Below are 115,343 nucleotides of genomic sequence, written 5' to 3' on the forward strand. Positions count from 1 at the left end.
GGGCGCTGTCGATCGACCGAAGCGGTGAGGCGAGCCCGTTCGGAATTGCCCGGTAGAGGCCGTACGGAAGGAGGAAATCGTCTTCGACATCGACCAGCGTCAGATTCGTCTTTGCGAGTAGCGTACTCACCTCGCCCTTCGAATACAGTCGCGAGCCCATCGGCAGCGCCCAGTTGTAGATACTCCGCGAGCTAAAGCGGTTGAACGTATCGAAGACGACCTGTTCGCTCGCCACCCGCCGCATCTCCCGCAAGAACGCCTCCGGATCGTCCGCGAGATGGAAAAAGCGCATCGCGATGACGGTATCGAAGTGGTCGTCCGGAAACGGTAGTCGCCCTGCATCGCCGCGAAGGAACTCGAGTGTCCCTGCGAGTTCAGCGCGCTGTGCTTTCGCTCGCCCTTGGTGCAACATCGCTGCCGAAATGTCGAGTCCGACGACGTCCGCGCCCTGCTCGGCCAGCATAACCGTAAATCGCCCGGTACCACAGGCGATTTCGAGGATCGTACGGTCCTCGACGGGCATAATCGCCTCGAGGACTGCTTGCTTCTCCCGTCGGTCGATCAACTGTCCACCCTTGGAAAAGCGCTTGTCGTCGTACTCCTCGGCGACGTCGTCAGCCTGGTACCACTCCTGTCCTTTCACACTGGGCGAAACTACTGTAGTCGTGGGATAAAACGATACTGGACTCGTTCGGAAAATCCGACGGGTCCGGCCAGTCAAGCGACTGGACGAGGGGTCACCTCCGCTGGTGGGTCGTCGTAGACCGGGAGCCTGTCACTATCACTGTCACTGTCTCTGTTCATCGTGCGTATGGGTTCCATGTATTAATACCACATTTGAACCCCTTATACAAACTTCATTGTTCCTATCTACATATAGGGAAGCTTTACCAGCACTGATTCCGCTCAGAATTGTATGAGCACGAGTACCGCAGAGGATGGCACTGCCGCAGCCGAGGAGGTCCTATCGAAGGACGAATACCGGGACCGTCTTCGCGACCTCCCGCCGAGCGCGAAATTGGTTGCAAAAGTCCTCGAAACCGATTCACCGCTCTCGCAGGGACAACTCGCCGACGAATCGCTGCTTCCAGACCGCACCGTTCGCTACGCCCTCAACCGCCTCGAGGATGTCGGCCTCGTGGGGTCGCGCTACAGCTTCCGGGACGCGCGCAAGCAGGTTTACTACCTCAAGAACTGAAGTCGGCTCCGTTTTGGACCCGCTTCGATACGCACATACAACCCGCCGATGAGACGCACGTATGGACGTTACTCCCTGCGCCGTTCCCGTCTCCACGCGGGCCCCGACCGGCGAAACCACCGCCTATCTCATCGGCGACGACGCCGCGGTCCTCGTCGATCCGGCTGCACAAACGTCCCCATTGGACGAACTCGTCGCCGACCACTCCGTCGAGCACATCCTGGTCACCCACACCCACCCGGACCACGTCGGTGCTGTCGAAACCTACGCCGACACGACGGGTGCGACGGTCTGGGCCAGACGCGGCCGCACCACCCGATTTCAGGAGGCGACCGGCTGTGCGCCCGACCGCGAGTTCACTCCCGGAACCGAACTCTCGCTCGGCGACGGTGACGAGGCGTTCGTCCGTATCCGTGACGCGCCGGGACACGCACCGGATCACGTCGCACTCGAGGTTGGAGACGGCGGCCCGATCGTCTGCGGTGACTGTGCCGTCCGCGAGGGCAGCGTCGTGGTCGGGGCACCGGAGGGTGACATGCGCGCGTACGTAACTACGTTGCGCCGACTCTGGGCGATGGACCCGCCGGTACTGTATCCCGGTCACGGCCCAGTTATCGACGCGCCGCGGGAGACCCTCGAGCGTCTCCTCGCCCACCGCGCCCGGCGCGAACAGTGGGTCCTGACCGCCGTCGAGGGCGGTGCTGAGACGCTCGATGAGATCCTCGCGGCAGCCTACGAGAAGGACCTGACCGGGGTTCGCGATCTCGCGCGGGCGACGGTCCGCGCACACCTCGAGAAACTCGCCGTGGAGGGTCGCCTCTCGTGGGACGGCGCGGTCGCTCGCGCTCGCCGGAGCGACTGACTTTTCCGCCTCGCCGCGTAGCTGTAGGTGTGCCCTCGCTCGAAACCGAACTCGACCGCGCCCGCGAACTCTCCGTCGACGACCTGGCCGACGCCATCGAATCGATCGGCTTCGAGTGCACCCGCTGTGGGGCCTGTTGTACAAGCCACGGCGAGGACGAGCACACGGCGACGGTCTTTCCCGACGAAGTTCGCGAATTACAGGCCGCCAGCGCGGCAGGCGATGGCGCTGACGCTACCGGTTCCGACACCGCCGAACCGGACACAACTGCCGAAGCGCGCGACTGGCGCGACGTCGCCCGGCCGATGCCCTACGGCCTCACCGAGGGCGAGGACGGACCGGAAGGCGAAACCTTCGAATGGGCGCTCCAGACCGGCGGCTGCGGCGACTGCGCCTTTTACGCGGAAGACGACGACGGCGTCGGGGCCTGCACCGCCCACGACGACCGCCCGCTGATCTGTCAGACCTACCCCTTCAGCGTCGCCCTCGACGGCACCAGCCAGCCGATGGGCGAGGCCGTCGACGAAGCCGGCGTCGTCCGCGCCCACGAGTGCGAGGGCCTCGGTCGCGACATCTCCCGCGAGGACGCCGAAGCACTCGCCGCCGCGCTCAAAGAACGCGCCGTTCGTGAACTCGAGGAGGCGATCGACGTTCGTGATGCGTATGCGCCCGCCGATACCGGGGCGGGCGAGGTCGTCGTTCACGACTCCGAGGGTGCGAAACGGCCGGACGGAACGCGACTTTCCAACTAAGTGTCTGTGTGAGTGTGCAGACCGGCGGCCAGTCGATCTGAGGACACGAAACCAACAGGAAATTCACATACGTCTGTGATGGTTTTGCTATGGACATCGCCTGGCAGGATATCAGACACGTCACGAAAGTCGACCCGGCAAAGCCGTTACCGGACGATCCCGGCGTCATCGCGGACACCGATCTCGCGATCGTCGGCGGGTCTGACGACGTGACCGAGGCCAACACCCTCGCGGCGATCCGAGCGATCGACGACATCGCCCCCGACCTCCCCATCTTTCAGGAACCCTACAACGCCACGCAGGTCTCGACCGACACCATCGACGCCGTCGACTCCATCACCGTCCCCGCTGTTTACAACGGCGACCGGGACAACTTCGTCGGCAAACACCTTGACCTCTTCACCGAGGTCGCACGCAAACCCGACGAACTCACGGGCAGTTCCATCCCGCTCGTCGGCGACCTGCTCACGTCGAACGGCGTCGACGCCGTCGCTGAACTCGCGACGAAACTGATCGGAGAGGGGTACGTCGTGCAGAACCTGGATTCGGCGGCAGCGAACGTTTCGGGCGTCGAAACCACGTACATGCCCGACCAGGTCGCAGGTGCGGCGCTCGCGACAGAGACGTTCTACGACTTTCCGATCTTCTACGTCGAGTACTCGGGTACCTACGGCGGCCCGGAAGACGTCACGGCAGCCGCGCGATACCTCGACGAAACGGTACTCCTCTACGGCGGCGGCATCGACACGCGCGAGAAAGCCACTGCGATTCTCGAGGCCGGCGCGGATGCGATCGTCGTCGGCGACTGTTTCCACGACGATCCGGATACTTACCGCGAGACGATCCCGCCCCAATCGTGAGCGTTACGCGAAGAGAACTGACGAACTCGCCAGTGGCTCCTCGGTCGTCGGTTTCGGACCGGACAGCGCGTCACTCTCCGGTAACGGTGACGTTAGAACGTGTCTTCGATAATCTCGCCGACTGCGAAGTTCGACTTGACCTCGGTGACCTCGATCTTGACGCGTTCACCGACATCCGCGCCGGGAACGATGATAACGTAGCCGCGTTCGACGCGGGCAATCCCGTCACCCTGCTTGCCGATATCTTCGATTTCGACGTAGCGCGTTTCACCGACATCGACCGGTGGCTGTGGCTCCGAAGTGGCGGTTTGTGGCTGTGGCTGCGGTTGTGCCGCCGCCGATGCCTCGACCTCACCTTCCTCGCCCTCGCGAGAGATGAGCGCCACACGGTAGACCTCCTCCGGATCGATGTCGCCGGTCTCGACTTCTTGACGTGGTACCTCGATGACGTATCGGTCCTCCTCTGCCGAAACCTCCGTACTGAACAGACACAGGAGTTTTTCAGATATTTCCACAGGTAGACCCTCAATTCCACCTCTGACGCTCATCCGTATTAGAACTACCGACCACGACCGAGAATTTTTCTCCACACGCCCGGTTTCAGCCGCACCGCCACGCGCTCCACTCACGTACTCTCGCTCAATCCGCGTGCTCGAACGGGCGCGTCGTCACGAACTCGTCGAGTTCAATCGCCGTCTCGAGGCCGGCGTCCGTGACGGACTCGTGGGGACGGTTGACGACGATGTCGCCCGCAGTCCGGTCGCCGACGCCGGGGATCGCGGTGAGTTCGTCCATCGAAGCGCCGTTGAGATCGAGCGGGTACGGAACGCCGGTCACGGAGCGATAGCCGTGGTCGACGACGGCGATGTCGATCGTCCGCCCAAGTTGGCGTTCGCCGGGGATACCAACGAGCAGCGGATAGGTGCCGAGCTGGCGGCCGAAGGTCTTTCCATCCTGGTGATACTCGAGGTGGACGTCCGAGAGGACGGTCCCTGGTGGCGCGACGCGTTCGAGCATCGGGTTATCGATTTCTTCGCGCACTTGCTGTTTGTAGCGCTTGAAGAGCTTCTTGTGCTCGTTCGCGATTTCCGCTCCCGTATCGGACATGTCGGTGCCGTCGAAGGACATGACCTGTCTGATGTTCACGCGCCGAAGCATGTAGCCCTCGTCGTAGACGCGCTGGAGGAACTCGCGGTTGTGCCGGTACGTTTCCTCGCGTTCACCCTTGAGTCCGTGGAGGAGGTTGATTCCGGGGAGAAGCTTGGGCAGTCGGCGCGGGCGAGCGTCGCCGGTCGTTGCATCGGCGGTCGGATCGTTCGGTCCGCCCGGCCGCCAGCCCGCTTCTTCGTTGACGATGCGAACGGCTTCGAAGCACTCCTCGGCGGTGACGTTCAGGTTGTTCTCCTCCTGGACGATGGGATCGGCGGATTCTAACCCGAACGCAGCCGTGTCACCGGGCGTGTTGTGCTCGGCGATAATCCGAATCCCCTCGCGGCTCTTCTCCGGCCAGTTGACGATCGTGATGGGATTCATATTGTCCAGATGAAGCGTGTCGAGATTCGGTGCGACCTCCCGGATGCCGCTGTACAGTTGGCGGAGCGCGTCCGGGTTTGGTGCCTCGCCATCGCCGCCGTAGGCGAGGATATCCGCCTGCCGACCGATTCGGAAGTGTTTCACGCCGTAGTCCGCGAGCGCGTCGACCTCGCCGACGACGGTCGGCGCCGGACGGAACGAGGGGTTTCCGTACAGCGGTTCGGTACAGAACGAGCACCGATAGGCACAGCCACGCGAGGTCTCGAGTTCAGCGATGAGGTACTCGGGGTGGTTGGGGTGTTGCTCGACGATGAAGGCCCCCTCCTGTGCCCATCGCGAGACCTCGTCGATGTCCCGCATTCGATTGTTGAAGCCCTCGAGGCCGCTTTCGACGAGATCGTGGACGGCGGCCTCGACGTCGCCCTTGGCGACGAAATCGAAGTCTAAGTCCTGCCGTTCGGTTTCGGTCGCGCCGGCGTTCTCGTCGCCGACGCCGAACTTGACCGGGCCGCCCATCAGGCTCGTGCCGCTCGCCGTCCACGCGAGTTTGCGTACCTCGTCGGGTTCGGCGGGCGTGCCGCCGACGTACTTGCCGGGGACGGTCATCCCGCCCAGATAGATCATGAGATCGGCGTCGTCGACAGCGCGCCATCGATCAGGATCGTCTCGCAGCCCGTCGATCGTGTGATACGTAATTTGCTCACGCGGGACGCCCGCATCAACGAGCGCACCCGCCGTATACCGGGGATACGTCGAGATGTACGGCGGCACTCCGAAGTGTGCGGGTTCGTCGACGTACCCGTCGACGATCGTCACCGAGAGCGCGTCCGTCTCCGTCCCCGTCCCGGGGTCGGGACCAGAGCCGGGGTCGGAGCCGGAGTCGGAGCCAGTCATACCGACCGATAGCGCCTCGAACGACAAAACGGTGACTAACGGGAGACACGAGACGCGAGACAACGAGGGTGTCCAACACGAACCACCGCAACCGCCGCGTTGATGGTCCTGGTCCCGGTACTGTCGATCATGCCACCAACCGAAGAAATCGTCTGCACCGACGACGACTGCTTCCTCGACCTGTTCGAGAACCACTACACCTACGACGTTCCCGACGAGTTCGACAGCTCCGAACTCTCGTGTCCCGTCTGCGGCGGTACCGACTGTCTCGAACCGGTCGAACTCTGAGCCACCAGTCTCCGTACAGCCCATCCGTCACTGCGCCAGTGAACTCGATCGACCATCGCGTCAGACGTTATTTTACTCAACACCAAAATTAATAAGAACATGGCTATCGTAGTTGCCCCATCGGCTATGTTACGCGCTCTCACCCAGGTCTCCGCCCAGCACAGCGCATCGGCTCCCGCCCGCCGTGTCGGTTTCACAAGAGGTGATGCGGAGTGAACAAACCGTCCCTTGGCTCGTCGATCACACACGTGCTTTACCGTCAACTCGGCCGGGCAAGCAGTCGCATCCAGAACCAGCGCTCACTGCCCGTCGACCTCCTCGAAAACGACGACTCCTACCTCGTCGTCTTCGACGCTCCCGGTGCCGAAACAGACGACGTCCAGGTCCGGTACATGGACGGGACCGTCAAGATCAGTGTCGACCGTTTCCGCCCGTTCCGTGACAGCTACGAGATGCGATTTCCCGGCCGTGGAACCAACCTCAGCGGCACGGCCGACCTCCCGGCCGATGCCGTCGTCGACCCCAACGCCGGAACCGCAACCCTTTCGGACACCGGCTCGCTCCGGATCGAAATCCCCAAAGCGAGTTCGCTTCAGGAACCGGCTGCAGACGATATCGAACTCGCCGATACTCGTCCGTCCGACAGCACGCCACCCGACGAACTCGACGACGCGCACGATACACACGACACCACCACTGAAACGACAACGACGAACACAACTGACGCCACACCGCCGTCGGCAGACGCCAGTACCAGCGCAAACACAACTACAAACGCCGATCGCGACCCCAACCCCAACCACAACACGACCACCACCGCAACCGACTCACAATCCACCGACATCGACTCGACTCCCTCCAGTGAACTCGCACTCGAATGAACGGGCTCAATTCCGAGTCGATTGGAAACACTCAGCGGCGTCCACAGTCGCCACTCACATGTAGTCCCCGGTTGGAGGTGTAGCCCCGTTCCAGCCGTCACGATCTGAACTCTGATACGACGGCCCCCCTGTTCACTTCCGGAATCGCTGAAGAGCCAAGTTGGACTTCCAGTAGTGATTGGCGGCCGGCCACGGCGCGACCGTCACGCCGCCCACTCCGTTCCGGCCACTGATTTCGCAGGATAGCGGAGACCTGGAACCAGTCGCTGGTTCGGCTCCGATTCTGAACTCACCGTAGCTAAAACGGCAAACGGCGTCTCTGGTGAGGTGAGTGACTGAAGAACGCCGAATCAGTTCCGGCCACACTTCTGGTTTTTTGCGGATGGGCCCTGACGGATTCGAACCATCGACCACTCGGTATCTCACATGACCGCATAGATGCGATCGTGTTATGAGCCGAGCGCTCTAACCAGACTGAGCTAAGGGCCCGTTTTCCGTCTATACAGAGAAAAACGTGGCCTGTAGTTAACCCTTACTCTCCGTCTTGGTGTAGCAAATTGGCCTCGACAACTATGCGAAAGCATACGATCACACTACCGACAGCCACAACAGACCTGGGCAGCGACGGGCCTATGTGGTCGGCGACCGGATACTACTGCGTATGTCGGATCGTCGTCGACTCACGCAGTTCCTGCGTTCGAAACTCCAGGCGGCAGGCGAGCAGTACGAACACGTTCGGGGGTCGACCGATCGCCAACTCGAAGAAGCCCAGCACGCCTATGAAGTGGCCAAAAACGCTCGCCAACTCCCCTCCGATAGCGAAGGCCGGGCACAAATCGTTTGCCGACGGTATGCAGAACGCCGAGCAGCAATGCTTGATGACCAGTACCATCCAGCGTGCTACGAAGCAGACCATCCGGACTGTGAAGGCTGTGTCGAGGATATCCGTGCGGGACGAATCGAGACGTGGTAGGTACATCCTCACGACAGCGCTCACAACTATTGGACTGTCGCTACTGAACTCGGCGCTGTATCGCTACTGAACTCGGCGCTGTATCGCTACTGTTCTGTTACGAATACCGAACTGATCGGGAGAAACGAAGCCTAGGCCGGGACATGATCCAAAGGTTCAATGTCTTCCCTAATAAAACATCGGTGTTCACTGAATGCCAGATAACAGAAAGCAAATTACGAACCTGCGAGACAGAATCCAGGAATCGAATGAAATCGAACGGAGAGATCAGGAACTTCTCATAAAATTTTCTGACAGAATTGACCTGCTCAAATCGGAGTATACCGACCATCGACACAACAAGCTGCTCCGCCACTGTACCATCCTGGCCGAAAACGTCGGTGGCCTCGCGGACGCCCTCGAGGACCGCGACGCGGCAGAGGATCTTGTACGGTGGATCAACCGCAATTACGACAACGAATACACGAATCACGACTACCGGACCGCTATCAGGGTCTTCGCTCGGCGGGTGACGGACGGCGACGACCTTCCGGAGAGCATCAAGTGGATCCCATCGGGGATGTCCAACAGCCACGACCCGGTTCCCGATCCAGGCGATATGCTCCGCTGGGAAGACGACATCCTTCCGATGATCGACCAGACCAGAAACTCTCGTGACGCGGCCCTCATCGCAGTCGCCTTCGACTCCGGGGCCCGAAGCGGCGAACTCCAGGGCCTTACTATCGGCAACGTGAGCGACCACGAGCATGGACTCTGTATCCACGTCGACGGGAAGACTGGACAGCGCTCGGTCACGCTGGTACCGAGTGTGCCGTATCTCCAGCGCTGGCTGAACGACCATCCCGAGCCGGATAACCCAAGTGCGCCGCTCTGGTCGAAACTGACGAAACCCGAGGAACTCAGCTATCGGCAGTTCAACAACTGCTTTTCCGACCCAGCTGAACGCGCCGGGGTCAAGAAACCGGTGACGCCGACCAATTTCCGGAAGTCCAACGCAACGTATCTCGCACGTCAAGGGATGAATCAGGCGTTTATCGAAGATCGTCAGGGGCGGAAGCGAGGCAGCGACGCGACAGCCCACTACGTCGCACAGTTCGGTGGCGAAGCCGACAACGAGTACGCGAAAATGCACGGGCTCGAAGTCGAAGAAGACGAATCCGAGCCGCTGGGGCCAGTCGAATGCCCGCGGTGTCAGAAGGACACGCCGCGTCATCGAGAAACGTGTGTCTGGTGTAATCAACCGCTCGAGTACGGCGCGATCGAATCGATCGAAGAGGATCAGAAAGAGGTCCGGGACCAGGTCTTCCGGCTCGCGCAGAAAAATCCGGAGTTCCTCGAGGACATCCAGCAAGCGAGAAAGTTCTCCGATATCGTTGACGACAATCCCGATATCCTCGAAGACGCACAAGCGTTCGCCGAGTCCCTCTCGGACGAGTAGCGCCATTACTTGAGGTTCCGTCGTATCCGATCGAGTTCTGCTTGTATCTTGTCGATGTCCTCAGCCGTGGCTCCGTTCGAGAGGAGGGCCAGAGCATACGCTCGCGCCTCCGTGTCGCCGTAAGCGAGAACCCGAGACAAGAACTCGGTGTTCCGGTCCGCGTAGCGGCTCACTTCGCTGATCGGTTCCTGGCTACTCATTGCTCTCCTTCTGTCTGGGAAGTCGATTTTCGTGCTGTGCGTTCGCTATAGCGGGTGCTGATCGTTCCTATGGTCATTTTCGTGAGTTCGTCGTGTTGCCGGTTACGGCATCAAGTGTTTCTCGGCTCCGTGGGGGGTCTACTGGCCCTCAATGTGGGGGCCAGCAATCGTGGGTTTCCTTCAAGAGCCGATGCGTGCTTCACACTTGGCACGAGGGCCTTTGAGTTAATATAAATTAGTGAAGCCAGATAATTGCGGAACCAAAAAATAGTTTGCGCAAGTCGGATAGCAGGTAGTATGGAACCTTCAGATGACGTTGTCACCAATATCCGCGATTCATGGGAAGCGGAAAACGATGCGTTCGGGCGAGTCTACGAATCGATTTTAGGTATCACCGAGTTCACGAGACACGATGAGATTGCTGAGGTCGCCAGATGCGCCCCCAATACCGCAAAGAAGCACTTGAGACGACTGAATCAGATGGGTATCGCCGAATTTCGAAACCCAGGTCGTGCCCTCATGTTCCGTCGGAACGACGCGTACCTGGAATGGCGAGAGGTAACCCAGATCGCGGACGATCACTCGGTCCAAGATCTCGCTGAACGGGTTCGTGAGCTGGAAGCGACAGAAGCTGAACTCAAAGAAGAGTTCGGCGTTGAAGGACCGGACACCGCCTCAGTATACAGATCAGACAGTGATCGGCCAACACACGAACTAATGCAGGCGATCGGTACATGGAACGGTATCCAGCGGGATATCCGCCTCTACGAGGCAGCGCGCCAACTCCAGCAGAACGACGGTCGTCTGATATCGGCGTTCGTTGCGACTCCCACCGACGACCATGCGTCGTCCGAGTCGCAATGACTACCACGAACCACGTCCCGACGATCATCTGGGACACCGACCCGGATAGGGAATCCCTGCGGGTGATTCACCGGTTTCTGAGTCGTCGTGAGGCGATCGAGAAGGCCAGCCTCGAGCCATACAGGACTCACCCGCGTCTGGTACGTGCAACCGTTAGTGACCAGGGTTCGTCGACAACATCTGGACTTCTCGAGATACGATGGTACGAAACGAGGGATTTCGCCATCACGTATCAGACGGACCGTGAGAACGGGGGCTCTCCATTCCTCCAGTGGACACATCTTCCTGACGCAGATGAAATCAACGTATCACACGGCGGGTCAGACGACGTGCAAACGCTGACGCCGCCATCTCACCATCCAGGCGAGAATCGGTTTCATCCGCTCCGAGTTCTGTCCCACGTGCTTGCTACCATCGAAGAATGTACGAAATAGGGGGTTCACGTCGTCCCGGTCGAGCAACCCGATACTGTCGGTGACAGTACCTTTGGTGTCAGCAGTTTCCATCACCAAAGCCTCTAGCTCTTGTATAGGTGTGCTATCAGTGATGTTTGAAACGCCACTTATTGTGGATTAGTCATATCGTCTCAAATCACGAAAGGGTTTTATAAATTGTTTGCGTAATATGAGACGACATGGTAGAAAAGAGCCACTTCCGACTCTTATCACATCTTATAGAGGGGGGTGAGCCGGAAGTGAGTATCAGTACGCTCGCTGATCAACTCGATTGGAGCGCTGGCCACGCCTCACGTATCGTCTCCGAGTTAGAAGCCTACGGCTACGTACAAACCAAGCAAAGCGGTCGGCAAAAGTTGGTTTCTCCGACGGATATCGAACCAATCGAGCAACTCGAGGGACTTCTCACGGAGTATAGCCACATGGATCTGCCCGATCTCGTTGCTGGCGCTGGGTTACTCGTGCTCTATTATCTCGATCGAGGACGGACCGCAACCGAGTTGGCCGAACTGAGCGGTGTTAGTCAGGCAACGATATACCGCCGGTTAGATGACTTTCAGCGCGTTGGTGTCGTTGGGAAATCGAAATCCCGGTATCGTCTCAATGATCCGTTCGCAGAGTTGGCCTCGATCGCTCGAGGGCTGCTCCACCAGAAACATCGTCGCGAAGCAGAGCGACATGCGAGTGGGCTCAATTTTCTCTGGGAAAGACACGACGAATTCCTCTTCGCCTGCGACAGTGACGTTACTGCTGACGGATTTTACCTGACCGGGCCTGCCCTGTTCGAAGCGTTCGATGTTCCGCTTCTCACGAGGGATCGGCGACACTACTTCCGGACGGACCGACTCTCCGAGATCACTCCCGCAGAATTAGTCTGCCACACACTGCTGATCGATGACGGTCCCCGGTACCGAACGTACTGTCTCTTATTGATACAACAACAGGGTATCGAGAGGACAGCACTACGGGAACGTGCTGAACACTATCTCCCCGAAGCAGGGATCGACCTGCACGCCATCGTCGATGAGCTCATCGATTACTTAGAGACAGACGGAACGACAACAACCGAGCAACTGCCCAAATGGGAAGACTTCAAACAAACGGCCAGAGACTATGAGATCACTGTATGAGTTCTCGTGAACGATTCGGTCGGAATTATATCGAGACCGAGCTCCGGCAAATCGCAGATCACCTCCAGACAGACGTTGATGCCTATCTCATCGGCGGTGGCGCAATGTCACTTCACGAGCCGTCTCTCAAGGACACGACCAAAGATATCGATCTCGTCGTCGTGGACGAGGCGGCCCTTAGCCGTCTAATGGGGGTACTCGACGACCTCGGCTATGAGGAAGTTACCGATCTCGGTGACGAATACGATCGGTTAGGAGCGCGTCACTGCGTTCGAAACGATGCCGGCTGTCAGTTCGATGTCTTCTATCGACAGATTGCCGATAAGCTGTATTTCAGCGACGGGATGCAAGCGCGGAGCGAGGCGTTCCTTTCGGACGAGTTCTTCTCGGTCGGTCTCGTTTCGTTCGAGGATATATTCCTCTTCAAGGCCGTCGCAGAGCGTCCGGACGATATCGGAGACATGGCGACACTCGTCCAGACAGATCTCGACTTCGATGTGATCGAAGACGAGATCGAACGCCAGGTCGATCTTCTGGGAGGAGAGCAATTTGTCACAGTGATCTCCGAATCGCTGGAACGGCTCGATCAGAACGAAGGTATCCAAACACCCCTTGACGATGTCGTCCGGGAGTACTACCAACGGTACATGAACGGGTACGAACTCCGGTTACAGTTAGACGAGGACACCGCAAAATCCGTCAGCGAACTCGCGTCGACGTTAGACGTTTCAGAGGAAGAGATCGAACGTCGATACGAGTATCTCGAGCAGTACGGATTTGTCGAACGGACCAGTGAAGGGATACGAGATACCGGGAAACGCGACGAATTTCAGCGGTCCTGATAGCTCGTCCTACTTTTCGAGAGAGTCGCCGAATTCTTTCTGAAACCCTTCGAGAAGCCGTCCGAAGCCGGATTGGAGGAAAAACTCGGCGTCCTCTTTCGCCTCGAGGAGGTGCTTTCGGCGTTTGTCCGAGTACTCCGTCGCCATCTCGTCTAATTCGGCGGCGAACGCCTCGATCGTCTCCTCGTCCTCGAGGGAATCGTAGGTTCTGAACACATCTTTCAGCCCGCGCTTGGCTGATTGCCTGACACGACCGTCCTCGTCCGTCAGTGCCTCCAGCAGGAATCCACCGATTTCGTCCGTTTGTTGGCGAACGGTGTCCACATCTGCCTCGATCGATCGGTCGCTCTCAGCGACGGCGAACACCAGTGCGATCCCCGGCGTCAGTCGTTCTGCAACCCGGACAGTCGACTGTCGGACGTATCCATCATCGCTCTGGGCGTAGATGGCGGTCAACTCGTCAAAGCAGGTCTCGAACAACTGAACCCGTTCATCGAGATCTAACTCCTCAATTTCGTCGATCGTCTCGGTAACCTGCTCGGAATCACCTGATCGAATGTCGGCCGCAAATTCGTCCCACCGTTGTTCCATATCGACCTCTTGGGCGACCTAGTCCATAATACTCGGCTTATTGGAGACACGATGAGGTGAGGACAGGAATGGGCGTGATTTTGAGGGTGTTGGCAGCCTCGACGGCCACAATGATGATCGATCTGGATACATCCCGTACGGTTTTGCGTTCCGACCACTTCTTATCTACTATGCCGTTTAGTGTGAGTTGGCACACGCTCCTCGACGAACTCGATGATCTCCCGGATGGAGCGACGCTCGTCACGCCCCTATCGCACAATCGGTTCCGGATTAGTGACGTACAGGAGCAACGTGTCATCATCAGCTTCGAGGACAAAGACGAAAAGCGACCCCTCCAGCGCGATCAGTTCGAGACACTATACCGCCGCATCACCGATGCACCGAACGGGTTCCAGCTCGACCGGCTCCCGCCTGATGCCGATCCCTACCCGGCGGTGTGGAGCCTCCATCCTCGATTCGAGATCGACGAGGATGCTGGCGTGATCGTCGAGACCGATGGGCCGACAGCGACACAGCTGCTCGAGGCTGAGACCGAGCCGGAGACCGAAGACCGGACGGAGCCCGATCTCGATGTGTACGCCGACGCGCTCCTGCTGGTTGATGCGCTCGAGCGCCACGACGTAACCACGCTGGAGGAGATGGAAACGGAGGCACTGGTCAATCTGTACACCCTACTCTCGGATGTGCAGCGTAACGCCAACAGTTTCCGCCAAGATGTCGCCGACGTGCTCCTCAATCGTCTCCACCACGATCGGCCCGTCAACGGTCCGTTCGGCTCTGTCCAGCGGACGAGTCGCCGTAACCGTTCCCTCAAGGATGACGAGGTGGTTCTGGCGGCGTTCGAAGACGCTGGAATCGATTCCGAGCGTGTCATGGGAGTAGACCGCGACAAGGTTGACGACGCGCTCGAGGTGACAGAGCTGGCCGAGAGCGACGTGTACGAAATCAACGAAAGCGAGTACGTTCGAAAGGCCGAGGTAGATGAGGAGGTCAAAGAGACCCGACTACAAGGTCTCAAAGACCAACTCGCAGCGACAGAAGGCGAAGAAGCCCAGGAGCTACGCCAAGAGATCGAGGACCTGGAGGACCGCATCGACGAACTCACGAGTTTCCGGACGGGAGCGGAGGTACACGAGTGACGGCTACCGTACACCGCTACCCGGTAATATTCTCGTTACGTATCTCCCTGTTCATTGGTGCGTTGGATGAGTAAACTAAGTGGGGTGCGCGCACATCCTCGACGCTTGAGTTTTATGTCATTTGATGCAGACTACCATCAGTAGGTGATAGATTATATCATCTCACCATTATTCGATACCGAAACCGAAACCAGGATCTGACTCCATATTTCCGAACTCCCCTTCTAGGGCAGCCTAGAGCACCTTCGAAGGTGGTTTTCGTTCACTCAGAAGGTGAGGGTTTTTATGTTAGGGATCCCTCTACCAGAGTAGACACTACAGGTAAATGCTCAGTTCACGAGAATGGGGAGTTAGTTCGAACCTGTTTAGGTCAGGTTCGGACGTCCCTTGCGGCAGCAGTATGTCTTTGGTGTGCGAAGACAGCCGTATCTACGCACGTCGGTACGTAAATCTTACTGCCGGAAGGCGAACCGACTGCAGTCCTTCGATTACGCTTGAATCTTAGGAACATCATCAACCGACTTCGAGAACAGCACTCCCACCATCCTAGCCTGGAAGGGCAGATCAAGGTCTACGTCGCGCATCACTGGGTACAGACAGTGCCTGGTGAAGCGGGCCCAGACCTCGGGAAAAGGGACATGGAAATGACCCTCAACGAGTTGGGGTTGGAACTCAGTTGCAACCTTGACACTGCAGTTGACAACCTCTTCGAAGCTGGGTTGCTTGACCGCTATGAGCCCGACGGACCCGACTGGTACATCATTCGGGAACGCGACGGCGAGTTCGTTATGGGAGAGAAAAAGTTCCCTGCAGCGGTCCATGACGAATGCGGACGTGCAATCGAGTACATCCGTTCGATGGATCCCTCCGACGAGGACGGAAAGACGGCCGTCGCTGATGGGGGGGACTCCCGAATAACGAACGAGGACGGTGAAACACTCCGCGAAGAACTCGCGCGAGAACTCGGCTTCGAACCTGGCGAATTGGAAGACCATCTTCGGGTCGGTACGCCGCGGAACCGGCGGGAGAAACTGGAACAACTCGTCAAGGCCATTCGAGACAGCGAGACCTTCGAAATGCCGGATTCGTTCGACGAGATCCGGCTAGTCCCGAAGGGTTATCGCTACCACCGCGCGGAGTCCGTGCTTAGCACTGCCTAAGCACAAAACTCGCTAAATTCGTATTTTTGACACTCAATTTCAGTCTATCGATGCGGACGAGAATGGTCTTGCAAGTCTGTACCGGTACGGGGGCGCTTCCGGACAGGTGTCTTTACAACCGCAATGAGAAGGAGACGGGCATGCTTAACTCTACTTCGCTTAATCGCTTTATCGTATAACCCGATTACGAACCGGCCGTTGGACGGCATAAATCGGTGGAGTTGGCCCAGGAGAACCAAAGATATAATCGGATTTACTGCGATATCCGATCATGGTTCGTGTCGACGACAGCGATGACGTGACGAAGTGCTGGCTTTCGCCCGGTGAACTGGACCGGCTGGAGCGAGCTGCTGGAGAGGACGGATGGGAGCGTGAGGTGGCGATCCAGCTGATGGGCCGGTGCGGGCTCCGAGCGTCAGAAGTGAGCTATCCGAGCGATAGCAACCTGCGGTACTCCGACGACGGAGATATCTGGCTGTTCGAGGTCCAAGGAAAGAACACCAAGGGTGGGTCAAAGAAGACACGCGACGCATGGATGCCCGACGATGTTGCCGACGACATCCACAAATACAGCCGTGAGCGTGGGCTCGATCTATCTGACCGGTGGGTCGACGCTAGCACACCTTCCGTCCGTCGGTGGGTCAACGAAGCCACTCACACCGTCGCGGAGCAAACCGACAACCCACGTTGGCGGTCGGTCTCGTCCCACGATCTCCGCCGATCCTGGGCGACCTATCATCTCGTCGAACGCCAGGTCGACGTTCGGACCATGATGAGTATCGGCGGATGGTCCGATTACTCCGCTATCGAGCCGTATCTCGCAGAGCCGACCGAAGCGCGTATTGGAGAGGCCATGCGGCCGTAGAGGATCATTCTCCCGGAGCAACGAACGTTAGTCCCGCAACTGGGCAACGGTTCGACCGAGTTCTCGAGCACGCTCGCTCTCTGAGATATCATACCACTCTTCCAACGAACGAAGTTGGTCCTCGAGATCCATGTTGGTGGGGAGGTGTACTCCGCTACACGGTAGTGCGTCGCTGGATAAGTAAGTCCGTGCTCGAGCATCCACCTTCGAGAGGAGTCCGGAACGATCCAGGAGGAGTTGGTGTCGCCTACCAGGAGTTGGTCCAACTTCGCCGCACCTGCCGGCTATTGGAAGTCAGGGCGAACCTCCTAGAACAGGGGTAGTGCTCGAGTCGGCATAGACGACGATACGTTCGAAGATGTCTTCGCCGAGCAGGGGGCCTCGGGACCGGGCGAATACCTGTTACCGGGTCGCCACCGCGACGGAGAGGTCGACCAGAGAGTAATGTACCGGCTCGCCGACGACGTTCACCCCCTCCTCGTCGAATGGGTCGGGTATCTCACGAGCATCTCTACCGGAGCCGACCAATAGGGACCCGGGGAATAGGTAGTGACCCGGCGACTGAGACCGGGGGCAGTTAGTCGGGGAGACCAGAGAATCGTCGGTGAGTATCCCTCTCTCGGCAGGAGAAACCCAGTCTGTCGGTAGAACTGGATTCTCAGTCGGCCAAAACGGCAAAATTCGGATTGGGCACACGGGGTACAATGGCCGGGGTGCTCGAGGCGATCCGTCCCGACTCACCGGGCTGAATTGGTCGGGCGTTGCCGGGTAACTGGACGGCACCAACACGAACCCAATGAACGGGTCAACGAATAAGACCAATCTGTCGGTAGAACCGCCTTTTTCGCCGGACAAAATAGCCGAATTCGGATTGCGAGGGATCGGGCTTACCCCCTATTTCGTCGGGTCGAAATAGTCGGATAACACCCCGTCGACACTGGTAGTTAGTCGGGGCTTCCCGAACGTCGGCCGAGATCCTCTTCGGTATCGAACGCAGTTCTCCCTCTGTCGGCAAAACCGTTATTCCCGTCGGGTGAAACGGCCGTATTCGAATTTTAACGGGTCGGGCTGACCCCCTTATTCAGCCGGGTCGAAATAGTCGGGAACGGTCGTAATGCCACCGGCAACCACTCGAGAATTACCCGAGCTTCGCCGAGACCGGCTCTCAGTGTCAAACACGTTTGTCCGTTCTGTCGGCTAAACCGTCTTTCTCGTCGGGCGAAACGGCTGTTTCCGGTTCGTGGATAAGCAGCAGTTCACTACCTATCAGGCCGGGTCGAAATGGTCGGGGATAACTTCGATGGCACCAGCAGTTGGTCGGGGCTTACCCGACCGTCGGCCAAAACCGGCTTTCGGTATCGGATACGGTCGCTCCTGCTGTCGGCTAAACCGTCTTTTCCGCCGACCGAAATGCTCGAATTCGGTTCGGAAGAGATCACCAACTCCAACGCCTCTCGTCGGCAAAGTTGGTCGGAGTATTGTCGTGGAGATCGTCAATTGGTCAGTGGATCAGGATACCGATGTAGCGGTGCCAAGCTATTGGACCGACCAATCGAGAAATAAGTCGACAGTCCGGTTAGCCGACTGTAACATTGCTTAGACTAAGTAAAGGTTATAACAGTCCGATTAAGTGATGTGAACATCTGATGACTCGGAAACGAATCGGACAGAATACGGGGAACTCCGGCCGGGTAAATCTCTCTGGCCTCGAGCTGCAAAAGTTCGGGGCTGATGTCGGTGATTCGGTGAAAGTCGACATTGCCGAGTCCAAGAGCATTGCTCATGCAATGGTCGACAATAGCAACTATGGGGAATTCGTGATCGTATCAAAACCTGACTCTGAGGGAGGAGATTGATGAGTAGTACCGAGTACACAGCGCTATTTGACGCCTGTACGCCCCGAGAAGACGTTCTCGAGGGGACGCTTCAGGAAGATCAGTTTGCAGCGAGTCTCGCAACCGTTGCACACTCGTCAGAGGATGCACCGCCGGTCTACAAGGATCCGTCTCTGTTCTTCGAGATGACGTATCCCACGGACGGGCTGCGTACCCTGCTCAGCAATCTTACCGGACGATTTCTCGCAGGTGGTGGGTACGAAGGCCGGTACAATAGCAGCATCCTTTGTCTCGATACCCGTTTCGGCGGTGGGAAAACGCACGACTTGATAGCATCGTACCATCTCGCGACGGACCCCACATCTATCGGCGATCTCGAGCGACACCTTCTCGAGGACGACGCGAATCTCGTCGACGACTATCACGACGCCGTCGATGACGGACTGACCGTTGATTCCGCTGTCTTTGTTGGCGGTCACGTCGACGCTCGAAACGCCCGAAGCGATCGTTCGGATCCGAACGCTCCGAATACGCGGACGATGTGGGGTGAAATCGCGTATCAGCTGTACGGCCTCGAGGGATACGAACACCTCAAAGAGTACGACCAAGAGCAGCAAGCACCCGGCGGAAACACCCTCAAGGATCTCTTTGAATACGGCGATGGGCCAGCCCTGATCCTGATCGACGAGATCGCCGCGTATCTCGAGGCCGCGTCGGGAGTCGAGGTCGGTGACGCGACCCTCGCAAGCCAGACGCTCAGCTTCATCCTCTCGCTGCTCGAGACGGCGTCCGAGGTCGACGACGTCACTGTCGTCTACAGTATCGCCGATACCGCGTTCGAGGAGGAGGCGGAAGAAGTCAGGAATCTCGTCGACGAGCTCAACCAGATCGGGCGTCGTCAGCACAAGACGATCACGCCGACCGACGAGAGCGAGGTCGGGCAGGTGCTTCAGCATCGTCTCTTCGAGGAGATCGACGACGAGGCAGCGGAGTCGATCGCGCAGAACTACTTCCAGTTTTACACGGAGAGCGATCGGCAGTTCCCGCAAGAAGCGACCGAAGCGAGCTACGTCAATCGGCTGACCAGAGAGTATCCGTTCCATCCGACGGTTCTGGACACGCTGACCGAAAAGATCGACACGATTCCGCGGTTCCAGCGGACCCGCGGTGCGCTGAAACTGCTGGCTCGGGCCGTCTACTACCTCTGGAACAACCAGCCGGAGCGCTACGATCGCCATTTCGTTCGGCTGTACGATCTCACGCCGTCGGACGACGATCCAGGCGGGAGCATCGACTCGACGCTCCACGAGACGCTCTTCGAGTTCGTCGACCTGAGTGCGGCTGTGTCGGCGGACATCTATAGCGAGGACGGGACCGCGCACGCACAACTCGAGGACCGGAAGTGGACCGAGAAGGGGATCCCACCGCTCGGGAGCCACCTGACGACGGCGGTCCTTTGGCACAGCCTCGCGTACGGTGAGCAGGCGACCGGGCTGACGCGAGCGGAACTCAACGCGACGCTGGGGCACCAGGATATCCGGTTCGACAACTACGACTCCGCACTCGAGGCACTGGCCGGCGGCGACATGACTGTCGCGTGCTACTACCTCTACGACGAGGAACGAGTGCGGTTCAAGTCCGATCCGAACCTCATCCGGATTATCGACCAGCGCGTGGACAACACGCCCGATGCGCAGGCTCGATCGCGGTTCGAGTCCCGGCTCGAGACCGAAGTCGGAACCGGCGGCTTCGAGACGGTCGTCTTCCCCGAATCGCCGGCCGATCTCCCGGACAAGATATCGAAGCCACAGCTCGCCGTCATGCACATCGACACCGCACCGGTGTCCGACGGCGGTGAGAATACACCGGAGAAGATCCAGACGCTCTACGAGAAGTCCGCATCCAAACACGGCGGGCAGGTCCAGAGTCGAGTCTACAAGAACTACGTTCTCTTCCTCGCACCGGACAAGGAACGTATCAAGAGTGGGATCCAGGAAGCCCGACAGCTCGAGGCGATCGAGGCGCTGCTCGACGACTCTCAGCAGACGGCGGACCTATCGAACGAGCAGATCGAGGAACTCCGGGAGCGTCGCGATCAGGCCCACGGGCTGCTCGGCGAACTCGTCCGTGGTGTCTACCGTCACCTCTACTACGTCGATCGGGACGGGCTGACCCACATCACGATCAACGCAACCGAGGCCAACGGCGGGACGACGCTCGTAAACGCGGTCGAAGAGACCCTCGACGATCGCCTGATCAGAGCGGACGCCAGCGCGAAGGGGACGGCGTTCTTCAAACAAAAACTCTGGCAGCGGACCCAGGACAGTATGACGACCCAGCAACTGGTCACCCAGTTCGCAAAGAAACCCGGTCTTCCCTACCTCTTAAATACGAAACCGCTGCGAAAAACGGTCGAACGAATGGTCGACGACTCTGGGTACGTCTACTGGGACGGCGAAAGCGAGACCGTCTACTGGGACGGCGACGAGGACGCACAGCTGGACAACTGGGACGAGGATACACCGCTGGTCGAGTCACCCGACGTTCGAACGTCGATTCAGGACTCGGACGTGAAGATCGGCGACGAGTACGTCGTTTACACGGATATCGAAGCGTTCCTCGAGGTGCACGCCGACTCGATCGAGGTTCCCGAACCGGTAGAGCCGGAGGGCGACGACGAGTCGGACGACGGAGCCGAGTCGACGAGTGGAGACTCGACGGGCTCGGGTTCGAAACAGGTCGCGCTCGGAACTGACGACGAGCGAGCACAGCCCTCCGAGTGGGACCACGCAACGAGTCTGATGGCCGCCTCTCGAGCGTTCAAGGAAGTCCGCGGCGAGGCGATTTCGGCGGCCACGTCGGACGGCGATGCCGGCGTGTCGCAGGTCACGGTCGAGGTCGGCGGCGAGGATCAGCTCTCGAAGGGCTCGTTCATCGCCCAACAGAGTGCGCTCAAGAACCGGGCCGATCACGTCTCGGTTCGGATGCAGTACGAGACGGTGTCGGACTCGAACGCCACGTACGAGGCGACGTTCCGTGGCGGTCTCGGGGAGTTCTCTCGCGTGACGAACCAGCCGGACCCGTTCGGCGACACGGTCAGGATCGACCTGAAGTTCCGGGTTGACCTGCCGGAGCCGGAACCGATCACGGACGATGAGGACGATCTGCTGGCGGAACTCGAGGACGCCCTCGGACAGACCAACATCGACGTGAAGGTACAGGCTCGAGGACCGACCGAGATCGTGCCAGAGGCCAAACAATGACGTCACAGTCGCGTCCGGAGTCCGCGCTGTCGGCTCGAGAGCAGCCCGGTGTCAGCGGTCTCGGCAGTAGCGTCTACGGCGGTCGTCCGAACTTCGCACTCGTTCGAGATGCTGGCCCCGATGGCGGCACGCTGACGCTATACGAGTTGCTGCCTGCGGACCAGGCAACGGCCCGGCGGGAGCGACTCGAGCGCTCGAATCCGAACCAGCAACTCGTGGCCGATTCGTTCGAGGACGTATTCGGCGAGTCGGATAGCCTCGAGGTCGACCACTGGGACTGGGACGAGTGGACGGCCGTGAAGATCAGACGGCTGTCCGGCAGTCGACTACGGTCGATCCTGCCGCTGGTTCGCGAGACGCTCGACGGGGCTGGGGTCCACGACTCGAGTGTGACGGGTTCCGGGCAAGGGGAGGTCTTCCTTCCTGAGACGGCCGGGGTTCGGCTCGCGCTGGGTTTTGTCGGCGTCAAGCCGATCCAGCGCATCGACCGGATGCGAGCGTTCTGCCGGGGTATCGTGCGGATGAGCGATGAGGAGTGTTACTATTGGCACGCGAAGTGTCGATCTCCCTCGAGTCCAAACGGGGAGAAAGCACTGCGAATGCTACTAACAGACCATATTTAATCATGAGTGAGCAACCGATCAAAGATACGGAAAAGTCGCTGAAACCGCTTGCTATAGAGGGGAAGTTACCGCTGAAAGCGGTTGGTATTGAAAACCTGAAAGAAGACAATCCAAAACATCTACCTCCCCATAGATATCTTCATCCGTGGTTCGCTCGTCGGCCAACACCTGCATCGCGACTTGCAATTCTTGCATCAGTTCTCCCATCTGATGTTGAATCGGATACACTATTAGATCTGATGCAGATCGGTCCGAAGGAAGACTTAGATGTGCCGATTGAGACATATGTAGAACAAAAGAAGGCAACTGAAGGCAGCCGAAGTGGGACTCTTAGTGAACACTACAAATACCCACGACCATTTGAACAATCACCAACAGATTCGGAAAAAGAGAGCCTACATCGGGAATTGAAGGAAACATGGGACGGTGAGCTTCCCACGGTTCTTGATCCAACTGCTGGTGGCGGGGTGATCCCATTTGAAGCTCTACGCTATGACCTACCGGTGAAAGCCAACGAAATTAACCCGGTTCCGGTGACAATTCTCAAAGTTTTACTTGAATATGCACCAGACGTAGGATCACTCCGTGAGGAAGTCGAAAGATGGGCGAGCAAAATCGATAGAACCGCAACTAAGCGTCTAGAACCATACTTCCCAAATACAAATCCGCAACAAAGTGTTGATTGTTATATTAGTACGCATACTATTACATGTCCAACCTGTGGATCAGATATTCCACTTATCCGAAATTGGCATGCAAAAACTAAGAAAGCAGGAACAGAAGTTGTTGTAAAGCCGAACTTTGACGAGGATGGTACAATCAGCTATGAGTGTCTTGAATCACCAACAAGCGAAGAGTTAGATGGATTGGACCCAAAAGATGGTCCCATCTCTCGAGGTGGAAATGCACAGTGTGTTGCTTGTGACGTTGTTTGCGAAGCAGAGAAGATCCAGGAAAAATACCAAAATGGTGATTTCAAATTCGATATTTATGCTGTTAAATATTTCTCACCTGATGGTCAGTCACACATCCGGTCGCCAACATCTGCGGATTATGATGCACTTGAACAGGCAGAGGAAGAAATAGAATCTAATTATGAACTTGCAACGCTACTATCAACCGAAATACCGAAAGGAGCAAAGACAAATGAGCCAATTTCGTATGGAATGACCGAGTGGCGAGATATCTTCAATCCTCGCCAACTCATCTCTCATTACACGTACTGGGACGCATTTGAAGAACACAAGCCTAAAATCCGCGAAGAATACGACGAAAAGACTTCTGAAGCGATTCTATCGTTATTGGCCTTAGTTTCTGGAAAGTTGGTTGACTATAACTCGCGAATGACACCATGGCAAGCGAGTCGGGGTTACCCAGCAAACGTAAGTGGTGGGAAGAATCTGACGTTACAACGCTCTTTTGCTGACCTCAACATGTCTGTTGGAGGAATGGGAGGGTACAAAGCAACGATTGACAAAATCCTTGATTCCTATGAGAAGATAGTTTCCTACTTGGACGCCGATACGCCAAGTGGAGATGTTCAAAACGGTGATGCCGCTGATCTCCCCTACGACCCCAATAGTATCCAATCAGTTGTAATAGATCCTCCCTATTATAGCAGTGTTATGTATTCTGAACTTTCTGACCTTTATTATGTTTGGATTCGGAAATACCTCAATGATGTAGTTCCTGATGTGTTCAACACCCCACTCACCGAAAAGTCTGAAGAAGCTGTTGCGAACACAAGTCAATTTGATTCTGTATCTAGTGAAAACTCGTCAAAGCGCAATCTCGCCAATGAGTTCTATGAGAAAAAGATGAGCGATATTTTCTCTGAACTTTATCGTGTACTGGAACCAGGCGGTGTTATGACGGTAATGTTTACTCACAAAGAAACCGATGCATGGGATACCCTCACTATGTCTCTGATTAAATCGGGATTTGTTATTACCTCTACTCATCCAATTACAAGTGAGATGCCCCAACGAGTCTCAATGCAGGGCAATGCCTCAGCTGATAGTACACTTCTACTCACGGGTCGAAAGCCTCACAAAGAACGTGAACCTGAGAATGCGCCCCCTTCCCTTTGGAGTGATGTCAAGTCTGACACTCGGGAAGTTGCAAAAGAAGCAGCCCGCGATCTCATCGATTCCGGAATGAGCCTTACAAAAACCGACATCATTATCAGCGCCTTTGGACCAACACTTCGTGTTTTCACAGATGCGTATCCGGTCGTTGACGACGAAGATAATGAAGTTCCACCACGACGTGCTCTCGAGGAGGCCCGCGAAGCTGTAACCCAGGTCCTCGTCGACGAATACCTCGAGGCTGAGGGGATCGACGAACTCGACGACGTCACGGAGTGGTATATCCTCTGCTGGCTCGTCCACGAGTCCGAGACGTTCTCCTACGACGAGGGCCACCAGCTCGGGCTCGGGATCGGTGTCGACATCGACGAAATCAAGCGCAGCACCAAGACCTGGCGCAAGAGCCGGGGTGACATCTCCCTTCGTGGCCACGATGGTCGCGTCCAGAACATCAACGAGAAACCCGAGGACCGCTCGAGTCGCATCCCCGTGAATCCGGACGACCTCTCCTTCAGCCTCGCGCTGGACAAGATCCACGCAGCGATGCACGTCTACGATGTCCAGGGCGAGAGTGCCTGCTGTGACTGGCTTCGAGAGCGGAACTTCGACACCGACTCGACGTTCAAGTCGACCCTCAAGGCGCTGCTCCAAGTGCTGCCCCACGATCACGACGACTGGGAACTCGCCCGGGATCTCGCAGCCGGACGAACTCGAGACGTTCTGGATCTCGAGTTCAGTCCGAACGTCTTCGCTGATCACGACGATAAGACTATGCAGAGCGAACTCACAGACCATCAATAAACAACAGAATCACGATCTGGATTGTCCTATATTTCTTAAACAGATATCAGAATATAATGGCCCTATTATTTTATTTCCGAGTCAAATATGGCTCGGAATAGTTGACGCCGGTTATTCTTTTTATCTTTGTATCCATTCCGGCCATGTGAGATCTTATGATTCGCAACAATCAGTAGATCACCAGAGTTAAGATTAAACTCGGTGTAAAATTTACTACTGTTTTCCAATTTATCATTCATCCAATTTAGTGCTGCCTGGAGATGTTCTACTTCGTTAACATTCCATTCTGACGTGTTATCCAATGAGAACCTGTTCACAAGCCCATATCGGTTAATATCGAAAGCCGGTCCAGTTACAGACGTACCAGATCGGTCTACGTCACTTCGAGTGAGTGCCTGCTCTGAGGATAGTGCATTTGCTAACGTCGGCTGTTCACGTGCAAGTTGACAGAATGCACTTACAGAATTGAATATCCGGCTTTCTCCACCACTCTCAGCTTGAGAGCGACATAACATCATCGTCGTTGGTATAGTACCAATTGGCTCAAGCGTCCCATCAACATGAACTGCTTGCTCCTCGTTAGAGAAGAACCCTTCATGATTTCCACCAGTGTTCTTTCCGCCCCCTATTTGATTAATCCCAAACTCGTCATGTAAACTCCTGTCATTTGAATATGAAGATGGAACAAATGCTGAATCAAATCCGAATTCTTGTGCGACCTTCGCCAGTTCTTTTCTAGGCTGGTTAATATCACCGATAGTCATTTTCGCAAAACCTAGCTCTCTATATGTATATAGTACAGATTGTTTGAACCCATCAGATGATGGATCAAACTTTCCAATGTCGGCTTTCTTAGTCACAGATTGATTGTACTGAGCATGACAAACAGGGTCTAGATCGATGTTTGAGAGATCACTAATTTCCATTGTCAGGTATCCCCTATTTCTAAAGCCTGGAGAGCATTAGCTCTTGATGCAACCGCTAAAGCACGTACGGATAACTCATCATCCTTATCAACGAATGCATCAATTCTATCGGACGTAATCGCTAATACCCCAATTCGACCAGGAAGCGGTATAGCAAGTACACTATCATAGTATTCACCTATACCTTCTTCTTGAACATGTTTAGGGCGACTATTTTCAAGAGCCTCCCAAACGATTGATGGGTTCCCACGAGCTTTTACCCAACTACTTCCCCGAGGGCGATCGCTAGGTGCAGGATATTTCGTAAAGCTTGTTAGGACTTCTACCTGTTCGTCATTGTCGAGATCCATTCTTGTTCGCAAATATAGCTTTGCAGTGAATGTACCTCCTGTGAAAATATAGGGGCAGAGATCAACAATCTCTTTAGTTGCTCTATTCAACCTCTTTGCAGCTTTATCACCGATATTCAATTTATTCAGCGAGATATTTGTTTCTCTAGAATCATTAAATATATTTTCTCTCTTTAGACACTTTTGGATAGTTTTCTGATCTTTGTTCGACACATCCTCATACTTCGGAAGATTCTCTGATAATTGTTCAATTATCTTCTCTTCGTCTCTATTTCTTGATTCTTCATCGTAAATCAAATTGAATAGGGCTAACTGGCCAGCTAATCTTTCACAAAGATTAACCAAACGAATCCGTGTTGCCTTCTCATTCAGTAATCTCAGTTCTTTTGGTATCAAACGTATAGTCAGAATAACTAATGATAAGAGGAATATGTAAACAACCCAGATGATAACACTAGTTACTGGATCAAGTATTTGCAGTGAGAGGATGAACCCAAGCAGTGCACCTGATGCTACTAATACTGCTTCTATTACTCTCAATCCTGCTTGTAGTTGGCCGAACCGTTGGCCACCGGCTTGTCGTCTAAATTCTAGGAGAAGGTCTTGGTACCGTTGCAAGACGGATGAATCAAATTCATGGGCAACATCGTCTGATTGGGAGACTTTAGAGAGTATCTCCTTCGCTTGGTCAGACATTAATGAGTCAGTGAGACTCCCTCTACATTATACTAGTGGGTGACCAATGTACCTATAGAACCTATGCTGGAAGTTAAGTATAAACAAAGTCAACCGTGAGACAGTTCGAACATGTCGGGACTCTCTGAGCGGGACTGGCTATCGATTTATCAAAGCCAACCCAGTGAAAATGGAGCCTATCTAGTTGACGAGTTCTATATTCCTGCACTCGAGCGAAGCGTCCGCTACGACCGCATTGCCGGCTACTTCTCGAGCAGCGCACTCGCGGTCGCCTCTCGCGGGATCGACACGCTCCTCGAGAACGATGGCGAGATGCGCCTCGTCGTCGGTGCCGAACTGTACGAGACTGACCGCCCGGTTCTCGAGGCACTGACCGACGAACTCGAAGAATCGCTCGATGATCTCGACGACGAACGATTGAACGCACAGCTCGCACTCCTCGCCCGCCTCCTCCGCGAAGATCGACTCCACATCAAGGTCGCCGTGCCTCGCGAGGGAAACTGGCGGATCTTCCATCCGAAGATGGGCATCTTCCACGACGCGGACGACAACGCGCTGTCGTTCGAGGGGAGCGTCAACGAGACCATCGGCGGCTGGAAACGCAACTATGAGCGGTTCAAGGTCCACTGTTCGTGGATTGAGGAACAGCAGTCGTACGTCGACGGCGACATCGACACGTTCGATCGACTTTGGTCGAACGAACACCCCTATATCGAAGTGTACGATCTGCCCGAAGCGATCGAGAAGGAACTCATCGACTGGAAGGATCCTGACTCGGAAACCGAACTCAAGGAAGCGATCCAAATAGCACGTGGGGAAGCGCCGCCGACCGAACGCGACAAGGCGAATATCGTCGCCGACGGTCACCTCTCGCCAGGTGGGCTCGCACTCGCCGAAGAAGCGAGTACGATCGAGCCGTGGCCACACCAGCGCGTCGTCTCTGATACGCTCGTCAGCACCTATCCGAATAGCTTCCTCCTCTGTGACGAGGTCGGGCTCGGGAAAACCATCGAGGCAGGTCTCACTCTCTCCCGGCTCGGTCTCACCGACGAACTCGAGACGGGACTATTGCTCGTTCCAGCAAGCCTCACGATCCAGTGGCAGGAGGAGCTTTGGGAGAAGTTCAACCTGAACGCGTTCCGCTACGATCGAGGGAGCAACTACGAGTACGCGTTCATCGATGCGTTCGGTCAGGAGCACTCACCGCCGGCTGTCTCCGATATCGATCCCGGCTCGCACGAACAGGCGTGGGTCGACAGCCCCATCTGGCGGTTCCTCCACCAGCGCCAGACTGACGATACCATCGACGGGCCGACGATCGTCGTGATGTCCTGGCATACGGCTCGAATGTCCGGCCGCTGGGAACAGATCGCACCAGAGAGTGGTGACCAGGTCCGGACACGCGACGACGTTCCGGCGAGTTGCCGCGGCCGATCGCTGGAGAATCGAGAGGGGGTCTGGGACGCTGTCATCGTCGACGAAGCCCACAACGCCCGGAAAGGGAGTAACTTCTACTCGCTACTCGAGCAACTCCGTGAGCACACCCAGACGTACTACCTGCTGACTGCGACACCGATGCAGCTCCACGCTGGCGAACTCTACGATCTCATGTCGCTGCTCGATTTGCCCGGCGAGTGGGACAATAAAGACGACTTCACCGAGTTCTTCGAAACCCGACAGGCACTCTCACAGGCGCTCAAGTCGGAATTATGGGCTGATAATACGTCGACTGATGATTCGTGGTCGGCACAGGCGACACTCACACAGGGACGCTACCAGGACCGACTGCCGGGCGAACGGAGTCTCTCCGACCGGGTTTTCGACGCCGTCGCCGATGAACTGGATGTCGGCGACGAGCAGCACGCCCGTTCCATCGCAAAACAACGGGTTCTCCGAGCCTGTGACCTCGCTGGCGACTACGGTAAGCACTACGACGGGTACATCGAGACGTTCGAAGCCGCGATCGACGGATACGACATCGACCCGTTCGACGCGAAGGAGGACGAGAAGTTGAAGTACCTCCTGTATCCGGAATGGAAGGCCGACGAGGAGTGGCTGATGTTTTCGCGGAACGACCGGCTCAACGCGTTAGACGAACTCTCTGAAGCGGGCTGGCAGGTCGTCCGAGACGTTCTGTCCGCTTCGACGCCGGTGGACGCGCTCATTCATCGCAACACTCGGCCAACGCTCCGCAAATACGAGCAGGTCGACCTACTCGATGAGACCGTCCCGGACCGCGATCCTGAGCAGCACAAGATCGAACTGACCGAGGAGACGCGCCACGTTTACGACCGGATCGACGATTTCACGCGGAAGTTCTACAAACTCGCCCAGCAATCGAGTGAGGCCGAATCGCGCGCTATCGGGTTCGTGATGACCACGTACCGCCAGCGGCTTACGAGCAGTGTCTACGCCATCTCGCAGAGTCTTCAGGCCCGACTCCAGAAACTGCGGAGCCAACGGGCCGTCCTCAAAGGAAAACAGCGAGCGGCGGACCGCAGATCTCGTGGCTCCGAACAGGTCGTTCTCGAGACGCTCTCCGAATACGATCTCGAGGACATCGACGTACTGGACGAACTCGAGGACGACCTCGAGGATCAAAATCTCGCGGAAGTCGTTCCGAACGTCACAGACGAAGGGGTCCACCTGTTAGAAGAGGAAATCGAGGAATTGGAGTCGTTCGTCGGTGAACTCGAACGAATTGATCAAGATCCGAAAATCAGCCAACTCAGAGACGATCTCGACGAACTGGATAAAGACGGCCACAATCGAACCATTGTCTTTACGCAGTACACGGATACGATGGACTTCATTCGAGAAAGTCTCGTGCCGATCTACGGTGGGAGAATCGCGACGTACTCTGGACGCGGTGGTGAGCTGTACGATCCCGAGGCCGACGAGTGGACAACAGTTGGCAAGGAACGGGTAAAGCGAGAATTCTCGGCGGATTCGGGTAGCGTCGGTATTCTCGTTTGCACTGACTCGGCCAGTGAGGGGCTGAACCTCCAGGAATGTGGCGCACTGATCAATTACGATCTGCCGTGGAATCCGATGCGAGTCGAACAGCGAATCGGTCGTATCGATCGTATCGGCCAGGAACACGACGAGATCACGATATTGAACTACAGCTACGAGGATACGGTCGAAACGGACATCTACGAACGACTCGACGACCGCATTAACCTCTTCGAGAACGTCGTCGGAGAGATGCAACCCGTCCTTTCCGGCGTCAGTCAACAGATTCGAGCCGCAACTCTCGAGGCCGAAGGAGACAACAGCTCCGAGGTCGTCGAGAAGGCTGATCGAGAGTTTTCGGAGCAGATCGAGGATCAAGAGAACGCCGATCGCGTCGATGTCGGGGAATCTCTGGAAACCGTAGAGACGCCTATTCGGCAAGAAATCATCGATGAGGCGAAGCTCGACGCCTGGAAGTCCTACACCCATCCAGATCTGATCGACGTTGGTGAGACAGACTACAGCTACACAGAGCCGTTCGAAACGTCGGGTCTCGAGGCCACGTTGGTCGGAAACGAAACCCTCGTAGAGGAGGGGATCACGTTTACCCCAATTAGTGAACTCGATATCGAGCTGGTGAAGAGCGAATATGCCGATGCTGTCGACTTCGAGGAGACGATCTATCGCCTCACTTGCAGCGGGCTCAACGTCCCAGAGTCTGATGGTGAACACACACTCGCTGAAATCATTTCCTCCGACGAGGATGCTATTGCGGTGACGTTTTCGGCAAAGTGTGCCGATGAGTTCTCATCGGTCCACTATCTCGCCCCAGGGAATCCGTTGCTTAGACAGCTCATTGACGTGATCCGAGAGCAGAGTAAGAATCCAGCCCGGCTTTCGAAGCGAGCGGAAGACCGCGACGAGTCTCGCACCCGGCCAGTTGTTTGTGGGTGGGGGCGAGATGGTAACCTTGCGAGACTTAACCGAGATGGTGCTATCAAAGAGCATCAATCGATTGAGGCACTCAACGTGTGGAAGAAGACCTTTTTGGAAAACCGGGAGCGAGCCAATCAATCCTGAATCGGATCCGGAGCATCTCTACTCTCACACCAGCGGTAAAGAGTCCGTAGCGTAGACTACGATTCCATCTCGAACGCCTGTTCTAGCAGATCAGCAATGCTCTGAATTGCACCAATTGCAGTCTGATCGATTTGCAGGCTGACCCGATCAGTCTCGCCGAGATGCTTCTTCCCAAGCGAAAGTACAATCTCGTCGTCAGGAGAGAGTGACGCGGAGAGCCAGGCGGTCACGTTTTCCGAGCCGACGAACCAAGCTGTAGTGAGATCATACCACGATTCCTCACGCTCGTCCGCTGAAGGATGATTCGACTCGAATCCCTCTTGCTTGAGTTCGGTCGCAAAGCTCCGAAGTTCTTCACAGTCACTTCGCTCGAGTTGGACAGTGACTCGGTGCTTATCCCCACCGAATCCCCAGTCCTTCTTTCCGATCTGAAGCGTCAAATGTCCAGTCGGTGATCGGGAGATCGTTGCCCAGGCTCGGCTGCTATGAGAATATCGTCCTTGACGAAGATATCGCTGTGCGACTGCGACCCACTCCCCGGACTTATCGAACGACGCCCAGTACTCGCCTGGAATGGGTATCTCGAGTTCGACAGCCGGAGACTTTTCCTGTCTCAGCCATCGTATGACATCTGGATAGCCCTCAAGGCCAGATCGGTCTGGGAGCGCACACGGCCAGACAGTGAGCAGCCCCGAGAGATCGACATCGTACCCCGAGAAATCGTCTTCATACAGCCATACGACGCTATATCCTCGATTCAGATAATGGTCCGTCACAGCTTCGATGTCTTTGCCCTCGTTTCGATACTGTGCTTCGACTGCGATTCCATTCCCGTAGGGAGCACATGGCTCATCAAAGCTCAAGAGAACGTCCGCAATCCTCTCATCCACCCCTGACTCAAGTTCGACTGTCGCGTCAGGAAAATCGTGCTCGAGCCGGGCATAGGCAATAGACTTCATCTTGAGGTGTTCGTCCGACTCTCCAGGACATTTGACAGCGTTACCGAGATCACCAAACGTCGATTGGCCGTCGGTAGCTGAGAGTTCAGCTCGATCGTCCCGGTCGTGGTGACGGAAGTGCCGTGAGACGAACGCGTCACCTCGTTCATACGATTTCACGACACCCATGGGATCGTCACAGACAGGGCACGTCACTTCAGCATCATCGTCAACCTGTGGCGGGATAACACGGTCACCGTCCACCGTTCCAAGATACGGCATAGTAATTCAGCTGTTGATCGCGTGTCGTCTCTACTACAAGTTAAATTTATGTTAATAACATGACTTAGTGGAACTGGCAACAGTAGGAACGACCCATCGCGGGTCGAAATTTTCGCGTACCACCGAAGACGGTGCCCCCTCTATTTCCACTCCAGCGGTGCGGAGGCGTAGCGGTTAGTTTGGTCCTTTGGCCTTAGCCACACCTCCTAAGGGGGACCCGGACGCAGCGCGTCCGGTTTCTCACGCAAGCCTCGCTGAGGCGATCGAGTCGAAGCAACGCGATTGCTCTGACGAGCCACGAAACCACAAAAATCACCGCTCATCGCCAGAAACTAAGGTACGAAACAGTGTTGCCACTCACTAGGCGGCGCTCAGTCGCCGAGCGCGTTTCGGCTTTTCATCCGTCGCGGGAGATTTTCTCGCTCCTCGAGCAGCTTTTGCCGCGTCCTGTCGAGGGGACGATCCCCTCGAGACCGGCTGGTATCCGCACGAGCCTTCGACAACTGGAATACATCCGTGAGACGGAATCGTTCGGTCGATCCGTCAGCATACTCGAATTTGATCCAGATTCCGCTGATGCCGAGTTCATCATCGTACTGCTGCTGATAGCTGGTGACGGCCTCACGGGCGATCTCAAGGGCCTCATCTCGATCAGTTGGCGTGTATCGGACCTGGAGGAGCTTCCGGCTGCGCTCGTCAGTGTCACGAACGCCAACCTCGTAGGAGTTCTTGAAACGACTGAACGGCCCGCTCTCGAACCCAGAGGCGTCTTCTGCGACCTGCATAGCTGTTGCCCCAATAGTTCGTCGGAACTGCTCCTCAGCCGATCTGACGCGCTTGAGCATCTCTTGGGCAGCGAAGTCGCTCTCGACCTCGAGCTTCCCGTAGGTATGCCGGACGAATCCTTCGAGCCGGTCGACCACTCGACGGATTGTCCGATAGGAGTAACCGGTCTTCTCGGCTGCGTCCTTCGGTGAAATCTCTCCGCCGTCGGTAAGGAGCATCTCGGTTACCGCTCGATCACTTCCGTTCATGTCGCCCCAGAGTCGCATCACGGCGTTCTCCTGCTCACTCTCGATCTCCGGAAGTGGACAGTCAACGAGCTTCAGGCTTCGACGGCTTCGACGCTCTGGATCGAAGTAGGCGTCCTCGTGATATTCGTCTCCGCCGGTCACGTCGAGGCCAGCCCAATCGAGGATGTTCATCAACATCTCTTCGATTTCACGCTGACACTGCTCGATGTCGAGTGCATCCTCGCGATCCCAGTAGATGGTTTCGTCTGTAATCGAAGACTGGAACGAAACCTCGAGTTTGGGATGCCACCCGAACTGATCGGGGTTGTAGTTATCGGGATTTCGCATGTAGTAGTGCTTCACCTCTTTCCCGATCTTGTGGCCAGGGATAAGCTTCGCTGCGCGCTCTGAGTCAACCATCGTCGTCACATGGTCGCCGGGACGCTCGCGGTTGTCCTCGACGTGCTTCCGGTAGCCCGATCGATCGGACTCGAGCAGTTGGTGAATGCGCGCAATTGGTCCGTCGGCCGCATAGATCGGTCCGGAGACATCCTGCTTCGGACGGACGTACACCGCAGCGTCGTTAACGTTACTCGACCCGTGCGGGTTCGAGAAATACCGACGTGGAACGTCGAATGCCGCGAACGCCTCAGCCGTGAGATCGACGTAGTCCGCGAAGTCGATATTCGACGCCTGGGCACGAACGGTGAGATACGGCCGACCCAGATCCATGTAGCCGTTGACCTTGCTAATCTCGCCCGTCTCATCGTCGCGTTTCTTCATGTCCGGCCAACGCGGATAGACGGTGAACGTGCCGCCTTTCACCCGCTGGCTCGAGTCGGCGCTCTCGTCGTCGTACGTCTCGTCCATGCAGACGACATACACGCGATAGAGGTACGCCGTCTCGAGCTTGTACGACGGATCTGACCACGGGAGAATCGGCTGATCGTCGTAGTCTAGGACGGCCGCCCATTCTTGTCCATCGAACTCGAACGTCGTCGACGGCTTTCCGTTATTGACCCAGTCGTGCTCTTTCCGGAAGGTGGTGAGTCCATAGTACGGCTTCAGCCCGTATTCGTCGAAATTGAGGTAGGCGTCGAACTCGTGGCACTGGGTCTCGAGGAACTGCTGGGCGGCCACTTAGACCACCTCTCCCATTGATAGCCGGCTCTCATATCCGGCGGCCGTCTCGGGCGGCGCGCTGATGACATGCCTCGCGCGACACCCCAATTTATGAGAGTTGAAACTGTAGTGTTCAGATAGCCTTCCCCCATTTACGGGAGAAATTGAAGGAGTCGTATCAAGCCTAGGCCGGGATTTGAACCCGGGCTCTCGTCCTTACCAAGGACGCGCTTTACCGCTAAGCTACCCAGGCACGCATTTAGATGGAGTGGTGCCATGGGTTATATCCCTTTCCATCTACAGCAGCCGTGTCATGCGATTTCACTCCGAGAGTTCAGGTTTGGGAGACCGATAGTTTGGAGTGCTGGCATCGCCACTGGCGGTGGGTGCTGTCTTTCGGTACGAAACAATGGTGATAACTGGCCGAGTTCAGCTTGCACTCGAGTGAGAACGACTGGGAGAACGGGATTATGGATCGGTTGCAGACGGGACACAACCGGTCGAGTAGTTGTCGTGGTTTTGATCGACAGCGGGGTGATCGAGTTCAGCGAGACCGTCCGTGACTGGGGGGAAGGTCGGGAGGGGGGTGTCGGTGGGGAGGGGGGTGTCGGTGGGGAGGAGGGTGTCGGTGAGGGTGGGTGCGAGCTCAAGGGCGGAAGCGGAGGGTGATGTGTCGGCGGTGGCTGCGCCGGTGCGGATGGCGAGTTCGAGGATGTCGCGTTCGAGATTGGTGTTGATTGAGTGGGGGGAGAGCGTTGTCTTTGTTGTTTTTGCGGTGTTTGCGGACGTGGTGGGTTTTGAAGGGGTTGTTTCGGTGGTTGGGTTGGCGGCTGTGCTGGGTTGTGTGCTTGATAGAGAGGTTGCGGGAGGGGATGTGGATGTATTGGTGAGCTCGGTGCGTCTGGTCTGGTCGCGTCCGAAGGCCTGCACGGTGTGGACGGCTTTGTCGGCGGCGTCGGTGCGTGCGAGTAGGGAGAAGCCGCGGGCGACGAGGATGTCTGCGGCGAGGATTGTGAGATCGTCTGTGTACTGCGATTGCGATAGCGGCTGAGAGTGGGGACCTGACTGAGATTGTGACTGTTCCTGGTGCACTGACTGTGAGTGTGACTGGGATGCGGGCTGATCCGCGTGGGCACTGTCTCCGCACCAAGTGTTTTCGTGTGCGAGTTCACGCGTGAGCCGGAGTCCCTCGTAGATGAGTTGGACGCCGGCGGCGTGGGTGAGGAGTGTGTCAGTGTCGAGTTCGGTGGACTCTATGGGCCGGTCGCCGTCTCGGCGCTGGGGGTGGTCCTGCTCTCGATCGTTCGTCGGAGCCGAATCGTCGAGGAGACTAGAGAGTTCGGGTGTGTGTATCGTGGCGCTCTCGATGGTGAGGACACCGGGAAGCATTGAGGCGTCCTCCAGAACGGTATCGAGGAGCGAAGCCAATCGCGGTGGTTCCACATCCGCGACAGCGTCGACGGCAGTACGCCGACAGGAGTCGGCCTTGTCCATTAGCAGGATGTTACGAGGGCGGAGGCAAAGACCTTTGGAAACGCCGGATCGACTCCTGTCATGATCGACATTGACGATCCGGGCGCTGCTGACGGTGACGGGTCGCGATCGGAGCCGGAGTCGTCGGATCGGATAGTGACGATTACGCTCGATCGTCCCGATGCCCGAAACGCGTTGACGATTGAGGGGCTCGATGCGCTGGCGGCTGCGATCGAATCCGTCGGTTCGACTCTGGATTCGCCTTCGACCTCTCCTTCGACTCCGATGACGGAACCGTCCTCTCGATCGGCCGACTGCGGGGAGTCGCCGTCGGCGGCAGGCGCTCGATCAGTACCGACGGCACCCGTTATCTACATTCGCGGCCGTGGCCCTGCCTTCTGTGCCGGTGCCGACCTCGACGCCGTGAGCGATTTCGACGGCGACCGCGATCGAGCACGCGAGTTCGCGCGACTGGGACAGCGCGTCGCTCGCGCCATCGAGACCTCGCCGGCGATCGTCGTTGCGGGTATCGACGGACCGGCGATGGGCGGCGGTCTCGAACTCGCGCTCGCCTGCGACGTGCGCGTCGGGACGCCAGCATCGACCTACGGCGAACCGGGGGTGACGTTCGGCCTGTTTGGTGCCTGGGGTGGCACGGTCCGCCTTCCCGAACTCGTCGGCCGGGGCGCTGCTCTCGAGTTCGCCCTGTCAGGTCGCACCGTCGACGCCGAGGAGGCGCTACGACTGGGACTCATCTCGCGTCTCGAGGACGATCCGCGGACGGTTGCCGAGGCGATCGCTGACAACGCGAGTGACACACTGGCGGTGCTGAAGCGTCGGGTTCGGGACGATAGCAAGCGGGAACTACAGGAACGGCGCGAAGCCGAGGCATTCGCTGAACTCGTTGCTCGCCACGCTGAGGATATCGGGTCGGTACTCGAGTAACGGCGCTGGCTGGTCACATGGGGTCTGCCTCTGTGGCGACGAGCCGGCCGAATTCACCTGCGAGGAGTTATCGGGGAGCCAGTTCGTCGACCGGGAGTTACGTGAGCGGGTCCGGTGACGGCGGTGCCCGTCGCTTGTGCTCGCTGCGTTCGTACATCTCGCGGACGCGGTCGACTGTTTCGGGCGTTACGTCGAGTTCTCTGCAGGTTGCAGCGACGGAGAGTGGGCCGTCAATGTGAGAGACGAGGATCGAATCGAGCGTCTCGTAGCTGATACCCATCTCGCCCTCGTCGGTCTGGTTGGCCCACAACTCCGCGGTTGCGGTCTTGGATGCGAGGTCTTCGGGGACACCGACGTGGCGGGCGAGTTGGCGGACCTGTGCCTTGTAGAGATTGCCGATCGGGTGGCAGTCGACTGCGCCGTCCCCGTACTTCGTGAAGTAGCCGACGGCGGCCTCGCTACGGTTGCCAGTTCCCAGCACGAGCCGGTTCTCGTGGTTCGCCACGAGATAGTTCAGCACGGCTCGAACGCGAGCGCGTGCGTTGCCGACCGCCTCGCGATCGCCTTTCGCCTCAGGGTAGGCCGTAAGCAGCGAGTCGATAAGCGGCTCGATTTCGATCACGTCGTACGTAATGTCGAGTTCTCGGGCGACTCGCTCGGCGTCGCTCATGTTCTCGTCACCGCTGACGGTCGCGGGTAACACGAGCGCATGGAGGCTGTCGGTTCCGAGTGCGTTGACGGCGAGATGACCGGTCAGCGTGCTGTCGATTCCGCCGGAGAGGCCCAGGACGGCGCCATCGGCGTTTGCGGCTGCAATCTGCTCGCGGATGAAGGTCGTGATGTGTTCACGGCGCTGGTCTAGTTCGGCCTCCGAGAAACGAGGGTCGATCATGGTCCACTGTATGAGTGCAGGTGTCTAATAGGCTGCCCACACGGGCAAAACCTGACCGATCGGTCAATTTTGTGTGGCGCTGGTGATAGCGTCGCGAGCCGTCGTGTGGCCATGGGAAACGGAACGCGCACCCGAGAGCGCTACGTTCAAGTGTGATCGACCAATAGACTGCGATAGTCACGTCGGGTGGCGCTGCATTCGGCGTGTTGCGGTACGACACGACCGAGCGCTGGTGGTCTAGTGGTAGGACATGAGCTTCCCAAGCTCATAGCCCGGGTTCAATTCCCGGCCAGCGCATGGGAGCGGACAACTACAGCCCCAGGATCGATAGCGTCTCCTGTCAGGGTTTCCAGTTCAGCTCGACCCGCACCGTCTCGTGGTTGCCGCGGAACATCGTTGACCGCTCGACCACGTCGATCGAGGTATCGACCGTCTCCGGGGGATTGAGCGTCACCGTTTTATTGCCGACTTCGATATCGAGTTGCTCGTCACCCGAGCGAAACTCCGCCGCCAGGTGTTCGAAGTACGTCGCGAGTTCGTCTCGCGAAAGGGACTCGTCCGTCGTTGTACGTTGTGCCATGCCGGAGAGTGGCCCGGCGCTCCGGAAAAGTATGGACAGCAAACGGGCGGCTAGTCCGTTGTTACCGTCGCCGCGAGGCGTGGCTTTTTGTCGTCTGCACGGGTAGTCGCGGGCGATGGCAGACGACGCGGACGCAGACGCGACTGGAGATGCCGCCGTCGGAATCGTCGCCCAGCGCGCTAACGAGCGCGCGCGGGACCTCGCCGTGGCATTGCAGGACCGTCTTGCAGCTGACGAGACGAGCGGACCCTCCGGCAACACCACCGTCGTCGACGAACTGACTGCCGAGCATCTCGACCAGTCCGGTGTCCCGGTTGGCGCGATGGCGGACTGTGACCTCGTCGTGAGTATCGGCGGCGACGGAACGTTGTTGTACGTCGCTCGCGAGGTCGGAAACACGCCGATTCTCGGCATCAACCTCGGCGAAGTCGGCTTTCTTAACGCCGTCTCCCCCGACGATGCACTCACCGTCGTTCCCGCCGTCGTCGAGCGCCTTCAGAGCGATGCCGGCCGCTCTACTCAACAGCGTGAACTCGTGCGGTTGCAAGCGACTGGGAACGGTGGAGACGAAGCCGGCGGATCGACGGGTGAGACGCCTACAGCTGACCGCTGGACGCTCGATCCGGCGCTCAACGAAATCGTCGTCCACGGGCCGCGGCGCGGTCACGGCGGCGGCGCGACGATCGACGTTCGAGTCGACGGCCGCCAGTACGTTGAGGGCCATGCAGACGGCGTACTCGTCTCGACGCCGACCGGATCGAGCGCGTATAACCTGAGCGAGGGCGGTCCGCTGGTTCACCCGACGGCGAACTCGCTCGTCGTCACACAGATGGCCGCGGCTGCGGAGGAGAGCATGCCCCCGCTGGTCGTCGATGCCGAGACGGAGGTTACGCTCTCAGTGACGAACGCTGAGACCGCATACGTCATCAGCGACGGCCGTGACCGACAGCAGTTGGTCCCGCCTGCGACGGTCACCGTTTCGGTCGCGCCCGAGCCGGTGACGCTGGTCGGCCCGCAGGTCGAGTTCTTCGAGGCGCTCGAGAAGTTGGGGTAGCGCGCTGTCGTCTCGGCCGGGATGGGACGGTGTTGTCAGCGCTGTTCGACCAGTCGGGCGAGATGCTCGGGTGGAACGGCACCGCTCGTTGCCGTTCCGTCGACGACGAACGTTGGAACCCCGGAGACGCCCCGGCGCTGTGCGCTGTGAAAGCGGTCCTCGAGTTCGCTTCGGAGGCCGTCGTCGTCGACTGCCGAACGGATTTCGTCGACGGGCAGATCGACGGATTCAGCGAGCGAAGCCAGGACATCGGGAGAACCGATGTCGCGGGCATCCTGCCAGAGGGCGGTATAGATCGCCTCGTCGAACGCGGCCCACCGGTCGGGATACTCCTGGGAGACGTACCACGAGGCCTGCTGGGCCGGCAGCGAGTCGACCTCGCCGGCAAATACCTGCGTCATTTCGACGCCGAACTCGTCTTGCAGCCGTTCGACGTTCTGCTTGGCCTGCTCGAAGTAGGCGTCGTCCTTGCCGTCGTCGGCGTCGTGGTCGATCGAGCCGTCCGGATTTCGCTTCCCGGAGCGGAGGTCGAACGGGTGCCACTCGACCGCGAGCGGTTCGTCGCGCGTTTCGCGGTACTGTGCGAGCGAGCGGGTGCCGAGATAGCAGAACGGACAGACGTAGTCTGCGTACAGCTCGAGCCGGTCACCGGCGGAGTGGGCGGTCATCGATGGAGGTAGGTGATCCGGACGGAAAAGCCGATGGTAGGGAGAACGGGCCGTTCTCCACGGTCCGGGCGGTGTCCCTCGCGTTATTGGCGCGCCACCTCTCCGTTTGCGGTTCTCTGTCCGCCGTCGCTACTCTTCGCTCGGCGGTTGGTCGTCGCTCGCGTCCGCGTTGCCTTCGTCCGTGTCCGTGTCCGTGTCGGTCGTCGCCGGCAGGTTCGGATCGCGGTACGGATTCCGCCCGTAGGCCGGCAACTCGTCTTCCAGTTGGGACTTCAACACGCGACGCAGCCGGTTCAGACTCGTCGTATCGAGGCCGTGCGTGGCGGCGAGACGCTTGAACGTCGACTCCTCGGTAATGTCGTGGGCGCGATACTGGCCGAACAGTTCGTCCATTCGATCGGCCGAGAGGGTCTGGGCGTCGACATCGTCGAGTCCGAAGTAGGTCCGCCGGTCAACGTCGACCACGTGGCGGATGACGACCAGCGCGACCTTCGGAATCGCGCGCTGGCTGCCGAACTCGGTGAGGTCGATTTCGTCCATGACGCCGAGCGCGAGATCGCGCTGCCAGGGCGTCAGTTCCAGCGCGTTACACAGCGCCTGAGTCGTCCGCAGGCGGTCTAAGTGGTGGGCGCGCTCGCTGTAGCCGGGCGTCGCGGCGTGTTGTTCGTCGTGGAGGCGGCGAACGCTCTCCGAGAGGTCCGCCTCGGGCGACTCCGCGCGTCCGATGACGGTCGCACTCGGCGTCACGACACCCCACTGGCGGACGGTCGTATCCCGCTTTGCGGCTGCACGGGAGAGCGTGCCAGCACCGGGGCGCGTCTCTAACGGCCGCTCACGGGGGCGGTCCGGGCGGGCGGTGACGGTTCCCGCCCGCTCGGGGACTGAACCGGGACCGGGGTCTGTACCGTCGTCTTGCATTGTCTGTCGCTCGGACAGGGAGACTGAAAAAGGCTCGCTCGTTTTCGCGGCGTTTCAGCGGAACTGATGATTAATCCGACAGCTATACAGCGCGATAGCAAACGCTCCAAGCGAATGGATCGATAGCTCCAAAAAGCCCTTCGTATCTACACCTTGTGACCAGAGGAACTTAAAGAACACCCGCAGTCTCGATCGTCGTTTCCAGCACTGGCTTCGGAGAGACGATACCACCCAACGATCGAAACGAACGAAAGAGAGCTGACGCAATACAGCGCGTCAGTAACCCGTCGTATCTATACCTTGTGACCAGAAGAACTTAAAGGAAGACGGGCAAAGACGACGGAAATACGCGACGCTATTCGACCGGCGCAAGCAATTCGTCGATGAACTCGTCCAACTGCGCCGCGTCGGGCCCCGATCGGACGTGTACCGCGGGATCGAGTTCAGCCGGCGGGATGGCGAACTCGCGGCCGACGGCGTCACCGATGTGAGCGTCGCCCTCGCCGCGACGTTTCCGCTCGAGTAATGTCCGCGCGAGGGCGATGCGCTCGCGCTTGAAGACGGCCGGCGCTTGATCGTCAAGGAACGTCTCGAACGCGAGCGCTGGCAGGTCGTGGTCGCCGCGATCGCCGGTGGTTTGCAGATAGCGAGCGGCCATCGCTGCCCGGCAGATGGTGAGGTTTCGTTTGACCGTCGGTTTCGTCTGCGTGGTACTGAACCGCTCGTTGTCATCGGCAACGAACATCGTTCCCTCGCTCTCCCCTTCGTTCCGTCCTCGGCCCGCTTCTTCACTCTTGTTCGCCGCATCGGCCGCTTCGACGACGTACCCGTCCGCCGTCTCCTCGATAATCGGGAAGCGTTCGTCGTCGGCGCGGACGAGGTGGTTGGAGACGTACTTGCGGTAGTTGCTCGTCGCAATCCCCCTGTAGGCGTGGTAGAGATCCATCGGGTTGTAGGTCTGCTCGACGTACGTCCGGAGATCGTCGAGCACAGCGGGATCGAACGCGAGCCGGTATCGGATCGGGCTCCGGAGCAGATCGATCGCCCCGTCGTTCGAGTTCGCGAGCAGGCGCGCGAATTTCCGGATGTCCCAGCCCTGATAGTCGTAGTCGCAGTCGAACTCGGCAACACTGGTAGCGTCACCATCAGCAGGCTCGCCACCGCGTCGCTCCTCGACGATCGTCTCCGGCGGCTCCTTGAGGTGCGCGTACCGACCGAGATCGCTCGGCGCGAAAACGAACCCGACATCGTAGTCGCTCGCCGAACTCGCGCCGCCCCAGGCGTGGCTACCCCGAGCGACCGCGACGATGATCGTAACGTCGTGTCCGCGCTCGATAGCTGCGAGATGGCTCTCGATGCGTTCGCGAACGAGTGCCGGAGCCGATGGCGGTGGAGACATCACACTACCACTGATGACCGGCTACAAAGAAAGCGATGATCCGCGGGTCTCCGCTCGTATCTACACCTTGTGACCAGAAGCACTTAAAGAAATAGCGGGGTGCAACGTAACTGCTGCACGCGTGCCGGATTGCCACCCAGGTCACTGTCACGGCTGGCTACCTGCCAAAACCGGACGAGTTCAGTGGCGATAGTGCTTTCCTTCGGAAGCGCCTACCAATGGTATGGACCCACACGTATCCCTCGTCACGTTGGGCGTCTCGGACATGGCGCATGCTATCGCGTTCTATCGGGACGGATTGGGACTTTCGATGCGCGAGCGGGAGGGCGACGGTCCCGCCTTTTTCCCGTTAGAGGGGACGTGGATCGCGCTCTATCCGCGGGACGCCCTCGCCGAAGATGCGACGGTCTCTTCCGAGGGGGACGGATTTGCCGGCGTCACCATCGCGCACAACGTCGAAAATCGAGAGGCGGTCGATACAGTGCTTCGCGAGGCGGCGGACGCCGGCGCTCGTATCGTAAAACAGGCTCGGGAAGCCGACTGGGGCGGCTATTCGGGGTACTTCGCTGATCCCGACGATCACCTGTGGGAGGTGGCATGGAATCCGGTTCTCGATATCGACTGATACGGACTGCGGTCAGTCAGTTTCGGCGCAACCGCAGGACAGGCGAGCGCGATGGGAAATCGTCACAGCAGACCGTCTGACCCGCTGAGTGCGTCGGCAACCGACCACTGGCGGCTCTGCCGGGCAGTGCCGGTCCCCGCGGCCGTCGGCTCTCGGCCGGCGTACCCAAGCGCACCAGTCAGAAACGCCGCCCTCCAACACGAGTTCATGCTCGGCCGCGATCACGCGACCACGCGGTCGTGCACCTTGTGTCACGGCGGGGACCCGAGTTCAAAGCGGTCGGTCGAGAGCCACCGACCATCGAAACCACCTTTCGACGGCCGCGCACTGAACTCGGCCCGTAATCGCGACACGGGGACGCTGTGAGTTCGAAGCCGAACTGTCCTTCGGCCGGTCCGAAGTCCGCCCGTCTCCGTTTCTGCCTCGTGTTTCAACTCGCACTTAAAGACCCGCGCTCAAAGACTCGCCCGCAGACAGAGAAAATCCGGCACCCGCGTCAGTGAATCCCGATACGCGTCGGGGTTTTCTCGAGCGAACTCGTCGGTTAACACCGGTTCGACGACTCCTCGAGATTGAATCCGGCGTCGAGGAACGCCTGGAAATAGTGGTCGAACGACTCCAGCGCAATCCCACCGAAATCACCATCACTGGACAGTAGAAGCCCGGCGTTCACCGCGCAGCGTCACCGGTTCGAGAACCCTCTGGGAAGTGAGATCTATCTGAACGTAAGATACCGAGTCAAGAACTCGAAGACCGACGACCTCCCGTCGTATCTACACCTTGTGACTAGAGACACTTAAAGAACGAACGCAATACTGGATTCGACCGTGCTATGCGGGATCGTATACGGACGAACAGTTACACCGATCAACAGCGAAAAGCCGACGCGACACGGCGCGTCGGTGACCCGTCGTATCTACACCTTGTGACGAGAAGCACTTAAAGAACGACGCGAGGGTGCAAGAGCGCGAGGACAGGAAGACGGGAGCTCCCTCCCGGACGACGTGAACGACGGGATGCTGGAGGGAACTGACCGTTCCGAAAGGCATAATCGCGCGCTCCCCTGAATGCGGGCAATGAGTCACCAGTTGCCGGACGTGCAGGCGACGTCGCCGGATGTCACCGTCGGCCTGAGTCAGGTCGGCGTCACCGGCGTCGAAAAGCTCGTCAAGATCGCTCGCGAGGACAAGCGCCCGATCGTCCTCACCGCCGAGTTCGAGGTCTTCGTCGACCTCCCCGCCTGGCGCAAGGGCGCGGACATGAGTCGCAACATGGAGGTCATCGACGAGATTCTGGAGGATGCCACCCGCGAGGAGGCCTACCAGGTCGAGGAGGTCTGCGGCGAGGCCGCCGAACGCCTGCTCGAGAAACACGAGTACACGTCGAAGGCCGAAGTTTCGATGGAAGCCGAGTTCATGCGCCGCGAGCAGACGCCGGCGAGCGACCGCGAGACCCAACACACCGTCGATATCGTCGCCTCGGCGACGGCGACGGACGAGGGAACCCGCGAGAAGATCGGTGCGACGGTGACGGGAATGACTGTCTGTCCGTGTTCGCAGGGAATGTCGGCCGCACGCGCGAAACAGACGCTCGAGGACCTGGGCGTCGAGGAGGAGACGATCACGGAGTTCCTGGAGGAGGTGCCACAGCCGGGCCACTCCCAGCGCGGACACGCGACCCTCGCCGTCGAGTCGGGCGGCGATCCCGCGGTCGACCTGAACGACGTCATCGACATCGCGCGGGATTCGATGAGCGCGCGGATCTACAACCTGGCCAAACGGCCGGACGAGGATCACATGACCTACGCGGCCCACGCGGACGCGAAGTTCGTCGAGGACTGCGTGCGCTCGATGGCCGAGGGCGTCGTCTCCGAGTTCAGCCATCTGCCGGACGATGCGGTCCTCACGATGAAACAGTCGAACGACGAGTCGATCCACCAGCACAACGCACACGCCGAGCGAGTCGTCGAGATGCAAACTCTGCGCGAGGAAGTCAACGGCAACGGCTCCGAGTAGGGCGGTTAGAACGTCAACGGCTCGGCGTCGTCCCACCGCGGGGCGAACTCGTCGTGGACGTTCGCCGCGAACTCGGGGTCTTTGAGGTCGATCATTCCGAACGCATCGCCGGAGGAAAGGGGGTTTGGAACCTGGATGCAGACTTCGGTGTCGTCGATGAGATTGAACGAGCCGGTCACTTCTGCGCTCGTCCGAACGTCGAAATCGTCCCGGGCCTGGAGCGTCGTTCGATAGCGCTCGCCGACGTTTTTCGAGAGCGCATCGACGAGCCGTCGCGTCATCAGTAGATCGACGGAGACGCCTCGATCGAGTGCGTCCTCGAGTTTCGCGAGCACGTTGTCGCCGACGGTCTGGGCGTCCCGTTCGGGGACGGGATCCGCGGCGACCATGACGATGTGCCGGTCGGCGGCTGCGAGTCGCTCCATGAGGAGGTCAACCGTCTCCTCGGGACCGACGGCGGCGGTCCAGAACTGTTCCTCGACGGGATCTGCCGCGTCGAGTTCATCGGAGAGGTCGTCGACGATCGACTCGTACTGGTCCGCTTTCTCCGCGAGTTCGCGTTTCTTGTCGTCGAGTAGGCGATCGAGTGCTGTCGACGGTTCGACGGCGACGTACTTCTTCGGCCGGCTCGCGGTCTGGGTTCGCACGAGGTTGTACTGCTCGATGCTGTTTAGTACGTCGTAGATGCGTCCCATCGGTACGTCGCTGGCGCGTGACAACTCCTTGGCTGTTGTCGGTCCGGTGTTCAACAGCGCTCGATACGCTCGCGCTTCGTACTCCGAAAGCCCGAGATCCCTGAGGCTGGCCATAATCGCTTCAACCAACCGAAGAAACATAAACGCTGTGGTGGTTTGCTCTCACACCGAACACTCGCGTTTTAGTCCCGAGCGCTACTCGAGAACGGACTGGACGGCCTCGCTCAACTCCGTCGGAGTTTCGGCGGTGGCCGATTCGCGCTCCCCGAGTTCGACGCGAGCGGTGCCGGCCGGGAGACTATCATAGCTATCGGCTGCGGCCGCACCGGGAACGACGACCTTTTCGTGGTCCGCGAGTCGGAGCGCGGCCCGATGCAGATCTGAGCCGACGTCGTCGGCAACGGCGATCACGAGCGGCCCCTCCAGCAGTCGGGAAACGGCCGTCGCGTACTGGGCAATCTGGACGCCGAATCGGTCGCTCGCCCCGGCGAACGCTTCGAGCGTCTCCCGAGCGAACTCGCGGTACTCGTTCTCGCCGGTGAGCACCGCGAGTTCGAGGAGCGCCTCGGCGAGGGCGACATTTGAGTCGAGCGGGCGGAGTTGGCGTTCGAGCAGCCCCGCGCCGGCCGCCGGCCCGTCGACGAACGAGTCGTCGTCGTGAAGGCGGTCGATCGTCGCGTCGGCGACTGCCCTCGCGGTCGAGAGGACGGCGGGATCGAGCGTGCTCGCGGCCGTCGTCAGCGCCGACAGGGTTCGCGCCTGATTCGCGAGGAGCAGCGCGGCTGTGGTTCTATCGACGGTTTCGGGGTGCGCGTGGGCGACGATTCCCCGGTCCTCGTCCGTACCCTCGGCCGCACCGATCAGGTCCGTTCGGAGCGTTTCGAGCGCGCGCTCTGCGTATCTGCGGGCGCGCTCGTCGTCGGTGTAGGCGGCGTACGTGAGCAGCCCCTCGATCGCGAGCGCGTTCGGCCCCGCGAGGACAACCTCGTCGACCGGCGGCTCGTCGGCCGCCTCGCGGTCGGTCGGATCGAGTCCGTGCGCCTCGGTTTCGCCGGGCGCTTGGCTGTTCGCGAAGGCGTCGACGTCGTCGTTCCAGAGCGTCGTCGTCAGGAACTCGACCGTGCGCGCGGCCGGCGTGCGATACTCGTCTTTGCCCGTGTGTAGATAGGCGTTCGCGAACGCGCGAACGAGCGCGCCGTTCGAATCGAGGAGCTTCTCGTGCTGAAGGCCGGACCAATCCCGCTCTGTCGCAAAGCGATAAAAGCCCCCGTCGTACTCGTCGAACAGGTTCGCGCTCACCGCGTCGAACGAGCGCAGCGCCATCTCCCGGTCGCGCTTGAGGCTGAACTCGAGCGCGTCGGGGAGCGGAAATTTCGGGTTGTCGCCCCAGCCGCCGGCGGTCTCGTCGTAGGTTTCGGTGAGCTGACCGAGCATCGCCGACTCGATGTCGCCCGTGAGCGCGCCGGCGGGCGGGTTGTCCTCGCGGAGCGGCCGGGGGATGCGACCGGCACCGCTGCCCTTCGTGTCCCACATCGTCCGGACGCTGTCTAACACCTGACGCATGCCGTCGGGACCGAGGTAGCCCGCGCCGGTCAGCACCGATCCGTCGGGCGCGAGAAAGACCGTCGAGGGGAAGCCGCCCATGTTGTACCGATCGCGCACTCGCGGGCGTCGGTCGACATCGACGCGAACGGGGACGAAACTGTCGTTGACGTTCGCCGCGATTCGCGGCTCCGCGTAGGTCTCTGCGTCCATCTCGTGGCAGTGATCACACCACGTCGCAGTGAGCGAGAGCAAGACGGGTCGATCCGCCGTCGCTGCCTCGTCGAAGGCGTCCTGGCCCCACTCGCGCCACTCGACGCGCGTTTCGTCGTCGCTGCCCATACCGATTCCCATACCGATGGGTGGCCGGTGACAGGCGTAAGCCCTTCGTTGTCCCAAGACCCCTATCGAGTGCTGTTGTGAGAGTAAAGGGTTTTCATGCTTCGCCGGCTATATCGAGGTATGCTCCGGTGGATCTTCGCACTGTTGCTCATCCCGTTTCTCGACGCCGTGCTCCTCGCCGTCGTCGTCAGCCAGACGAGCTACATCGGCTGGATCGGTATGGTCCTCCTCGTCGTCCTCACGGGCCTCGTGGGGATGCTCCTCGTTCGCGCCGAGGGCCGGCGAACGCTCCGAAAGATGCAACGCTCGCTGGCACGGGGTGAGCCCCCGACGAATCAACTGCTCGACGGTGGGCTCCTGATCGCCGCCGGCGCGTTCTTGCTCACGCCCGGGCTCGTCACGGACCTCATCGGATTCCTCATCGCGGTCCCGATCACCCGAATCCCGATCCGAGCGGCTCTCAAGCGATATGTGATCGTTCCCTACGCGGACAAGAAGACCGGCGGCCTTGCAAGCGGGTCCGTCTGGACGTTTGGCTTCCCGAACGGCGATCCGGAGAGCACAGCCGGCTCCGGCACGGGCACGAACGCCGACACTGGCACGTACGATCTGGGTGCGGACGATTACACCGTCAACACCGGCACCGACAGCAAGGACTCCTACAGTATCGATATCGGCGGCAGCGACGACTCCACGGAGAACTCGGACGATGAGGATGATGACAGCCGCTATGCGCGGTAGCCCATCCCACAGGGCGAACGGAAAGAAACGCTTAAACATCCCACCGAGCAACTAACGAGTGCAGTCGCGGGCCAATAGCTCAATTAGGTTGAGCGCCACTCTGATAAGGTGGAGGCTCTCGGTTCAAATCCGAGTTGGCCCATCCTTTTGCGGCACGTTACTCCACAAGCTACTGCGATAGAACCTTTCTTGGCCGAGTCGTCCCGTGAGCGGAAGCATTCACCGGAGTTCGAATCGCCGGAAATCGGCCGTGGCAACCCAGGCCACTAACCGAACAGCAACAGCTGACACATCTTCCCTGTCCCCTTTTGCCCACTGAGTGATTGCATCGTCTCGGTTCCATCCGAGTTCAGCTCCCCGTCTGAGACTGCGCTGCTTCGGTGAGTGTGAACTCGCATGGAACAGCTCGATTGGATTACTGCCTGTGGGGCTATCAATCGCTGGGCAGTTATGAATGAATATAGAGGGATAGTTAGCCACACCATTCGCCTTTTAACTCCAACTTACTTATAATTCTCAGCGGTATACTATCGACCATGCCGAGTATATCGGTAGAGAACGGCTATAATACGTCTTTACTACCGGGAGTAAAATAGGCCCAGTCTTCTTTGACAGAAATATCTCAGTAGGATCTATACCCTGTTTTGTCGGAATATCGGTCAAATTGTGTCCGATACTGTTGAACCAAATATGTCTGGATTCAATATATTATGAATATATTATGTAGTGGCTATCGAACCTCTTCTTTTTACGGCCACTAGTACTCTACAGCGGGTCCGCGAGACACTTCAGGAAAGATTACCGATCACTATCCCTTCCGCTCTGAGGACGACGCCGACATCACCGTTGTCGCGGTCGAAAACCTCCTCGTGAGACGTGATGTCGTCGACGCCAGCCCCGACCTTGAACTGATCCGTATCAGGAAGCGAGCCAAGAACGCGCCGCTCCTCTGGCTGTAACTCGAAATCCTCGAGAAACACGGTATTGGTTGCCGTCTGACAGCGAACGCGGACTGTCGCCGCGCGCGGAAGATCGTTCCGGACGATCAGTGTCCCGGCGCTGAGTCCGATCGCTCGCTTGGCGGTCGCGATCAGCAGCGCCAGATCGGTCGTCCGAACTCGCGTCGCGAGCGAGTTCACCTCCGTCTGCAGAATGCCCGGAACGGCTGCCGGCTCCGGTGGAAAGTTTTCCGGATCGTGGCGGTAGAGGAGAAAGAGGGCCGCCAGTGCGAACACCACGAGGAGTCCGAGGAGGCTCAAACCCAGGAAGTGCCACGGAATCCCACCGCCGGAAGTCGCCGTGCTCGGCGAACCGTCCGATCCCGAATCAGTATCCCCATCAACTGACTGATTCTCCCCCGTTCCGTCGGTATCCGGGTCGCTACCGCTGACTTCGACGCCGACGCCGACGAGCGTTTCTGCGCGGTCGTCGTCGGTTTCGACCGCAAAGTCGTGTGCGCCGATCTCTTCGGGCGCATCGATCGTCGCCGAGACGGTCTCAGACTCCCACGGCTCGAGCGTCACGCGGTCGACGTGGACGAGTTCACCGTCGAGGCTGAACTCGACGTACTGGTCGCCCGGTTCGGTGCCGGTGTTGTTGATATCGGCGGCAAGCGTCAGTTCTCGACTCGACTCGTTCCTGTAGTCGCCGGTCAGATTTCGCGGCTCGTATCGCGAGGTTTTGGCCCGGACCATCGCGTTCTGCGTCGCTTCGTCGTCGTCGCTGAGAATCGCAACTTCAGTCAGGGGTACGTCCGACGAACGAGTTCGATAGGAGAAGCGTTCGGTCGTTCGTTCGCCAACCTCGAGCGAGACGTTCTTCTGGCCGCGGATATGTCTGGTCGTCTGATCTGGATCGCCAGCTCCGCTATCGATACGCAGTCGAATTTCTTGCTTTCCAGTGATGTCGCCGGTATTTTCGATGCCGACCGTGGCAACGAGTGGTTGGGTTTCGTTGACGGGACCGTTGACATCGATGATTTCGACATTGAAACCGCTCCCGTTAATCCGTGGCCGGGCCGTATCGCCCGTCCCGGGGGTCTTCAGTTCGGCATCGACCCGCGGCGCATCCCCCTGCTCCGTTTCGTAGGTAAACGTTTCCGTGACGGTCTCGTCACCGTTCAGTTCGACGGTTCGATTGTCGACCAGTTCGCCGTCGATGTAGAACTCGATCGGGTATTCCTTCGGTTCGTTCGGGATGCGATCGGCGCGGTCGTACTCGATTTCGGCCTCGAGTTCGAGCGTCTCGCCCTCGTCCGGCCGGTTCCGATCGGCAAACTGCGCCCGGACGTTTTCTTCGTGTGTCGCCTGTCCGATGACCTCCGCGACGGCCCTGGCCGTGTCGTCGGGTTCGCCGTCAAGTCCGCTCCTGACAACTGCCTCGACCGACGGCGAATCCGCCTCGGTCGTCTCGTATGTGAACGTCTCGACCGCCTGTCCACCCGGCTCCATCGATACCGGTTTCGTCGTGACGTGTGTGCCATCGATCCTGAACTCGATTAGGAACTCTTGTTCTCCCTGTGGATAATTTCCGTGACGGTTGATCTCGGCGGTGACCTCGAGTTCGTCACCGGCGGCGGTGTTTCGCGTCCAGTCGGCAATAGTAACGGTGGCCTTCGATTCGTGGATCGTCACATCGGTGTCGTCCTCGTTACCGTCGTAATCCACTTCCACGAGAGCGCGTGTCGCCTCGTGATCATCGCGTTCGGTTTCGTATTCGAAGGTGTGAGTGGTCGACTCGCCGCCATCTAACTCGATGGACTCGTTAAGTGTTGCAAACGTTTCGTCACCGTCCGTAAGCGTGAAGTCGACGTCCCTTGTTGCGGTTCCGTACTCCGTATTGGTGATCTCGACTGTCACCTCGAGGGTTTCGCCTTCGCCGGGGCTGTTCGTGTCGACGATTTCCGGGACGAAATTCGTCTCGTCGTAGTTGGTGTACTCTACTACCTTACCGTCGTCCGTTTCGACCGTTGTTTCCCCTTCGACCGTCTGGACGATCCCGCCATCGGTCACCTCGAGCGTATCGTTTAGCACCTCCCCGTCGGTGACCACCAGATCGGGATCGTTTTCGGCGACTCGAACCGTATTGTTCCCGACGACGATTTCGTCCCCGGTTTCGGTTTCGACAGCGCCATCGACGACGACGAGTTCTTCGCCGCCTGCAGTGACGACCGGATCGGACGGCATCGACTCCGCAGCGCTCCCGGTCACGACGTGGTCGTCGGCAAATCGCACAACGACCGTATCATCGTACTCACCGGTGTCGGAAGTGGACGTACTGAGACTCGCGGACGCAGACGGGGCGAGTGAATCGGTGGTGGGATCGGCGACTGCACTGGCGGTTATCCCACCGGTGAGCAAACCCGCGGTCCCGAGCGACAGAACCACGAGTACCACGACGAACAAGCGACTCCCGCGCCAAATAGACCGGTGGCGATTTTCGGCGGTCGGGTTCGTCGTAGAAACGGTCGTCGGAGCAGCCGATCGGCTACTTGCTCGAATCGATCGTTCCGTCCGACTCCCCGCTATCGTTTCCGCCGACTCTCCACCGGTAACCCTTTCCTTCTGTGACATAGTTTTCCAGTCTTCGTCGTCCCCGATCCAGGTCGAGACTCTCGTTGCCGACCAGTAGGAAATCCACTCATATCATATTGCCGGCCCATTCGGGGTGTGGCGGAGAGCCGACCGTCGGTTCACCCCCGGCCGTCACCCGAACGGCCGACGAATTTTTCACCCGTTGGTGTGACGAGTTCGTAACGATGCCACGATATTCTGGGGGGACAGCTGCCTGCAGCGACGGAGGCGACCGGGACTGTCTGGAGGGTGAATCGACGACGCGGTCGGATGATGGGTGCGGGAACAATCGAATCGGACGAACTCGTCGAGCAGCCTTGGCTGCGTTCGGAACCGCTTCAGTCGGGCTGACGGCGGGCTGTCTGGGGACCATCAAACAGTTCGGCAGCAGTCGCGTTCCCGTCGATCCGACCGACCCTGGCGACGATCCGGAGGCGACACCGGGCGAGTTCTACTTTTTGCTCGAGGAGAACGATATTACCGTTGCCGACCTCTATCACGATACGGACGACAACGATCTGATTCTGTTCTATGAGTCCGATGCGACGAGTGAAACCGAGTCCGACGACGAAATCGCGATGATCTATCGCGTGTTCAGCGAGGGGCTGATCGACCGCGGGTCCGACGTAAACCATCTCTATACGGAAGTGACCGATCCCTTCGATGGACAAGTCGAGGGCTGGGCCGTCAACGCCCAGTGGGCCGAGGAACACTTAGCGGGAGAGGCCTCGGATGTCGAACTCTGGAACGCAATCGCGCGGACGAAGCAGTACGGAGACGACGCCGAGACTGAGTCCGGGACCGGAGCGAACGAATCCGAGATGGTGGCTGACGATGGGACGGCCGCTGATGGCGATGCCGGCGATGGCACTGCAGACGGTGAAAACAGCACCGACGACACTGATACTGACACCAGCGAGACAGGCCTGAACGAATCAGACAGTACGGCGGATTCCAGCACTGGCACTGGCAACGAGAGTGATGAGTGACATGCTCGAGGATCAATGCCACCGGGGCGGCTACTGTCACACAGGGACGACCTTGCGCTTCCGTCGTCCCGACGCAGGCAGGTGATCTCGCAGCCATGACGTTATTCGAACTCGAACGCAACGCGGACTTCGAACAACTCATCCGACATCTCGAGGCGAGTTCAAATCCGGACATTCGTCGGCGGGCCGCCGAGATTCTCGGCAGTCTCGAGGCGAGCGCCGACGAAGATCCAGTCCAGGGGAACCCGCGCTCACCGCGCGACGAGGTGATCGACGCGCTCGTCACGGCATCACAGGACGACGAAAGCGACGAAGTACGGGCCGCAGCCATCGACGCGCTGGACCAGTACGGCCAGGACGCTCTCGAAGAGTTCATCGGCGATCTCTCGGGACAGGATCTCGAGGACCTGGCCGAGTGGAAGAAAGCGAAGGTTCTGGCTCGCGGGCTGACCGCCGATCAGCCGGAACTCCGGATGGCCGCCGCGACCGGCCTCGGTCGCATCGGCGAGGACAACGTCGTCAGCGCGCTGGTCGACCGGCTCACCGATCCCGACTCTCGCGTGCGAACGCGCGTCGCCCGCGCCCTCGGACGCATCGAATCCCCGGAGAGCGTCCCCGCCCTTTCCGAGCGATTCCACGAGGATCAGTACTCCGTCCGCATCGAAATCGCGTACGCGCTGGCCGACATCGGCACCGACAACGCGCTCCGCGAACTCGTCGACGTGGCCGACGCCGAGGACGAAGTGCTCCGGCGCATCGCCGTCGACGCCCTCGGGCGACTCGGCAGCGTCGAGGCGGTCGAAGTCCTCGCGAACGCCCTGAGCGACGACGCGGACACCGTCCGCCGAACTGCGATGTTCTCGCTCGTCCAACTCCTCTCGGAGGCACCCGCCAACGCGAGCCACCAGATCCGCGAGAAGATCGTCGGTGAACTCGAGGCTGCGGACGAGGACGAGGTCGTCGAGCCGCTGATCGAGATTCTGGATCGAAGTACGGAGACCGCCCAGCGGCGCAACGCGGCCTGGCTGCTCGGGCGCGTCGCGAACGATTCCTCGACGGCGGCCGCACAGGACGCCCTGGTCGAAACCATGGGCGACGACGACGAAATGACCTCGAAGTTCGCCGCCACGAGCCTGTCGCTGCTCGACAGCGACGGGCTGGAACAGCGACTGCTCGAACTCGTCGAGAACGACCTGCGCGACGAGGAGCTGCGGGTCAAGGCGCTGTTCGTCCTGGGGAAGATCGGCGGCGACACCTCTCGGAACCGCCTCTCTAGTTTCGTCGAGCGAACCGATAGTGACCGACTGCGAAAGCGCGGGTTCTCTGCGCTGTCGAAACTCGGCGGCGTCGGGTCAGTCACTGGTGACCCAGCATGAGTAAGGGCGAACAGAAACTCGCAGACGTCACCGGCAAGTTCACGCAGGTCGTCCGCGAGGGACGCAAACTCTCGGACACGAACTGGTCGAACGGCCGGCTCGTCCTCTCGAACAAGCGACTGGTGATCGTCAGCAACAGCGGTAAAGAGACGATTCCACTCTCGAAGATCCAATCGATTCGCGGCCGGTACGATGTCAACCAGACCGTTGCGAAGGTCTCGGACTACATCAGCATCAACTACGGACCCAACGTCTATCTCATCTCGATGGACGCGGTCAACGAGTTCGAACTGCAGATCCAGAAGGCGATTCTGGACGGCGAGATCGTGCTCGTGAAGCATCCGGCGGTGAAAGGCGGCGTGGTCCAGGATTCCTCGTGGCGAAAGGCCCGCGTGAAGATCAACGAAGGTGTCGCGAACTTCGCGATCGAAAGCGGCGAGTTCGTCCAGATCGAGGTCGACGACGTCGGGACGGTCGAGGGCGACGAACGCACGGTTCGATCCCAGGAACGGCCGGTGATCGAGGCCGAGCACACGGAGGACGGCTCGAGCGTGCAGACGTACCTCTCGGGCTCCAGCCAGAACTGCGCGATGTTGAAATCCGTCCTGGACCGCGGCGCGGAGAAAAACGCCTCACAGATCGATCTCTCCGGCAAGGAAGAGGAGGTGTTGATGGCGATTTACTCGGGCGTTTCACCGTTCGAGGTCCCGGAGTTTCTGGACATCGATACGGACGAGGTCGAGGAAATCTACGAGCGCCTGATCGAACTGCAGGTGTTAGAGGAGGTCCGCGTGCGACGCGAGGTCGCCTTGAAGCCGCGCGGACGAAATATCGCGAGCGAAGCGATGAACAACAAGTGACGGCGCACGCCACGTGACGACTCGACAACGGCTGCTCGTTCCCTCTTGCTGACACCGATTCAACTCTACTCTACTCAACTCAACGAGAGCACTCGCACACGCGTATTCGATTATTCGATCATTCGATCACGAACCAGAACTCGTCCTCACAATCAACTTACGACCAACTTACGATTAACCCACGCTACCGCGCATACACGCCGATCAATCGCTCTTGAGATAACTCACGTCTCGCTCTAACTCGTACCCCCGCGGCACACCAACGTTTTCCAGGCAATCGTCACAGAGCGGCTTTGCATACGTCCGATTGTTCGACTTGCCGAGAATATTCGCATCGTCGAGTAAGACGAGTTCATCACAGCGGCTACACTCGATCTTATCGCCATCCACGATATTCATGCGCTGAACTCGTCGGACCGGGAAGATAAGTGTCCCGGCCAACGGGGACGGAGCTGGCCCTCCGAGAACGGATCGGCCACCAGAGTTATTTATGTGGTATCTAATTCGGCCATCAGGTTTAAGATATACAGCTATCGGCAGTTAGAGTTAAGAGTGTCAAGTTTGGCAAGTAGACTTAATAACAATCAGTCTGAACCAGGCGGTACTGCCCGGGACTCCCGGGTGTAACCAACTATGTTCGAAACAGACAACGACCACGACCGTGGTCAGGTGGGGATTGGTACCCTTATCGTGTTCATCGCGATGGTGCTGGTCGCTGCGATTGCCGCGGGCGTGCTGATCAATACGGCTGGCATGCTGCAAACGCAGGCAGAAGCTACCGGGGAGGAATCGACGGATCAAGTGAGCGATCGTCTCGAAATCGTGAGTGCGTCGGGTAACGTTTCCGACGCGAGTGATAATAATAACATCACTGAACTCAACTTCGTCATGGCGATGGCGGCTGGATCCGATCCGATCGACCTGAACAAGACGACTGCGCAATTCATCGGTTCAGAGGGTGAAGAGACTTTCACAACCGATAACGGTAGCGGGGTCGAAATCAAAAATATCCAGGGTGTTGACGGGGCACCTGACGAAGCGGTACTGACGGAAACGAGCGACCGCGTCGAAGTGATCGTTTCCCTCAACGAGGTATATAGCACGCTGGAAGAGGGCGATCAACTGTCGGTGATCTTCACGACGGACGCCGGTGCGACGACCGAGATGGAGATCCGCGTTCCGACCACGATTACTGACGAGGATAGCTCGGTGAAACTGTAACCATGTTCGATAACGAAACAACGGAGAGAGGTCAGGTTGGTATCGGGACGCTCATCGTGTTCATCGCGATGGTGCTTGTCGCTGCAATCGCTGCAGGCGTGCTGATCAACACGGCCGGTATGCTCCAGACGCAGGCCGAAGCGACGGGCGAAGAGAGTACGGATCTGGTTTCCGAACGCGTCGATATCACCAGCGAAGTCGGTATCGTTGAGGACGCCGGTTCAGACGATCCCACAAACATCACGTCCGTTAACCTGACGGTGACCGGTGCAGCCGGTTCCGACGAGATCGATCTCAACGAGACGATCATTCAAGCCGTCGGACCCAACGGACAGGAGAACCTCGTCATGCCGAAGATCGACGACACCGACGGGACGTATCTCAACTCCACCGAGTCGGGTAACGCTACGGAACTGAACTCGGGACACTTCGCCGTGATCGACGATAACAACAACTACGTCGCATCCGATCAGGCCGTCCTTGGTGACGACGACAACGATTACACGATCATCCTCAATCCGGAGGTCGAACCGTTCGGAAGCACGGCGGAACCGTTCGGACAGGGTGACGAGTCGTCGCTCAGTATCGTTTCGCCGTCCGGTGCGACGACCGAAGTCGAACTGCGCGCACCCGATCTCTTCACCGATAGCGGTGAAGCAGTCCGACTCTAAATCGGTCTCACCGATCTACCGCTTTTTACCGGTTTTTTCAACGCTGATCTTGTAGCGTCTCTTGTCGGATTGCTCTTGCTCCAAGAACGAGTTCATCGGCGAGTGACCGCTGGCGCTGGCAAACGCGTCGGCGATCGGCTGCTCTTATCGCACGACGAACTGGCCAGAGGGCTTTTAAGAATCTGAAACGTCACGATGACTTAATGGGGTTCAGTACGAGTGGCGCAGTGCTGGTGATACTGGTAGGGTTTCTCCTTGCCATTAGCGCCATCGTACCGACCGTTTTCAGCGTCGGTGCGGAGACTGGTGCGGCGTTTGCGGCCCAGAATGATCAGTTTCGCGAGCAACAGAATACGGCGATCGCGATCGAATCGTTCGAGTACACCGATGGAACGAACGAGACGGATGCGGTCGTGAACGTCACTAACAACGGCGCAGCGTCACTGTCCGTCACGATGACGGATGTCGTGGTCAACGGGCAGTTCTATCCGACACAGGGTGTCGACGAGGAAACGACGGTTCTCGCTGGGAGCACCGAGCGCAATCAGAGTGACGTGTGGCTTCCTGGGACACATCTCGAAATCGAAATCGTCGATGACCGGATCGACGACGAGATCGGGCTTACCGGAAACGAGAGCGAAGATAGCGTTCGGATAACGACGAAACGCGGCGTCGCCGATTCGGCTGCGATCACGACCTGAGAGGACAAATGGAGGACGAACACTAAATGGCGAGCGTTTCAGCGACACACCTGATCATGTTCATCGGCAGTCTCGTGATCGCCTCGGCGGTTGCGGGAACCGTCGTCATGGAGGTCGGCGAGGTGAGCGACTCGATCGAAATGCGCGGAGGAACGGTTTCCGACGAGATCGAAACTGACATCGCGATCATCAGCGACGAGTCACAGCCGGACGCGATTGTCGAGAACGACACGACGAGCGACGGGTACAACGTGAGTGTCCTGGTGAAAAACGTCGGTAGCAAGGACGTACCGGCTGATCCGAGCGCCGTTGACGCGCTCGTCGATGGAACCTACTCGACGGTGACGGCCGTCGAGCGAGTCGATGCCGACACCAATACCTGGAACCCGGGCGGCGTCGTCGAGGTTACGATTTCGACAGCCGATGTGGGCGGCGATACGGAAGTCGTCGTGCTCGTCAACGACGACGAAGACACGATTACGTTCTACTGGGAGGATGACGCATGACACTACTGCTATTCAGTGAACTCGGTGGCGGTGACGAACCGGACCCGGACGAAGACGAGGATGACCTTCTCGGGAGCGATGACGGACTGATCGGAGACGACCTCGGCTTCGACGGCGACGACAGCGACGGCTCCGACGACACCGAATTCACCTATCGTCTCGACGAAATCGAAAAGGAGGTCGACTCGCTCGAAAATCAGGTCGAGACTGTCCGCGGCGAAAACGAACAGATCAGCGAGTCCATCACGACCGTCGAGCAGAACGTCGACAAACTCGTCGAGATGTACGAAATCGTCACCCAGGGGATCAACCCCTTCGTCGGCGATCAGGAACTCGGCAACGCCTTCGAAACCGCCGCCGGTCAGGGCGGCGTGTTCGGCGGCGAAGACGACCCTGCCGACGATATCGACGACGACATCATCAACTCCGAGGCGGAAGACTTTCTCGACGACGATCTCGACGACGGTCTCGATGACGACCTTGACGACGACCTCGACACCGACCTCGACGACGATACTGACGACGAGTTCAGCGACGGCTTCGAGGAAGTCGACGAGGAGGGTGACGAAGACGAGTTCGGCGAGACGCTCGACGCGGAAGCGGACTTCGAGGACGATCTCGAACTCGATGCTGATGCAGAATTCGAATCGGAGTCGCCCGCCGACCTCGGGTCGGAGTCGGACACTGCGTCTGTCGTCGACGACAGTGACGAGAAAGAGGAAGAAGCGGTGGTGGAGGAGACGGCGCTTGATCCCGATGCGGAGGAAGCGGCGGACACGGACGGAACCGCTGGCGATACCGCTGTCACCGAAGCCGACCCCATTCTCGAAGGTACCAACGGCGAGGTCGGCGATCTTCCCTATCTGGTTCGCCATCCTGCGAGAAACGATGCTGAACTCGCGACGCTCGAATGGGTGCAGTTCCTCGTGAACGCGGCCGGGATCACCGGGGCGGCGCAGACGATTGCCTACTACGAGTCGGTCGAGTGGATCTCGACGCCGGTCGCAACGTACTTGCACACGCTCTTGAACGGGTTTGGCGACGGTTCCAGCGACGACGGTGCTGCGCCGACGCCACCCGAATACGACGACCTGGAGCCGAAATCGGTGCTGAGTAACGCGGAACACAAACGCAGCCTCCAGTACATTGCGGGGATTGCGACGCCGGAGGCAACGCCGCCATCGGGTGAACTCGGGCGGGAAGAGTGAGCTCGGTCTCCAGTTGCTACTTGGTGCTCTCGAGTGGTATGCAGCCGTCATCGCACACCAGCCAGAAGTTTTGTATGACGAGCAGCAGTAGGTGCGGTTACGACGCTACCGGTCACCGACCGTCACCGGCCGGTGAGCGGCGAAGGTCGTGCCGGACGGCCACTCGATAGAGCGGAAATCGGAATCACGCACATGGGTATTGCGGACAACACAGCGGCGATAAACGACCTCAGCAAGTCCATCATTCAGGCGTACGACGAGATGGATCTTCCGGCACGGCTGTACGTGCCCGGCGTCTTGCTGCCGGCATTTTTGTTCTTTCTCGCGACGATCGGTATCGCCGTCGTTCTCGACGCCTTTCTCCTCGTCAAACTCCTGATTCCGGTCCTCGGCCTGCTCATCTTCTTCGCTGCGATCGGCTATCCCAGACTGGCCGTCGACCAGCGCCGTATCGAGATGGAAAACCGGTTTCACCTGTTCGTCATCCACATGACCATCCTGTCGACGACGAACATCGACCGGATGGAGGTCCTGCGCCAACTCGCACGCGAAGAGGAGTACGGTGAACTCGCAGACGAGATTCAGCGCATCGTCGACCTCGTCGATGTCTGGCATCTGAGTCTCGGCGATGCGTGTCGCCGTCGGGCGAAAGCCGTGCCGAGCGAATCCGTCGCCGATCTGCTCGAACGGATGGCCTACACACTCGGTGCCGGCCAGGAACTCGGCGAGTTCCTCCACCAGGAACAGGACGTTCTCGTCGAGAAGTACTCGACGGTCTACCAGCAATCGCTCGGGAACCTGGACGTGTTGAAGGATCTCTATCTCTCGCTGATCATCTCGATGACGTTCGCACTCGTGTTTGCGATCGTTCTGCCGCTGTTGACCGGAAACGATCCGACGCTGACGACGAGCATCGTGATCGTCCTGTTCGTGTTCATCCAGGTCGGGTTCTTCTTCGTGATCCGTGCCGTCGTGCCCGACGACCCGATCTGGTACCTCGAGGACGGGTATCGAACTGCGACGAAGAAACGGATCCTCGGATCGACTGTGGTCGGACTCGGTCTGAGCGGTCTCCTCATCGTCGGTATGGTCGCGCTGCTTTTCGATCTCGTCCCGGGCGCGAGCGCGGTTCCGATCCACGCGCTCCCGTCGCTGCTTTACATGCCGATCGCGACGCTTCCGCTCTTGATTCCCGGCGCAGTCTTCTGGTACGAGGAGCGGCAGGTTTTCGATCGGGATCGGGCGTTTCCGAACTTTATCCGGGCGCTGGGGACGAGCGAGAGTGCAAAACAGAGCACGACCACCGAGGTGCTCGCGACGCTCCGGACGCAGGACTTCGGGCCGCTTACCGAGAACATCGACGACCTCTATCGCCGATTGAACATGCGCCTGAGCACCGAGAAATCCTGGCGGTACTTTACCGGCGACGCGAATACGTTCTTGATCCAGAAGTTCAGCGAGATGTACCTGATCGGCCGGGAGATGGGCGGCGGACCGAAGCGACTCGGCGAACTCATCAGCTCGAATATGAGCGCGATCATCAACCTGCGCGAGGAGCGAAAGCAACAGACGACGACGTTGGTCGGCGTCATCTACGGGATCACGGCCGCCTCGGCGTTCGCGTTCTTCATGGGTCTCGAATTGGCGCTCATGTTGTCGAGTTTCAACATTGACCTGGAGGGACAGGTTGCAGGCGGCTCGCTCGTCCACACCGACCAGTATAACGTGCCTATTCTCCGGTATCTGATCGTCCTCGTCCTGATCTTCAACGCGTTCATTTCGTCGCTCGTCCTTCGCGTCGCCGACGGCGGCCACTTCGGGAACTCCTACATTCACTTCGCGGTACTGCTCTGGATCGGTTCGATCACGGGGACGCTTACGGAACGACTGGTCGACGTGCTGATTTCCGTCGATCTCTGATCGAAACCGTCGCCTCCCCGTCGGTCTCGGGCCGCCGCTGCCGGCCGAAAGACAATTCATGGTTCCGCCGAAACGACGACCGAGACGGGAAGATGACGGACGACCACCTTCGATTTTCGACGGCCGATCGCGGTATCGAATCAATACAGAGCGGACTGTTGCTCTTTGGATTCTCGATTCTGTTGTCCCTGTTTATGGGTGCAGTTATCTTTCTGAACGGTGGCTAGAACGAAAGAGGGAGCTTCGAGGATGGAGACGCCCGGACCGGTGAGACGAACTGTCGAGATCGGTCCCGGAGACGACGGCTCTACGCAACGGCGTCTCGATCCGTCGTTACTCGAGTTCAGCGATGAACTCGCCGATCGTCGCTGACTCGTCTAGCCCGTTGTTTATGGCGGCCTCTCGAACCTGCGAGGGCGTGATTGCGGGTGAGAACTCGGATTTTGAGAGCAGTAACGATGCTGTTTGCATCGTGGGTGTTTTGCGCGCGACGTGCTGTGCATACCAGAGCACGAGGTTGTCGAAGGTTCCGACGACGTCGTCCGACGCCGTTCGGTGGCGAACTGTATCGGCGCCGAACTGTGAAACGATGTCGACTGCGAGCCGAGCGTCGCTTCGGTCGAGTTCAGCGGCGAGGATTGAGCGGGCGTGTTCGGGGCTGGGTGGGTGTTGGGGGTGGTGTTGCTGTGGCTGTGATGGGGGTTGTTGTGGTTGCGATTGTGACTGTGGCTGTGACTGCGGTTGACGTTGTGGTTGTGGCTGTGTGTCGGGGGGTTGCTGGCCTGGTTCTTGGGTTTGGTTTTGCTGTTGTTGCTCTCGGGCGGGCTGTGATGGGTGGTTTTGCGGTTGTCCCTGTTTGTGGGACTGTGAGTGCGTTTGGGGCTGCGGGCTGTCTTGGTTGGACGTTGGTCGAGACGAGTGTTCTGTGACATCGGGTGGGGAGTGGTCGGCGGAGACGACGTAGCGACTGTCGGAGACTTCGGCGACGTAGGGGCTGTCGGTAAAGTCGAGGTCTTCGGGGGAAAGCGCGCCGCCGCCTTTGGTTCCCGATGGTTGTTCGCCGGGGAGGACGGGCGGAACGTCCGCGTTTTCCTTCGGGTCCGGTGTGTCACCCTCGTTACTATCTGTCATGGAACGATCGATACTGGGTGTACCACGTCAACGAAAAAGAAACCTTTGTTCGGGTTGAAACGTGTGAGAACGGAGTTTGGCGAGACGAGTTCAGCAGTGTGATGTGGTGGTGTGGCCGTGTGAGTGTGGTGGGGTTGCGTGAGTGTGGTGTGACCACATGAGAACGGTAAGCGAGTACAGGAGCAGGGACAGCGCCTGTCCAGGGAGTGCTGCGTCGTCTCGGCTGTCGGATCGGCCACAATTACTTAATACGTAGGTTGTTATAGTTTCCTTGAATGACGACTTGGTGCCACCGTGAGCGGCGAGCTGATCGCCGAGTGCAGCTCGGCGGCCGGCAGCAGGTGGCGATGAGAGCGCGGACGAACGACGCTAGCGGAACGGGTTCACCATGGTACTCTCGATAATCGGAAATATACTCGGAGACGGCGACGATCGCTCGGGCTCCGGGAACGGCAGTGATGACCTTGTCGGTGGTGACCTCGCCGGTAGTATGAGTGACGACGAGTTGATGCCCGGGACGCGAACGGACGAGAGCGTTGGCGGGAGCGGCGGTGGTGAGGGAAGTGGCGACGGTGATCTCTTTGACGACGGCGATCTCGGTGACGGTGGAGACGAGTTCCTCGACGACGAGTCGATGTCGCTCGACGGGATGGGCGAGATGGGCGACATGGACGAGATGGGAGATATGGGCGAGATGGACGCCATGGACGGTGGTGGCGATGGTGTCTCGAGCGAGATCGAATCCCGTGTCGAGGAGATGGAAAACAACGTTGGGTCGCTGTCGTCGACGGTGAATACGGTTCAAAGCGAGAACGAGAAAATCAGCGAGTCACTCGACGATATCGAGGAGAACATCCGCAAGTTGCTCGAGGTGTACGAGATGGTCACCCAGGGGGTAAACCCCTTCGTCGAGGGCGATTCGCTGACGGATTCGATGACCGCCGGTCCCGGTGGCGGTGCCCCCGGAAGCGGCGACTTCGGCGGCGAGAGCCTTTTCGACAGTTCCGGCGACGAGGTAGAAGACGAGGCGATCGATGACGACATCGCGAGTGCCGAAGCCGACGAGTTCCTCGACGAGAGCATCATCGACGACGAGGACGGGGCCGACTTCGAGGACGACGGTGATCTGGAGGACGATCTGAGTATGGATTCAGAAGAAGACGACGATTCGGATTTGGACGGTGAGACGGGCGGTGACGGGGATCTCTCGTTCGACGAGTTGAAATCCGAGTACGAGTCGGGCGACGCAAACTGGGATGAGGAGGCTGGGGCCGGTGAGGAGACGGCTGATGAAGATAATGGGTCCCCGGCGCTTGAAATGGACGAGACCGAGCCCCCGCTCGAACCTGAATCTGATCTCGAGACCGATGCCGACGACCTCGGATTCGACGAGGGGGAAGCGGCGGACGCGGAAACGACGGAGTCTGAGGATGACTCAGCGATCAAGACTGCGGACGGTCCGATCGACGAGGCGGATGGCCCGTCTCAAAACGCGGCGGCCGACACCGTCGCTCCGTGGGACGACGGCGGCCGGCCGTATCTGGAGACGATCCCCTCCGAGTACGACACCGAGTTCGTCGTGATGGACTGGCTCGAGTATCTCGTCGACGAACTCGGCCTCAACGGCGCGGCCCGGACGCTCCGGTTTTACAGCTCGATTCACTGGGTGAGCGGGTCGATCGAATCGCACCTCCAGACGGTGTTGAACGGGTTCGGCGGCGGGCCGGATATCGGCGATCCGGACCCCCACTCCTCGCTCGGCGTCGATCACAAGCGCAGCCTGTGGTGGATCAGCCAGATCGCGACACCGGAAAAGAAACGGCGGCCGTTCGACGAATGGGTCGATGCGGAGGGAATTGCGGTCCAACAGGCGATGGCCGCCGCCGAACAGCACCAGCCCGAAGCGACGGGGACGGACGAAGAGCCAGTGGACGAACCTGTCGCAGTCGAAGAAGCACCAACCGACGTTCCACCAGCGGACACAGAAGGGGACACAGCAGCTGCGTCCGCAGGCGAAGAACTGTCATTCGACGAGGAGCCCGACGCGGCTTCCGACGAGAGCGAGGTGGCCGAAGTCGAACTCGACGCCAATGTCGATAGCGATGGCGACACTGCCACCGAAGCAACCGACGACGCCACTGCCGACGAGAGCGACGATCTCGAACTCGAGTTCACCACGGACGAACCGCTCGATCCGGGCGCGGGCACCGATCCGTTCGGTGAGGGCGGAGACGACGTCGCCGATGAGGCGACGGGGCCACTGACTGACGAACCGTCCCGCGCCCGCGAGCGGTCGGACGAGCCCGAGCAGGGTGAACGCGCGGACGCGGCCGATCTCGAAACCAACGATGCACAGAAGATCTTCATCGAAGAGGCCGAGGACTCCGCGGATTCCACGGAGTCCGTAGAGACCGGCGGGGCCGAGCCGTCCGTCGGCACCGAGTCGATGACCCACTCACCGTCGGACGGGCAGCGAACGGAACTCGCCGAACCCGAGGTGACCGACGGCGGGCAGATGATCTGGGTCGATTCCGACGTCGTGCTGTCGGCGTCCGGTGCGCGACTGTGTGACACCCGCGGAAACGCCGGACGGGTCACTGACACTGGCGGTCGATCCGAGCGGGCCCAACCCGCAAAGCCCCTCGTCTCCGACGAGCCGGCAGATCTCGATGGCTGGCAGGTAGAGCGCATCAAACTCCTGCTTGCGCCGGAAGAACTCGAGCACGACCGGCCTCACGATCGTGATCGCGACCGTACGCACAGCCGCACCCGTGACGACCGCGTGTCCGACACCGAACGCACCACCGACGACCACACCCAGCAGTAAGGAGACGTGACGACGATGAGTCAGTTCAAAAATATCTTCTCACTCGGCTTAGATGACCGCGACCGACTGAACAAGGAACTCGGTGGCGGCATCCCGACCGGGAGTATCGTACTGATGGAAGGCGACTACGGTGCCGGCAAGAGCGCCATCTCACAGCGGTTCACCTACGGGCTCTGCGAGACCGGCAAGTCGGTCACCTTTCTCTCGACCGAACTCGAGGTCAAAGGCTTCGTCGAGCAGATGGACTCGCTGAACTACAACGTGGAGGAACATCTCCTCTTCGAGAACTTGCTGTTCCTCCACGGTGACTTAGACAGCGGCGGTGTCCTCTCCTCGACGGAGGAGGAACAGACGCGCCAGGATCTATTGACCGATCTGATGGACGAGGACACCCTCTGGTCCGCGGACGTCATCATCATCGACACCTTCGACGCCATCCTGCGCAACGATCCGAAGTTCGAAGCGCTGGTCAGACAGAACGAGGAGCGACAGGCTGCTCTCGAGATCATCTCGTTCCTGCGAGACGTGATCTCCCAGGGCAAGATCGTCGTGCTGACCGTCGACCCCTCGACCGTCGGTGAGGAAGCGATCGGTCCGTTCCGATCCATCGCCGACGTCTTCATCGAACTCGAGATGATCGAGGTCGGCAACGACATCCGCCGGCAACTGTTCATCAAGCGCTTTGCGGGCATGGGCGAACAGGTCGGCGACCGGATCGGGTACTCGGTTCGGTCGGGGACAGGGATCGTGATCGAGAACCGGAGTGTTGCCTAGAGGGTGACGGCCGCATGACCGAAATGGGAACGCCGAAGCCGTCGGACGAACTTCAGGAGTTGGCCGCGCGTCGCCCGCACCTCCGCGAGCACCTAAAGAAGTTCAGACAGATCACTGGCGAGTTCCCGCTGTTGATCGACGAGCCCTCCGCCGAGTACGAGACGTCACATCCGAACGTGCTGTACCCGGTCGGCGGACCGATCTACAGCCATATCTACGGTGATGTCGGGACGAAGATGCAGTACTTCGCCGTCGAGCCAACCCTTTCGGAGGAAGAGCAATCGGTCTTTTCGACGGTCAAAGACTCACTGCTTCGCCGAAGCGCGAGCAAGACGGCTCCCGAGAAGGACGCCGAGTACAGCGACCGGATCGAGGAACTCCTGACCGAGTCGACCCACATCAAGGGCGAGGCGGTCGAGAACATCGTCGAGCGGCTCAAGGTTCGCTTCCACCCCGGGATTCAGGAGGTCCCCCAGGAAACCTACGAGAACATCCGCTACCGACTGAATCGGGACATCGTCGGTCTGGGACCGCTTGAACCCGTCATGCGCGACCCGGCCAACGAGGACATTCACGTGATCGGCCCCAACGAGTGTTACGTCGACCACGGCGTCTACGGCATGGTCGAGACGACGGTCGACTTCGGCAGCCAGGACGAGTTCGACCGCTGGCTCAGCAACATGGGCGAACGGATCGGGAACCCGATGACCGACGCCGAGCCGATCGTCGACTCCACGCTGCCCGACGGCTCGCGTCTGAACGTGATCTACAGCGACGACGTGAGCGTGAAGGGGCCGAGTCTCACGATCCGTCAGGGTGACGAGGTCCCGCTCTCGGTCACCCAGATTACGAACTGGGGGACGCTCTCGCCCGAGTTAGCCGCGTACCTCTGGCTGTGTCTCGAGAACGAGCGCACCGTCTTCGTCGTCGGCGAGACGGCATCGGGGAAGACGACGACGCTGAACTCCATCATGACGTTCATTCCCCGCGACTCGAAGATCTACACCGCGGAGGACACCGCCGAGGTGCTGCCGCCTCACGACACCTGGCAGCAGCTCCTGACGCGGGAAAGTCGCAGCGAGGACAGCGCGGACGTCGACATGTTCAATCTGGTCGAGGCTGCACTGCGGTCTCGCCCAGAGTACATCGTCGTGGGCGAGGTTCGTGGTGAAGAGGGTCGCATGGCGTTCCAGGCGGCCCAGACCGGCCACCCGGTCATGCTGACCTTCCACGCGAGCGACATCGTCTCGATGATCCAGCGCTTTACCGGGGATCCGATCAACGTTCCCGAGACGTTCATGGACAACGCCGACGTTGCGCTGTTCCAGAACCGCGTGAAACAGGGTGACGACGTGCTCCGTCGCGTCACGAGCGTGCAGGAGATCGAAGGCTACTCCGAGGAGATGGACGGGGTCGTCACCCGACAGGTGTTCTACTGGGACCCCGTCGAGGACGAAATCGTCTTCCAGGGGATGAACAACTCCTACGTCCTGGAGGAACAGATCGCAACCCTGCTCGGCTACGCCGACACCCGCGACATCTACGACGACCTCCAGTTCCGCGCCGACATCATCGAACGGATGATCCAGGAGAATATCCTGGAGTACCACGAGGTGAACTCGGCGATCGACTCCTTCCAGCGCGACGGCGTCGAGGGGCTGCCGTTCCACGTGACGCGGCCGGACTGACGAGCCGCCGACCGTCGACTGTAACGGTGGCGACGAGTTCGTCAGCGGCCGTCGTGTAAAGAGCTAAGAGATTTCGCCAAGAAGAACGGTGTATGACTGAAGACGTCGTCGCCGACTTTACTGGCCGGTTTTTCCGTAACCACGGTGAGTCGACGGCCACGCCAACGTCGGGACGGATCATCATGACCAGACGGCGGCTCGTCCTCGCGACGAACGACGACAAGACGACGATTCCGCTCTCGACGGTGATCGATATTAACGTCGGCAACGTTCCGAGCCACGTCAAACAGTTCTTCGACGACACGGTCACGATCGGGTACGACGTGGACGGGCGGACGCGAAGCGCGGTCATCGAAAGCACGGGCGAAACCGTCGACACCTTCGTTGCGATTCTCTTTCGCTGTCTGCTCAACGGCCGAAAGGCGGCGGTCAAACACCCCTCACGCGTCGGCGGTCGCGTGAAAGACACGCCCGTCGTCCCAGGAAAGATCCGCATCAAGAACCGACAAATCGAGGTCACGACCAACCGCGACACGTTCAGCTTCGACGTCGAAACCGTCATGCGAATCGAGCGCTCGAACAAGCTCGGCGACCGCGACGACCGCGTCACGCTGGTCGTCAAGTACATCGACACCGACACCGACGCCGGACTGACCAAAACCTCGCTGATCTCGCCGGCAAAGAGCCAGTACGTCAACCTGCTCGGCCGATTCCTCCGCCTCGAGTTCGACGACCTGCGCGAGGAGGTGGCGGATATCGATCTGACGAACCCCGAAAAGCGCGTGCTGGTCGGCATTCACGCGACGGGCGGCGATATCGACTTTACGAACATGCTCGACGGCGACCCGGCCTACGTGACGAACGTGTTGAACTCGGTCCAGAACAAAGACCTCGTGCTCGAGAACGGTAACGGGCTGTCGCTGACGGCGAAGGGACGGATTATCGTGAGCGAACGGATCGAAGACGTCAACGCCTGAGGTTCGGGTCGAACCGGGAGAAAGATAGAGGAAGAAACGACGAACGACGCGCTATCGTTGGCGGTCGAAGAGTTCGTCCGGATCCACGCGCGTATTCTCCGAGTTCTCGATCAGCAGGTCGTCGAGCGCCTGCTTGAGTTCGGCGCGGCGCGGAAGCGCGAGCATCTGACAGGTAAACACCTGGTCGCTGTTGGTCTGGATGTTCGAATCGAGCATGAACGCGTGGTCGTCGGTTTCGGCCATCTGGGCCGTGATCGGCGTCATGATCGAGGAGCCGGTGTCGGCGACGAACTGGGGCGGTTCGTGCTTGATCTCGGCGTTCAACACGTTCGCCCAGCCGTCGACGAACCCGCTGGTCATGATGTTGCCGAGTTCTTTCAACGCTCCCTGTTCGACGGACCCCCACTGCTCGTCGGTCTCCATCGGCACGAGCGAATCGACGACGGCCCGGCCGGAGGGCTGGTCGAAGAGAATCACGAGATTCCCGCTGAATTTCCCGTCGAACGGCATAACCGTGCCGACGTAGCGCTTGTTGCCGACCTCCATCGGAATGTCCTCGATCGGCACCAGCGTCAGCCGGCTGATCTCGACGGTCGTATCGATGCCGGTCATCGACGTGATGTTCGTCGCGGCTTTCTCCGCCCCCTCCTTGGTCATGTCGTTGAAAACCTTGAGCTTCTCCACCGAGACGATGTCGTCGGTCTTCGGCTCGAACGCCCGCTCGAGCGAACTCGAGTCGGGAACGAGGAGGATTCGAAAGTCGATCGGCTCGTTAACGCCGTCGTGGGACGCCTCGACGCGACTTCGGAAGACGAACAGGTAATTCTCCTCGTTCGTCGCGGACTTCGGGAGCACGTCCGTACCCGTCCCCTCGATGTATGCCGGCGGCGAACTCTTGATCTTCGCGTTCAGGTAGTTCGCCCAGCCGTCGACGAAGCCGCTGGACATGATATTGCCCACTTCCTTGATGCTGCTCTTTTTCTTCGCCGGATCGTCGGCCGGCACGAGTTCGTCCGTGATGGCCTTGCGTCCCTGCTCGTCGAACGCCAGGACGACCTCGCCCGCGATTTCGCCGGAGAGGTCGATGTTGACGCCGGCGTACTCGTTGCCGATAAACTCGTACTGGAGATCCGACGAGGCCATCAGGGAGACGTTCGTCACCTGAACGGTCGTACTGATGCCGGTGAGCTGGGAGAGCGACTCGGCGGCCGATCGGGCACCGTCGTGAGCGAGCTCTTGGTAGGTCTCGAGCTCGCGGATGTCGATTTGCATGGAGAATTACTCGGCGGCGATGCTGTTGAGTTCTTCCAGGACGCTCTCCTTCTGGAACGGTTTCGTGATGTACCCTTCGGCACCGGCTTTGATCGAGTCTTTCATCTGCTCGGCCTGCTCGACGCTGGTGCACATGACGACCTTCGCGGTGGAGTCCATATCGGTGATCTCGTCGGTCGCCTCGATCCCGTCTTTGATCGGCATCACGATGTCCATAAAGACGATGTCCGGCTGTTCTTCCTGATAGAGCTCGACGGCTTCGACCCCGTTTTCGGCCTCGCCGACGATGGTGTGGTCCTCCTCCAAAATTTCACGGAGGAGATCCCGCATGAAGCCGGAATCGTCCGTGATCAGCACATCCATGGACGAGTCAATACACTCAGATTACTTAATGATATTGACCAAGATAATGACACTGGGTGCTGTGATAAACACGGCTGTGAGAGCGCCGGTGAGAGCCGTGGTGATGGCAATAGTGGTGGTGAGGGCGAGGGTGATAGTTGATGGTGGTGCGTGTAAACCGAGCGTGTGACGGGAATCGGGGAGTCCGAAAGATCGGCGTTCGCGATGATCGGGGGTAGCGGCTCTGATACTGCCTGTGTGCCGCCCGAGTGAGGACGGTTTCGGTCGACTGCACTGCCGAACGGCCATAAGCTTTACAACCGTATGGGCATAAACCGGTTCTATATCTGATAATAGAAGCGAGAATACGGGTTAGTACATCCGGGCGGCGGGAAAAACAAACGCGTTACTCGGTCCTACGTTCGGCGGTAGATCCGATGGCGGTTGTCAGTGGCCTCGAACGTGGACTTGAGGGCCGGTGGAATCGTCTCGCTCTTGCCGATGACGAGATAGCCGTCCCGGCGAAGCGACCGGGCGATCGTCTCGAGCATCGAGCGCTTGTACTCGGTGTCGATGTAGATGAACAGGTTCCGGCAGGTCACGAGGTTGAACCCGGACTTCGACGCACCGCTGATGAGGTCGTGGCGTTCGAAGGTGACGGATCGTTTGACCGACTCGCGGACGCGATACGTGTCGGCGTCGGGATCGTGGTCGACGTACTGCTCGTAGTTCGACAGGAACCCGAGTTCACCGCCGAGGTCGGTCGTTCGGGAGTCCTCGTAGACGCCTTCGCGGGCGACATCGAGCGCGTCCTCGCTGATGTCGGTCGCCAGGATTTCGACGGCGGTCTCGTCGATCTGAGGGTCGTCGTGGACGAGCATCGAGAGGGAGTAGGGTTCGCGCCCGTCCGCACAGGCGGCACTCCAGATGGTGAGTTGCCGTTCGCTCGCCGAAAGCGTTCGGAGAACGTCTCGGAGCCCATCCCAGACCTCAGGATTGCGAAAGAAGCCCGTGACGTTGATACTCATCGAATCGAGCAGCGCCGCCTGTTCGTCGGCATTCGCCCGGAGGTACTCGAAGTACTCGTCGTAGTCGTCACACTCCGTTCGCCGGAGTCGAGCCGTGACTCGTCGGTCGAGGTAGCTATCGTTGTAGTGGCTGGTCGAAAATCCCAATTCGGTTTCCATATAATCGAGAAGCGCAGTGAACGAGTCGTCGACAGTCACGGTTCTACGTAACTCTCAGATTTTGTGCAATAATAATCTTCCGGCACTGTGTAGCCGTCTTACGTGTCTTAAATCGTTGCTTCGTATATGTGTATTCGAATATATGTGGTGGAGTTTCAACGCGGAAATCGCCGGCAAGCCCCGAGATACCGAGGACCTGATGGTGACACTAACGTGGAGGCTGCCGTAGTTCGAGTGGGAAGTGACTGGCCTGTGGTGTCGTGTCTCGTCGTCCGAGTCGCTGGCAACAACGGTTATGTACGCCGAGTGTGAGGGATACGGTACTATCGAGAGTCAGTTCAGCCAGCCGGTTGAACGGACCCTATACCACCGCTGCGAGGAGACTACGGGATGCAACTCGATTCACTGATACCAACGACGATTCGACGCCAGTATAGTGTCAAAATAGCCGTCGCGCTGGGCTGTGTCGCCGCCGTGACGATCGGATTCGGAGTGCTGTTCGGACTCCACATCGTCAACGGGCCGGCGGACGGAGTCCAGGACCGAGCCATCGCCGCGCTGACCGGATTACTGGTCGTTTTCTCGGTCAATCTCGGGCTCGTCGGGATCGTCCTCGGCGGCAACGTCGCGCTCGCACTTCGCCAACTCGGTGATAGCGCCGAGCGGATCGGTGACGGCGAGTTCGACGTAGACGTAGAAACCGATCGCGTCGACGAGATCGGCCGCCTATACGGGTCGGTTGGGACGATGCGTGACTCCCTCGAGACGACGCTCAAGGACATGGAAAGCGAACGAGAGCGGGCGCAAACGGCCCAGCAAGAGGCCGAGAAGCAGGCCGAACAGTTGGAGGCCGAGCGAGAGCGGATTCAAGACCTCCAGCACCAGGCCGAGCGCCAGAACCACCTCCTCGTCGAGGAGGCACAGCGCTTTTCGGCCGTGATGGACGAGTGTGCCGACGGCGATCTCAGCCAGCGCCTCGATCCGCAGGTCGACGACGAGGCTATGCAAGCGATCGCCGACTCGTTCAATCGGATGCTCGACCAGATCGGCGATGTCGTCATCGAGGTTCAGGAGACGAGCGAGACGGTCGATGAGATGTCCGCGGATCTCCAGGGCTCGAGCCAGCAGATCCGCGCAGCCAGCCAGGAAGTCGCCGAGTCGGTCCAGGAGATCGCGGACGGAGCGACGGGACAAACCGACGACCTCGAAGTTGCGGCAAGCGAGGTCAGCGACCTTTCCGCGGCCACCGAAGAAGTCGCCGCGACGACCTCCGAAATCGCGACCCAGTCCGAGGAGATGTCGACGCTGGCGGATGACGGCCAAAACGCTGCCGCCGACGCGGCGGACAACATCGACGAACTGGTTGCGACGACCGAACGCGTCGTCGGGACCGTCGACGAACTCAACCGCGAGGCGGATCAGATCGGCGAAGTCATCTCGCTCATCGACGACATCGCCGACCAGACGAACCTTCTCGCGCTGAACGCGAACGTCGAAGCGGCCCGCGCGAACGAGAGCGGTAACGGCTTCGCCGTCGTCGCCAACGAGATCAAGGCCCTCGCCGAGGAGACGATGGACGCCGTCGACGAAATCGAGGGCACGCTCGAATCGATCCGCGACCGAACCGAGACGACTGCAGACGAGATTACGACGGTCGACTCGAACATCAAGATGACCGCAACGCGCGTCGAGGAACTCCAATCCCAGCTCGAAACGATCACCACGGAAGCGGATCAGATGGACGCGAGCATTCAGGAAATCGCCCAGACTGCAGACGACCAGGCGAGTTCAGCCCAGGAACTCGCGACGATCGTCGACGACGTGACCAGCGTCTCGGCGGAGACGAGTAGCCAGTCCGAACAGGTCGCGGCTGCAGCCGAGGAGACGACGGCGACGACCGAGAACGTCTCGTCGATGGCGGTCGACCTCGACGAGCAGGCACAGCGGCTGAACGAACTGCTTGCGACGTTCACGATCGGGAGACAGACCGGTGCGACGCCGGCCGCGGCTGGCGTCCCCGGCGCGGGTGACGACTAACGAGTGCCGATGATCGAACACACCACTACCTTCACGCTAACGAGTGCGATCCTCGCGGCGATGACCGTCGGCTTCCTCGTCTGGACGCGTCGGCTCGCGGTGAACTCGCGACGGTACGGCTACGCGGTCGTCGGTGCGTGCGCTGCGATGTGCGTGGCGTATCTGCTCATGGCTGCGGAGCTGCTGACCGTGACGACGACGGGTCGCGAGGAGTCCATCGCACGGTTTCTGGGGTACTCGATCGCCTGGGGAACGGTTTGTTACATCCTCGGTGCCGTTTCGGGTGCAGACCGCCGGTATACATTGGCGGCGTTCGGCGCGATTCTGACCAGTCTCTGGGCGACGATGGCGAGTTGGATTCTCGGTGGGCGCGCCGGAACGCTCGTCTCGCTCGTCATCGCGGCCGGCGTGATCGCACTGGCCGGCGTGCTGTACGGGCCGCTCGCACCCGGTGAGAAACGGACTGGCAGTGAACGAACGCTGCTGTACACCCGACTCAAAAAACTGACCGTCCTCGTGTTCGTCGGCCTCCTCGTGACGGGGATACTGTCCGAGCAAAACCTCGCGTTTACCGACGCGTTCGTCGGCCAGACGCTCGCGACGTACCTCGATATCGTCTGGCTCGCAGGCTTCGGCGGCCTGGTTCTCGAGAGCACGGCTGCACTCAGCGATACTGCACCGGCCGCTGGGATGAACTCGCCGCCGACTGCGGGCGATATCGTGCCGGATAGCGATGGCGACGGAAACGCCAACGTCGACGTTCCCGAGACAGTTCACGCCGCAGAGTGAGCCGCGCGGCTCGGCCGCTCGTTTCTCCACCGAGCTCCCGTCCTCCCCGTCTTCGCTCGACGCTTTCCGCCCGTTCGCTTCGCGCCACTCCGTTCGATACCCGTGAGCCCCGCCACCAACTCAACTGAACTCGAGAAGCCCTGTAGTACCAACTGCGACTGTTTACACACTACACACACACAGTCGTCGTACGATTAGATGTGCACTGACTGTCAGTGCCTTTCAGTGGCAACGATCGCTCGACAGTTCGTCCTGTGCGAGTCGGTCGACTTCCGATTCGATTTCGTCGACCAGCTCGTCGACCTGATCGTTTTGCTCGACGATCGCCTCGATCTCGTCGGCGACTTCGTGTGATTGGTCCATCGCAGTATCGGTCATGCTCGCGACCTCCTCGGTGCTTGCGGCCTGGTCGTCGGTCGCCGTCGCGACCTCCTGGATGCCGGTACTCGCCTCCTGAACCGATTCTTCGATGCGTTCGAGATTGTCGACCGTCTCCTCGACTAGTTCGACACCGCTCTCGATTTCGTCGTTTGCGGTTTCGAGACTCTCGACGGTCTCGTCGGTATCGTCTTGGATCTGGTCGATCATCCGCTCGATATTCTTTGCCTCCTCCTGGGACTCCTCGGCGAGGGACTTGACCTCGTTGGCGACGACGGCGAAGCCGTCACCGGCCTCGCCCGCCGTCGCTGCCTCGATTGACGCATTGAGCGCGAGGAGGTTCGTCTGATCGGCGATGTCGTTGATCACGTCGACGATCTCGTCGATTTTCTGGACGCTCTCGCGCAGGTCTTCGACATCCGCCGTCACCTCGTCCGCCGCCTCGTCGACAACGCCCATCTTGTCGATGGCCTCCTCGGCCGTGTCCGTGGTGTCGTTCGCGATTTCTTCGGCGCGTTCGCTCGTCGCACTGACCTCCTCAGCGTTCGAGGCGATCTCCTCGACCGTCGCCGAGAGCCCCGCGACCTCGCTCGAAATCTCACCCATCGCATCGGACTGGCTGGCCGCCAACTCGCTGATCTCACCGGAGCGATCCGAAACCTCCGCCGACCGCTCCCGGAGTTCAGTGACGGACTGCTGGACGTTCTGCGAGACGTGCGTTCGGTGCTCGAGTTCAGCCTCGACGTCCGCGTAGGCGGTGATGTAGGTGTCCATCGCGATCTGCTGGTCGACGTTCAGCAGTTTGAGCGCGGAGAGCGAGTGCTCGACCATCTCGTCGACCATCGCACGGGCTTGCGAGAGTGGGACGAGTGGGTCGTCGCTGTCGCTTGCGTCGACGGTCCTCGTGGTCTCGGTCCTAGTCTCATTCTCACTCTCACTTTCGCTTTCAACGCCAGTTCCAGCCGCATCATCGGAGACAGCCGCCGCTTCCATATCGACTTTCGCCTCGTCGGCGAGCGCATCGAGAATACCCTCGTAGTAGATGGTATAGCCGCCGAGATAGAACTTCGGTCCCAGATCGAGCATGTCGTGAATCTTGCCGATCCTGGCCCGGCGCTCGACGTACTGTTTGCCGTACTCGCCGCGGCCGAGATCCCTGAGATACTCGGCCTGAGTTCGTTTGAGCGCCTCGACTGACTTCGAGGAACTATCGATGATCGCCGTCGCCGCCGCGTCCGACTGCAGGTGATCGTAAAACTCCGCGACGAGTTCGTCGGCGATGTCGTCGAAGAGCGGTTCCATCGATTCGAGCCGGTCGGCGTCTTCGGGTCCGAAGCCGGTGAACTCCTTTCGCCACTCGATCTCGCGGCGATCGAGACCGATCTCGTCGGCGAGTGCTTCCCCGTCGACCTGCCGCCGGTTCGTCGCGTCGATCTTGAACTCGGCTCCGCCGTTCGAATCCGAATCTGCATTCCGACCCGACTTTCGGTTCCGATCCCGTTGCTCGTCGCGTTGTGTACGCATTAGTCTCTTCTTTTGCCGATCCGATCATATACTTGGTGGCAGGCAGCCGAGTGGTGACGCCTAGCCAGAGTCGGCACCCTCGAATCGAACACCGCTCTCGGGGGCCGATCGACGCGTCGAGAACTCACACCCGAACCGCCGTCGGATCGATCCAGAGGACGAACTCGTCGTCCTGGCGAACGATCCCCGCAATTCCGTCTCCCTCGACCGACGTATCCACGGCGTCCGTCTCTAGCTGTCGAACCTGGTGGACCTCGTCCGCGAGCCACCCGATCCGATCCGTCGACCCGCGCTTTCGCTTGAAGACGATGATCCGACTCCCGAGTTCATCGGCGTCGTCCTCGCCGAAAATCGTCCGCAAGTTCACGATTTTCGTGGTCTCGCCGCGCAGATCCATCACGCCCTCGACGTGGGCCGGCGTGTTCGGGATCGGTGTCAACTCGTCGGTGTTGACGATCTCAGCGACGTACCCGATATCGACGCAGTACCTGTTCTCGCCGAGATCGAACTCGAGGACGTGTGCGCTCGCACTCGCAGTCGTGTTCGTCTGGCTCTCGTCGGGTTGTTGCGTGTCGTCGTCCGTGTTCGTCGTGCTCATGGCGGTAGTGGTCAGTTCGCGTCCGTCGAGAGTCGACGGACGTCGGTTTCGATCTCCTCGAGCAGGTCCTCGACCGTCGTCGCGTGCTCGTCGATCGTTCCGAGACCGTTGACGACCTGCTGGGACTGTTCCATCGCGGTGTCGGTCATGCTCGCGACCTCCTCAGTGCTCGCGGCCTGATCGTCGGTTGCCGTCGCGACCTCCTGGATGCCGGTACTTGCTTCCTGGACCGAGTCTTCGATGCGTTCGAGATTGTCGACCGTCTCCTCGACTAGATCGACACCGGTCGAGACGCGTTCGTTCGCCGTATCGAGGCTTTCGACGGTTTCCTCGGTATCGTTCTGGATCTGCCCGATCATCCGCTCGATGTTCTTCGCCTCCTCCTGGGACTCTTCGGCGAGGGATTTGACCTCGTTGGCGACGACGGCGAAGCCGTCACCGGCCTCGCCCGCCGTCGCCGCCTCGATCGACGCATTGAGCGCGAGGAGGTTCGTCTGATCGGCGATGTCGTTGATCACGTCGACGATCTCGTCGATCTTCTGGACGCTCTCGCGCAGGTCTTCGACGTCCGCCGTCACCTCGTCCGTGGCTTCCTCGACACCTTCCATCTGGTCGATGGCCTCCTCGGCAGTGTCCGTGGTGTCGTTCGCGATTTCTTCGGCGCGTTCGCTCGTCGCACTGACCTCCTCGGCGTTCGAGGCGATCTCTTCGACCGTCGCCGAGAGCCCCGAAACCTCGCTTGCGATCTCGTTCATCGCGTTCGACTGCTCGCTCGCAAGGTCGGAAATCTCGATCGTCCGATCGGTGACGGCGGTGGTCGAGTTCGCGGCGTCGCTGAGCGTGTCCTGAATGCGCGCATGGGTATTCTCGCGCTCGTCGCGAGTGCGGGCCTGTTCCTCGAGTCGGGACTCGTACTCCGCGAGCCGGGCGTTGTCTTCCGCGAGTTGCCGTTCGTACGACTCGACCTGCGATTCGTGGGCGCTCGCGTATGAGTGCATCGCGAGTTGCTGGTCGACCAGGGTCAGGCGCAGCAGCGAGAGCGTCCGATCGACGACCGCGTCGACGGCGTCGTCGACGGCGTCACCGCCGGCAGCATCGATGGAGCCGGTGTCGTCGTCACGATCACCACTCGGCACACCGTCTCCACCCACGCTCCCGAACTCGGCTTTCACGTCGGCACCGAGTTCGGCGAGGAGCGTCTCGTAGACGGCACCGAACGAGCCGATGTAGGCGTCTGGGCCGGCCGCGAGGAGGGTCGCGATGGCTGAACTCGACAGCCGGTCGTCGAAGAACGCAGCGTCGGTTCGGTCCCCTTCGAAACCGTCTAGCAGCGCCGACTGTGCGGCTTCGAGGTCGCGTGTGCTCGCGTCTGGCTGTTGGTCGAGGGCGGTCGAGACCGCGGGGTGGCGACAGGCGGCCTCGGTGGCGGCTTCGGGGAGATCCGATTGAGCACTCTCAAAGATGTGTGATAGCGAGTCGAGTCGGGCCTCGTCCTCGGCGTCCAGCGACACGAGTTCGGTTGCACGGTCGACGCTTGCGGGGTCGACGGTGACGTTCGCGATGGCGTCTCCGTCCGCGTTCGAGGCCGGGCCGTTGCGCTCGGTGGCGCGGTCGGTGTCGGCCGCGGTCTCGAGACGGGAGGCTCCGCCGTCCGTTCTGGGCATAGTCGTGACAGTGATAGTCAGCTAAATAAGTGTTTTTGCAGATTCGGGTGAGACGGGCGCTGGCCGGCCATAACAGTCATATACGGTGGCTACTCGACCGGTGATCGAGACCCGAGTCGCAACGGACAACGGCGTCTCACCTAGTCGATTGTTTCGATGAGTTCGTCGATGTCGAGCCAGGCAACGAGCGTCGTCCGGTCGTCGCCGTCCTGTTTCTTGATGATGCCGCGGACGCAGTCGTGCTGGTGGTCGCCCGCGGCGTCCATCACGCTGCCCGTCTCGTCGATCTGGGAGTCGCGATAGGTGACCGCCTGGGAGACGTCGGTCACGCGGACGCCGAGTTTCTGCTTGTCGTCGTCGCGTTCGAGCACCACGATGTACTGGTCGTCCGAGAGGTCGTTGCGCTCGACGTCGAGCATCGTCGTCGGATCGAGAACGCCCGTGATCTCGCCGCGCAGATCCGTCACGCCGTCGATCGCTTCCGGTCCGCGCGGGAAGCGCGTGATGTCTTTCATCTCGACGATGGCGCTGATTCGATCGATTTCGATGGCATATCGGTTCTCGTTGAGATAGAACTCGAGCATCTGGATGGTCGACTCGTCGTCGTGGGCGGAGTGGATCAGCGTGTTGCCCTGCTCGAACATCTCGTTCTTGCGACCGGCGGTGCCCTCGCCGTAGCCGTCGGTATCCTCCATCATGGCCGAGGCGTCGACGGTCGGCTCGGAGCCAACGTCTGCGAGGTTTGCGACGGCGGATTGGCCGGCGATTGCGCCGCCGAGTTCGGTGGTGGTTGCGTTAGCGTTGGCACTGGCGTCGGCGGTGGCGGTCGCGTCTGCGGTGACGGTCGCGTCGGCGGTCGTCTCGGTTTCGTCGTAGTTGACTGTGACGTCGCCGGTGTCGGTATCGGTTCCAGTGTCGGTGTCGGTGGTGGTGGCGGCAGCGTCGGCGGGTGCGCTCTCAGTTTCGGTAGCGGCTCCACCGGTGCCGGTTTCGGCACTGTTGCCATCGCCATCAGTGACGGCCACCTCGTCCTCCTGTGTCTCGTCGAGAGGTGCTGGTTCGGTTGTCGACGTGTTTTCTGCGTGGGCCGCGTCCGTGTTCCGACTCGAGTTCACCGCGTCGTCTGCGTCCGTGTCTGTGTCCGGATCCGGGTTCGGTTCCGCGTCGGCAGCGGTCGCTGTTTCCCGCTCTGTCTCCGTTGCGCCCGACGGAGTGGGTTCGGTTTCGGTTGGAGCCGTCGATTCAGTCTCTGTCTCAGCTTCAGCCTCGGATTCGGATTCAGATTCGGACGCCGTCTCAGCGTCGTTGCTTTCGGTACCACTGGTCGCGCGATTGCGCATCTCTCGGATGCGTCGTGCTCTGTCGTCGGTCATGCCGGTACCTCCTGTGGGCTGCACTGCTTGTCGACCGTCTCGGCCATGTCGAGGAACACCTCGGTCATGTCCGTCTCCTCGTCGACTGCAAAGACGGAGTTGCCGGCAGCGAACGCCCGCTGGAGAGCGACTCGCTTTCGGACCCGAAACAGCGGCACGCTCGGCAGCGCCTCGTCGAACCACTCGAGCATCTCCGTCGCCGCCCGCGTGTTCTCGATCCGGTTGGCGACCAGCGCCCGCGGCTCGATCGTCACGTCGTGGTCCATCTCGAGCGCCCCGACGTAGTCGAACAGCAACTCGAGCGAGCGCTTGCTCGTCGGTTCGGCGAGCGCCGGGATCACGAGGTTTTCCGTCGCGTACAACGCGTTGTCCGTCAACAGCCCGAGGTGTGGCGAACAGTCCACGATCGTGACGTCGTAGTCGCCGTCGGCCTCGAACCGGTCCAGCAGCGTATCCAGCCGCGTCTCGCCGTCCGGTTCCTGGACGAGCGTCGATTCGGCCGCGTTCATATCGACGTTACTCGTGACGACGTCCATCTCCGCGTGCTCACGGCGCAAGGCGTCGAGTTCAACGCCGGCCGGATCGACGAGGCCGTCGAGCAGCGACGGCGGCTCGTCGTCGTAGGCCTCGAGCAGTCCGAGCCCCTCGGTCGCGTTGCCCTGCGGATCGAGATCGACGAAGAGCACGTCCCGTCCGAGTTCGTTCAACGCACCGGCGAGGTTGATCGCGACGGTCGTCTTTCCGACGCCTCCTTTCTGATTTGTCACACACAGCCGAGCAGCTCCCGCCATTCGAGTGAGTCGTTTCAACTCTGCCTACATAACTCACACGGCCAGGGGGGTCGTGGCGACAGCAGTAGTGGCGGCGGCTGCGGTGTCACGCTCGCGGCGGACCACAGCGGCCGAACGCTTTATGCGGAGGTCATTACAAACCAGTGCCATGGCAGTGAACGGATCGAGCGTCGACACCGTCGAGACGGCGGTTGCGGCGGCCGCGGTGGCTGGTTCTCCCGTCCGTCGGGCGGTCAGTGCTGGCGCGTCGGGCGATGGGGTCGGGTGGACCGAACGCCGGGAGAGGAACCTCGGTGGTCCGACTCGGGCACCGGAGAGACAGGACGGGACGACGTGGACGGCGAACCGATCGGGATGGGATCGCGGCGGAACACACCACTGCGTGCAGGATCGGCCGCCTGCCCGTCACGGAGACGGGAGACGCAGCTAATGGTTCGAGCAGTTATCGCGGACGATTCGGCGGTGATGCGCGAGACGCTCGGAAAGATCCTCGAAGACGGCGGCATCGACGTGGTCGCCCGGGCCAAAGACGGCACCGAGGCGGTCGAGTTCATCGAGCGTCACGATCCCGACGTGGCGACGATCGACATCCAGATGCCGGGATTGACGGGTCACGAGGTCATCGAACGGGTGATGGCCGAGCATCCGATTCCGATGCTGGTCATCAGTTCCCAGACGACGCACAACGCGGATGCGACGTTCGACGCGCTGGAGGCTGGGGCGGTCGATTTCCTGGCGAAGCCGTCGGGAGACGGCTCGGTCAATATCTGGTCCCAGCAGGAGACGATCGTCGATCGGGTCAGGGCGGTCGCGCAGGCGGATGTGGCGGGGATGGAGACGGACCGATCCAGCTGCGAGCGGTCCGACCCCCAGCCGATCGCTGTCAACGCCGAGTTCCCCTGCGATCCGACGCTCGTCATCGGTGCATCGACCGGCGGTCCGCGGGTCGTCGAACGAGTGCTGTCCGAGCTGCCACCGCGGGCAGGGTTGCGGGTACTGGTGGTCCAACACATGGCAGATCATTACACAGAGCGGTTCGCAAAACGGCTCAACGACCGAACGGCGTACGACTTTCGAGAGGCGCGAGACGGCGATACCGTCGGCCCCGGTGAGGGCGTCCTGGCGAAGGGGGGCTCGCACCTTCGGGTGACCGACGCGACCGGCGGGACGCTTTCCGTTTCTCACGGCGACGGCCCCAAACGACATAACGTCAGGCCGGCGATCGATGTAACGATGGAAACCGCAGCCGAAACGGTCACCGGCAATCTCGCCGGTGTCGTTCTCACCGGGATGGGTGCCGACGGCGCAGCCGGACTCGCGGCGATCACGGACGCCGGCGGGAAGGCGATCGTCCAGGACGAGGACACGTCCCGCGTCTACGGCATGCCGAAGGTCGCCGCCGAACGGGTCGATGTCGATATGGTCCTTCCGAAGGACCGGATCGCCGAAGGAATCACGAACGCCTTCCGGGGGTGGTCCGCATGAGCGACGCGACCAGCACCTTCGTCCAGGAGAGCCAGGAAGACATCCAGAAGTTGAACAACGCCCTGCTCGATCTGGAGGACGACCCCGAGAGTTCGGACGCCATCGAGACCGTGTTCCGGGTCGCCCACAACCTCAAGGGCAACTTCGGCGTGATGGGCTATACGACGGCGAGCAACCTCGCCCACGCGATCGAGGACTTGCTCGACTGCATCCGCGACGGCGAACTCGCGGTCACGGCCGAGCGCATGGACCTCATCTTCAGCGGCGTCGACCACCTGGCTCGGATGGTCGAGGAAATCTCTGACACGGGCGAGACGAACACCGATCCGGCGGAGACGATCGAGGCGATTCGAGCGTCGATCGACGAGGAGGCGGCTGCTGGAGCCGACGGCGACGAGACTGGCGCTACTGACGGGACGGCAGCAAACGCAGCTACCGTCGACAGCGACCGCGACGTCCCGCTCGCCGAACTCGCCGACGACATCGATCTCGCCGAACTCGAGGCCGAGACGAGCGTCTACCGGGCCGCACTCGAGGTCGCCGACACCGGCTCGCCCCAGGTCGACGCGATGTTCGTCATCGACTCGGCGAACGACGAGTTCGAGTTGCTTCGGACGGTCCCCTCGAACGCGGCGATCGAGGACGGCGAGTTCGACGCCGCCTTCGACGCCTACGTCGCGACGACCGATTCGGACGTGGACCGCGACAGTGTCGCGTCGTTCTTCGAGGACGACCGGTACGTCGAGGGCGTCTCCGTCGCCGAAGTGACTGACGAAATCGTCGCCGACGAGCGAGACGACGGCAACAGCGACGGCGACGGCGGGGTCGAGGATGGTGCGACCGATGAGATCACCGATGCCGACGCCGACACCGACGAGTCGATCGACGGTGATTCGGACTCGACGAGCGAATCGAGCGTCACCCACAGCAGCAAGGAAGTCGAATCCATTCGGGTCGACGTCGAACAGGTCGATCAGCTCTACAACCAGGTCGAGGAGATGGTCACGAGTCGGATCAAGCTCCGCAAGATCATCGAAGGTAGCGACCTCGTCGAGGCCGAAGACGAACTCGAGGAGCACGGCAAGATCACGGCGAGCCTGCAGGATACCGTCCTCGAAATTCGGCTGGTGCCGCTGAAGAAGATCGTCGGCAACTTCCCGCGGGTCGTTCGCGACCTCGCGCGCGAGCAGGACAAGGAGATCGACTTCCGAATGGAGGGCGTCGATATCGAGATGGACCGCTCGATCCTGAACGAACTGAGCGATCCGCTGATGCACCTCATCCGGAACGCCGTCGACCACGGGATCGAGTCGCCCGAAGAGCGCGAACGCAAGGGCAAGCCCCGCGAGGGGACGATCACGCTCACGGGCGAACGCGAGCGCGACCGCGTCTCCGTGACGGTCGAAGACGACGGCGGCGGCCTCAACGTGGAGAAAATCCGCTCCAAGGCGGTCGAGAAGGGGATCATGAGTGAGGACGAGGTTGCGCTTCTGGATGACTCCGAGGTCTACGACCTCATCTTCCACCCCGGCTTCTCGACGACCGACGAGGTCACGGAAGTCAGCGGCCGCGGCGTCGGGATGGACGTGGTCAATCAGGTCGTCCGCGGCGTCGACGGCTCGATCAACGTCGAGAGCGAACCCGACGAGGGGACCGCTATCACGCTTATGCTGCCAGTCAGCGTCGCCATCGTCCGCGTCCTGTTCGTGACCGCCGGCGACGAAACCTACGGCGTTCCGATCAAGAACATCGATGAAATCTCCGAGTTCGAGGACGTGACGCTCGAATCGGTCGAGGGCCGACAGACCGTCACGCACGACAACAAGGTCTATCCGCTGCTCTCGCTCGGCGACCGCCTCGACGTTCCGGATACCGAACCCGACGGAGACGACATGGTCGTCCGCATCAAAGAAGACGTTAGACAGGTTTGCATCCGCTGCTCGGACGTTATCGGCCAGGAGGAGGTCGTCATCAAGCCCTTCGAGGGCGTCCTGAGCGGCGCGCCCGGGATCAGCGGGGCATCCGTCCTCGGCGAGGGCGAAGTCGTGATGATCCTCGACGTAGACACGCTGTGATCACCTCCCGGTACGGAGTCACATCGGATCAGCACAACGACCACTCCGTCCACAACCACCACAACACGGAGGACACAAGAAATGCCTGACAACACGCGGATCGATCGATCGTCCGGAACCCGCGAGCCGGACGAAACCGGTTCCATCCCCGTCGGGCTCGCCGAGTTCGCACTCACGACCGACGGCGTGACGCTGAAGACGAGCGGACTCGGCTCCTGTATCGGCGTCGCGATCCACGACGAAACCGCCGGCGTGAGCGGACTCTTGCACTTCATGCTCCCGGCCGCCGCCGACGCGAACGGCACCCACCCCGACGCGAAGTTCGCCGATACGGGCATCGAATCGATGCTCGACGCGTTCCGCGAGCACGGCGGCCACCCCGCGCGCTCGTGGGCCAAAGTCGCCGGCGGCGCGACGATGCTCGAGTTCAACCGGCTCACGCCCGTCGGCGAACGAAACGTCGCGGCCGTCCGGCGCGAACTCGAAGCCGCGAACGTCCGCATTCGAGCGACGGACTTCGGCGGCTACCACGGCCGCTCGCTCGCGTTCGACCCGTCGACGGAGACGCTGACGGTGACGAGCGGGGACGGCGTCGTTCGACGCCTCTGAGCGCCCACCCGTCGCCGGGCGGGCCGCCAGAATTTATTTATTGGACACGTTCCTGATTCCCGACAATGCGAATTTCATCGGGCGTACCGGGATTCGACGAACTGGTCAACGGCGGCATCTTGAAGGACCGCCTGTACGTCATCAGCGGCCCGCCCGGCAGCGGCAAGACGACGTTCTGCTCGCAGTTCGTCACGAAAGGAGCCATCGACGGCGAAACCACGCTGTTTCTGACGCTTCACGAATCCCAAACCGAACTCGTCAACGACATGGCGAACTACGAGTTCGGCTTCGACAAGGCGGTCAGTTCCGGCCACGTGAAAGTGCTCAACGTCTTCGATACGGAAGCGCAACGACTCTTCTCTTCGTCGTCTCGAGGATCGGGCGAGTTCCCTTCAAACGTCGAGAACCTCTCGAATCAACTCGTCGCGTTCGTCGAATCGCGCGATGTCGATCGGCTGGTGATCGACTCGACGATGTTGCTCGAGTACTACTTCTCGGACGACCTCAACGCGCTGATCAAGTTCCTGACGAAGTTAAAGCGCGCCGACGCGACGGTCGTCCTCATCTCGGAGATGACCGATCCCTCCTCGTACTCGGACGGCCACTATCTGGCCCACGGCGTCGTCTTCATGCACAACTATCTCGAAGCCGGCGGGATGACCCGCGGCGTCCAGATCATCAAAATGCGCGGCACCCGGATCGACTGTGACATTCGACAGGCCGAGTTCACGAACCGCGGCCTACGAGTCGATCCGAACACGAACATCCAGACCTGACCCCGATGTACGACGACACATTCGGCACCGACTGGGAGTCCATCGACGACCGCGAAGAGGTCGTCGAACGCGCGTACGCACTCGGCGTCGCGACGCGACTGGGCGAGACGTATCCGGAGGAACTCGACCGCTTGACCGAACAGGTGGGAACGACCTACGACCAGAGTTTCGTCGACCTCGCCTACCAGAAGGGCCGCGACGAGGCGGCCGGTCGGGCGAGTGAGTCGCCGGGTGCAGTCTGGGAAGAACTCGTCGAGGGTCAGACGATCATCGACGCCGAGGAGACGGACGACCCCGAGGACACGCTGCCGGATGCGATCCGCGGTATCGATATCGATACGCCCCCGGCGGACAGCACCGAAACGCTTCGCAAACCGGCGTTTCTCGAGCGCCAGCGGGCGGACCAGTCCAGCGCTCCCGACGGAAAGCCGAGCCTGTTCGGCGACGGTCGATCGATCTTCGGGCGTTCGATGGCCAAAATCCGACGATCACAGGGAAACGCCGGCGAGCAGGACGACGGCGAATCCGGAGGCGAAGGCGAAGTGGGCGAGCGAGACGAAGAGGGAGACGGCCAGCAGTCAGCACAGTCACCACCGAACGCCACGGACACCGAGAGCGAGACGCGCGGCAGTAACAGCGATCGCAACGGCCGATCGCAGTCGTCGACGAACGCTTCCGACGACGGTTCTGATCGAACGAACTGATCGGCGAACCGGCGAATAGAACGAACCGGATTTGACGATCGAACACCGAATGGGTGTGCGGAAAACCCACGCGCAGATCGACGAGTACCAGTTTCCCAACTATGTTTTCAATCAGAAAGGTATCGCGACCGCCCTACACGTCGAACTGCGTCCGCGATACCTCGCCCGGGTTTTGCTACCGGATAGCGCGCCGAAACGTCGGCTAAGCGCCGGTGAATGCCGGTTGTTTGAACGCGTTCCAACACGGATGCCGGTTTGTAACCGCATGTTTGTACCCGCATGCGTGAGTGAACTCGCTCCAGTCATTCCGCGACCGAAATCCACTCACTGGACGATAGCAGTTCCGAGTGCGCGGATAAGGATGAATCGATCGGTAGTGGCACAACCGGCCGCAGTTGTATCGTATCTGAAACAGGTTCCCGAATGCGTAATGGAGGTGATGCGTGGTCGCGGATGCCCTAGAACGCTCGCAGTTCCTCGAGCACCGCTTCGGCGCTGCCGTCGTCGATGACCTCGCGAGCCCGGTCGAGTCCCGCATCGAGGCTGTCAACGTCACGGCGAGCGTACATCCGGACCGCACCGTTGAGCGCAATCGCGTCGGCGAACTCGTCGCTGCGGTCGCCGGCGAGGACTGCGTCGGTAATCGCAGCCGAGTCTCCTGCAACGTCGTCGACGGCGAGATCCTCGGCTTCCATCGCCATGCCGTACTCGGCGGTCTCGATTTCGTCGTCGGCTAACTCCTCGCCCTCGTCCCACTCGGCCACCTTCGTGTAGCCGGGGCGGATGTCGTCGTACCCTTCCATCCCCTGGAAGAAGATGGCCCGCGAATAGTCGAGTTCAGCACTCTCTTTCAGGAGATCGGTCATCTTCTTCGCGAACGCGAGGTGGTAGAACGAGCCGAGGTGGACGTCGGCGTTCGCCGGATTCGCGACGGTTTCGACGGTGTTGACGAACGTGCGGACGCCCATCTGGTCGCGCCGGTCGTGCAGGTCGTGGATGCCCGGATTGAACTCGGGCTGGTAGTAGAAGCCGAAGCCGGTTTCGTCGACCATGTCGGCGCTTTCATCGGGTGCGAGTTCGGTTCGGATACCGAGTTCGTCGAGGACGTGTTTGTAGGCGGGTTCTTTCTGCGTCGGGACGCGGTCGCCGGAGTGGACGACGACGGGCGTGCCCGCGGCGGCGGCGACGACGCCGGCACCGACGCCGAGGATGGCAGAGGTGTGCTTGCCGTCGTAGTTCGCGCCGCAGTCGACCGGATCGGCGTCCGGTTCGGCGGTGATCACCGACTCCTCGCGCATGACGTCGGTGTAGGCCGCCAGCTCCTCGGGGTTGTTTCGCTTCCAGCGGTTTGCGAGCCAGAACGCGCCGAGGGTCGTCTCGTCTGGTTCGCCCGCGAGGATGCGCTGGAGCGCCTCGCGCGCCTGTTCGCGGGTCATGTCGTCGGCCGACTTGTGTCCCGATCCGACAACCTCCGTCATCAGCCGTTTGAGCGACCACTCGCCGAACTCCTGGGTTGCCTGCGCCATGATCCGTTGTTCGGACGGACGGCGCAAAAGCCTCCCGCTTCTGGGCCCGTTTGCCGACACGTTCGCCGTTTTACGCGTTCTCTGAGGAACGCTGTTGTGGTCACCCACCGTTTCCGCTCGCTGTTCTCTTCGGAGCGAAGTGGCGTGAACGCCGTTCACGATACCGGCCGCTGAATCAGCGACCCTGCCGAGACCAGGCGGAAACGATCAGTGACCCGCCGGTGATGAAGAGGCTGAGTCGTCCCAGTAGGATGCCCTCCGATAACCCCCAGTTGGAGGTGCTCCTGGTCCCGTAATACACGTCTCCATCGTGTGCGATCGGATCGCTCCGTTCGAACTCGGGGATCCGTTGGTCGGTGAGGGTAATTGACCCGGTTTCGATCGCCCTGCGGACGTTCGAAGTCGTTTCGTTACTCGGAACCGCTATGTGATCGAGCGCTTCCATCGTCGTCGCGTTCTCGTGTCCCAACACCGTCACGTTGTCCCAGTACTCCGTCGTCGGGATGTAGAACTCGTTGTTGATCGTCACAAGTTTGTATCGTTTCCACGCGTCGGTGTACGGATTCCACTGATCCAACTCACTCCCGTACAGGGTTTGAACCGATCCGTTGTATTCGACCGCCCCCTCTGAAGCGATTTGCCGTTCGAGCGCACAGGCCTGCTCGGTTCCGCAGCGAAGCGTTTGTTCGGAGAACTCGACGACACGTTCCGCATCGCTTTCATTTTCGATCGCTTCGACAGTGTAGGTGATTTCAGTCCCACTTCCGGTTAGATCGTCCGATGCGAAGTAGACTGGATTCAGCAGCAACCCGATCCCGACGACGAGCAGAACGGCGGGTTTGGTGAGCGTGGAGAGCATACAAAACACGTCAAAATAACATGTAATAAAATAATCGTCTTCGATTCCGAGAACGAAACGAGTTCGCTGACTCGTCGTGGTCGGACCGACGACACGGTTACCCGCCGATCAGGCTCTCAGCCGCGTAGGCACCGCCCGGCCACGCTGAACTCGCACTCGCCGAACGCGTAGAGGGTTCCGTGATTTACGGTGAGAAAGTCGATACATGTATAATTTTCTACCTGTGGACGGGTTGCATCTACCAGTAATTGGTAACACGGGTTCTTCATTCAGAACTACGACTGAAACGGAATCGGACGGTCGTGATCGTACCGAAACCCTGCGGAAAATCCCTCCGCGAGAAAGAACGTTCGAGACACTTGGACAGCTAACAAGTCGCATTAACTACCAGATAGGGGCTAGGACTGGTATCGTTTGAAACAGTTGCATCGCTACAAAGTACCGTTAATTGCTAGATAGGATTATAACTGGTATTTCTACGGACGTGTTGTTATGTGGAACCGTCGATCCGTACTGGCGACTGGTGCAGCGCTGTCGATCGGAACCGGACTCACTTCGGTGGGGGCCGGAGCCACCGAGGCTGATGCCGACGAACTCCCGGATCCGGATCGCGATCCGGGACCGAACGAGGACTGGCCGTCACACCGAGGCGACCCCGGTCACGCTAGATACATCGCGGACGGCCACGAGTTCAGCGGCGGTGAACTCGAGGCCGCGTGGTCCGTCGAGGGTGCGGGCGGGAGTACCATCGCTGTCGCCGACGAGACGGTCTATACGTCGACCGACGGCGGCGTCGTCGCTCTCGATGCGACGGATGGCACCGTCGTCTGGGAGAATACGGATATCGACGCGGGAACGCCGTCGGTCGCCGGCGAGACCGTCTATCTCAGTGGGAACGAGGTCGTCGCGCTCGACCGGGCCAACGGGAGCGTTCGCTGGGAAACCGAGTTCGATCCCGAGGAGGAGATCGTCTGGCAGACGGTCGCTTACGGCGGCGTGTACGCCGTCGCCGACGGTACGCTATACGCGCTCGAGGCCGACGACGGCTCGGTTCGGTGGAAGAAAGAATCGGTCGGCAGCGACGACGAGTACAAATTCTTTACGGCGCCCGCCGCGGCAAACGGCGTGATCTACAGCGTCACAGGCGCCGGTCTGATCGCTCTCGATCCCGAGACCGGTGCCGAAGTCTGGCAAAAGGGAACTATCGCCTCCCAGCCCGATGCCGTCTACGCGACGTCGGAAGCGGTCGCTTACGCCGCCGATGGCTCCCCGGAGTGGCCGTTGCGTGATGCCCAAACAGGCGAGTTTGTAGCCGTAGGTTACGGGTTCCGCGAAATAGCATTCGGCGAGGAAATCCACGTCGGCGGCGGCAGCGACCAGGACTACTCCGGCAGTTCGATCCGCGGTGACGAATACAGTTGGAGTCTCGACGTTATGTACACCTACGGGCAAGCCGTCATCAGCGGCGAAACCGTGTTCACGTATCTCACTCGGGACGGAGGGGGCCCAAATCCCGAGTGGCGGGACTACGACGAGAACCTCGTCGCCCTGAACAAGTACGACGGGTCCGTGAAGTGGGTGCTCTCGAAGGACGATGCGCCGGTTGGGCGGATTCGTGCGATCAGCGGCGAGACGATCTACGTCGACCACGACGGCGAACTCGTGGCGCTTCGCGACGAAAGCGGCGGGGACGACCAGCCCGACGAGAGCGAGGAGAACGACGACACGGACGGCGGAAACGACGAGGGTGACGGATCCGATGACAGTGACGAAAACGACGACGCGGACGGCGGAAACGGCGAGCAGGATGGATCCGACGGGAGTGGCGGAAACAACGAGACGGACGGAGGAAACGGCGAGGGAGACGGATCCGACGGAGGAGACGATCACCAAGACGGCGATGACGACAGCGACACGGTGGGAGACGACGGCGACGGCGACGACGGAGCGTCTGCCGACGGCAATGATAGCGATGCCGGAACCGGAAACGGCGGCATGGAGGACACTGGAAACGAGTCGAACGCTGAAAACGAGACGGACACCGGGAACGACACTGACGACACCGTGCCCGGCTTCACGACCGGTGCCGGCCTTCTCGGCGGAGCGTTCGGCCTCGAGTGGCTGCGCCGGAAGGCCGGCGTCGACGACTCGACCAGCGTGAACGACCAATCTGAGTAAGGAGACCTCAGGTTGGGCAAGAGGGTGTCATAGAACTCTTCTCACATCGTGATGATCGTGCTTCCCAGATTGTCTCCGTGTTCGTAGTTTGTGATAGCGACGACGAGGCGAAAGCACAGGGCAAGAAGACGCTCCGTGAGGCAGGGTTATCACGCTATGGGACGGATCTGTGTCACCTTATTCTCGTCTATTAAGGTATTCTTCGAGATTATTGATGATTTCTTCGTCATCAAACCGGAGATCGTTTCGATCGAATCGAATACTCGGTAAAAGACCTGATCGATGTAATATTACATCGTTCTTCGATACTGTAACATATTTCATCTGTGACTTTGGTATAAATTGGTGCCAGGTTACCAATTTTCCACTTCCACTCCGACGCTGCTCTAACCCAGCCGGAGTAAGCTTATAGGCTCTATCAGACAGCACTGTGTTTGTTGTACTAGATACTGTGACGACGACAACGAGAGCAGTTAACACAGTCAGATGTGGAGGAATCCAAAATGAAAGTAGTCCAACTGGGACCAATCCAGTGACCATGGTGAATATCTGCACTTTTATTCTGTGAGCCCGCGGCCACCTGGAAGTCCATTCTATCAGGACATTCTCGGATGCGATAGCGGAAGATGCAACCCGATTACGAGCCGCTCGTATGGCAATCTCACCTGCCACAGCTGCGACAATCCCGAGTAGGAACCCAGTCGCACCGACGAGACTTGACACGGGGATGGAAGCCGGGTCAATGAGATAGAAAGCGACCACCTCGAGGACACTAAAATGGTAAGCCATCATTGGAACGAGTCCGAGAAGCGGGAAGAGCCAGGCTACCCAACCTGAGTTCAGCCAAGAGGCTATTTGTCCGTTGTCGGTTGTTAGGAATGCCGTCCCGGAACCGATAGTAATACCGAGCGTTCCTAGAACGGCGAATGCAAGCACTTTGCTGCGCAAGCCCAAATACTCCACAGTGAACAGAGTAAGCGTCGGCGCAATCAGCGCGGCTACGTAGCTGCCGACGAGCACGCCGAATCGAGGACCCAATCCATCCGGTGAAACTACCGAGTTTTCGGTATTATATTTCATATTTGATTTTGATGTGGGGCGTATAAAGTATTTAGGTACGCTGAAAACTGAGTGTTGACCTCAGCGTGAAGGAGGAGTTGAAGCGGTTTCTGACGAGTGCTGTTACTGAAGACTCGCCGGCCCAAGGTCGCGGGCTGGCTGTCAGCCCGCGACCGGAGCGTACGCGTCGGGACGCCGATACGTTCGTCTCGATCTTCCACCGCCGCTCTGCCTCTGCTTCTAGTTCGTGGCGAATCCAGCCACAGAACGTCTGGAATGTGAACTGCTCGGGCAGGTCGCGCCCGCCCTGTCGCGGTCGGACGACGGCTGTATACGGATGCTGAACACATCCAGACGCAGACTTTCTCGTGATCAACTCGTCGATACGATTCAGCTGATTACGTCGGTTGGGAAGTACCAGTCTTAGCAGCCACAATACTGTGAAGATACGCTATTTTGCCCCTCATCAATTTCAATGCCACATCCCTCATTAGTAATAGCGGAGGCTGTCATAGAATGGCCCGCGTACCGATTGTGTTGATCCCAGCGAACGTTACATACAGGTGGTTTACTCCTCATCCTGAGAATCAACGTATCGGAGAACAAGCCAAAGAGGGATTATACTTGCAAGTATGAGAAATAGGATGCCAGCCACCCCGTTTACATTAGAAACGTATTCATATACACCCCCCATAACGCCTCTAGTGGCTATTAGCAGAACTACAAGAAGGGCGAAGACGAAAATAAAGCCGAGTCCCGTTCTTGTGTGCGGATTACCTGTATCCATATTGTAGATATTTAACCTATTTCCCAATAGTTCTTTTCTTGTTCAGTTTGCAGACCTACATATCGGCTGATTCACCGACGTAATGGGTGAAACCAATTCTTGGGAAGAGTTCTATGACACCTTTAGAGTGGCAGGGAAGATGTCAGGCTAATATCGATATAGGCCGCAGTCACCGTCGCGAGGACGGCCGCCGCTGCTAACACAATCGGGAGCGTTTCGATTGGCACGACCACCTGCTGGCCGCAGGGATCGTGCCAATCGCTCCGTACAATCCACGAAACACTGACGACCCGAAAGACATCGGGTACAGGGTCGAAGATCGCATCGAGGAACATAGCGAGGACGTTCAGCTGAAGCAATCTATCTTGGACGAGACGTACAACAACCGGACAGGCGTCGAACGAACCAACGACGCGGTCAAGGACTGCGGCCTCGGGCACGTCCGCGCCCGAGGCCGGGTTCACGCACGAACAGAAGTATTTGTTGCGCTCTGTCTACGACTTGTCGTTGCCATCACCAACTACGAGCGAGGAAACGATCCGGGCTGTGAGATATTATGAGATGGATTCTATGACACGCTCTGGGCAAAGGAAAACGAGATCGCTGACCAACGGATCGGAACGCTCGCCTTCCGATGCCGTTTTCTTCGCTTTCCGAATTGTCCGCGGTCTTCTCCTGTAGGACTGTCGCGATTCCGGGCCGAGTTCACCGGCGGGCACGAGGGCAGTGGTGGATCGATGGTGGGTCGATGGTGATGGTGATAACGGGAGTGGTGATCCCGATGGTGCCCTCGAACACCAACCGGCAACTCGGCTGGCCGCCGCGACCCGAGTTCAGCGTGTGAACTCGGCCTGCGGTGGCTGTGGCTTAGTCGGGGTCCGAGTCGGATCGCGTGCCGACGTTGGGAGCGACGCGACAGCCGCAGGGGCCGGCGACGGCCTCGCCGGGGCCGATCATGGTTCGCTGTGCGATCGGGGTTCCACAGCGGGGACAGCGCGGTAGCTTACACTGGTCGAGTCGTTCGGGGTGGTCGGTATCGTCCCCGCCATCGCCACCATGGGAGCTGTCGTCGGCGTCGTCGCTCATCCCAACTGACACCTCGTNCTTACACTGGTCGAGTCGTTCGGGGTGGTCGGTATCGTCCCCGCCATCGCCACCATGGGAGCTGTCGTCGGCGTCGTCGCTCATCCCAACTGACACCTCGTTGCGCTCGTAAGTCGGCAGGAGATGCTTGCTGCTGGTCGAATTGGGTGATGCATCAGTCGTGCGGGATGTTTATATCCCGTGAGTATGTATGCAATCATGGCTGCAAACCCTCGTGGGTTTGGAAGCCACGTCTCGGATGGCTCCAACATCCGGGACACTTTCGTGTCCGTTTAATGGCTTCCGTTCTAATTGTTGAACGGTAGTGACTTATATCTACCGCCTGGTGGGGACAAAGAGATATTTCCGGTATGAGGACGCCGTTGAAACCCGATTCGTAGGCTGGGGAATTCGGTGACAGAACTCCTCAGTAGCTGTGCGTCGTGACTAGTTAGAATCGAAACATGTATCGCAAACCTCACAGAATGATAATACAATGTCTATGGATACCGAGAGGCAGAGAGATATTCTATTGATGCTTTTTGCCGTGCAGTTCACCCTCTTTGTTCTGGTGGTTCCGTGGTTGTGGCCACTTCTTCTCTTCCCGGTGTTTCTCACCCTCCACGTAATGCAATCAGAGTATGGCCGTCGACTAAACGAAGAATGACTCCGGGAAGTTCGTCACCGCTACTGACCAGCACCTACCNCCCTCCACGTAATGCAATCAGAGTATGGCCGTCGACTAAACGAAGAATGACTCCGGGAAGTTCGTCACCGCTACTGACCAGCACCTACCGCTGCAGAATCCGGAAGTCGATCAGCGACGGCGATCCGAATCAACTAGACAGTATCGGTTTCGGTCATCCGTCACACGCCGAGCATCGAGTTCACCGCCACGATGGTCAGTGAGGAAAAACGGGAGTCACTACTCGGCGGAAACGCCGAGGAACGGGAAGGGATCGCTGGCGGCTAGCTGATCGGACACGTCGCCGGCGAAGACGGCGGACTGATCCGGTCCCAACTGGAGGGTCCTGACTGCGGCGTCGGGCGAGAAGTCAAGTTCGTCGAGTTCGACCCAGAAGACGTTCGGCGTGAGCGCCGATTCGAAGTAGTAGATGCCGTCCTTGTGGTCCGCGACCGTTCGCCAGCGCGTCGAGGAGATGTGCGGCGCATCCGGCGTGGTGATGCCATGAGGGACGGAGACATTGCGGATCACGCTGAACACGCTCGCTGTTGCGGTGCGGCGATCCTCGACCTGAGGAATCGCGTTCGTGTAGAATCGTGCCCGAACGAATCGGTCGGCCGGTCTGTTCGTGCCGGGCAGCATGACCGTGCCACCGATCTGCTCCCAGTACTCGGCAAGCGCCCGCTGCTTGTCGAAGGTCGGCGAGTTGGTCATCGTCTGGTAGTCGCGGTCGTGGTGGACGACGAGTTCGCCGTCGACGTATTCCATGATCGCGCTGTCGCCGGTCGCATCCGAGAGGGACAGGTGGAGTGCGGCCAGGCGATCCTCACCCGGCACCTGGTCGGTCACCACCGCGAACTCGTCCGCTTGGACGTGCGCGACGGCCTCGGCGACGGTGGCGAAGTTGTCGAGCATGTACTGGGCCCACAGCGAGATCGAGAGCGTCGGTGTCTCGTCATCGGGGTCTGGATACTCGGATTCGGGCAGCCAGAGGAGATTGGCAACCAGGCCGGATTCGTTCATGCCGTCGGTGGTGGCGACGTCGTAGGCGGTTGCGACAATGCTCCCGTACTCGGCCGTCCAGGAAAGCGAGTTCGGTCCGGCCTCGCCGGTCCGCTCAATGTCGCGGGGAAGCGCCCAAATGTTGGTTCCGATATCCCGTTTCCAGTCCATCGAGCGGGCCGTGAGAACGCGGCCGTCGGGTCCGAGATAGACAAGGCGAGTACACATCGCTGTCNTTGGTTCCGATATCCCGTTTCCAGTCCATCGAGCGGGCCGTGAGAACGCGGCCGTCGGGTCCGAGATAGACAAGGCGAGTACACATCGCTGTCACCCCGCGACCGCGGCTGCCAGTCGAAACTGATCGTCGTCCATACGGACGTGCTGTGTGCCGGCTCCGGTCTCGAACACCTGTCCAGTTCGGGTCATCATCCGCACTGTTCCATGCTTGCAGAGATGTTAAACGTATTTCATGTGCACCGGTATCACCAGTCTCGGTGACTCTCCGTCCCGGAGACGGATGGCGCGCCATCGAGGCCGACCCGAAAGCGATACGGGTCCCGTTTCCCTAGATCCGCTAATGACCACTCCGGCGGGGGACTGGCGCGACGCCATCGACGATATCGACGCGGCGCTGATCGACGGCTATCAGAGCGGCTTCCCGATCGAGGAGCGTCCCTTCCAGCAGGTGAGTGCTGAACTCGGTATCGACGAACCGGCCGCCGTCGACCGCGTCCGCGCGCTCATGGACACCGGCATCGTCCGCCGCTTCGGTGCCGTGCTCAACCCGCCCGTCATCGGCTCCTCGACGCTTGCTGCGGTGCAGGCACCCGAGGACCGCTTCGACGAAATCGCGGCGACCATCAACGAGTTCCGCCAGGTCAATCACAACTACGCCCGCGACCACGAGTGGAACATCTGGTTCGTCGTCACCGCCGGCTCCCGCGCCCGGCGCGACGCTATTCTGACAGAAATCGAGGAGCGAACGGGCTGTTCGGTGCTCAACCTCCCGATGCTCACGGACTACTACATCGATCTCGAGTTCCCCGTCGTCAACGCCGACCGCTTCGCCCGCGAGTCACTCGCGACCCGAACGGACACCTCGGCCACCCGCATCATTGCTCAGATCGGAAGAGCGGNTCCGATCTGAGCAATCTCTCGCCGACGCCGTACCGCGACGTGGCCGAGCGACTCGGCTATCCCACGCAGGACGTTCTCGACGCCATCGAGCGACTCCGGGCGAACGGCTGCATCAAACGCATCGGCTGTATCATCAACCATGTCGTCACCGGCTTCGACGCCAACTGCATGGTCGTCTGGGACGTGCCCGACGACGAACTCGACGCCTGGGGCGAGCGCGCCGGCGGGTTACCCTACGTCACGCTCTGTTATCACCGTCCCCGCAGACCGGCACAGGACTGGCCGTACAACCTGTTTACCATGATCCACGGCCGCGATGCCGCAGCCGTCGAGGAGAAAATCGATGAACTCGCGACGGAGTACCTGCCCGTCGATCACGACCGGCTCTATTCGACGGAGACGCTGAAACAGACCGGCGCGCGGTACGACGATATCGTTATCGCCTCCAACGCAGATCCTGACGGCGAGTAACGCGTGATTTCGGCGACCGTGACGTAGTGCCCGCCCGCGAAGAACGGCGGTGAAGCGCTTGTCCGTGCCGACCGCGCCGACGACAGCGATCCAGTTCCGCTCGAGTCGGCCCGGATTGGCCCGTTACGCGAGCGCCGCTGCAACCAGTTCGATCGGCGTCGGCGGCTTCTCGGTCGCCGTCGGTCGGTTCTCGAGTTGGGTGCGACAGGACGCGCCGGGGGCGACGACGCGCTCGCCGTCGCTGTCGGCGACCTGTTCGTACAGGATCGACGCGATAGCGTCGCTCATCGAGCCGTGTTCGGCCTCGTAGCCGAAACTGCCGGCCATCCCGCAACAGCCGGAGTCCAGCGGGTCGACGGCGTAGCCCGCCCGGCGGAGAACGCCGACGGCGTGGTGGTCCTTCTTCGTCGCCTTCTGGTGGCAGTGGCCGTGGTAGGTAAGCGACCGGTCGGTCGAACTGCCGCCGAACTCGATCGTCTCGTCCAGACGGAAGGCATCGAGATATTCGCAGACGCCGTAGGTCGCCCCGGCGAGTCGCTCTGCGGAGTCGCTCGAGAGCAGATCGAGGTAGTCCGACTGGAACATGACCGCGTCGGAAGGCTCGATAACGACGACGTCCCAGCCGTCAGCGACGAGCGGCGAGAGCGCCGCAACGTTCTCGCGGGCGGTCGTTCGGGCCTTCTCGAGGAACCCCTTCGAGAACGCCGGCCGACCCGTGTCGTCGAGTTCATCCGGAACCGTCACGTGGACGCCTGCGGCTTCGAGCACGCGAACCGCGGCCTTCCCGGCGGCGGGATTGCTGTAGTTGGTGTACGTATCGGGGTAGACGACCGCCTTGCGCTCGGCCTCTCGCTCGGCGATGCGAGCGCCGCCGCGATCCGCGAACCACTCCCGGAACGTCACCGCCTCGAACGTCGGGAGCGACCGGTTCGAATCGATGCCGACCGTCGCCTCGAGCAGCGTGCGCGCTCCCGGCAGCGACGCCGCGGCGTTCGACAGCGGCGCGAGCCGCGAGCCCCACTTCGAGAGCGTCGCGACGTTCGCAAAGAGCCGGTCGCGCAGCGACGCGCCATTTCGCTGGTGGTACTCGTGTGTCACTTCCGCCTTGAGCTTCGCCATGTCGACCTCGCTCGGGCAGTCGACGGCACAGCCCTTGCAGCCGATACAGAGGTCCATCACCTCCTCGGCGAACTCGTCCGAGACGGCCTCGTCCCGATCCATCTCGCCGCTCATCGCCTGGCGAAGCGCGTTCGCCCGCCCGCGGGTCGCCGTGATCTCCTCCTGACTCGCCCGGTAGGTCGGACACATCACCCCGCCGGTCGTCTCCTGCTCGCCGCGACAGCCGCCACAGCCGTGACAGAGTTCGACCATCCCCTGCATCCCGTTGTCGTTGTCCCATTCGAGTTCAGGATCGAAGCCGGCGTCGAACTCGTAGTCGGGATCGAACCGCAGGTGCTCTCGGAGGTCGGTGGGATCGTCCTCGCGGAAGACGACCTGGCCGGGGTTGAGAATCCAGTTAGGGTCGAAGGCGGTCTTCAGATTCTGGAACGTCTCCCACAGTTCCTCGCCGTAGAGCTTGCGGTTCCACTGGGTGCGCGCGCGGCCGTCGCCGTGCTCGCCCGAGACGGAGCCGCCGAGTTCGACCACGAGGTCGGTCACGTCGTCCGCGATGCCGTGGAGTTGGTCGAGTCCCACGTCGGTCTTCGTGTTGATGAGTGGGCGCACGTGGAGGACGCCGGGGCCGGCGTGGGCGTAGAACGTTGCGTAGGTGTCGTGCTCCTCGAGGATTTCCTCGAACCGCTCAACGAACGTCGGGAGTTGCGCGGGCGGAATCGCGGTGTCCTCGATGAACGAGATGTGCTTTTCGTCCGTCGTTCGCGAGAGGAGGATCGGCAGGCCGGATTTGCGCAGTTTCCAGAGCTTCGTGCGCTCCGCGTCGTCGTAGGCTTCGAGCGCGTCGACCGCGCGGTGCTCGGCGTCAGTCTGCGGGGCATCGGCTGCCGGCTCACCCTCGGCCGTCGCGTCCGGACAGCGATCGGCGAGCAGGCCGGCGACCTGCTTGCGGCCATGGGCCGCGTCGTCCGCGTAGAACTCGACGAGGAGGACGGCGTTCGTTCCCTCGGGCAGGATCTCGGTGACGGGGCCGAACTCGGCCGTCTCTCGCGCGAGATCGAGTAGCACGTCGTCTAACCCCTCGACGGCCGCGGGGTCGTGCTCGAGGATCGGTTCGACCTCCGCCATTGCCTGGTGGAGGTCGGCGTAGCAAAGCAGCGAGACCGCCTTCGTCTCGGGAACCGACTCGAGCGAGACGGTCGCTTCGGTGACGATCGCAAGCGTGCCCTCGCTGCCCGCGAGCAGACGTGCGAGGTTTACCGTTCCCGGTTCACCCGTCTCCTCGCCGCCGGGAAGCGTTGCTCCCCTGTACTCGGCGACCAGTCGATCGAGGTTGTACCCCGAGACGTTTCGCTTCAGGTCCGGATACGTCTCGTCGACGAGTTCAGCATCCTCGTCGAGAATCCTCGCCACTTCGGCGTAGATCCGCCCCTCCAGATCGCCGTCCGGGTCGGCGCGGTTGTCGATTTCATCTCGCGTAACCGAGCCGAACTCGGTGACGGAGCCGTCGGCGAGGACGGCTTCGACGGACTCGATGTAGGCGTCGGTCTTGCCGTAGGTGAGCGAGTGCGCGCCGGTCGAATTGTTCCCGATCGCACCGCCGATGGCGCTTTTGTCTCCCCAGGCGGGATCGGGGGCGAACTTGAGGTCGTGGGGCGCGAGTGCCTCGTTCAGGGTGCCGAGAATCGTTCCGGGCTGGACGGTCGCCGTTCGGCCGGCCGGGTCGATCTCCAGAATCTCGTTCATGTGCCGCGTGAAATCGAGCACGACGGCGCGATTGACCGTCTGCCCGGCGAGACTCGTCCCGCCACCGCGGGGTAAGACTGGAATCTCGCGTTCGGCGCAGTACTCGAGGATGCCGGCGATATCGGCGGTCGACTCTGGGAACGCGACGGCGATCGGCGTCAGTTCGTAGGCGCTCGCGTCGGTCGCATAGAGCTGTCGAGAGTACGTATCCGCTCGTATCTCACACGTGACGAGCCGCATGAGGTCATCGACCAGCGCCGGCCGATCGACGTCCGAACTCCGGTAGTCGTAAGTCGCGCGCCGGTCGGCGGCCGGGTCGGCACTCGGCTCCAGGGACATATCTGTCCCTTGCCCGGTGGCGGCTTAAATCGTCGTCCTTTGCGCACGGAGACCGTCCGGGCGGTCCGGTCGGCGTCTCCACGGACAGGGTGTCGCTATTCGTGGTGATCCAACCATTTCGAAAGTGAAACATCGGCTCGTGCCACCGCAGTCACTGCGGTGAACGGATTTGCCACGAACAACGGACACCAATGACAACAGCCATAACTAGTAGCAATCGGCAGTTCAACCGGTCGCGCCCGCCGAACGCAGACGGGAGCAACGCGTTCGAAACGGTAGTTGTGACTCTTGGCTTCGGGTTCAAACTACCATACGAAACCTGATTAGTTTGGGCGACTTTCAGCCACTCTAGTCGGGTTCAGATGGCCGATATTTGTAGGACGATATTTCAATCAATTTAATGTCTGGGGTACTATAGGCGGCGGTATCAACGTTTCCATCAGAATGAGCCGCCAACGTTACGCGACGAGGACGAACCGAACCCAGTCTCTCTCGTTGTCCTGCCAGACGATGCGAGTTCAGTTCCGAGCAGCGACCACGCCGGGCCCGCTCACGTGATCCGATGGGAACGATCGTTCTCTCTCTCGACGCGGAACTCGGCTGGGGATTCCACGATGAAGCCGTCTCGGAGTCGTTTCTGCAGGATACCCGGCGAAACTGGCGTCGCGTCTGTGAGCTCTTCGATACCTACGAAATCCCGGCTACATGGGCGGTGACCGGGCATCTGTTCTTGAACTCGTGTTCTACCGCCCATCGGAATCACCCCGCCGGCGAACGCTGCTGCCAGGAGTCGGTCGAAGGACTCGCTGCGAACGATATCTGGTGTGGGGCCGAACTCGTCCGCGAGATCGAAACCGCCGCCGTCGACCACGAAATCGCCGGCCACGGCTTCACACACGTTCATTTCGACCACGAGCGGATGGACGAGGAGTTCGCGACGCGAGAGATCGAAAACTGCGTTCAGGCCGCGGAACGACGCGGTCACGACCTGACGTCGTTCGTCTTCCCCGTCAACCGAATCCGACACCGCGACACCCTCGAAGCGCACGGATTCGACTGCTATCGCGGCACGAATCAGTTGCGCGACTCACAGAGTACGCTGGTCCGACAGTTGACGAAAGTCTCGAGCGCCGTGGTCGGCAAACCGACGCCCCCGATTGTCAACCCGTACGTCGACGAGTTCGGTCTGGTCAACGTTCCGGCGTCAATCTACCTGTTCAACTTCGATGCGGAGTACAGGAAACCGTTTTCCGCGTTCGGAGAAGATCCCGTAGTCAGACAAGTGAAATTCGGGATCGATCGCGTTGCGGGAAGCGACGGCGTGTTGCACCTGTGGCTTCACCCCCATAATCTCCAAACGCCGGCTCACTACCAGCGGCTGCGATCGATCATCCGGTACATCGACCGCCGTCGGCGGACGGACGACGTGCGCGTCGAAACGATGGCCACGGTCGCCGACAGGGTGCGACGCGAGAGTCGCCCGCGACACAAATCCACGACCCGCCCATAACGGCTGCCGATGACTGATCTAAACCCGTACGAGATTCGACAGTACGAACCGGCCGACAGGGACGCGTTTCTCGACCTGTTCGCCGACGTGCTGGGCGGACGGATGGGCGAGGACTGGTTCGCGTGGAAGTACGAACGGAATCCGTACGTCGACTCCGTCCCGATCATGGTCGCACAGCGAGGCGACGAACTCGTCGGTGCACGAGCGTTCTTCCCGCTCCGTCTCGCTGCGGGCGACGACGAGTTCAGCGCCTTTCAGCCGTGCGATTCGATGGTCCGTCCCGAACACCAGCGGCAGGGGCTGTTCACGCGGCTGACCGAGCGGGCGATCGACCGGTACGACGACGCGGAGGTATTCTTTAATTTCCCGAATCACCGGTCGCTTCCGGGGAACCTCAAACTCGGCTGGCAAGTCGTCAGCGACCGGGAGACGTTCTACCGCCTCCAGAACCCGACCGCGTGGCTGTCGCGACTCGCGCCCGTCGAGCCGATCGTCCGCTCGCTGGCGAACGGGTACGTCTCGATTCGGGATCGGCTCGCCGATTCGAGCGACGCGATCGAACTCTCGCGGTACGATCGCGTGCCGGCCTCGCTGCTCGCGACGCTGGCGTCGTCCGAGACGATTCCGCAGTTTCACGTCGTCCGCGACGAGACGTTCTACGAGTGGCGGTTCGCGAATCCCCATTGGACGTACCGAACGGTCGTCACAACCCGGAACGAAGCGCCCGCTGCGGCGGTCGTTTACGGCCGCCGGGACCGAACGAACGGCCCGACGACCGTCCGAATCGCCGATGTCCTCCCGCTCGCCGAGGGGACGAGTTCATCTCGGCGGGCGGCACTGGCCGCGCTTCTCGACGCGGTGCTTCGAGAAAACAGTGACGCGGACGTTATCGCCGCGCCCGGATCGGTGATCCCTCGGTCGGTCCTGCAAGCACGGGGGTTCCACAGCGACCAGCGAGCGCCGCTGAAGTGGGTCACCTCGTCGTCGACACACGTTGCCAGACCGGCCGGCGAACCGCCACTGGACTGGACCCGCTCCGGACGCCGGCTCACGGACGACTCGAACTGGCGGCTCGCGTTCTGCGAAGCCGATAGCGGCTGACAAAGAATAGAGCGGAGGATGTCAATGAACGCAGTGCTTTCCTGTCCCGTTCGGTCGCGGCGACACGAACCCGTTACCGCCCTCGCCGGAGTTCATCGATCAACTGCTCGATCGTCTGTCGCTGACTCTCGAGCCGGTCGTTCTGCCGTTCGATCCCCGTTTCGAGCGTCTCCAGTCGCTCGTGCACGTCGGTATCCGACGCTGAACCGTCCCCCGTCGCTGCGTTCCGTTCTCGTTGCTGTTCCTGCTCTCGTTCTCGTTCCTCCAGTCGCTGTCTCTCTCCAGCAGCCGATGCGTCCGTACGGCTATCAGCCAGGGTCTGTGAGTGAATCGTCGTCGTCGCGTCACCGAGCTGGTTCCAGTTCCGATTCGTCAGCGTTTGCCGTTCTGCGCCACTGCCGCTGTCGCTCTCACTCCCGCTGGCACTGCCACTGCACTCGTCGGTCGCTTGCACAGCCGTTTGTGATTGCCCTCCTGTGCCGGCGGAACTCGTCTCAGCCTCGCGTCGGTTGTCAGCGGAGGGGGTGGTCTCGGGCGACATACCGTCGTCACCGCCGGCCATTGTCGTCTCGCCGTCCGCTTCGTGGTCGGTATCAGCGACATCGAGTTCAGCGCGGAGAGTCGAGCCGAGTGCACCGATCGGGTCCGGAGCGGCCTCGAGGACGGCGATGATCTCGTCTACGTCGAGTGCGCCGACGAGGAGCGCGGCCGCGAGAAAGACCGCCGCGCCGACGGGCGGGACGACGGCCAGCGAGAGGAACGAATCGCCGAGAACTCGTGCCAGCAGACCGATCGGAATTGCAGCGAGCCCGCCCGCGAAAACGACCTGCGGAATTCGCGCACCGGTGACCGGGTCGAATCCGATTTCTCTGGCACTCCAGACGTGAAACACGAACATAAATCCGTAGCTAAGGCTCGTTGCGACGCCCGCACCGTACATTCCGTATCGGGGGATCAACAGCCCGTTGAGTACGATGTTTCCAACTGCCGCTGCGCCGGTCGAGGCGATGAGGATGCGAAGGTCGCCTTTGCCCTGCCCGATCGCGAGGATCGGTCGTGCCAGCGCGAACCCGACGCAGCCGGGGAGCAACAGGAGGATGGGGACGTAGCTCGCGATGTACTCGGCGGGATACACGATCGGTAGCGCGACCGGGGCGAGCGAGCCGATGCCGATCGCGAGCAGTAACGTAAACAACAGCGTGTACCGGGTGACACGGGCGGCGATCGAGTCGATCCGTTCGCGGTCGTGGTTCGACCAAATGTTCGAGGTCGAGTGCAAGAGCACGTTCTGCAGCGCCAGCGGGACGATCCAGAGGAACTCCGCGATCGTGAGCGAAATCTTGTAGTAGGCGGTTTCCTGCGTCGTTCCGAGCACTCCGAGCATCATGACGTCGAGTTCGTAGAGTGACGTCAAACAGAGGATGAGAACGATACTGAGCGCATTGAAGGTGAATAGTTCACGGCGCGGGAAGTCCTTGGGCGGCAATCGGGTGAGCGCGGTCCGCAGCGATACCGTCCGGTTTATCAGTGCGATCCCGACGATCGACGTCGTGACCGCGCCGACCATGTGACCGATCAGCACCCCCGGGACGCCGTGGCCGAGGGACGCGAGACCGACGCCGACGATGATAAACAGGATTTTATCGAGGAAGAGCAGCGGCTCGGAGTAGCGCTCGAGTCCGAATCCCATGAGCGTCCGCCGCGTGTACTCGCGGAACTGGGAGGTGAACACGAGCAGCGAGAGGAGATAAAAGTACGTCCGGTACGACGTTCCGAGTCGGGCGGTCACGAACCCGGTCTGGACCGCGAGAGCGAGCCCGAAACACCCGACCGCTGCGAGGAGGATCGCCAGGCGGAGGTAGAACCCGACGACGTGTTCGTCCCAGTGGTCCCTGTCGCGTTCCTCTGCGACGTACTTTCGCACGCCGTCACCGACGCCCGAACTGACGAAGATCATGTAGATCGCAAATATCGACATCAGAACTGCGTAGTCACCGTATCCCTTGCCCAGGAACCGGGTCAAAAGCGGTGACGAGAGAAAGTCGAGGCTGATCAGGAGAAATTTGATGCTGACGATCGAGAGAAATCCGCTCGTGATGCTCCGTTTCATGCGTTCTGGTGCAATCGTCGCGATTCAGTGTCGTCCGACTCGACGGTGACCGACCCATTCGGCGTACCGAGTCCGAGTCGCAGCGTGCACTCGCCGCACGCGACTTTCGACGGCGACGCCAACCCCAACGCTGACGCCACTGCGTTGTCGGCATCCCGAAGGCACGCAGTGACGTTCGAGCGCCCGTCGTCGATGGCGGCGAAAAGAGACCCGTGATCACGCTGTTCTGTCGGAGAACTCGTCCGCGCGTTCGACCGCTGACGTGGAGAGAGTGACGACCGACAGAGCAGATTCATCGATCGTTCATCGTGGCTATTCTGGGTTTATTATACAGCGAATAAGCCGCTATGACGCCGAGTGATTCGAAATATCCCAAGTCTCTGCTCGGCCACGGAACGGAGATACTCCCCGGATGTGCCCCTTGTCGCGTCGGTATGTGCCCGAAGCGGTTTCGGGCACGGCGAGACCGGTGGTACCACGAATCGTTCGGGCAGCATCACCGCGCGAAGCAAGCGGCCGACCAGATCACTTCCGCACTAGAGTTCGCCCGTAGATCTACCATATCCGATCATATGTTCGCTCACTATGATTTTGCGTGGGTTTCCAATACTGGAACTCAGTGAAACAACTACTGTACCACTATTGGCACGCTCAAGCAAAATTTACACTGTGTTCAATTGCGCCCGCTCGCCGGTCTACTCCCGGTTTCTTGGGTCTCGATAGCGCCGCCCCCAGAACCGACAGCGCATCAGTTCCCCACTTCCAGTCGAAATCAAATGGATGAACTAAAATATCCCATTCCCGATTAGATTACGGTTCACTCACTTCTCGAACTAGTTGCGTCGATGTACTACTCGCCCGTGAACTCCGGCTCGCGACTCTCGAGGAACGCCCCGACTCCTTCATCTTTGTCTTCGGTTGCAAACAACTGGACGAACAGCTCCGATTCGTACTCGATCCCCTCCTCGAGTCCCATCCGCGAACTCGCCTTCACTGCGTTCTTGGCGAACTCGAGTGCAATCGGACTCTTCGCGGCCATTGAACTCGCGAGTTCGTAGACGCCGTCGTCCAGTTCCTCCTCGTCGTAGCGTTGATCTACGAGGCCGATTTCCTTCGCCTCCGCGGCGTCGATGAGTTCGCCGGAGAGGATCAGCCGCATCGCCTGGCCCTCGCCGACGAGGCGGGCGAGTCGCTGGGTCCCGCCGCCGCCGGGAATGAGGCCGAGGTTGATCTCGGGCTGGCCGAGCTTCGACCCCGCCGCTGCAATGCGAACGTCGCAGGCCTGTGCGAGTTCACAACCGCCGCCGAGGGCGTGACCGTTGATCCGCGCGATGATGGGGATCGAAGCGTCGTCGACGGTCTCGTAGACCCGCGGGCGCTCGCTGGCTTCGCGCTGCTCGACGAGGCCGCGGTCTTTGAACTCGGTGACGTCCGCGCCGGCGACGAACGCGCCGGAGCCCTCGCCGCCAGTGAGGACGAGCACGCGCACCGCGTCGTCCGCTTCTGCGGCGGCGACGGCTTCTTTCAGTTCGGTGCGGATCTGGCCGTTGAGTGCGTTCCGGGCGTCGGGACGTTCGATGGCGATCGTTCCGACCTTCTCGGCGTGCTCGCCGACCGAGACGGAGACCAGTTCGAGTTCAGTATCGAGTGCGGCGAGGTCGTCCTCACGCATCGTCCTCACCCCAGTCACCGCTCATGCCGGCGCGTTTGCCGTCCTCCCAGACGTAGAAGCCTTCACCGGATTTCTTGCCGAGGTTGCCCGCGCGAACCTTCCGGCGCAGCGCCTGGGGCGGCTTGAACCGCTCGCCGAGTTCCTCGCGGAGGTGTTCGGCGATGTGCAGGCGCACGTCCAGTCCGACGTGGTCGCCGAGTTCGATCGGGCCCATGGGGTAGCCGTAGCCGAGTTTCATCGCCTCGTCGATGTCCGCGGGGCTGGCGACGCCCTCCTCGACCATCCGGATGGCCTCGAGTCCCGTTACGAGACCGAGTCGCGAGGTCGCAAAGCCGGCGCTGTCGCGGACGACCACGTCCTCCTTCTCGATCTCGCGGACGTAGTCGACGGCGAACGCTTCGGTCCGGTCGTCGGTCTGTTCAGCGATCACGATCTCGACCAGGTCCATCAGGTGCGGCGGGTTGAAAAAGTGCAGGCCGACGACGCGCTCGGGTCGGTCGAGCGCGCTCGCCATCTCGGTCACCGAGAGCGAGGAGGTGTTCGAGGCGATCACCGTCTCCTCGCCGGTTTCGTCTTCGGCCTCCGAGAGCACGTCCTGCTTTAAGTCCATATCCTCGGGGACGGCTTCGACGACGAGTTCAGCGTCGGCGACGGCCGCGGCGAGGTCGGTCGTACCCTCGATGCGCCCGAGCGTCGCTTCCATTTCGTCTTCGGTGACCTTGTCCCGGTCGACGCCGCCCTGGAGGTTCTCGCGGATGCCCTCGAGTCCGTCCTCGACGAGTTCGGACTCGATGTCTCGAAGGATGACATCGTAGCCTGCCATCGCCGAGACCTGTGCGATTCCGTGGCCCATGCTCCCGGCTCCGAGCACTGTGACTTGCATGGTCAAACCCACACAGGAATCGATCAAAAGCGTTCCTGTTCACACACCGACGGGGTGCAGACAGCGCCTGAACGAGAGAATCTCACCGAGAACGGAGCGACTTTACCCCTCCCCCTGAAACACCGTGACAACCGATGAGCGACACCCAACCAGTAGTCGTACAAGCGGTCAGGACGCCACAGGGTAAACACGGCGGTGTCTTCGCCGACACCGGTAGCGCTGAACTCTCGGTACCACTGGTCGATACGATGCTCGAGCGCACCGGGCTCGCAGGTGACGACATCGATGACATCCGGTGGGGCTGTGCGAAGCAGGTCGACGAGCAGAGCAACAACCTCGCCCGCGTGATCGCCCTCGCTTCGGAACTGGGCGAAAGCGTACCGGGAACCACCATCGACCGCCTCTGTGCCTCCTCGGCCGAGGCGATCATGAGCGCGAGCGACGCCATCCGGGCCGGCCAGCGCGAGGTCATCGTCGCCGGCGGGGTCGAGAACATGACTCGCACCGAGCGTCGGAAGGGAATCGGGTCCTACGACGCCATTGCAGCCCAGTACGCCGCCGCCGATCTCCAGATGGGCCAGACCGCAGAAACCGTCGCTCGCCGGTACGACATCAGCCGCGAGGAGCAAGACGCCTACGGCGCTCGCAGCCAGCAACGCGCCTGCAAGGCGAGCGAGGCGGGCCGCTTCGACGATGAAACAGTACCCATCGACACGGGCGAGCAGGTCGTCGAGGAAGACGAGGGTCTCCGTCCCGGTACGACCCGTGAGAAGATTTCGGGGCTGCCGCCCGCCTTCGAGGAAGGCGGTACCGTCACCGCCGCCAACGCCTCCCAGATCTCCGACGGCGCGGCGGCCGTCATGCTCACGAGCCGCGCGTTCGCCGAGGACCACGACTTGGTGATCATGGCCGAAGTCGGCGACCACGAGGTCGCGGGCGTGGACCCCGAAGTGATGGGAATCGGCCCGGTGCCGGCGGTCCAGGGTATCTGGGAGCGAAACGGCCGGTCGGCCGCCGACTACGACCTCGTCGAACTCAACGAGGCCTTCGCGAGCCAGACGCGTTACTGCCAGGAGGAGTTGGGCTTCGACGACGAGATCTTCAACGTCAACGGCGGCGCGATCGCGCTCGGCCACCCCCTCGGCGCGTCGGGCGCGCGATTGCCGGTGACGCTGATTCACGAACTCAGAAAGCGCGGCGGCGGCCTCGGCCTGTCGACGATGTGCGTCGGCTACGGACAGGGAGCTGCGGTCGAGTTCAGCGTTCCTGCGCCCTGACGAAAACGGAGAACCGAAGAAAACGAAGAAAACGGAGCGGAAAGGAAACCGTCTACAGCAACTGATCTGCGATGATGTTCTTCTGGATCTCGCTCGTTCCCTCGTAGATCTTCGTGATGCGGGCGTCGCGGTAGTAGCGCTCTGCGGGGTAGTCCGTGACGTAGCCCGAGCCGCCGTGGACCTGGATGCCCTCGTCGGCGACCTCGACCGCGATCTCGCTGGCGAACAGTTTCGCCATGCTCGAGAACTGCGCGGCGATATCCTGGTTGTTCTGCTCGACTTCCGTCGCGGCGCGGTAGGTCAGCGACCGGGCCGCCTCGACGCGGGTCGCCATCTCGGCGAGTTTATGCTCGATGGCCTGGAATTCCTTGATCTTCTGGCCGAACTGCTCGCGCTCGCCGGCGTACTCGATCGCGGCATCGAGTGCTCCTTGTGCGGCACCGACCGCCTGCGAGGCGACGCTCGTCCGGCCGGAGGCGAAGAACTCCATGAGCTGGTAGAAGCCCTTGTCCACCTCGCCGATGACGTTCTCTTCAGGAACGCGTACGTCGTCGACGACGACCTCCGCAAGATCTGAGGCGCGGATGCCGAGTTTGTTGTCGATCTTGTCCGTCGAAATGCCGTCCGAATCCATCGGCACGAGGAACGCGGTGATCCCGCGGTGGCCCTCTCCTGGACTTGTTTTGGCCATCAGCACGCCGATATCGGCGACCGTGCCGTTCGTGATCCACATCTTGTTCCCGTTCAGGACGAACTCATCATCTTCTTTCTCGGCCACCGTCTCGATACCCGCAACGTTCGACCCGTGTGCGGGTTCGGAAATCATCGAACAGGAGGCCGTCTCGCCGCCCGCGATCTTCGGGAGCCACTCCTCTTTCATCCACTCGTCGCCGAACTCGACGATCATGTTCGTCCCGAAGCCGGCGGAACCGACGGCCGAGCCGATACCCGGGTCGGCGCGCCAGAGTTCTTCCGTGACGATCGTACTCGAGATCTTGTCCATACCGGCCCCGCCGTACTCGATCGGGATGCCCGGCGCGACGAAATCGTACTCGGCGGCCTTCTCGCGCAGTTCGAGCGGGTACTTACCCTCGCAGTCGTACTCTTCCGCGACCGGCTTCATCTCGTTCTCACCGAACTCGCGAACGGCCTCACGAATCGCCTCGTGCTCGTCGGATAGACTGAAAGCCATATCTGATGCTCATCGGCGAGTCACAAAATAGCTTCGATGATCTCAAACGCTGCAAAAGATTAGTGCCGATAGTTAACCGTTGTAAAGTAACCCTGGTGTCAGATACTCGTGACTGACGGTGCTACAGGCGAACGGCCGGCAACCCGAGTTCAGTCCGGTAGTCGCGAGGCGGCTAGTCTTCGTCGCGGATCTTGAACTTCTGGACTTTTCCCGTCGTCGTCCGTGGAAGGGTCTCGACGAACCCGACTTCGCGGGGGTGTTTGTACTCCGCGAGGTTTTCGAGACAGTACGCTTTGATCTCCTCGGGCGTCGCGTCGGCGTCGGGCGTCGGCACGACCAGCGCCTTGACGGTCTCTCCGCGGCGCTCGTCCGGCACGCCGACCACGGCGGCGTCGGCGATGTCCTCGTGTTCGAAGAGCAGTTCTTCGACCTCGCGCGGGTAGACGTTGTAGCCCCCGGTGACGATCATGTGCTTCTCGCGGTCGACGACGAAGAAGAACTCATCCTCGTCCCAGTAGCCGATGTCGCCGGTGTGGAACCAGCGTGTGCCGTCTGCCTCGGTGAAGGCCTCGTCGTTCGCCTCGGGCAGTTCGTAGTAGCCTTTCATCACGTTCGGCCCGGAGATGACGAGTTCACCGGTGATTTCGTGCAGATCGGCGTCGGCCTCGTCGATGGGACCTTCTTCGACGCGCGGGACCGTCTCGAGGCCCTCGTCTTCGGGCGGTTCGTCGCCCGGGGCGTCGGACTGTCGGGCCGTGCTATCGACAATCTTCGCCTCGACGCCGTCGAGTGGCTGGCCGATACTGCCCTTCCGGCGGGCGTCGTTCGTGTTGGCGTGGGTGACCGGACTCGTCTCGGTCAGCCCGTAGCCTTCGTTGAGTTGGACACCCCACAAATCTTCGAACCGTTCGAGGACCTCGAGAGGAAGGCTCGACCCACCGGAGTTGGCAAAGCGCAGCGCCTCGAACTCGTACTCGTCGGCGTCAGGGCGGTTGATCATGTCGTTGAACATTGCGGGGACGGCGAACATGATCGTGATATCGTCGTCCTCCAGTTGGTCCATCACTGCCGCGGCGTCCCATTCGGGGACGGGGTAGTAGGTGCCGCCGCTGTACATCGCGCCGTTCATCACGACGGACATGCCGTAGATGTGAAACAGCGGCAGCGTGCCGATGAGTCGATCGGCGGCCTGGAATCCGCCCGGCGGGACGCTAGCGTTGGCTCGCGTCGTAAAGGCGAGATTGTGGTGCGTGAGCAGGACGCCCTTCGGCGTGCCGGTCGTCCCGGAGGTGTAGGGCTGGACCGCCACGTCGTCATCGGCTCGGTCGACGACCGCGTTGGTTTCGTCCGCGATGAACTCGTCGAACGCAGTGACACCTTCGACATCGGCACCCACACTGATCACCTGTTCGACGTCGGTTACGTCCTGCACCTCGCGGACGTTGGGGACGAGTTCAGCCAGCGTGACGACGGCCTTCGCGCCGCTGTCGCCGAGCATGTGGCTGATCTCGCGGGCCTTGTATTGGGGGTTCATCGGGACGATGATCCCGCCGGCACGCAGCGTTCCGTAGAAGGCCGTCACGAACTGTGGCAGATTCGGCAGATAGATTCCGACGCGGTCGCCCTCGCCGATGTCGCGGTTTTCGAGCGCTTTCCCGAACCGACCGGCTCGCTTCCAGAACTCCTCGTAGCTCAGTTCCGCGCCGTCGTAGGCGATCGCAGCCGCATCGGGGTTCGATTCGACGGTCTCGCCGACGTCCCTCACGAGATTTGTCATACTTTGTGTAGGGTCGTTTGAGGGCCACAAAAGGGTTATTACTTGTTGATTCCATTTATTTCAGTTGTTCGCGAGAACGGGGTCCGAGTAGCCCAGTGTCAGTGGGCGGAGCCGCGATCAGTCGCCGGTCGACGTGTCGATGGCGGGTTCGGCGTCGGCGTTGGTGTCAGTGTCGGTTTCGGCCGGCATTTCGTACCCGACGACGAGCCGGGCGTGGAGCAACACGCCGACGATGGCGGCCGCGGCGACGATCTGGATCGCAACGTGGACGATCGACCCGAACATGGCACAGAGCGCCGCGACGACGTAGAGCCCGCGAGCCGGAACCGAGAGGTCCCGAGCCCCGTCGAAGCCGACGGTCGCGACGATCAGCCCGATGGTCCCCGCCAGCACGACGGGGAACGCGATCAGCGTTTCGCCGGACCAGTCGATAAGGCTGGAGTTCGTGATGAAGGCGTAGGGAATCACGAACCCAGGCGCACCGAGTCGGAGTGCCTGCTGACACGAGCGCATGAAGCTGGCATCCGCGATCCGAGAGCCGATCGCGACCGAAATCGCGACCGGCGGTGTGATCGCCGATAGCATCGCGAAGTAGAACACGAACATATGCGTCGCGATGTCCGGCGTCCCGAGTTCGGTGATTGGTTTGGCGACCAGAATGGCCACGAGGATGTACGCTGCGGGCGTCGGCATCCCCAGCCCGAACAGGATGCTAGCGATCATCGCGAGGAACAGGACAACGAAGAGTCCCCCGCCGAATCCGAGAATGCTCACGTCACCCAGTCCGACGATCGTCGTCGCGACGCGGGCCGTTAGCCCGGTTCCCTCGAGCATTTCGACGATCACGCCCATGGCCGCCAGCACGCCAACGAGTGGTGCCATGTCGATGCCTCCCTGCTTGAACCCGTCCAGCGTCTGTTTGACCGTTGCAAGGACGTTCCAGAGGGTGTTATCTCCCCGGTATCGCCGCTCACCGATTTCGAACGTGACTTCGTCCGATCCCACGCCCGCGACGCCGACGAGGAAGTTTCGGAGGAACATCACGCCGATAATTGTGAAGATGGTGTTCATACCTGCCGATAACGGGGTGTACCGCAGGTAGACGAGCGTGTACAAGAGCACGGCCATCGGCACTACGAAGTGGAGTCCGCTGAGGAGGAGCCGCCAGTTGAACGACGACAGGTCGTTCGAGATCCAGCCGAACTTGAGGATCGTGAAGTGGACGGCGAGACAGACGCTCAGGTAGAACAGTGCCGCTGGAATAACGCCCGCCTGAACGATGTCCAGATACGGGACCTGAATGATATCGGCCATCAAAAACGCGGCGACGCCCATCACCGGCGGCAGCATCTGCCCGCCGGCGGAGGCGACCGCCTCGATCGAGGCGGCGATGTCGTCGCGGACGCCCTGATCCTTGATCATCGGGATCGTGAAGCTGCCGGTCGTCGCCGTGTTCGCCGCGGCGCTGCCAGTGATCGATCCCATGATCATACTCGAGATGACGGCAATCTGAACGACGCCAGTTCGAAGGCTCGTCCCGAGTTCTTGGCCGATGTCGCGGACGAAATCCATCAGGCCGTAGGCCTTCGCGATTCCGGCGAACATGATGAAGATTGCGACCCACGTTGAGCCGATCCCCATCATCGTGCTGTCGTAGACGCCGCTGATACTGATCGCACCGTTCTCGGCGATTTGGTCCCAACTCTGTCCCGAGTGCTGGAAGACACTGAATAGTCGGGGGCCGACCGCCGAGTGAGCGTACGCGATCGCCGCGACGGCGACGGCCGCGATAGACGCTCCGAACGCCCTCCGGGTCGTATCGATCGACAGCGCGATCAACGTCCCGCCGACGACGTGATCAGTGGTGTTGTAGCCGATGATGAACGCGTCGTCGTCGAGCCGACCGAAGTTCGCGTAGACGTAGACCGTGGCGAGGACCGCCAGACCAGCGAACGCGATCGCGACGTACGGATCGATCGCCGCGTAGATGCGGCGCGCGCGGTTGAGTCCCGTCGCTGATTCGTCGACGCTGTCTGCATCGTCGGACCCGCCGGCGTCGTCGAACCGGGTCCTGGCACAGTCGAGGTAGTACAGTGCGAGACCCCACCCGAGGAAGATAATCATGTACTGCTCGCTCCGCGTCACCCACGCGGGTTCGGGCACGATGCCGGTAAGCGGCCACCCGGCGACGAGGGCCACGGCGTACAAAACGGTGTACGCCGTGAAGAGCGCACCGAGTACGTAGATAATAACTCCGAGGGCTAACCGAGGGAGTCTCCGCTCGGAATACTGGCTAATTGCGGACATCGGTCAACTAGTTCCCGCTGTCGGCGACGAAGAACCACGGCAGGTCGTAATAGTGGACGACCTGTGTCATCTCGAAGCCGAGTTCGCTGTAGTTACCGACTTCTTCCTGCACCTCCCGTGCCGACCAGTTCTGAATGTACACCATCTCCGCGTCCTCGCTGTCGAGCGCGCCGAGGTTCGCTTCGGTTCCCTGACTCGTCTGTGCCTCGACGAAGAGGTCGTCGGTGCCGTCGTTGACCGCACTCGCCAGTCCCTGATTCGCGGAGTACGCCGTCGTCTTCGGCGTCGAGGTCCGCATTCGGACGGTTGTCTCGCCGCTCCCACCGCTGCCGCCGGAACTCCCGTCGGCGCGCTCGTAGTCGTCGCTCCACACGTCGATCTCCTCGTAGAAGTCGGCCGCAGCGGGGTGGAACGGAACGTCTTCGTACATGTTCTTGACCCAGAAATCGTCGTCTTCGAACGTCCCCAACAGCCCGTGGTACTCTGCTAACTGTTCGCGCTGTTCGTACATCGTCTCGAGGAACGAATAGACCGTATCGTACTCGAGGTCACTGCGACAGACGAAGTTGTACGCGAAGGTCGGTGCAGGGATCTCACCGGGCGTGTCCGTATTGTCGATCTGGCTCGTGTCCGCGGACTGGATCAGGAGCCGTTCGTCGTCCTCCCAGGCCTGCTCGGTTTCGTCCGAGATATCGAGCACGCGGAGATTGTCGACAGTA

At 60.3% G+C, this 115,343-nt stretch carries 94 protein-coding genes, 4 tRNA genes and 3 pseudogenes (2 of these 101 running past the window's edge); 55 read left to right on the forward strand and 46 right to left on the reverse strand.

The genetic code is table 11. The features are described 5' to 3' along the window. Positions 1 to 643, reverse strand: the 5' portion of a protein-coding gene (locus C484_RS13265; RefSeq protein WP_006826430.1) for a class I SAM-dependent methyltransferase. 65 nt of this gene lie to the left of the window's left edge; the window shows 643 of its 708 coding nt (coding positions 1-643); its start codon is at positions 641 to 643; its stop codon lies off the left edge, out of view. Positions 644 to 916: 273 nt separating this feature from the next. Here C484_RS13265 and C484_RS13270 point away from each other — a divergent pair, with 273 nt between their 5' ends. The 4 genes from C484_RS13270 to C484_RS13285 all read left to right on the forward strand — a co-directional run bounded on the left by C484_RS13270 (position 917) and on the right by C484_RS13285 (position 3,672). Continuing rightward, complete coding sequence (locus C484_RS13270; protein ID WP_006664803.1) at positions 917 to 1,198, forward strand: MarR family transcriptional regulator; 282 nt, start codon at positions 917 to 919, stop codon at positions 1,196 to 1,198. Between the two features lie 61 nt (positions 1,199 to 1,259). Beyond that, positions 1,260 to 2,060: an MBL fold metallo-hydrolase gene (locus C484_RS13275; protein ID WP_006826431.1), complete on the forward strand. Its 801-nt coding sequence runs from the start codon at positions 1,260 to 1,262 to the stop codon at positions 2,058 to 2,060. Between the two features lie 29 nt (positions 2,061 to 2,089). Beyond that, complete coding sequence (locus tag C484_RS13280) at positions 2,090 to 2,812, forward strand: YkgJ family cysteine cluster protein (protein ID WP_006826432.1); 723 nt, start codon at positions 2,090 to 2,092, stop codon at positions 2,810 to 2,812. A gap of 89 nt (positions 2,813 to 2,901) precedes the next feature. Next, the gene (locus C484_RS13285; protein WP_006826433.1) at positions 2,902 to 3,672 is read left to right on the forward strand and encodes a heptaprenylglyceryl phosphate synthase; all 771 of its coding nucleotides are present in this window, start codon (positions 2,902 to 2,904) and stop codon (positions 3,670 to 3,672) included. Positions 3,673 to 3,764: 92 nt separating this feature from the next. On the opposite strand, the gene C484_RS13290 is transcribed toward C484_RS13285, so the two are convergent. Both C484_RS13290 and C484_RS13295 read right to left on the reverse strand, forming a co-directional pair. After that, a complete protein-coding gene (locus C484_RS13290; protein WP_006110373.1) occupies positions 3,765 to 4,187 on the reverse strand; it encodes a TRAM domain-containing protein in 423 nt (140 codons plus the stop codon). A 124-nt stretch (positions 4,188 to 4,311) separates the two neighbouring features. Next, the gene (locus C484_RS13295; RefSeq protein ID WP_006826434.1) at positions 4,312 to 6,099 is read right to left on the reverse strand and encodes a radical SAM protein; all 1,788 of its coding nucleotides are present in this window, start codon (positions 6,097 to 6,099) and stop codon (positions 4,312 to 4,314) included. A 129-nt stretch (positions 6,100 to 6,228) separates the two neighbouring features. Between C484_RS13295 and C484_RS23700 the strand changes: the two genes are divergently transcribed. Together C484_RS23700 and C484_RS24780 are read left to right on the forward strand one after the other, a co-directional pair. Then, entirely contained in the window at positions 6,229 to 6,387 is a 159-nt protein-coding gene (locus C484_RS23700; RefSeq protein WP_006664798.1) for a DUF7559 family protein, read from the forward strand. 212 nt (positions 6,388 to 6,599) lie between these two features. After that, a complete protein-coding gene (locus C484_RS24780) occupies positions 6,600 to 7,268 on the forward strand; it encodes an Hsp20 family protein (RefSeq protein ID WP_049915456.1) in 669 nt (222 codons plus the stop codon). A 383-nt stretch (positions 7,269 to 7,651) separates the two neighbouring features. Here C484_RS24780 and C484_RS13310 read toward each other — a convergent pair. Further along, positions 7,652 to 7,757 (reverse strand) — tRNA-Ile (locus C484_RS13310). A 172-nt stretch (positions 7,758 to 7,929) separates the two neighbouring features. Here C484_RS13310 and C484_RS13315 point away from each other — a divergent pair. Both C484_RS13315 and C484_RS13320 read left to right on the forward strand, forming a co-directional pair. Continuing rightward, on the forward strand, positions 7,930 to 8,241 hold the full coding sequence (locus C484_RS13315) for a DUF7091 family protein (RefSeq protein WP_006826436.1): 312 nt from the start codon (positions 7,930 to 7,932) through the stop codon (positions 8,239 to 8,241). Positions 8,242 to 8,434: 193 nt separating this feature from the next. Then, on the forward strand, positions 8,435 to 9,679 hold the full coding sequence (locus tag C484_RS13320) for a tyrosine-type recombinase/integrase (RefSeq protein WP_006826437.1): 1,245 nt from the start codon (positions 8,435 to 8,437) through the stop codon (positions 9,677 to 9,679). Between the two features lie 5 nt (positions 9,680 to 9,684). Here C484_RS13320 and C484_RS13325 read toward each other — a convergent pair whose 3' ends face one another. After that, positions 9,685 to 9,879: a hypothetical protein gene (locus C484_RS13325; RefSeq protein WP_006826438.1), complete on the reverse strand. Its 195-nt coding sequence runs from the start codon at positions 9,877 to 9,879 to the stop codon at positions 9,685 to 9,687. Positions 9,880 to 10,176: 297 nt separating this feature from the next. On the opposite strand from C484_RS13325, the gene C484_RS25180 reads away from it, so the two are divergent. From C484_RS25180 to C484_RS13345, 3 genes are all read left to right on the forward strand, one after another. Continuing rightward, positions 10,177 to 10,743, forward strand: coding sequence for a DUF7342 family protein (locus tag C484_RS25180; protein WP_006826439.1), 567 nt, complete (start codon positions 10,177 to 10,179; stop codon positions 10,741 to 10,743). A 634-nt stretch (positions 10,744 to 11,377) separates the two neighbouring features. Beyond that, a complete protein-coding gene (locus C484_RS13340; RefSeq protein ID WP_083867344.1) occupies positions 11,378 to 12,328 on the forward strand; it encodes a MarR family transcriptional regulator in 951 nt (316 codons plus the stop codon). Further along, a complete protein-coding gene (locus tag C484_RS13345) occupies positions 12,325 to 13,170 on the forward strand; it encodes a DUF6036 family nucleotidyltransferase (RefSeq protein ID WP_006826442.1) in 846 nt (281 codons plus the stop codon). Before C484_RS13340 ends, C484_RS13345 begins: the two co-directional genes overlap by 4 nt. 9 nt (positions 13,171 to 13,179) lie before the next feature. Here the strand turns inward: C484_RS13345 and C484_RS13350 are convergent, their stop codons facing one another. Beyond that, entirely contained in the window at positions 13,180 to 13,761 is a 582-nt protein-coding gene (locus C484_RS13350) for a hypothetical protein (RefSeq protein ID WP_006826443.1), read from the reverse strand. Between the two features lie 170 nt (positions 13,762 to 13,931). On the opposite strand from C484_RS13350, the gene C484_RS13355 reads away from it, so the two are divergent. From C484_RS13355 to C484_RS22390, 7 genes are all read left to right on the forward strand, one after another. Beyond that, the gene (locus tag C484_RS13355) at positions 13,932 to 14,900 is read left to right on the forward strand and encodes a hypothetical protein (RefSeq protein ID WP_006826444.1); all 969 of its coding nucleotides are present in this window, start codon (positions 13,932 to 13,934) and stop codon (positions 14,898 to 14,900) included. A 638-nt stretch (positions 14,901 to 15,538) separates the two neighbouring features. Beyond that, a complete protein-coding gene (locus C484_RS13360; RefSeq protein ID WP_006826445.1) occupies positions 15,539 to 16,060 on the forward strand; it encodes a hypothetical protein in 522 nt (173 codons plus the stop codon). 271 nt (positions 16,061 to 16,331) lie between these two features. Continuing rightward, positions 16,332 to 16,925 carry a site-specific integrase gene (locus C484_RS13365; RefSeq protein WP_006826446.1) on the forward strand — a complete coding sequence of 198 codons (594 nt, stop codon included), beginning with the start codon at positions 16,332 to 16,334 and terminating at the stop codon, positions 16,923 to 16,925. Positions 16,926 to 18,571: 1,646 nt separating this feature from the next. Then, positions 18,572 to 18,781 carry a hypothetical protein gene (locus C484_RS13370; RefSeq protein ID WP_006826448.1) on the forward strand — a complete coding sequence of 70 codons (210 nt, stop codon included), beginning with the start codon at positions 18,572 to 18,574 and terminating at the stop codon, positions 18,779 to 18,781. Then, positions 18,781 to 22,023 (forward strand): ATP-binding protein, encoded by a 3,243-nt coding sequence (locus tag C484_RS13375; protein WP_006826449.1) that lies wholly within the window; start codon positions 18,781 to 18,783, stop codon positions 22,021 to 22,023. The genes C484_RS13370 and C484_RS13375 overlap by 1 nt, the downstream gene beginning before the upstream one ends. Next, positions 22,020 to 22,646 (forward strand): DUF7680 family protein, encoded by a 627-nt coding sequence (locus tag C484_RS13380; RefSeq protein ID WP_006826450.1) that lies wholly within the window; start codon positions 22,020 to 22,022, stop codon positions 22,644 to 22,646. The genes C484_RS13375 and C484_RS13380 overlap by 4 nt, the downstream gene beginning before the upstream one ends. Positions 22,647 to 22,648: 2 nt before the next feature. Beyond that, positions 22,649 to 25,534, forward strand: coding sequence for a DUF1156 domain-containing protein (locus tag C484_RS22390; protein WP_083867345.1), 2,886 nt, complete (start codon positions 22,649 to 22,651; stop codon positions 25,532 to 25,534). Positions 25,535 to 25,599: 65 nt separating this feature from the next. Here C484_RS22390 and C484_RS22395 read toward each other — a convergent pair whose 3' ends face one another. Then, entirely contained in the window at positions 25,600 to 26,460 is an 861-nt protein-coding gene (locus tag C484_RS22395) for a TauD/TfdA family dioxygenase (protein ID WP_083867346.1), read from the reverse strand. A gap of 2 nt (positions 26,461 to 26,462) precedes the next feature. Continuing rightward, positions 26,463 to 27,506 (reverse strand): hypothetical protein, encoded by a 1,044-nt coding sequence (locus tag C484_RS23065; RefSeq protein ID WP_152422712.1) that lies wholly within the window; start codon positions 27,504 to 27,506, stop codon positions 26,463 to 26,465. Between the two features lie 111 nt (positions 27,507 to 27,617). Here C484_RS23065 and C484_RS13395 point away from each other — a divergent pair, with 111 nt between their 5' ends. Then, entirely contained in the window at positions 27,618 to 31,541 is a 3,924-nt protein-coding gene (locus C484_RS13395; protein ID WP_006826453.1) for a helicase-related protein, read from the forward strand. A 56-nt stretch (positions 31,542 to 31,597) separates the two neighbouring features. On the opposite strand, the gene C484_RS13400 is transcribed toward C484_RS13395, so the two are convergent. From C484_RS13400 to C484_RS24645, 4 genes are all read right to left on the reverse strand, one after another. Next, entirely contained in the window at positions 31,598 to 32,761 is a 1,164-nt protein-coding gene (locus C484_RS13400; RefSeq protein WP_239640987.1) for a hypothetical protein, read from the reverse strand. A 371-nt stretch (positions 32,762 to 33,132) separates the two neighbouring features. Further along, the gene (locus tag C484_RS13405; RefSeq protein WP_006826455.1) at positions 33,133 to 34,914 is read right to left on the reverse strand and encodes a DUF7845 domain-containing protein; all 1,782 of its coding nucleotides are present in this window, start codon (positions 34,912 to 34,914) and stop codon (positions 33,133 to 33,135) included. A gap of 163 nt (positions 34,915 to 35,077) precedes the next feature. Next, a tRNA-Thr gene (locus C484_RS13410) sits at positions 35,078 to 35,149 on the reverse strand. A 215-nt stretch (positions 35,150 to 35,364) separates the two neighbouring features. Continuing rightward, a complete protein-coding gene (locus C484_RS24645) occupies positions 35,365 to 36,390 on the reverse strand; it encodes a DUF7114 family protein (protein ID WP_006826456.1) in 1,026 nt (341 codons plus the stop codon). A gap of 60 nt (positions 36,391 to 36,450) precedes the next feature. On the opposite strand from C484_RS24645, the gene C484_RS13420 reads away from it, so the two are divergent. Continuing rightward, positions 36,451 to 37,314: an enoyl-CoA hydratase/isomerase family protein gene (locus C484_RS13420; protein WP_006826457.1), complete on the forward strand. Its 864-nt coding sequence runs from the start codon at positions 36,451 to 36,453 to the stop codon at positions 37,312 to 37,314. A 97-nt stretch (positions 37,315 to 37,411) separates the two neighbouring features. On the opposite strand, the gene C484_RS13425 is transcribed toward C484_RS13420, so the two are convergent. Beyond that, entirely contained in the window at positions 37,412 to 38,206 is a 795-nt protein-coding gene (locus C484_RS13425) for an NAD+ synthase (RefSeq protein WP_006826458.1), read from the reverse strand. 226 nt (positions 38,207 to 38,432) lie between these two features. Between C484_RS13425 and C484_RS13430 the strand changes: the two genes are divergently transcribed. Further along, positions 38,433 to 38,503 (forward strand) — tRNA-Gly (locus tag C484_RS13430). 43 nt (positions 38,504 to 38,546) lie between these two features. On the opposite strand, the gene C484_RS13435 is transcribed toward C484_RS13430, so the two are convergent. Then, entirely contained in the window at positions 38,547 to 38,786 is a 240-nt protein-coding gene (locus C484_RS13435; RefSeq protein WP_006826459.1) for an amphi-Trp domain-containing protein, read from the reverse strand. 115 nt (positions 38,787 to 38,901) lie between these two features. Here C484_RS13435 and C484_RS13440 point away from each other — a divergent pair, with 115 nt between their 5' ends. Beyond that, the gene (locus tag C484_RS13440; RefSeq protein WP_006826460.1) at positions 38,902 to 39,840 is read left to right on the forward strand and encodes an NAD(+)/NADH kinase; all 939 of its coding nucleotides are present in this window, start codon (positions 38,902 to 38,904) and stop codon (positions 39,838 to 39,840) included. A 35-nt stretch (positions 39,841 to 39,875) separates the two neighbouring features. On the opposite strand, the gene C484_RS13445 is transcribed toward C484_RS13440, so the two are convergent. The 3 genes from C484_RS13445 to C484_RS13455 all read right to left on the reverse strand — a co-directional run bounded on the left by C484_RS13445 (position 39,876) and on the right by C484_RS13455 (position 42,825). After that, positions 39,876 to 40,508, reverse strand: a complete 633-nt coding sequence (locus C484_RS13445; protein ID WP_006826461.1) for a DsbA family oxidoreductase — start codon at positions 40,506 to 40,508, stop codon at positions 39,876 to 39,878. A 129-nt stretch (positions 40,509 to 40,637) separates the two neighbouring features. Then, positions 40,638 to 41,426, reverse strand: coding sequence for a hypothetical protein (locus C484_RS13450; RefSeq protein ID WP_006826462.1), 789 nt, complete (start codon positions 41,424 to 41,426; stop codon positions 40,638 to 40,640). Positions 41,427 to 41,781: 355 nt separating this feature from the next. Continuing rightward, positions 41,782 to 42,825, reverse strand: coding sequence for a nucleotidyltransferase domain-containing protein (locus C484_RS13455; protein ID WP_006826463.1), 1,044 nt, complete (start codon positions 42,823 to 42,825; stop codon positions 41,782 to 41,784). A gap of 223 nt (positions 42,826 to 43,048) precedes the next feature. On the opposite strand from C484_RS13455, the gene C484_RS13460 reads away from it, so the two are divergent. After that, on the forward strand, positions 43,049 to 43,450 hold the full coding sequence (locus C484_RS13460) for a VOC family protein (RefSeq protein ID WP_006826465.1): 402 nt from the start codon (positions 43,049 to 43,051) through the stop codon (positions 43,448 to 43,450). 544 nt (positions 43,451 to 43,994) lie between these two features. Here the strand turns inward: C484_RS13460 and C484_RS24650 are convergent. After that, complete coding sequence (locus C484_RS24650) at positions 43,995 to 44,123, reverse strand: hypothetical protein (RefSeq protein WP_275040125.1); 129 nt, start codon at positions 44,121 to 44,123, stop codon at positions 43,995 to 43,997. Between the two features lie 403 nt (positions 44,124 to 44,526). Between C484_RS24650 and mptA the strand changes: the two genes are divergently transcribed. Beyond that, positions 44,527 to 45,465, forward strand: coding sequence for a GTP cyclohydrolase MptA (mptA, locus tag C484_RS13465; RefSeq protein WP_006664786.1), 939 nt, complete (start codon positions 44,527 to 44,529; stop codon positions 45,463 to 45,465). A gap of 5 nt (positions 45,466 to 45,470) precedes the next feature. On the opposite strand, the gene C484_RS13470 is transcribed toward mptA, so the two are convergent. After that, positions 45,471 to 46,274, reverse strand: coding sequence for a TrmB family transcriptional regulator (locus tag C484_RS13470; RefSeq protein WP_006664785.1), 804 nt, complete (start codon positions 46,272 to 46,274; stop codon positions 45,471 to 45,473). 81 nt (positions 46,275 to 46,355) lie between these two features. Beyond that, positions 46,356 to 48,056 carry a DUF255 domain-containing protein gene (locus tag C484_RS13475; protein WP_049915459.1) on the reverse strand — a complete coding sequence of 567 codons (1,701 nt, stop codon included), beginning with the start codon at positions 48,054 to 48,056 and terminating at the stop codon, positions 46,356 to 46,358. A gap of 108 nt (positions 48,057 to 48,164) precedes the next feature. Between C484_RS13475 and C484_RS13480 the strand changes: the two genes are divergently transcribed. Together C484_RS13480 and C484_RS13485 are read left to right on the forward strand one after the other, a co-directional pair. Further along, positions 48,165 to 48,785, forward strand: a complete 621-nt coding sequence (locus C484_RS13480; RefSeq protein ID WP_006826467.1) for an FxsA family protein — start codon at positions 48,165 to 48,167, stop codon at positions 48,783 to 48,785. A gap of 68 nt (positions 48,786 to 48,853) precedes the next feature. Beyond that, positions 48,854 to 48,927 (forward strand) — tRNA-Ile (locus tag C484_RS13485). A gap of 646 nt (positions 48,928 to 49,573) precedes the next feature. Here C484_RS13485 and C484_RS13490 read toward each other — a convergent pair. Further along, positions 49,574 to 52,357: a hypothetical protein gene (locus C484_RS13490; RefSeq protein WP_006826469.1), complete on the reverse strand. Its 2,784-nt coding sequence runs from the start codon at positions 52,355 to 52,357 to the stop codon at positions 49,574 to 49,576. A 185-nt stretch (positions 52,358 to 52,542) separates the two neighbouring features. Between C484_RS13490 and C484_RS13495 the strand changes: the two genes are divergently transcribed. The 3 genes from C484_RS13495 to C484_RS13505 all read left to right on the forward strand — a co-directional run bounded on the left by C484_RS13495 (position 52,543) and on the right by C484_RS13505 (position 55,582). Next, positions 52,543 to 53,346: a hypothetical protein gene (locus C484_RS13495; protein WP_152422713.1), complete on the forward strand. Its 804-nt coding sequence runs from the start codon at positions 52,543 to 52,545 to the stop codon at positions 53,344 to 53,346. Positions 53,347 to 53,441: 95 nt separating this feature from the next. Continuing rightward, positions 53,442 to 54,722, forward strand: coding sequence for a HEAT repeat domain-containing protein (locus tag C484_RS13500; protein WP_006826471.1), 1,281 nt, complete (start codon positions 53,442 to 53,444; stop codon positions 54,720 to 54,722). Further along, positions 54,719 to 55,582, forward strand: a complete 864-nt coding sequence (locus C484_RS13505) for a CheF family chemotaxis protein (protein WP_006664778.1) — start codon at positions 54,719 to 54,721, stop codon at positions 55,580 to 55,582. The genes C484_RS13500 and C484_RS13505 overlap by 4 nt, the downstream gene beginning before the upstream one ends. 204 nt (positions 55,583 to 55,786) lie before the next feature. Here C484_RS13505 and C484_RS13510 read toward each other — a convergent pair whose 3' ends face one another. After that, on the reverse strand, positions 55,787 to 55,981 hold the full coding sequence (locus tag C484_RS13510) for a hypothetical protein (protein WP_006826472.1): 195 nt from the start codon (positions 55,979 to 55,981) through the stop codon (positions 55,787 to 55,789). 234 nt (positions 55,982 to 56,215) lie between these two features. On the opposite strand from C484_RS13510, the gene C484_RS13515 reads away from it, so the two are divergent. From C484_RS13515 to C484_RS24655, 7 genes are all read left to right on the forward strand, one after another. Continuing rightward, positions 56,216 to 56,803, forward strand: a complete 588-nt coding sequence (locus C484_RS13515) for an archaellin/type IV pilin N-terminal domain-containing protein (protein WP_006664776.1) — start codon at positions 56,216 to 56,218, stop codon at positions 56,801 to 56,803. 2 nt (positions 56,804 to 56,805) lie between these two features. Further along, the gene (locus C484_RS13520; RefSeq protein ID WP_006826473.1) at positions 56,806 to 57,474 is read left to right on the forward strand and encodes an archaellin/type IV pilin N-terminal domain-containing protein; all 669 of its coding nucleotides are present in this window, start codon (positions 56,806 to 56,808) and stop codon (positions 57,472 to 57,474) included. A 203-nt stretch (positions 57,475 to 57,677) separates the two neighbouring features. After that, positions 57,678 to 58,175 (forward strand): flagellin, encoded by a 498-nt coding sequence (locus C484_RS13525; RefSeq protein WP_006826474.1) that lies wholly within the window; start codon positions 57,678 to 57,680, stop codon positions 58,173 to 58,175. Between the two features lie 26 nt (positions 58,176 to 58,201). Next, positions 58,202 to 58,681: a flagellin gene (locus tag C484_RS13530; RefSeq protein ID WP_006826475.1), complete on the forward strand. Its 480-nt coding sequence runs from the start codon at positions 58,202 to 58,204 to the stop codon at positions 58,679 to 58,681. Further along, positions 58,678 to 59,889: a FlaD/FlaE family flagellar protein gene (locus C484_RS13535; protein ID WP_006826476.1), complete on the forward strand. Its 1,212-nt coding sequence runs from the start codon at positions 58,678 to 58,680 to the stop codon at positions 59,887 to 59,889. Before C484_RS13530 ends, C484_RS13535 begins: the two co-directional genes overlap by 4 nt. Before the next feature lie 192 nt (positions 59,890 to 60,081). After that, a complete protein-coding gene (gene flaJ, locus C484_RS13540) occupies positions 60,082 to 61,809 on the forward strand; it encodes an archaellar assembly protein FlaJ (protein WP_006826477.1) in 1,728 nt (575 codons plus the stop codon). A gap of 92 nt (positions 61,810 to 61,901) precedes the next feature. After that, positions 61,902 to 62,036, forward strand: a complete 135-nt coding sequence (locus C484_RS24655) for a hypothetical protein (RefSeq protein ID WP_275040126.1) — start codon at positions 61,902 to 61,904, stop codon at positions 62,034 to 62,036. A gap of 106 nt (positions 62,037 to 62,142) precedes the next feature. Here C484_RS24655 and C484_RS13545 read toward each other — a convergent pair whose 3' ends face one another. Further along, positions 62,143 to 62,940, reverse strand: a complete 798-nt coding sequence (locus C484_RS13545; RefSeq protein ID WP_006826478.1) for a DUF7500 family protein — start codon at positions 62,938 to 62,940, stop codon at positions 62,143 to 62,145. A 388-nt stretch (positions 62,941 to 63,328) separates the two neighbouring features. Here C484_RS13545 and C484_RS13550 point away from each other — a divergent pair, with 388 nt between their 5' ends. The 4 genes from C484_RS13550 (at position 63,329) to C484_RS13565 (ending at position 69,206) form a co-directional block, all read left to right on the forward strand. Beyond that, positions 63,329 to 65,767, forward strand: a complete 2,439-nt coding sequence (locus tag C484_RS13550) for a FlaD/FlaE family flagellar protein (protein ID WP_006826479.1) — start codon at positions 63,329 to 63,331, stop codon at positions 65,765 to 65,767. 15 nt (positions 65,768 to 65,782) lie between these two features. Further along, complete coding sequence (locus C484_RS13555; protein ID WP_006110327.1) at positions 65,783 to 66,541, forward strand: ATPase domain-containing protein; 759 nt, start codon at positions 65,783 to 65,785, stop codon at positions 66,539 to 66,541. 14 nt (positions 66,542 to 66,555) lie between these two features. Beyond that, positions 66,556 to 68,229, forward strand: a complete 1,674-nt coding sequence (locus tag C484_RS13560; RefSeq protein WP_006664768.1) for a type II/IV secretion system ATPase subunit — start codon at positions 66,556 to 66,558, stop codon at positions 68,227 to 68,229. 92 nt (positions 68,230 to 68,321) lie between these two features. Continuing rightward, positions 68,322 to 69,206, forward strand: a complete 885-nt coding sequence (locus C484_RS13565) for a CheF family chemotaxis protein (protein ID WP_006826481.1) — start codon at positions 68,322 to 68,324, stop codon at positions 69,204 to 69,206. A gap of 51 nt (positions 69,207 to 69,257) precedes the next feature. On the opposite strand, the gene C484_RS13570 is transcribed toward C484_RS13565, so the two are convergent. Then, positions 69,258 to 70,478, reverse strand: coding sequence for a chemotaxis protein CheC (locus tag C484_RS13570; RefSeq protein WP_006664766.1), 1,221 nt, complete (start codon positions 70,476 to 70,478; stop codon positions 69,258 to 69,260). A gap of 6 nt (positions 70,479 to 70,484) precedes the next feature. Beyond that, entirely contained in the window at positions 70,485 to 70,841 is a 357-nt protein-coding gene (gene cheY, locus C484_RS13575; protein WP_006664765.1) for a chemotaxis protein CheY, read from the reverse strand. On the opposite strand from cheY, the gene C484_RS23465 reads away from it, so the two are divergent. Beyond that, positions 70,840 to 71,010 (forward strand): hypothetical protein, encoded by a 171-nt coding sequence (locus tag C484_RS23465; RefSeq protein ID WP_160164247.1) that lies wholly within the window; start codon positions 70,840 to 70,842, stop codon positions 71,008 to 71,010. The two genes, cheY and C484_RS23465, sit on opposite strands and share 2 nt — an antisense overlap. A 226-nt stretch (positions 71,011 to 71,236) precedes the next feature. Here the strand turns inward: C484_RS23465 and C484_RS13580 are convergent, their stop codons facing one another. Then, positions 71,237 to 72,046, reverse strand: coding sequence for a CheR family methyltransferase (locus C484_RS13580; protein WP_006826482.1), 810 nt, complete (start codon positions 72,044 to 72,046; stop codon positions 71,237 to 71,239). A gap of 351 nt (positions 72,047 to 72,397) precedes the next feature. On the opposite strand from C484_RS13580, the gene C484_RS13585 reads away from it, so the two are divergent. Next, the gene (locus tag C484_RS13585; protein WP_006826483.1) at positions 72,398 to 74,044 is read left to right on the forward strand and encodes a methyl-accepting chemotaxis protein; all 1,647 of its coding nucleotides are present in this window, start codon (positions 72,398 to 72,400) and stop codon (positions 74,042 to 74,044) included. A 9-nt stretch (positions 74,045 to 74,053) separates the two neighbouring features. Continuing rightward, positions 74,054 to 74,833 (forward strand): bacteriorhodopsin, encoded by a 780-nt coding sequence (locus tag C484_RS13590; protein ID WP_006826484.1) that lies wholly within the window; start codon positions 74,054 to 74,056, stop codon positions 74,831 to 74,833. Between the two features lie 222 nt (positions 74,834 to 75,055). Here the strand turns inward: C484_RS13590 and C484_RS13595 are convergent, their stop codons facing one another. The 5 genes from C484_RS13595 to C484_RS13615 form a co-directional block, all read right to left on the reverse strand. Beyond that, positions 75,056 to 76,735: a globin-coupled sensor protein gene (locus tag C484_RS13595; protein ID WP_006826485.1), complete on the reverse strand. Its 1,680-nt coding sequence runs from the start codon at positions 76,733 to 76,735 to the stop codon at positions 75,056 to 75,058. Between the two features lie 124 nt (positions 76,736 to 76,859). After that, entirely contained in the window at positions 76,860 to 77,333 is a 474-nt protein-coding gene (locus C484_RS13600; RefSeq protein ID WP_006826486.1) for a chemotaxis protein CheW, read from the reverse strand. An 11-nt stretch (positions 77,334 to 77,344) separates the two neighbouring features. Further along, positions 77,345 to 78,997 (reverse strand): globin-coupled sensor protein, encoded by a 1,653-nt coding sequence (locus C484_RS13605; RefSeq protein ID WP_006826487.1) that lies wholly within the window; start codon positions 78,995 to 78,997, stop codon positions 77,345 to 77,347. Positions 78,998 to 79,137: 140 nt separating this feature from the next. After that, complete coding sequence (locus C484_RS13610) at positions 79,138 to 80,370, reverse strand: chemotaxis protein CheW (protein WP_006826488.1); 1,233 nt, start codon at positions 80,368 to 80,370, stop codon at positions 79,138 to 79,140. Beyond that, positions 80,367 to 81,161: a ParA family protein gene (locus C484_RS13615; protein WP_006826489.1), complete on the reverse strand. Its 795-nt coding sequence runs from the start codon at positions 81,159 to 81,161 to the stop codon at positions 80,367 to 80,369. Before C484_RS13615 ends, C484_RS13610 begins: the two co-directional genes overlap by 4 nt. Positions 81,162 to 81,309: 148 nt before the next feature. Here C484_RS13615 and C484_RS13620 point away from each other — a divergent pair, with 148 nt between their 5' ends. The 6 genes from C484_RS13620 to C484_RS13645 all read left to right on the forward strand — a co-directional run bounded on the left by C484_RS13620 (position 81,310) and on the right by C484_RS13645 (position 86,810). Then, positions 81,310 to 81,591, forward strand: coding sequence for a hypothetical protein (locus C484_RS13620; RefSeq protein ID WP_006826490.1), 282 nt, complete (start codon positions 81,310 to 81,312; stop codon positions 81,589 to 81,591). Next, positions 81,591 to 82,646 (forward strand): chemotaxis-specific protein-glutamate methyltransferase CheB, encoded by a 1,056-nt coding sequence (cheB, locus tag C484_RS13625; RefSeq protein ID WP_006826491.1) that lies wholly within the window; start codon positions 81,591 to 81,593, stop codon positions 82,644 to 82,646. The genes C484_RS13620 and cheB overlap by 1 nt, the downstream gene beginning before the upstream one ends. Next, complete coding sequence (gene cheA / locus C484_RS13630) at positions 82,634 to 84,721, forward strand: chemotaxis protein CheA (RefSeq protein ID WP_049915460.1); 2,088 nt, start codon at positions 82,634 to 82,636, stop codon at positions 84,719 to 84,721. The genes cheB and cheA overlap by 13 nt, the downstream gene beginning before the upstream one ends. An 81-nt stretch (positions 84,722 to 84,802) precedes the next feature. Then, positions 84,803 to 85,330 (forward strand): chemotaxis protein CheD, encoded by a 528-nt coding sequence (locus tag C484_RS13635; RefSeq protein ID WP_006826493.1) that lies wholly within the window; start codon positions 84,803 to 84,805, stop codon positions 85,328 to 85,330. A 65-nt stretch (positions 85,331 to 85,395) separates the two neighbouring features. Beyond that, positions 85,396 to 86,106, forward strand: coding sequence for an RAD55 family ATPase (locus C484_RS13640; RefSeq protein ID WP_006826494.1), 711 nt, complete (start codon positions 85,396 to 85,398; stop codon positions 86,104 to 86,106). A 5-nt stretch (positions 86,107 to 86,111) separates the two neighbouring features. Further along, positions 86,112 to 86,810 carry a hypothetical protein gene (locus tag C484_RS13645; protein WP_006826495.1) on the forward strand — a complete coding sequence of 233 codons (699 nt, stop codon included), beginning with the start codon at positions 86,112 to 86,114 and terminating at the stop codon, positions 86,808 to 86,810. 458 nt (positions 86,811 to 87,268) lie between these two features. Here the strand turns inward: C484_RS13645 and C484_RS13650 are convergent, their stop codons facing one another. Both C484_RS13650 and C484_RS13655 read right to left on the reverse strand, forming a co-directional pair. Beyond that, a complete protein-coding gene (locus C484_RS13650) occupies positions 87,269 to 88,336 on the reverse strand; it encodes an anthranilate phosphoribosyltransferase (RefSeq protein WP_006826496.1) in 1,068 nt (355 codons plus the stop codon). Positions 88,337 to 88,511: 175 nt separating this feature from the next. Further along, entirely contained in the window at positions 88,512 to 89,195 is a 684-nt protein-coding gene (locus tag C484_RS13655) for a hypothetical protein (protein ID WP_006826497.1), read from the reverse strand. Positions 89,196 to 89,687: 492 nt separating this feature from the next. On the opposite strand from C484_RS13655, the gene C484_RS13660 reads away from it, so the two are divergent. Next, entirely contained in the window at positions 89,688 to 91,373 is a 1,686-nt protein-coding gene (locus tag C484_RS13660; RefSeq protein ID WP_006826498.1) for a PQQ-binding-like beta-propeller repeat protein, read from the forward strand. Positions 91,374 to 91,550: 177 nt separating this feature from the next. Here C484_RS13660 and C484_RS23070 read toward each other — a convergent pair whose 3' ends face one another. The 3 genes and pseudogenes from C484_RS23070 to C484_RS23080 all read right to left on the reverse strand — a co-directional run bounded on the left by C484_RS23070 (position 91,551) and on the right by C484_RS23080 (position 93,219). Continuing rightward, positions 91,551 to 92,453 carry a hypothetical protein gene (locus tag C484_RS23070; protein ID WP_152422714.1) on the reverse strand — a complete coding sequence of 301 codons (903 nt, stop codon included), beginning with the start codon at positions 92,451 to 92,453 and terminating at the stop codon, positions 91,551 to 91,553. Between the two features lie 151 nt (positions 92,454 to 92,604). Beyond that, positions 92,605 to 92,766: pseudogene (locus C484_RS23075) on the reverse strand (ISH3 family transposase); the annotation flags it as partial. Positions 92,767 to 93,000: 234 nt separating this feature from the next. After that, entirely contained in the window at positions 93,001 to 93,219 is a 219-nt protein-coding gene (locus C484_RS23080) for a hypothetical protein (RefSeq protein ID WP_152422715.1), read from the reverse strand. A gap of 218 nt (positions 93,220 to 93,437) precedes the next feature. On the opposite strand from C484_RS23080, the pseudogene C484_RS22405 reads away from it, so the two are divergent. Continuing rightward, positions 93,438 to 93,779 (forward strand): annotated as a pseudogene (locus C484_RS22405) (transposase); the annotation flags it as partial. Positions 93,780 to 94,086: 307 nt separating this feature from the next. On the opposite strand, the gene C484_RS13670 reads toward C484_RS22405, so the two are convergent. Then, the gene (locus C484_RS13670) at positions 94,087 to 94,305 is read right to left on the reverse strand and encodes a hypothetical protein (RefSeq protein WP_049915469.1); all 219 of its coding nucleotides are present in this window, start codon (positions 94,303 to 94,305) and stop codon (positions 94,087 to 94,089) included. Between the two features lie 922 nt (positions 94,306 to 95,227). Next, a complete protein-coding gene (locus tag C484_RS13675) occupies positions 95,228 to 96,217 on the reverse strand; it encodes a linear amide C-N hydrolase (protein WP_006826502.1) in 990 nt (329 codons plus the stop codon). Between the two features lie 349 nt (positions 96,218 to 96,566). Here C484_RS13675 and ahbB point away from each other — a divergent pair. Continuing rightward, positions 96,567 to 97,597, forward strand: a pseudogene (gene ahbB / locus C484_RS13680) (siroheme decarboxylase subunit beta). Between the two features lie 123 nt (positions 97,598 to 97,720). Here ahbB and C484_RS13685 read toward each other — a convergent pair. Beyond that, entirely contained in the window at positions 97,721 to 100,795 is a 3,075-nt protein-coding gene (locus C484_RS13685; RefSeq protein ID WP_006826503.1) for an FAD-binding and (Fe-S)-binding domain-containing protein, read from the reverse strand. A gap of 562 nt (positions 100,796 to 101,357) precedes the next feature. On the opposite strand from C484_RS13685, the gene C484_RS13690 reads away from it, so the two are divergent. After that, complete coding sequence (locus tag C484_RS13690) at positions 101,358 to 102,305, forward strand: polysaccharide deacetylase family protein (protein WP_006826504.1); 948 nt, start codon at positions 101,358 to 101,360, stop codon at positions 102,303 to 102,305. Positions 102,306 to 102,314: 9 nt separating this feature from the next. Beyond that, positions 102,315 to 103,406, forward strand: a complete 1,092-nt coding sequence (locus C484_RS13695) for a GNAT family N-acetyltransferase (protein ID WP_006826505.1) — start codon at positions 102,315 to 102,317, stop codon at positions 103,404 to 103,406. 73 nt (positions 103,407 to 103,479) lie between these two features. On the opposite strand, the gene C484_RS13700 is transcribed toward C484_RS13695, so the two are convergent. The 3 genes from C484_RS13700 to C484_RS13715 form a co-directional block, all read right to left on the reverse strand. Further along, on the reverse strand, positions 103,480 to 105,516 hold the full coding sequence (locus C484_RS13700) for a lipopolysaccharide biosynthesis protein (RefSeq protein WP_006826506.1): 2,037 nt from the start codon (positions 105,514 to 105,516) through the stop codon (positions 103,480 to 103,482). A gap of 850 nt (positions 105,517 to 106,366) precedes the next feature. Beyond that, positions 106,367 to 107,188: an enoyl-CoA hydratase/isomerase family protein gene (locus C484_RS13710; protein WP_006826508.1), complete on the reverse strand. Its 822-nt coding sequence runs from the start codon at positions 107,186 to 107,188 to the stop codon at positions 106,367 to 106,369. Next, positions 107,181 to 108,071: a 3-hydroxyacyl-CoA dehydrogenase family protein gene (locus C484_RS13715; protein WP_006826509.1), complete on the reverse strand. Its 891-nt coding sequence runs from the start codon at positions 108,069 to 108,071 to the stop codon at positions 107,181 to 107,183. The genes C484_RS13710 and C484_RS13715 overlap by 8 nt, the downstream gene beginning before the upstream one ends. A 134-nt stretch (positions 108,072 to 108,205) precedes the next feature. On the opposite strand from C484_RS13715, the gene C484_RS13720 reads away from it, so the two are divergent. Next, positions 108,206 to 109,348 (forward strand): thiolase family protein, encoded by a 1,143-nt coding sequence (locus C484_RS13720; protein WP_006826510.1) that lies wholly within the window; start codon positions 108,206 to 108,208, stop codon positions 109,346 to 109,348. Positions 109,349 to 109,400: 52 nt separating this feature from the next. Here the strand turns inward: C484_RS13720 and C484_RS13725 are convergent, their stop codons facing one another. The 4 genes from C484_RS13725 to C484_RS13740 form a co-directional block, all read right to left on the reverse strand. Further along, positions 109,401 to 110,540 (reverse strand): acyl-CoA dehydrogenase family protein, encoded by a 1,140-nt coding sequence (locus tag C484_RS13725; RefSeq protein WP_006826511.1) that lies wholly within the window; start codon positions 110,538 to 110,540, stop codon positions 109,401 to 109,403. Between the two features lie 172 nt (positions 110,541 to 110,712). Beyond that, complete coding sequence (locus C484_RS13730) at positions 110,713 to 112,317, reverse strand: long-chain-fatty-acid--CoA ligase (RefSeq protein ID WP_006826512.1); 1,605 nt, start codon at positions 112,315 to 112,317, stop codon at positions 110,713 to 110,715. A gap of 117 nt (positions 112,318 to 112,434) precedes the next feature. Then, positions 112,435 to 114,624 (reverse strand): TRAP transporter permease, encoded by a 2,190-nt coding sequence (locus C484_RS13735; protein WP_006826513.1) that lies wholly within the window; start codon positions 114,622 to 114,624, stop codon positions 112,435 to 112,437. Positions 114,625 to 114,631: 7 nt separating this feature from the next. Continuing rightward, on the reverse strand, positions 114,632 to 115,343 hold the 3' portion of the coding sequence (locus C484_RS13740) for a TAXI family TRAP transporter solute-binding subunit (RefSeq protein ID WP_006826514.1). Its footprint extends 365 nt past the window's final position; 712 of the gene's 1,077 nt are visible here — the last part of the coding sequence; its start codon lies off the right edge, out of view — the gene reads right to left on this strand; it ends in the stop codon at positions 114,632 to 114,634.

Origin of the sequence: Natrialba taiwanensis DSM 12281 (genome assembly GCF_000337595.1) — an archaeon.
Taxonomy (GTDB): domain Archaea; phylum Halobacteriota; class Halobacteria; order Halobacteriales; family Natrialbaceae; genus Natrialba; species Natrialba taiwanensis.

Excerpts from the sequence above, each read along its gene's own strand:
- C484_RS13600 (WP_006826486.1), bottom strand. The coding sequence starts at position 77,333 with ATGAGCACGACGAACACGGACGACGACACGCAACAACCCGACGAGAGC.
- cheB (WP_006826491.1), top strand. The coding sequence starts at position 81,591 with ATGGTTCGAGCAGTTATCGCGGACGATTCGGCGGTGATGCGCGAGACG.
- C484_RS13565 (WP_006826481.1), top strand. The coding sequence starts at position 68,322 with ATGACTGAAGACGTCGTCGCCGACTTTACTGGCCGGTTTTTCCGTAAC.
- C484_RS13560 (WP_006664768.1), top strand. The coding sequence starts at position 66,556 with ATGACCGAAATGGGAACGCCGAAGCCGTCGGACGAACTTCAGGAGTTG.
- C484_RS13555 (WP_006110327.1), top strand. The coding sequence starts at position 65,783 with ATGAGTCAGTTCAAAAATATCTTCTCACTCGGCTTAGATGACCGCGAC.
- C484_RS13445 (WP_006826461.1), bottom strand. The coding sequence starts at position 40,508 with ATGACCGCCCACTCCGCCGGTGACCGGCTCGAGCTGTACGCAGACTAC.
- C484_RS13645 (WP_006826495.1), top strand. The coding sequence starts at position 86,112 with ATGTACGACGACACATTCGGCACCGACTGGGAGTCCATCGACGACCGC.
- C484_RS13495 (WP_152422713.1), top strand. The coding sequence starts at position 52,543 with ATGCCACGATATTCTGGGGGGACAGCTGCCTGCAGCGACGGAGGCGAC.
- C484_RS13345 (WP_006826442.1), top strand. The coding sequence starts at position 12,325 with ATGAGTTCTCGTGAACGATTCGGTCGGAATTATATCGAGACCGAGCTC.
- C484_RS13420 (WP_006826457.1), top strand. The coding sequence starts at position 36,451 with ATGATCGACATTGACGATCCGGGCGCTGCTGACGGTGACGGGTCGCGA.
- C484_RS13685 (WP_006826503.1), bottom strand. The coding sequence starts at position 100,795 with ATGTCCCTGGAGCCGAGTGCCGACCCGGCCGCCGACCGGCGCGCGACT.
- C484_RS13520 (WP_006826473.1), top strand. The coding sequence starts at position 56,806 with ATGTTCGATAACGAAACAACGGAGAGAGGTCAGGTTGGTATCGGGACG.
- C484_RS22395 (WP_083867346.1), bottom strand. The coding sequence starts at position 26,460 with ATGGAAATTAGTGATCTCTCAAACATCGATCTAGACCCTGTTTGTCAT.
- C484_RS13695 (WP_006826505.1), top strand. The coding sequence starts at position 102,315 with ATGACTGATCTAAACCCGTACGAGATTCGACAGTACGAACCGGCCGAC.
- C484_RS13570 (WP_006664766.1), bottom strand. The coding sequence starts at position 70,478 with ATGCAAATCGACATCCGCGAGCTCGAGACCTACCAAGAGCTCGCTCAC.
- C484_RS13400 (WP_239640987.1), bottom strand. The coding sequence starts at position 32,761 with ATGCCGTATCTTGGAACGGTGGACGGTGACCGTGTTATCCCGCCACAG.
- C484_RS13325 (WP_006826438.1), bottom strand. The coding sequence starts at position 9,879 with ATGAGTAGCCAGGAACCGATCAGCGAAGTGAGCCGCTACGCGGACCGG.
- C484_RS13475 (WP_049915459.1), bottom strand. The coding sequence starts at position 48,056 with ATGGGAATCGGTATGGGCAGCGACGACGAAACGCGCGTCGAGTGGCGC.
- C484_RS13360 (WP_006826445.1), top strand. The coding sequence starts at position 15,539 with ATGGAAATGACCCTCAACGAGTTGGGGTTGGAACTCAGTTGCAACCTT.
- C484_RS13690 (WP_006826504.1), top strand. The coding sequence starts at position 101,358 with ATGGGAACGATCGTTCTCTCTCTCGACGCGGAACTCGGCTGGGGATTC.
- C484_RS13270 (WP_006664803.1), top strand. The coding sequence starts at position 917 with ATGAGCACGAGTACCGCAGAGGATGGCACTGCCGCAGCCGAGGAGGTC.
- C484_RS13510 (WP_006826472.1), bottom strand. The coding sequence starts at position 55,981 with ATGAATATCGTGGATGGCGATAAGATCGAGTGTAGCCGCTGTGATGAA.
- C484_RS13380 (WP_006826450.1), top strand. The coding sequence starts at position 22,020 with ATGACGTCACAGTCGCGTCCGGAGTCCGCGCTGTCGGCTCGAGAGCAG.
- C484_RS13315 (WP_006826436.1), top strand. The coding sequence starts at position 7,930 with ATGTCGGATCGTCGTCGACTCACGCAGTTCCTGCGTTCGAAACTCCAG.
- C484_RS13720 (WP_006826510.1), top strand. The coding sequence starts at position 108,206 with ATGAGCGACACCCAACCAGTAGTCGTACAAGCGGTCAGGACGCCACAG.
- C484_RS13610 (WP_006826488.1), bottom strand. The coding sequence starts at position 80,370 with ATGACCGACGACAGAGCACGACGCATCCGAGAGATGCGCAATCGCGCG.
- C484_RS22390 (WP_083867345.1), top strand. The coding sequence starts at position 22,649 with ATGAGTGAGCAACCGATCAAAGATACGGAAAAGTCGCTGAAACCGCTT.
- C484_RS13675 (WP_006826502.1), bottom strand. The coding sequence starts at position 96,217 with ATGTGTACTCGCCTTGTCTATCTCGGACCCGACGGCCGCGTTCTCACG.
- C484_RS13340 (WP_083867344.1), top strand. The coding sequence starts at position 11,378 with ATGGTAGAAAAGAGCCACTTCCGACTCTTATCACATCTTATAGAGGGG.
- C484_RS13365 (WP_006826446.1), top strand. The coding sequence starts at position 16,332 with ATGGTTCGTGTCGACGACAGCGATGACGTGACGAAGTGCTGGCTTTCG.
- C484_RS13545 (WP_006826478.1), bottom strand. The coding sequence starts at position 62,940 with ATGACAGATAGTAACGAGGGTGACACACCGGACCCGAAGGAAAACGCG.
- C484_RS23465 (WP_160164247.1), top strand. The coding sequence starts at position 70,840 with ATGGACGAGTCAATACACTCAGATTACTTAATGATATTGACCAAGATA.
- C484_RS25180 (WP_006826439.1), top strand. The coding sequence starts at position 10,177 with ATGGAACCTTCAGATGACGTTGTCACCAATATCCGCGATTCATGGGAA.
- C484_RS13425 (WP_006826458.1), bottom strand. The coding sequence starts at position 38,206 with ATGATCGACCCTCGTTTCTCGGAGGCCGAACTAGACCAGCGCCGTGAA.
- C484_RS13650 (WP_006826496.1), bottom strand. The coding sequence starts at position 88,336 with ATGGCGCAGGCAACCCAGGAGTTCGGCGAGTGGTCGCTCAAACGGCTG.
- C484_RS13595 (WP_006826485.1), bottom strand. The coding sequence starts at position 76,735 with ATGCGTACACAACGCGACGAGCAACGGGATCGGAACCGAAAGTCGGGT.
- C484_RS13295 (WP_006826434.1), bottom strand. The coding sequence starts at position 6,099 with ATGACTGGCTCCGACTCCGGCTCCGACCCCGGCTCTGGTCCCGACCCC.
- C484_RS13505 (WP_006664778.1), top strand. The coding sequence starts at position 54,719 with ATGAGTAAGGGCGAACAGAAACTCGCAGACGTCACCGGCAAGTTCACG.
- C484_RS13320 (WP_006826437.1), top strand. The coding sequence starts at position 8,435 with ATGCCAGATAACAGAAAGCAAATTACGAACCTGCGAGACAGAATCCAG.
- C484_RS13550 (WP_006826479.1), top strand. The coding sequence starts at position 63,329 with ATGGTACTCTCGATAATCGGAAATATACTCGGAGACGGCGACGATCGC.
- mptA (WP_006664786.1), top strand. The coding sequence starts at position 44,527 with ATGAGTCACCAGTTGCCGGACGTGCAGGCGACGTCGCCGGATGTCACC.
- C484_RS23700 (WP_006664798.1), top strand. The coding sequence starts at position 6,229 with ATGCCACCAACCGAAGAAATCGTCTGCACCGACGACGACTGCTTCCTC.
- C484_RS13715 (WP_006826509.1), bottom strand. The coding sequence starts at position 108,071 with ATGCAAGTCACAGTGCTCGGAGCCGGGAGCATGGGCCACGGAATCGCA.
- C484_RS13370 (WP_006826448.1), top strand. The coding sequence starts at position 18,572 with ATGACTCGGAAACGAATCGGACAGAATACGGGGAACTCCGGCCGGGTA.
- C484_RS13285 (WP_006826433.1), top strand. The coding sequence starts at position 2,902 with ATGGACATCGCCTGGCAGGATATCAGACACGTCACGAAAGTCGACCCG.
- C484_RS13440 (WP_006826460.1), top strand. The coding sequence starts at position 38,902 with ATGGCAGACGACGCGGACGCAGACGCGACTGGAGATGCCGCCGTCGGA.
- C484_RS13700 (WP_006826506.1), bottom strand. The coding sequence starts at position 105,516 with ATGAAACGGAGCATCACGAGCGGATTTCTCTCGATCGTCAGCATCAAA.
- C484_RS13350 (WP_006826443.1), bottom strand. The coding sequence starts at position 13,761 with ATGGAACAACGGTGGGACGAATTTGCGGCCGACATTCGATCAGGTGAT.
- C484_RS13670 (WP_049915469.1), bottom strand. The coding sequence starts at position 94,305 with ATGAGCGACGACGCCGACGACAGCTCCCATGGTGGCGATGGCGGGGAC.
- C484_RS13660 (WP_006826498.1), top strand. The coding sequence starts at position 89,688 with ATGTGGAACCGTCGATCCGTACTGGCGACTGGTGCAGCGCTGTCGATC.
- C484_RS13470 (WP_006664785.1), bottom strand. The coding sequence starts at position 46,274 with ATGGCCAGCCTCAGGGATCTCGGGCTTTCGGAGTACGAAGCGCGAGCG.
- C484_RS23065 (WP_152422712.1), bottom strand. The coding sequence starts at position 27,506 with ATGTCTGACCAAGCGAAGGAGATACTCTCTAAAGTCTCCCAATCAGAC.
- C484_RS13355 (WP_006826444.1), top strand. The coding sequence starts at position 13,932 with ATGCCGTTTAGTGTGAGTTGGCACACGCTCCTCGACGAACTCGATGAT.
- C484_RS13605 (WP_006826487.1), bottom strand. The coding sequence starts at position 78,997 with ATGCCCAGAACGGACGGCGGAGCCTCCCGTCTCGAGACCGCGGCCGAC.
- C484_RS13490 (WP_006826469.1), bottom strand. The coding sequence starts at position 52,357 with ATGTCACAGAAGGAAAGGGTTACCGGTGGAGAGTCGGCGGAAACGATA.
- C484_RS24655 (WP_275040126.1), top strand. The coding sequence starts at position 61,902 with ATGACGGACGACCACCTTCGATTTTCGACGGCCGATCGCGGTATCGAA.
- C484_RS13710 (WP_006826508.1), bottom strand. The coding sequence starts at position 107,188 with ATGCGTGAGGACGACCTCGCCGCACTCGATACTGAACTCGAACTGGTC.
- C484_RS13655 (WP_006826497.1), bottom strand. The coding sequence starts at position 89,195 with ATGCTCTCCACGCTCACCAAACCCGCCGTTCTGCTCGTCGTCGGGATC.
- C484_RS13585 (WP_006826483.1), top strand. The coding sequence starts at position 72,398 with ATGCAACTCGATTCACTGATACCAACGACGATTCGACGCCAGTATAGT.
- C484_RS13375 (WP_006826449.1), top strand. The coding sequence starts at position 18,781 with ATGAGTAGTACCGAGTACACAGCGCTATTTGACGCCTGTACGCCCCGA.
- C484_RS13590 (WP_006826484.1), top strand. The coding sequence starts at position 74,054 with ATGATCGAACACACCACTACCTTCACGCTAACGAGTGCGATCCTCGCG.
- C484_RS13725 (WP_006826511.1), bottom strand. The coding sequence starts at position 110,540 with ATGGCTTTCAGTCTATCCGACGAGCACGAGGCGATTCGTGAGGCCGTT.
- C484_RS24645 (WP_006826456.1), bottom strand. The coding sequence starts at position 36,390 with ATGGACAAGGCCGACTCCTGTCGGCGTACTGCCGTCGACGCTGTCGCG.
- C484_RS23070 (WP_152422714.1), bottom strand. The coding sequence starts at position 92,453 with ATGAAATATAATACCGAAAACTCGGTAGTTTCACCGGATGGATTGGGT.
- C484_RS13635 (WP_006826493.1), top strand. The coding sequence starts at position 84,803 with ATGCCTGACAACACGCGGATCGATCGATCGTCCGGAACCCGCGAGCCG.
- C484_RS13640 (WP_006826494.1), top strand. The coding sequence starts at position 85,396 with ATGCGAATTTCATCGGGCGTACCGGGATTCGACGAACTGGTCAACGGC.
- C484_RS13455 (WP_006826463.1), bottom strand. The coding sequence starts at position 42,825 with ATGTCTCCACCGCCATCGGCTCCGGCACTCGTTCGCGAACGCATCGAG.
- C484_RS13730 (WP_006826512.1), bottom strand. The coding sequence starts at position 112,317 with ATGACAAATCTCGTGAGGGACGTCGGCGAGACCGTCGAATCGAACCCC.
- C484_RS13275 (WP_006826431.1), top strand. The coding sequence starts at position 1,260 with ATGGACGTTACTCCCTGCGCCGTTCCCGTCTCCACGCGGGCCCCGACC.
- C484_RS13535 (WP_006826476.1), top strand. The coding sequence starts at position 58,678 with ATGACACTACTGCTATTCAGTGAACTCGGTGGCGGTGACGAACCGGAC.
- C484_RS13460 (WP_006826465.1), top strand. The coding sequence starts at position 43,049 with ATGGACCCACACGTATCCCTCGTCACGTTGGGCGTCTCGGACATGGCG.
- flaJ (WP_006826477.1), top strand. The coding sequence starts at position 60,082 with ATGGGTATTGCGGACAACACAGCGGCGATAAACGACCTCAGCAAGTCC.
- C484_RS13450 (WP_006826462.1), bottom strand. The coding sequence starts at position 41,426 with ATGCAAGACGACGGTACAGACCCCGGTCCCGGTTCAGTCCCCGAGCGG.
- C484_RS13500 (WP_006826471.1), top strand. The coding sequence starts at position 53,442 with ATGACGTTATTCGAACTCGAACGCAACGCGGACTTCGAACAACTCATC.
- C484_RS13525 (WP_006826474.1), top strand. The coding sequence starts at position 57,678 with ATGGGGTTCAGTACGAGTGGCGCAGTGCTGGTGATACTGGTAGGGTTT.
- cheY (WP_006664765.1), bottom strand. The coding sequence starts at position 70,841 with ATGGATGTGCTGATCACGGACGATTCCGGCTTCATGCGGGATCTCCTC.
- C484_RS13615 (WP_006826489.1), bottom strand. The coding sequence starts at position 81,161 with ATGGCGGGAGCTGCTCGGCTGTGTGTGACAAATCAGAAAGGAGGCGTC.
- C484_RS13620 (WP_006826490.1), top strand. The coding sequence starts at position 81,310 with ATGGCAGTGAACGGATCGAGCGTCGACACCGTCGAGACGGCGGTTGCG.
- C484_RS13530 (WP_006826475.1), top strand. The coding sequence starts at position 58,202 with ATGGCGAGCGTTTCAGCGACACACCTGATCATGTTCATCGGCAGTCTC.
- C484_RS13395 (WP_006826453.1), top strand. The coding sequence starts at position 27,618 with ATGTCGGGACTCTCTGAGCGGGACTGGCTATCGATTTATCAAAGCCAA.
- C484_RS13435 (WP_006826459.1), bottom strand. The coding sequence starts at position 38,786 with ATGGCACAACGTACAACGACGGACGAGTCCCTTTCGCGAGACGAACTC.
- C484_RS13515 (WP_006664776.1), top strand. The coding sequence starts at position 56,216 with ATGTTCGAAACAGACAACGACCACGACCGTGGTCAGGTGGGGATTGGT.
- C484_RS13480 (WP_006826467.1), top strand. The coding sequence starts at position 48,165 with ATGCTCCGGTGGATCTTCGCACTGTTGCTCATCCCGTTTCTCGACGCC.
- C484_RS13735 (WP_006826513.1), bottom strand. The coding sequence starts at position 114,624 with ATGTCCGCAATTAGCCAGTATTCCGAGCGGAGACTCCCTCGGTTAGCC.
- C484_RS23080 (WP_152422715.1), bottom strand. The coding sequence starts at position 93,219 with ATGGATACAGGTAATCCGCACACAAGAACGGGACTCGGCTTTATTTTC.